General features: G+C 71.0%; 102 protein-coding genes and 1 pseudogene (2 of these 103 running past the window's edge). 44 read left to right on the top strand and 59 right to left on the bottom strand.

The window, feature by feature from the left end:
* From dnaK to E5671_RS37055, 3 genes are all read right to left on the bottom strand, one after another.
* Positions 1-1,027, bottom strand: the 5' portion of a protein-coding gene (gene dnaK / locus E5671_RS37065) for a molecular chaperone DnaK (protein WP_160508345.1). The gene continues 845 nt to the left of window position 1, outside the view; only the first 1,027 of its 1,872 coding nucleotides appear in the window; it begins with the start codon at positions 1,025-1,027; its stop codon lies off the left edge, out of view.
* Between the two features lie 150 nt (positions 1,028-1,177).
* Positions 1,178-1,603 carry an OsmC family peroxiredoxin gene (locus tag E5671_RS37060; RefSeq protein ID WP_160508343.1) on the bottom strand — a complete coding sequence of 142 codons (426 nt, stop codon included), beginning with the start codon at positions 1,601-1,603 and terminating at the stop codon, positions 1,178-1,180.
* A 162-nt stretch (positions 1,604-1,765) separates the two neighbouring features.
* On the bottom strand, positions 1,766-2,356 hold the full coding sequence (locus E5671_RS37055) for a TetR family transcriptional regulator (RefSeq protein ID WP_160508341.1): 591 nt from the start codon (positions 2,354-2,356) through the stop codon (positions 1,766-1,768).
* Between the two features lie 113 nt (positions 2,357-2,469).
* Between E5671_RS37055 and E5671_RS37050 the strand changes: the two genes are divergently transcribed.
* On the top strand, positions 2,470-2,703 hold the full coding sequence (locus E5671_RS37050) for a hypothetical protein (protein ID WP_160508339.1): 234 nt from the start codon (positions 2,470-2,472) through the stop codon (positions 2,701-2,703).
* Between the two features lie 125 nt (positions 2,704-2,828).
* Complete coding sequence (locus E5671_RS37045) at positions 2,829-4,463, top strand: DUF6345 domain-containing protein (RefSeq protein ID WP_160508337.1); 1,635 nt, start codon at positions 2,829-2,831, stop codon at positions 4,461-4,463.
* Between the two features lie 10 nt (positions 4,464-4,473).
* Here E5671_RS37045 and E5671_RS37040 read toward each other — a convergent pair whose 3' ends face one another.
* The 3 genes from E5671_RS37040 to E5671_RS37030 form a co-directional block, all read right to left on the bottom strand.
* Positions 4,474-5,874: an amino acid permease gene (locus E5671_RS37040; RefSeq protein WP_160508335.1), complete on the bottom strand. Its 1,401-nt coding sequence runs from the start codon at positions 5,872-5,874 to the stop codon at positions 4,474-4,476.
* A gap of 84 nt (positions 5,875-5,958) precedes the next feature.
* Positions 5,959-8,124, bottom strand: a complete 2,166-nt coding sequence (locus tag E5671_RS37035) for an alkaline phosphatase family protein (RefSeq protein ID WP_160508333.1) — start codon at positions 8,122-8,124, stop codon at positions 5,959-5,961.
* Between the two features lie 78 nt (positions 8,125-8,202).
* Entirely contained in the window at positions 8,203-8,625 is a 423-nt protein-coding gene (locus tag E5671_RS37030; RefSeq protein WP_202121413.1) for a hypothetical protein, read from the bottom strand.
* Positions 8,626-8,724: 99 nt separating this feature from the next.
* Between E5671_RS37030 and E5671_RS37025 the strand changes: the two genes are divergently transcribed.
* Positions 8,725-9,513: an MBL fold metallo-hydrolase gene (locus E5671_RS37025; RefSeq protein WP_160508331.1), complete on the top strand. Its 789-nt coding sequence runs from the start codon at positions 8,725-8,727 to the stop codon at positions 9,511-9,513.
* On the top strand, positions 9,513-10,127 hold the full coding sequence (locus E5671_RS37020; protein WP_160510652.1) for a VTT domain-containing protein: 615 nt from the start codon (positions 9,513-9,515) through the stop codon (positions 10,125-10,127). Before E5671_RS37025 ends, E5671_RS37020 begins: the two co-directional genes overlap by 1 nt.
* A gap of 117 nt (positions 10,128-10,244) precedes the next feature.
* Here the strand turns inward: E5671_RS37020 and E5671_RS37015 are convergent, their stop codons facing one another.
* The 3 genes from E5671_RS37015 to E5671_RS37005 all read right to left on the bottom strand — a co-directional run bounded on the left by E5671_RS37015 (position 10,245) and on the right by E5671_RS37005 (position 13,688).
* Complete coding sequence (locus tag E5671_RS37015; protein WP_202122609.1) at positions 10,245-11,273, bottom strand: MBL fold metallo-hydrolase; 1,029 nt, start codon at positions 11,271-11,273, stop codon at positions 10,245-10,247.
* A 368-nt stretch (positions 11,274-11,641) separates the two neighbouring features.
* Positions 11,642-12,889: an aminotransferase class I/II-fold pyridoxal phosphate-dependent enzyme gene (locus tag E5671_RS37010; protein WP_160508329.1), complete on the bottom strand. Its 1,248-nt coding sequence runs from the start codon at positions 12,887-12,889 to the stop codon at positions 11,642-11,644.
* A gap of 79 nt (positions 12,890-12,968) precedes the next feature.
* The gene (locus E5671_RS37005; RefSeq protein ID WP_160508327.1) at positions 12,969-13,688 is read right to left on the bottom strand and encodes an ANTAR domain-containing response regulator; all 720 of its coding nucleotides are present in this window, start codon (positions 13,686-13,688) and stop codon (positions 12,969-12,971) included.
* Positions 13,689-13,773: 85 nt separating this feature from the next.
* Between E5671_RS37005 and E5671_RS37000 the strand changes: the two genes are divergently transcribed.
* Positions 13,774-14,928, top strand: a complete 1,155-nt coding sequence (locus tag E5671_RS37000; protein ID WP_160508325.1) for a GAF domain-containing protein — start codon at positions 13,774-13,776, stop codon at positions 14,926-14,928.
* On the opposite strand, the gene E5671_RS36995 is transcribed toward E5671_RS37000, so the two are convergent.
* Both E5671_RS36995 and E5671_RS45580 read right to left on the bottom strand, forming a co-directional pair.
* Complete coding sequence (locus E5671_RS36995) at positions 14,925-15,722, bottom strand: RNA polymerase sigma factor SigF (RefSeq protein ID WP_160508323.1); 798 nt, start codon at positions 15,720-15,722, stop codon at positions 14,925-14,927. The two genes, E5671_RS37000 and E5671_RS36995, sit on opposite strands and share 4 nt — an antisense overlap.
* A 218-nt stretch (positions 15,723-15,940) precedes the next feature.
* Positions 15,941-16,090, bottom strand: coding sequence for a hypothetical protein (locus E5671_RS45580; protein WP_202121412.1), 150 nt, complete (start codon positions 16,088-16,090; stop codon positions 15,941-15,943).
* Positions 16,091-16,226: 136 nt separating this feature from the next.
* On the opposite strand from E5671_RS45580, the gene E5671_RS36990 reads away from it, so the two are divergent.
* Positions 16,227-16,598, top strand: a complete 372-nt coding sequence (locus tag E5671_RS36990; protein WP_160508321.1) for a CBS domain-containing protein — start codon at positions 16,227-16,229, stop codon at positions 16,596-16,598.
* A gap of 287 nt (positions 16,599-16,885) precedes the next feature.
* Here E5671_RS36990 and E5671_RS36985 read toward each other — a convergent pair whose 3' ends face one another.
* Genes E5671_RS36985 through E5671_RS36975 form a run of 3 tightly spaced genes read right to left on the bottom strand, consistent with a single transcriptional unit; the run spans position 16,886 to position 20,184 of the window.
* Positions 16,886-17,875, bottom strand: coding sequence for an AraC family transcriptional regulator (locus E5671_RS36985; protein WP_336605957.1), 990 nt, complete (start codon positions 17,873-17,875; stop codon positions 16,886-16,888).
* Between the two features lie 45 nt (positions 17,876-17,920).
* Complete coding sequence (locus E5671_RS36980; protein WP_160508319.1) at positions 17,921-18,532, bottom strand: TIGR03086 family metal-binding protein; 612 nt, start codon at positions 18,530-18,532, stop codon at positions 17,921-17,923.
* Between the two features lie 32 nt (positions 18,533-18,564).
* A complete protein-coding gene (locus E5671_RS36975; protein ID WP_160508317.1) occupies positions 18,565-20,184 on the bottom strand; it encodes an ABC-F family ATP-binding cassette domain-containing protein in 1,620 nt (539 codons plus the stop codon).
* 135 nt (positions 20,185-20,319) lie between these two features.
* Here E5671_RS36975 and E5671_RS36970 point away from each other — a divergent pair, with 135 nt between their 5' ends.
* From E5671_RS36970 to E5671_RS36960, 3 genes are all read left to right on the top strand, one after another.
* The gene (locus E5671_RS36970; RefSeq protein WP_160508316.1) at positions 20,320-21,777 is read left to right on the top strand and encodes a bifunctional phosphatase PAP2/diacylglycerol kinase family protein; all 1,458 of its coding nucleotides are present in this window, start codon (positions 20,320-20,322) and stop codon (positions 21,775-21,777) included.
* 94 nt (positions 21,778-21,871) lie between these two features.
* Entirely contained in the window at positions 21,872-22,681 is an 810-nt protein-coding gene (locus E5671_RS36965) for a class I SAM-dependent methyltransferase (protein ID WP_160508314.1), read from the top strand.
* Positions 22,682-22,788: 107 nt separating this feature from the next.
* On the top strand, positions 22,789-22,959 hold the full coding sequence (locus E5671_RS36960; RefSeq protein WP_160508311.1) for a hydrophobic protein: 171 nt from the start codon (positions 22,789-22,791) through the stop codon (positions 22,957-22,959).
* Between the two features lie 27 nt (positions 22,960-22,986).
* On the opposite strand, the gene E5671_RS36955 is transcribed toward E5671_RS36960, so the two are convergent.
* Together E5671_RS36955 and ligD are read right to left on the bottom strand one after the other, a co-directional pair.
* Positions 22,987-23,754, bottom strand: coding sequence for a GvpL/GvpF family gas vesicle protein (locus tag E5671_RS36955; protein ID WP_160508309.1), 768 nt, complete (start codon positions 23,752-23,754; stop codon positions 22,987-22,989).
* A gap of 60 nt (positions 23,755-23,814) precedes the next feature.
* On the bottom strand, positions 23,815-24,759 hold the full coding sequence (gene ligD, locus E5671_RS36950) for a non-homologous end-joining DNA ligase (protein WP_160508307.1): 945 nt from the start codon (positions 24,757-24,759) through the stop codon (positions 23,815-23,817).
* A gap of 135 nt (positions 24,760-24,894) precedes the next feature.
* Here ligD and E5671_RS36945 point away from each other — a divergent pair, with 135 nt between their 5' ends.
* Positions 24,895-25,413, top strand: a complete 519-nt coding sequence (locus E5671_RS36945) for a hypothetical protein (RefSeq protein ID WP_160508305.1) — start codon at positions 24,895-24,897, stop codon at positions 25,411-25,413.
* A 6-nt stretch (positions 25,414-25,419) separates the two neighbouring features.
* On the opposite strand, the gene E5671_RS36940 is transcribed toward E5671_RS36945, so the two are convergent.
* Positions 25,420-27,267, bottom strand: coding sequence for a transketolase (locus E5671_RS36940; RefSeq protein ID WP_160508303.1), 1,848 nt, complete (start codon positions 27,265-27,267; stop codon positions 25,420-25,422).
* 295 nt (positions 27,268-27,562) lie between these two features.
* On the opposite strand from E5671_RS36940, the gene E5671_RS36935 reads away from it, so the two are divergent.
* The 4 genes from E5671_RS36935 (at position 27,563) to E5671_RS36920 (ending at position 31,311) form a co-directional block, all read left to right on the top strand.
* A complete protein-coding gene (locus E5671_RS36935; protein WP_202121411.1) occupies positions 27,563-28,663 on the top strand; it encodes an enolase C-terminal domain-like protein in 1,101 nt (366 codons plus the stop codon).
* Between the two features lie 96 nt (positions 28,664-28,759).
* Positions 28,760-29,113 carry a VOC family protein gene (locus E5671_RS36930; protein ID WP_160508301.1) on the top strand — a complete coding sequence of 118 codons (354 nt, stop codon included), beginning with the start codon at positions 28,760-28,762 and terminating at the stop codon, positions 29,111-29,113.
* 52 nt (positions 29,114-29,165) lie between these two features.
* Positions 29,166-29,852, top strand: coding sequence for a GntR family transcriptional regulator (locus E5671_RS36925; RefSeq protein ID WP_336605956.1), 687 nt, complete (start codon positions 29,166-29,168; stop codon positions 29,850-29,852).
* Between the two features lie 163 nt (positions 29,853-30,015).
* Positions 30,016-31,311, top strand: a complete 1,296-nt coding sequence (locus tag E5671_RS36920; protein ID WP_160508299.1) for an amidohydrolase family protein — start codon at positions 30,016-30,018, stop codon at positions 31,309-31,311.
* 48 nt (positions 31,312-31,359) lie between these two features.
* Here E5671_RS36920 and E5671_RS36915 read toward each other — a convergent pair whose 3' ends face one another.
* The 10 genes and pseudogenes from E5671_RS36915 to E5671_RS36870 form a co-directional block, all read right to left on the bottom strand.
* Positions 31,360-33,339: a DUF5107 domain-containing protein gene (locus tag E5671_RS36915; protein ID WP_160508297.1), complete on the bottom strand. Its 1,980-nt coding sequence runs from the start codon at positions 33,337-33,339 to the stop codon at positions 31,360-31,362.
* Between the two features lie 215 nt (positions 33,340-33,554).
* Positions 33,555-33,728, bottom strand: a pseudogene (locus E5671_RS46610) (GNAT family N-acetyltransferase); the annotation flags it as partial.
* 204 nt (positions 33,729-33,932) lie between these two features.
* Entirely contained in the window at positions 33,933-34,187 is a 255-nt protein-coding gene (locus E5671_RS36905; protein ID WP_160508295.1) for a LapA family protein, read from the bottom strand.
* 138 nt (positions 34,188-34,325) lie between these two features.
* Positions 34,326-36,059 (bottom strand): alpha/beta fold hydrolase, encoded by a 1,734-nt coding sequence (locus E5671_RS36900; RefSeq protein WP_237330878.1) that lies wholly within the window; start codon positions 36,057-36,059, stop codon positions 34,326-34,328.
* 280 nt (positions 36,060-36,339) lie between these two features.
* On the bottom strand, positions 36,340-37,263 hold the full coding sequence (locus E5671_RS36895) for an LD-carboxypeptidase (protein ID WP_160508291.1): 924 nt from the start codon (positions 37,261-37,263) through the stop codon (positions 36,340-36,342).
* On the bottom strand, positions 37,260-39,254 hold the full coding sequence (locus E5671_RS36890; RefSeq protein ID WP_202122606.1) for an LpqB family beta-propeller domain-containing protein: 1,995 nt from the start codon (positions 39,252-39,254) through the stop codon (positions 37,260-37,262). Before E5671_RS36890 ends, E5671_RS36895 begins: the two co-directional genes overlap by 4 nt.
* Before the next feature lie 36 nt (positions 39,255-39,290).
* The gene (locus E5671_RS36885) at positions 39,291-40,643 is read right to left on the bottom strand and encodes a M20/M25/M40 family metallo-hydrolase (RefSeq protein ID WP_160508287.1); all 1,353 of its coding nucleotides are present in this window, start codon (positions 40,641-40,643) and stop codon (positions 39,291-39,293) included.
* Positions 40,636-41,469: a M55 family metallopeptidase gene (locus E5671_RS36880; RefSeq protein WP_160508285.1), complete on the bottom strand. Its 834-nt coding sequence runs from the start codon at positions 41,467-41,469 to the stop codon at positions 40,636-40,638. The genes E5671_RS36885 and E5671_RS36880 overlap by 8 nt, the downstream gene beginning before the upstream one ends.
* A 6-nt stretch (positions 41,470-41,475) precedes the next feature.
* On the bottom strand, positions 41,476-42,009 hold the full coding sequence (locus E5671_RS36875) for a pyridoxamine 5'-phosphate oxidase family protein (protein ID WP_160508283.1): 534 nt from the start codon (positions 42,007-42,009) through the stop codon (positions 41,476-41,478).
* Between the two features lie 34 nt (positions 42,010-42,043).
* The gene (locus E5671_RS36870; protein ID WP_443032750.1) at positions 42,044-43,537 is read right to left on the bottom strand and encodes an MFS transporter; all 1,494 of its coding nucleotides are present in this window, start codon (positions 43,535-43,537) and stop codon (positions 42,044-42,046) included.
* Positions 43,538-43,692: 155 nt separating this feature from the next.
* Here E5671_RS36870 and E5671_RS36865 point away from each other — a divergent pair, with 155 nt between their 5' ends.
* Complete coding sequence (locus E5671_RS36865; RefSeq protein ID WP_160508279.1) at positions 43,693-44,634, top strand: LysR family transcriptional regulator; 942 nt, start codon at positions 43,693-43,695, stop codon at positions 44,632-44,634.
* Here E5671_RS36865 and E5671_RS36860 read toward each other — a convergent pair.
* The 5 genes from E5671_RS36860 to E5671_RS36840 all read right to left on the bottom strand — a co-directional run bounded on the left by E5671_RS36860 (position 44,618) and on the right by E5671_RS36840 (position 52,278).
* Complete coding sequence (locus E5671_RS36860; protein WP_160508277.1) at positions 44,618-45,676, bottom strand: tellurite resistance/C4-dicarboxylate transporter family protein; 1,059 nt, start codon at positions 45,674-45,676, stop codon at positions 44,618-44,620. The two genes, E5671_RS36865 and E5671_RS36860, sit on opposite strands and share 17 nt — an antisense overlap.
* Before the next feature lie 102 nt (positions 45,677-45,778).
* On the bottom strand, positions 45,779-46,504 hold the full coding sequence (locus E5671_RS36855) for a class I SAM-dependent methyltransferase (protein WP_160508275.1): 726 nt from the start codon (positions 46,502-46,504) through the stop codon (positions 45,779-45,781).
* Between the two features lie 96 nt (positions 46,505-46,600).
* Positions 46,601-49,045 carry an ATP-binding SpoIIE family protein phosphatase gene (locus E5671_RS36850; RefSeq protein WP_160508273.1) on the bottom strand — a complete coding sequence of 815 codons (2,445 nt, stop codon included), beginning with the start codon at positions 49,043-49,045 and terminating at the stop codon, positions 46,601-46,603.
* A gap of 161 nt (positions 49,046-49,206) precedes the next feature.
* Positions 49,207-51,618, bottom strand: coding sequence for an MFS transporter (locus E5671_RS36845; protein ID WP_443032749.1), 2,412 nt, complete (start codon positions 51,616-51,618; stop codon positions 49,207-49,209).
* Positions 51,619-51,834: 216 nt separating this feature from the next.
* Positions 51,835-52,278, bottom strand: a complete 444-nt coding sequence (locus tag E5671_RS36840) for an SRPBCC family protein (protein ID WP_160508269.1) — start codon at positions 52,276-52,278, stop codon at positions 51,835-51,837.
* A 175-nt stretch (positions 52,279-52,453) separates the two neighbouring features.
* Between E5671_RS36840 and E5671_RS36835 the strand changes: the two genes are divergently transcribed.
* Positions 52,454-53,482 (top strand): Rv2578c family radical SAM protein, encoded by a 1,029-nt coding sequence (locus E5671_RS36835; RefSeq protein WP_160508267.1) that lies wholly within the window; start codon positions 52,454-52,456, stop codon positions 53,480-53,482.
* Positions 53,483-53,504: 22 nt separating this feature from the next.
* Positions 53,505-53,897, top strand: a complete 393-nt coding sequence (locus tag E5671_RS36830) for a RidA family protein (protein WP_160508265.1) — start codon at positions 53,505-53,507, stop codon at positions 53,895-53,897.
* Here E5671_RS36830 and E5671_RS36825 read toward each other — a convergent pair.
* Positions 53,894-54,463, bottom strand: a complete 570-nt coding sequence (locus tag E5671_RS36825) for an adenylosuccinate lyase (RefSeq protein WP_160508263.1) — start codon at positions 54,461-54,463, stop codon at positions 53,894-53,896. The genes E5671_RS36830 and E5671_RS36825 overlap by 4 nt on opposite strands.
* Positions 54,464-54,807: 344 nt before the next feature.
* On the opposite strand from E5671_RS36825, the gene E5671_RS36820 reads away from it, so the two are divergent.
* The 9 genes from E5671_RS36820 to pssA all read left to right on the top strand — a co-directional run bounded on the left by E5671_RS36820 (position 54,808) and on the right by pssA (position 65,697).
* A complete protein-coding gene (locus tag E5671_RS36820) occupies positions 54,808-56,589 on the top strand; it encodes a 3-hydroxyacyl-CoA dehydrogenase family protein (RefSeq protein ID WP_160508261.1) in 1,782 nt (593 codons plus the stop codon).
* Between the two features lie 124 nt (positions 56,590-56,713).
* Positions 56,714-57,517, top strand: a complete 804-nt coding sequence (locus E5671_RS36815) for a TetR family transcriptional regulator (protein ID WP_237330317.1) — start codon at positions 56,714-56,716, stop codon at positions 57,515-57,517.
* A 431-nt stretch (positions 57,518-57,948) separates the two neighbouring features.
* The gene (gene ccrA, locus E5671_RS36810) at positions 57,949-59,286 is read left to right on the top strand and encodes a crotonyl-CoA carboxylase/reductase (RefSeq protein WP_160508257.1); all 1,338 of its coding nucleotides are present in this window, start codon (positions 57,949-57,951) and stop codon (positions 59,284-59,286) included.
* Between the two features lie 17 nt (positions 59,287-59,303).
* Positions 59,304-61,331: a protein meaA gene (locus tag E5671_RS36805; protein WP_160508255.1), complete on the top strand. Its 2,028-nt coding sequence runs from the start codon at positions 59,304-59,306 to the stop codon at positions 61,329-61,331.
* Positions 61,328-62,293 (top strand): HpcH/HpaI aldolase/citrate lyase family protein, encoded by a 966-nt coding sequence (locus tag E5671_RS36800; RefSeq protein ID WP_160508253.1) that lies wholly within the window; start codon positions 61,328-61,330, stop codon positions 62,291-62,293. Before E5671_RS36805 ends, E5671_RS36800 begins: the two co-directional genes overlap by 4 nt.
* 1 nt (position 62,294) lies before the next feature.
* Positions 62,295-62,822, top strand: coding sequence for a MaoC family dehydratase (locus E5671_RS36795; protein WP_160508251.1), 528 nt, complete (start codon positions 62,295-62,297; stop codon positions 62,820-62,822).
* A 2-nt stretch (positions 62,823-62,824) separates the two neighbouring features.
* Positions 62,825-64,030: an acyl-CoA dehydrogenase family protein gene (locus E5671_RS36790; protein WP_160508249.1), complete on the top strand. Its 1,206-nt coding sequence runs from the start codon at positions 62,825-62,827 to the stop codon at positions 64,028-64,030.
* A 169-nt stretch (positions 64,031-64,199) separates the two neighbouring features.
* Complete coding sequence (locus tag E5671_RS36785; protein WP_160508247.1) at positions 64,200-64,856, top strand: phosphatidylserine decarboxylase; 657 nt, start codon at positions 64,200-64,202, stop codon at positions 64,854-64,856.
* Complete coding sequence (gene pssA, locus E5671_RS36780; protein ID WP_160508244.1) at positions 64,843-65,697, top strand: CDP-diacylglycerol--serine O-phosphatidyltransferase; 855 nt, start codon at positions 64,843-64,845, stop codon at positions 65,695-65,697. The genes E5671_RS36785 and pssA overlap by 14 nt, the downstream gene beginning before the upstream one ends.
* Before the next feature lie 96 nt (positions 65,698-65,793).
* Here the strand turns inward: pssA and E5671_RS36775 are convergent, their stop codons facing one another.
* Genes E5671_RS36775 through E5671_RS36755 form a run of 5 tightly spaced genes read right to left on the bottom strand, consistent with a single transcriptional unit; the run spans position 65,794 to position 70,699 of the window.
* On the bottom strand, positions 65,794-67,068 hold the full coding sequence (locus E5671_RS36775) for an ABC transporter substrate-binding protein (protein WP_160508241.1): 1,275 nt from the start codon (positions 67,066-67,068) through the stop codon (positions 65,794-65,796).
* Positions 67,065-68,192, bottom strand: a complete 1,128-nt coding sequence (locus E5671_RS36770; protein ID WP_443032748.1) for a branched-chain amino acid ABC transporter permease — start codon at positions 68,190-68,192, stop codon at positions 67,065-67,067. Before E5671_RS36770 ends, E5671_RS36775 begins: the two co-directional genes overlap by 4 nt.
* Entirely contained in the window at positions 68,185-69,075 is an 891-nt protein-coding gene (locus tag E5671_RS36765; protein ID WP_160508239.1) for an ABC transporter permease subunit, read from the bottom strand. The genes E5671_RS36770 and E5671_RS36765 overlap by 8 nt, the downstream gene beginning before the upstream one ends.
* Complete coding sequence (locus E5671_RS36760) at positions 69,072-69,890, bottom strand: ABC transporter ATP-binding protein (RefSeq protein ID WP_160508237.1); 819 nt, start codon at positions 69,888-69,890, stop codon at positions 69,072-69,074. The genes E5671_RS36765 and E5671_RS36760 overlap by 4 nt, the downstream gene beginning before the upstream one ends.
* A complete protein-coding gene (locus E5671_RS36755) occupies positions 69,887-70,699 on the bottom strand; it encodes an ATP-binding cassette domain-containing protein (protein WP_160508235.1) in 813 nt (270 codons plus the stop codon). Before E5671_RS36755 ends, E5671_RS36760 begins: the two co-directional genes overlap by 4 nt.
* Before the next feature lie 215 nt (positions 70,700-70,914).
* On the opposite strand from E5671_RS36755, the gene E5671_RS36750 reads away from it, so the two are divergent.
* Positions 70,915-72,114, top strand: a complete 1,200-nt coding sequence (locus E5671_RS36750; RefSeq protein WP_160508234.1) for a PucR family transcriptional regulator — start codon at positions 70,915-70,917, stop codon at positions 72,112-72,114.
* A 270-nt stretch (positions 72,115-72,384) separates the two neighbouring features.
* Here the strand turns inward: E5671_RS36750 and E5671_RS36745 are convergent, their stop codons facing one another.
* The gene (locus E5671_RS36745; RefSeq protein WP_336606079.1) at positions 72,385-73,506 is read right to left on the bottom strand and encodes a glycerate kinase; all 1,122 of its coding nucleotides are present in this window, start codon (positions 73,504-73,506) and stop codon (positions 72,385-72,387) included.
* Between the two features lie 345 nt (positions 73,507-73,851).
* Here E5671_RS36745 and E5671_RS36740 point away from each other — a divergent pair, with 345 nt between their 5' ends.
* Positions 73,852-74,934 (top strand): ADP-ribosylglycohydrolase family protein, encoded by a 1,083-nt coding sequence (locus tag E5671_RS36740; RefSeq protein ID WP_160508232.1) that lies wholly within the window; start codon positions 73,852-73,854, stop codon positions 74,932-74,934.
* The gene (locus tag E5671_RS36735; RefSeq protein WP_160508230.1) at positions 74,931-75,422 is read left to right on the top strand and encodes an NUDIX domain-containing protein; all 492 of its coding nucleotides are present in this window, start codon (positions 74,931-74,933) and stop codon (positions 75,420-75,422) included. The genes E5671_RS36740 and E5671_RS36735 overlap by 4 nt, the downstream gene beginning before the upstream one ends.
* Before the next feature lie 13 nt (positions 75,423-75,435).
* Here the strand turns inward: E5671_RS36735 and E5671_RS36730 are convergent, their stop codons facing one another.
* From E5671_RS36730 to E5671_RS36720, 3 genes are all read right to left on the bottom strand, one after another.
* Positions 75,436-75,936 (bottom strand): methylated-DNA--[protein]-cysteine S-methyltransferase, encoded by a 501-nt coding sequence (locus E5671_RS36730; RefSeq protein ID WP_160508228.1) that lies wholly within the window; start codon positions 75,934-75,936, stop codon positions 75,436-75,438.
* Between the two features lie 25 nt (positions 75,937-75,961).
* Positions 75,962-77,428, bottom strand: coding sequence for an AlkA N-terminal domain-containing protein (locus E5671_RS36725; protein WP_160510645.1), 1,467 nt, complete (start codon positions 77,426-77,428; stop codon positions 75,962-75,964).
* A 301-nt stretch (positions 77,429-77,729) separates the two neighbouring features.
* On the bottom strand, positions 77,730-79,139 hold the full coding sequence (locus E5671_RS36720; protein WP_160508226.1) for a phytoene desaturase family protein: 1,410 nt from the start codon (positions 79,137-79,139) through the stop codon (positions 77,730-77,732).
* Between the two features lie 98 nt (positions 79,140-79,237).
* Between E5671_RS36720 and E5671_RS36715 the strand changes: the two genes are divergently transcribed.
* The gene (locus E5671_RS36715) at positions 79,238-79,498 is read left to right on the top strand and encodes a hypothetical protein (RefSeq protein WP_160508225.1); all 261 of its coding nucleotides are present in this window, start codon (positions 79,238-79,240) and stop codon (positions 79,496-79,498) included.
* Between the two features lie 86 nt (positions 79,499-79,584).
* On the opposite strand, the gene E5671_RS36710 is transcribed toward E5671_RS36715, so the two are convergent.
* Complete coding sequence (locus tag E5671_RS36710) at positions 79,585-80,415, bottom strand: inositol monophosphatase family protein (protein WP_160508223.1); 831 nt, start codon at positions 80,413-80,415, stop codon at positions 79,585-79,587.
* Positions 80,416-80,683: 268 nt separating this feature from the next.
* Between E5671_RS36710 and E5671_RS36705 the strand changes: the two genes are divergently transcribed.
* Together E5671_RS36705 and E5671_RS36700 are read left to right on the top strand one after the other, a co-directional pair.
* Positions 80,684-81,778, top strand: coding sequence for a baeRF3 domain-containing protein (locus E5671_RS36705; RefSeq protein ID WP_160508220.1), 1,095 nt, complete (start codon positions 80,684-80,686; stop codon positions 81,776-81,778).
* Between the two features lie 44 nt (positions 81,779-81,822).
* Complete coding sequence (locus E5671_RS36700) at positions 81,823-82,497, top strand: hypothetical protein (protein ID WP_160508218.1); 675 nt, start codon at positions 81,823-81,825, stop codon at positions 82,495-82,497.
* 33 nt (positions 82,498-82,530) lie between these two features.
* Here E5671_RS36700 and arcA read toward each other — a convergent pair whose 3' ends face one another.
* Both arcA and E5671_RS36690 read right to left on the bottom strand, forming a co-directional pair.
* The gene (gene arcA / locus E5671_RS36695; RefSeq protein ID WP_160508216.1) at positions 82,531-83,793 is read right to left on the bottom strand and encodes an arginine deiminase; all 1,263 of its coding nucleotides are present in this window, start codon (positions 83,791-83,793) and stop codon (positions 82,531-82,533) included.
* A gap of 72 nt (positions 83,794-83,865) precedes the next feature.
* Positions 83,866-85,326 carry a basic amino acid/polyamine antiporter gene (locus tag E5671_RS36690; RefSeq protein WP_160508215.1) on the bottom strand — a complete coding sequence of 487 codons (1,461 nt, stop codon included), beginning with the start codon at positions 85,324-85,326 and terminating at the stop codon, positions 83,866-83,868.
* A gap of 107 nt (positions 85,327-85,433) precedes the next feature.
* Here E5671_RS36690 and E5671_RS36685 point away from each other — a divergent pair, with 107 nt between their 5' ends.
* Positions 85,434-86,489, top strand: coding sequence for a lipoyl protein ligase domain-containing protein (locus tag E5671_RS36685; RefSeq protein WP_160508213.1), 1,056 nt, complete (start codon positions 85,434-85,436; stop codon positions 86,487-86,489).
* On the opposite strand, the gene E5671_RS36680 is transcribed toward E5671_RS36685, so the two are convergent.
* The 3 genes from E5671_RS36680 to E5671_RS36670 form a co-directional block, all read right to left on the bottom strand.
* Positions 86,455-87,210 (bottom strand): DUF4232 domain-containing protein, encoded by a 756-nt coding sequence (locus E5671_RS36680; protein ID WP_336605955.1) that lies wholly within the window; start codon positions 87,208-87,210, stop codon positions 86,455-86,457. The two genes, E5671_RS36685 and E5671_RS36680, sit on opposite strands and share 35 nt — an antisense overlap.
* A gap of 65 nt (positions 87,211-87,275) precedes the next feature.
* The gene (locus E5671_RS36675) at positions 87,276-87,944 is read right to left on the bottom strand and encodes a response regulator (protein WP_160508211.1); all 669 of its coding nucleotides are present in this window, start codon (positions 87,942-87,944) and stop codon (positions 87,276-87,278) included.
* On the bottom strand, positions 87,941-89,173 hold the full coding sequence (locus tag E5671_RS36670; protein WP_160508209.1) for a sensor histidine kinase: 1,233 nt from the start codon (positions 89,171-89,173) through the stop codon (positions 87,941-87,943). The genes E5671_RS36675 and E5671_RS36670 overlap by 4 nt, the downstream gene beginning before the upstream one ends.
* 250 nt (positions 89,174-89,423) lie before the next feature.
* On the opposite strand from E5671_RS36670, the gene E5671_RS36665 reads away from it, so the two are divergent.
* Positions 89,424-90,485: a carboxymuconolactone decarboxylase family protein gene (locus E5671_RS36665; protein WP_160508207.1), complete on the top strand. Its 1,062-nt coding sequence runs from the start codon at positions 89,424-89,426 to the stop codon at positions 90,483-90,485.
* Complete coding sequence (locus E5671_RS36660; RefSeq protein WP_160508205.1) at positions 90,482-91,357, top strand: class I SAM-dependent methyltransferase; 876 nt, start codon at positions 90,482-90,484, stop codon at positions 91,355-91,357. The genes E5671_RS36665 and E5671_RS36660 overlap by 4 nt, the downstream gene beginning before the upstream one ends.
* Before the next feature lie 36 nt (positions 91,358-91,393).
* Here the strand turns inward: E5671_RS36660 and E5671_RS36655 are convergent, their stop codons facing one another.
* Positions 91,394-92,962 (bottom strand): NCS1 family nucleobase:cation symporter, encoded by a 1,569-nt coding sequence (locus E5671_RS36655; RefSeq protein WP_160508203.1) that lies wholly within the window; start codon positions 92,960-92,962, stop codon positions 91,394-91,396.
* 139 nt (positions 92,963-93,101) lie between these two features.
* Positions 93,102-94,037: an RNA polymerase sigma factor SigJ gene (gene sigJ / locus E5671_RS36650; RefSeq protein ID WP_160508201.1), complete on the bottom strand. Its 936-nt coding sequence runs from the start codon at positions 94,035-94,037 to the stop codon at positions 93,102-93,104.
* A gap of 230 nt (positions 94,038-94,267) precedes the next feature.
* On the opposite strand from sigJ, the gene E5671_RS36645 reads away from it, so the two are divergent.
* The 3 genes from E5671_RS36645 (at position 94,268) to E5671_RS36635 (ending at position 96,282) form a co-directional block, all read left to right on the top strand.
* Positions 94,268-94,741, top strand: coding sequence for a carboxymuconolactone decarboxylase family protein (locus E5671_RS36645; protein ID WP_160508199.1), 474 nt, complete (start codon positions 94,268-94,270; stop codon positions 94,739-94,741).
* Between the two features lie 117 nt (positions 94,742-94,858).
* A complete protein-coding gene (locus E5671_RS36640) occupies positions 94,859-95,404 on the top strand; it encodes a YceI family protein (RefSeq protein ID WP_160508197.1) in 546 nt (181 codons plus the stop codon).
* A 32-nt stretch (positions 95,405-95,436) separates the two neighbouring features.
* Positions 95,437-96,282 carry an endonuclease/exonuclease/phosphatase family protein gene (locus E5671_RS36635; protein WP_160508195.1) on the top strand — a complete coding sequence of 282 codons (846 nt, stop codon included), beginning with the start codon at positions 95,437-95,439 and terminating at the stop codon, positions 96,280-96,282.
* Here the strand turns inward: E5671_RS36635 and E5671_RS36630 are convergent.
* The 6 genes from E5671_RS36630 to E5671_RS36605 form a co-directional block, all read right to left on the bottom strand.
* On the bottom strand, positions 96,263-97,279 hold the full coding sequence (locus E5671_RS36630; protein ID WP_160508193.1) for a TIGR03842 family LLM class F420-dependent oxidoreductase: 1,017 nt from the start codon (positions 97,277-97,279) through the stop codon (positions 96,263-96,265). The two genes, E5671_RS36635 and E5671_RS36630, sit on opposite strands and share 20 nt — an antisense overlap.
* Positions 97,280-97,294: 15 nt before the next feature.
* Positions 97,295-98,698, bottom strand: a complete 1,404-nt coding sequence (gene hydA / locus E5671_RS36625; protein WP_160508191.1) for a dihydropyrimidinase — start codon at positions 98,696-98,698, stop codon at positions 97,295-97,297.
* A 75-nt stretch (positions 98,699-98,773) separates the two neighbouring features.
* Complete coding sequence (locus E5671_RS36620; protein ID WP_160508189.1) at positions 98,774-100,057, bottom strand: aminotransferase class III-fold pyridoxal phosphate-dependent enzyme; 1,284 nt, start codon at positions 100,055-100,057, stop codon at positions 98,774-98,776.
* Positions 100,054-100,896 carry a nitrilase-related carbon-nitrogen hydrolase gene (locus tag E5671_RS36615; protein WP_160508188.1) on the bottom strand — a complete coding sequence of 281 codons (843 nt, stop codon included), beginning with the start codon at positions 100,894-100,896 and terminating at the stop codon, positions 100,054-100,056. Before E5671_RS36615 ends, E5671_RS36620 begins: the two co-directional genes overlap by 4 nt.
* 217 nt (positions 100,897-101,113) lie before the next feature.
* Positions 101,114-103,159 (bottom strand): hypothetical protein, encoded by a 2,046-nt coding sequence (locus tag E5671_RS36610; protein ID WP_443032746.1) that lies wholly within the window; start codon positions 103,157-103,159, stop codon positions 101,114-101,116.
* 202 nt (positions 103,160-103,361) lie between these two features.
* Positions 103,362-103,994 carry a TetR/AcrR family transcriptional regulator gene (locus tag E5671_RS36605; protein WP_202121406.1) on the bottom strand — a complete coding sequence of 211 codons (633 nt, stop codon included), beginning with the start codon at positions 103,992-103,994 and terminating at the stop codon, positions 103,362-103,364.
* Positions 103,995-104,053: 59 nt separating this feature from the next.
* Here E5671_RS36605 and E5671_RS36600 point away from each other — a divergent pair, with 59 nt between their 5' ends.
* From E5671_RS36600 to E5671_RS36590, 3 genes are all read left to right on the top strand, one after another.
* The gene (locus E5671_RS36600) at positions 104,054-104,551 is read left to right on the top strand and encodes a nuclear transport factor 2 family protein (protein WP_160508184.1); all 498 of its coding nucleotides are present in this window, start codon (positions 104,054-104,056) and stop codon (positions 104,549-104,551) included.
* Positions 104,548-105,402: an NmrA family NAD(P)-binding protein gene (locus tag E5671_RS36595; RefSeq protein ID WP_160508182.1), complete on the top strand. Its 855-nt coding sequence runs from the start codon at positions 104,548-104,550 to the stop codon at positions 105,400-105,402. Before E5671_RS36600 ends, E5671_RS36595 begins: the two co-directional genes overlap by 4 nt.
* Positions 105,403-105,488: 86 nt before the next feature.
* Positions 105,489-107,345 (top strand): WD40 repeat domain-containing protein, encoded by a 1,857-nt coding sequence (locus tag E5671_RS36590; protein ID WP_160508178.1) that lies wholly within the window; start codon positions 105,489-105,491, stop codon positions 107,343-107,345.
* A gap of 41 nt (positions 107,346-107,386) precedes the next feature.
* On the opposite strand, the gene ggt is transcribed toward E5671_RS36590, so the two are convergent.
* Positions 107,387-109,210: a gamma-glutamyltransferase gene (ggt, locus tag E5671_RS36585; protein WP_160508176.1), complete on the bottom strand. Its 1,824-nt coding sequence runs from the start codon at positions 109,208-109,210 to the stop codon at positions 107,387-107,389.
* A 104-nt stretch (positions 109,211-109,314) separates the two neighbouring features.
* On the opposite strand from ggt, the gene E5671_RS36580 reads away from it, so the two are divergent.
* The 3 genes from E5671_RS36580 (at position 109,315) to E5671_RS36570 (ending at position 113,172) form a co-directional block, all read left to right on the top strand.
* Positions 109,315-110,073: a hypothetical protein gene (locus E5671_RS36580; protein WP_202121405.1), complete on the top strand. Its 759-nt coding sequence runs from the start codon at positions 109,315-109,317 to the stop codon at positions 110,071-110,073.
* A gap of 98 nt (positions 110,074-110,171) precedes the next feature.
* On the top strand, positions 110,172-111,419 hold the full coding sequence (locus tag E5671_RS36575; protein WP_160508174.1) for a L,D-transpeptidase family protein: 1,248 nt from the start codon (positions 110,172-110,174) through the stop codon (positions 111,417-111,419).
* 148 nt (positions 111,420-111,567) lie between these two features.
* The gene (locus tag E5671_RS36570; RefSeq protein WP_160508173.1) at positions 111,568-113,172 is read left to right on the top strand and encodes an alpha/beta fold hydrolase; all 1,605 of its coding nucleotides are present in this window, start codon (positions 111,568-111,570) and stop codon (positions 113,170-113,172) included.
* A gap of 38 nt (positions 113,173-113,210) precedes the next feature.
* Here E5671_RS36570 and E5671_RS36565 read toward each other — a convergent pair whose 3' ends face one another.
* Both E5671_RS36565 and E5671_RS36560 read right to left on the bottom strand, forming a co-directional pair.
* Positions 113,211-114,080, bottom strand: coding sequence for an amino acid ABC transporter permease (locus tag E5671_RS36565; protein ID WP_160508170.1), 870 nt, complete (start codon positions 114,078-114,080; stop codon positions 113,211-113,213).
* On the bottom strand, positions 114,077-114,563 hold the 3' portion of the coding sequence (locus E5671_RS36560) for an ABC transporter permease subunit (protein WP_160508168.1). It continues 158 nt past the right edge of the window; only the last 487 of its 645 coding nucleotides appear in the window; the start codon falls outside the window, past its right edge; it ends in the stop codon at positions 114,077-114,079. The genes E5671_RS36565 and E5671_RS36560 overlap by 4 nt, the downstream gene beginning before the upstream one ends.

Raw genomic sequence — 114,563 nt, 5'->3', positions numbered from 1 at the left:
GGTTGACGCCCTTGTGCGGCTCGCTGCCGGTGAGTTCCTTGACCAGTTCCGTGACCGCGGGCATCCGTGTCGAACCGCCCACCAGGATCACGTGGTCGACGGCCGAGAGCTTCACACCCGCGTCCTTCACCGCCTGATGGAAGGGGCCGCGGCAGCGCTCCAGCAAGTCCGCCGTCAGCTCCTGGAACTGAGCGCGGGTCAGCTTCTCCGCCAGGTGCAGGGGGCCGTCCGCCGATGCCGTGACGTACGGCAGGTTGATGTCCGTCTCGCTCGACGACGACAGCTCGATCTTCGCCTTCTCCGCGCCCTCCCGCAGCCGTTGCAGGGCCATCTTGTCCTTGCCGAGGTCCACGCCGTGGTTGTTCTTGAACTGGCGCACCAGGTACTCGACGACGCGCTGGTCCCAGTCGTCGCCGCCCAGCTGCGTGTCGCCGTTGGTGGCCTTCACCTCGATGACGCCGTCGCCCATCTCCAGGAGCGAGACGTCGAAGGTGCCGCCGCCGAGGTCGAAGACGAGGACGGTCTGGTCGTCGCCCTTGTCCAGGCCGTACGCGAGGGCCGCGGCGGTGGGTTCGTTGATGATGCGGAGCACGTTCAGGCCCGCGATCTCGCCGGCCTCTTTGGTGGCCTGGCGCTGCGTGTCGTCGAAGTACGCGGGGACGGTGACGACCGCGTCCGTGACGTCCTCGCCCAGATAGGACTCGGCGTCACGCTTGAGCTTCTGCAGGACGCGGGCGGACAGTTCCTGCGCGGTGTACCGGGTGCCGTCCACCGACCCGCCCTCGGGGAAGCGCCAACTCCCGTCACCCATATGGCGTTTGACGGAGCGTGCGGTGCGCTCCACGTTCGTCACCGCCTGCCGCTTGGCGACCTCTCCGACGAGGACGTCGCCGTTCTTCGCGAAGGCGATGACCGAAGGTGTGGTGCGCGCTCCCTCCGCGTTGGCGACGACCGTGGGATCACCGCCCTCCAGGACGGCCACCACCGAGTTCGTCGTACCGAGGTCGATCCCGACTGCACGTGCCATGTCCAGTCCCCTTCCACCGCGAGCCCGTTTCCCGGCGTACTTCGACCTCCATCACAAAACTTGAGCGGCACATTGTCAATGCCGCCCATGACGGTGCCGCCGCCCCCTGGGGGACGGCGGCACCGTCGGAAAATGGCGGAAAGCCGTACGTCAGGCCAGCTTCGCCGTCAGCGTGATCGGCGTGGCCTTCAGTGCCTGGCTCACCGGGCAGTTGACCTTGGCGTCCTCGGCGGCCGCCAGGAACGCGGCCTCGTCCATGCCCGGCACCGTGCCCTCGACGGTGAGGTGGATGCCGGTGATGCCGGTGCCCGGCTGGAAGGTCACGTCGGCGGAGGTCACCAGGCGGGTCGGCGGGGTGCCCGCCTTGTCCAGGCCGTTCGAGAAGGCCATGGAGAAGCAGCTGGAGTGCGCGGCGGCGATCAGCTCTTCCGGGCTGGTCTTGCCGCCTGCCTGCTCGGCGCGGGACGGCCAGGACACGGCCTGCTCCCCGATCCCGGAGGAGTCGAAGGTGACCGTGCCGGAGCCCTCCAGCAGGTTGCCTTCCCAGACCGTGTGCGCGGAGCGCGTGGTAGCCACGATGTAGATCCCTTCAGTGCGGTTCCGTGATGCGTCGCGGAACTTCCGTGCGCCCATCCGATCACACCCTGACTCGGCGCACGCGGAAGACCGGCCCACGGGCGGTGAACGGCGGGCGACCGCCGGACGACCCAAGGGGTCGCGGCCCATGGGGGTTGCGGGTCAGCTGTCACCCTGACCGGCCAGTCGCCGTACAAGTCCGATCAGGGCGTCCCGCTCCGTCTCCGGCCGCTGCTCTCCGCCGAAGATCATCCGCACCGCCTGCGGCACGCTGAACCACCAGGCACCGAGGGCCAGTACGGCGTAGAACAGCGCCTTGGGATCGAGGTCCGGATCCAGAGTGCCGTCGCGCTGGGCCTGGGCCAGCGCCTCGACCCTCGACCCGTAGGTGGCGGTGCGCTCGGGCTCCTTGAGGGCGGGGGCGCCGGTGTCACGCAGGCCCTCCCAGTGCAGGAGCCGGATGAACTGGGGGCGGGAGCGGTGGTAGTCGTACAGCCGGCCCGCGTAGTCACCGAGGTCGGCGGCCTGCTCGACGGTGACCGGGATGGCGGTGGCGATGCGGTCGAGCTCGGCCTCCAGGACGCACCCGAAGAGCTTCTCCTTGTTGCCGAAGTACTGGTAGATCCGCTCCTTGTTGACGCCCGCGCGCTTCCCCACGCGGTCGATGCGGGCGCCGTCGAAGCCGTGCTCGGCGAACTCGTCCACGGCGGCGTCGAGCAGCGCCTGCCGGGTGCGTGCGGTGTCCCAGGCCATGGAGCCAGCATACCCAACCAACTGTTTGGAGATTGTCCGGGCTCGTGTTAGCTTTCCGGCACCAATCTCCAAACAGTTGGTTGGATATTCCCGGATTCCCGGAAGGAACCCTCATGCAGACCGCTCCCCCGCCCCGTCACCACATGGCCCTGATGATCTGGCTCTCGGTCTTCCCGACGCTCACGGTCCTGGAGCTGCTCTTCCATTCCTGGCTGACGAAACTGCCCATGGTCGTCCAGACCCTGCTCCTCAGCGCGGCCGTCGTCCTCACGGTCGTGTACGTCCTGATGCCCCGCCTGCAGAAGATCCGCGGCAGGCTCCTCAGCAGGGAGAGGCGGGGTGCCTGAGGCGCCACGACAGTCCCGGTGCACGGTCGCTATGGCCGAAATCGCAACTGTGCAAGGCGCGTCCACGGTGACACTTTGAGGCCCCCTCGCCCACGGGACGAGGAGTCCACTCAGGGGGTTTGGCCATGCGCATGAACTACTCGGAACGCGGTCCGTCTCCACTGGAAGGTGCGAAGCCCGGAGCCGCCGGTGACCGTGACTCGACGTTCGGCTGGTGGGGCGCTTTCAGCGTCCAGAAGTTCGTCAACCAGTCACCTCTCTTCCACACCCATGCCGACGCCTCCGGGTGGCTGGCGTATCTCCAGCAGTTCTACGACCGCAACTTCTGGTTCGCGGACGGCGGGGCGCAGGTCTGGGCGTACGAGGAGACGTACGACAACTGGCAGGACCGCTACGGCATGGACGCGGTGGTCGCCGTCTACCACTCGGGCCACGGCGGCATGGACGGCAACGGCGTCTTCTTCGCGCCGCTCGGCGCGGTCTGGGACGGCCGCAGCGACGCGATCTCGAACCGGATGGCGCTGGGCAACGAGAAGGCCAACTACGTCTTCTGGTCGACCTGCACCTCGCTGCGGGTCCTCGGCGGGCACTCACCGATCCGCACCTGGGCGGGGCCCAACATCGGCTTCCGCATGCTCTTCGGGTTCGAGACGGTCAGTATCGACAGCCCGGACTACGGCAAGAAGTTCTGGGAGAAGTGGCGGGCCGGGCAGACGTTCACCGACGCGTGGCTGAACGCGAGCTGGGACATCTACAAGGGCCAGGCGCCCTCGGTCTGCGCGGTCGGCGCCAACCAGGCCGAGGCCACGGCCCGGCTCAACGGCGAGCGCACCCTCTACCGCGAGCACGTGCCGGACAACTGGTACGTGTGGCGCTGGTACTACGCGCGCGACTCCCTCAGGGAGCCGCTGACGCAGGCACCGGCCGGCCCGCAGATCGTGCAGCTCGCGCCGCGCGACCCGGGCGATGAGCTCACCAAGATGGGCCGCATCGCCGACTTCCCGTCGGCGGCGCTGCAGGAGGTGCAGGTCGAGCGGCAGGGCGTGCTCAGCGCCACCTCCGGTGACCGGACCGTCTCCACGGCTCCGCACGCCGTCCGGTGGGTCAAGCTCGCCGAGGCCAACCACCGCAACCTGCGGCAGCTGCCCACGGAGCGGGCGGTCGAGGCGGCGCACGAGTTCGCCGCGCAGCACGCCGACGGAGCCGAGCTCGTCGTGGACAGCGTGCACGACCTGATGCAGAACTCCGGGGCGAAGGACGGCTCCGAGCTGGGCGAGCCGGTGTCGCTTGAGACCCATGTGACGTTCCGGCAGGTCTTCGACGGCATACCGGTCATCACGCCCGACCGCGGTCTCATCCGCGTGGCCCTGGACAACGACGCGACCGTCATCCAGGCGCAGATCTCCACGCGCGAGACCACCGGCACGACGCGCGAGCCGAGCACCGACATCGCGCCGCCGCCCCAGGGCGGCACGGCCGCGGCCGCCGCGCCGCGGGCACGCGACCCGCGCGAGGCTCTCGCCGCGGCCCAGCGGAAGCTGCTCGCCGAGCTCGCCGCCGTCACGGCCGACGAGCCGGGCGGTCAGGGTGCCGCCGCACAGCGGGAGCCCGAGGTCAGGGACGTGCCGGGCACGTTCGACGTCGGCTATGAGATCGAGGGTAACGAGGCCTACCCGGCCGCCCGCAAGCTGATCGAGATCGGCCCGTCCGACGGCATGTTCACCACCCGCCGCTGGGTGGTTGCGCCGCTGGCCAGGTAGTACGGAGACATCAGTGGGTGGCGGTCCGCTCCTTGCGGGCCGCCATCCACGCGTAGACGAGCACGCCCGCGAAGAGGAACAGGACGCCCTGGTAGACGGCCGCGTATCCGGACCCGGCGACGAGCCACATGGAGAATCCGAACGCGATGCCCGCGAGGACACCGTCCCGCACCAGGCGGGCCCGGTTGACGCGCTCGCCCTGCCCGGAGACGAGGAAGTAGATCTGCGCGACGGTGGCCAGGAGGTAGGGCACGGTCGCGGTGAACGTGGTGATCAGGACGAGGGACTCGAAGACGCCGCTCGATCCCGCCGTGTAGTTGTAGACGGTGAGCAGCGCGGCCAGGACGACGGTGACCAGGACGCCCACGGTCGGCACGCCGCGCTTCTTCTTGCCGAAGGCCGCGGGGAAGAGCCCGTCCTTGGCGGCGGCGTACGGCGTCTGGGCGCTCAGCAGGGTCCAGCCGTTAAGAGCGCCGAGGATCGAGACGACCGCCGCGAGCGCCACCGCCGTACCGCCCCAGGAGCCGCCGAACATGACGTTGACGGCGTCCGAGAAGGGTGCGGTGGAGCCGACGAGCTTGTCATGGGCGACGGTGCCGAAGACGGCGAGGGTGCCGAGCAGATAGACGAGGGCGGCGCCGAGGGTGCCGAGGATGGTGGCGCGCCCGACGTTGCGTCGCGGGTCGCGCACCTCACCGGCGCTGACCGCCGCCGATTCCACGCCCAGGTAGGAGAAGAGCAGGATCGCGGCGGACGCGGAGATCGCACCGGCCGGGCTGTCGTCGCTCGCCTGGAAGGGCCCGAGGTTGGCGCTGTCGAAGAAGAAGAGCCCGCCGATCGCGACCAGGAGCAGGGGCACGAACTTCAGGACGGTGGCGACGACCTGGACCGCGCCGACGTAGCGGGTGCCCGCGAAGTTCGCGAGTGCGGGCAGGAGTTGCAGGACCAGGGCGGCCAGGCAGGCGGTCCACTTGTGGTCGCCCACCGGTATCAGGACGTCCAGATAGCCGACGGCGGCGACGGCGAGCGCGGCGTTCGACACCCAGGCGGTGGCCCAGTAGGACCAGGCCGCGAGGAAGCCGGCGAAGTCGCCGAACGCGGCGCGGGCGTAGACGTACGGTCCGCCGGTGCGCGGATCGCGCTGCGCGAGCCGGCCGAAGACCAGGGCGAGGGCGATGGCGCCCGCGGTAAGGACGCCGAACGCGACGAGGCTGATGGTCCCGAAGGGGGCGACGGAGGCCGGGAGCAGGAAGATGCCGCCGCCGATGATGTTGCCCATGACGAGGCAGGTGGCGATGGGAAGGCCGAAGCGGCGGGCGTGCCTGCTGCCGCCGTCGTCGTGCTGCTCTGTCCGCCGCTCTTCCTGGTCGGGGGCCGGAGCCGGCTGGATCGCGGTTCCGGTGTCGTGCATGGGGTGGTGCCTCTCATCGTGCCGAAGACGCCCGGGATCGCCGGGGCGAGAGACATGGTCGGGCACGGCGCGGACCGCGCAAAATCAGTGTGTTTTGTCCTGCGCGGCAGGGTCGGCGACCGCAAAAGCTGTGCCCTCCGGGCCGCCGTGCCGGGAATCGTCCACAGCCGCGGCAACCTCTCCGACCAGCGGAATCTCGGCACCCAGATGCTCGCCGAGCCAGCGCCGGAGGACCTCGTGGACCTGCTCGGCGCCGACGAGTTCCTGCCCGTCGTCGAGCGGCGCGGACAGCACGAGGGGCGACAGGAGGAACGGCTGGGCCTGGGCGCCGCCGAGTCCGCCGTGCGAGCCGATCTGCTCCTCGAAGGCGAGGACTTCGCCGTCCTGAGGGTCGTACCAGGAGTTGACCATGATGTCGGCGACGTGCGGGAAGCCGTCCGTGCGGCGCACGGCGTCGGCGGCGCCGGGCCCGAAGTCGGCGAGCGGCCCGAGGCCGTCGGGTTCCGCGTCTTCTGCGTCTCCTTCGTCGAGGTACACCTCGCCGCCGCGCGCGCCGAGGACGACCGGGCCGCGCTCCTTGCTGCGTACGAGGAGGAAGCCGATGCCCGGGTGGTTGGCGAGGGTGGGCAGGAGCGCCGGGTGACGGAGGTCGATCTCCTCGCGGGTCATGCGGCGGGGGACGTCGGGGAAGGAGACGAGGCCGAGGTTGCCGGAGGCGAGGACGACGGGCTCGGCGCGGCGGGCGGGGCGGTGTTCGCCCGCGCCTTCCTCGACGGGGCGGCGCAGCGCGGCGCGGACTGTCGAGCGGGCCTCGGCACCGCTGTGCGTGTGCTGCGCCTTGCGCGGCACGGGCAGGCCGCAGCCTGCCCTGACGAGGTCGCCGAGGGTGAGGCCGTAGCGGGCGCGGAAGGTCTCGCCGGGGCTTTGGCCGTGGTCGGAGAGGACCACGATGCGGTAGGCGCGGGGGGCGTGTTCGGCGACCTTCGTGATCAGCGCGAGGGACCGGTCGAGCCGCTGGAGCACCTTGTCCACGTCGCTGCCGCAGGGGCCGGAGTGGTGGGCCACTTCGTCGTAGGCGACGAGGTCGGCGTAGACCGCGCTGCGCCCGGCGAGCATGTCCCCGATGACAGCGGCGACGACGACATCGCGCTCGACGACGGTCGCGAAGGCGCGGATGAAGGGGTAGAGCCCGCCACGGCTGACGCGCGGACGCCGCTTCCTGATCCGGGCGCGGGTCGACTCGCCCATCTCACGGCCGACTTCGGCGACGAAGGACAGGGCGGTGCGGACGGCGTTGGCGGGGTCGGAGAAGTAGGCGAAGTACCCGGCGCGCGAGCGGTTCTCCTTGCCGCGGCGTGCGGCCATGGAGAGCACGAGGGCGACCTGCCCGGCGCCGCCGCTGAAGAGGTTGCCGCGGCTCGCGCCGTCGAGGGCGAGGAGGCCGGCGTCGCCGGTGCGCTCGATGGCGCGGCGCTGGAGCTCGGCGGCTGACGCGGGCCGGTTGGAGACCATGACCTCCCCGGTGTCCTTCTCGTACCAACGGAAGGCGGGGACATCGTGGTTGGAGCCGTGCAGGATCCCGAGCTGGCTCGCCCCGGTCTGGCTCGACCAGTCGGTGCGCCAGGGGGTGAGCCGGTGGCTCGGCTCGCGCCCCTGGCCGAGCCAGCCCGCGACGGTCGGCATGAGGCCCTTGTCCACGGCGGTGCGCAGGACGTCGTGGCCCACGCCGTCGAGCTGGATGAAGACGGTGCCGGGCGGGACGGGGCCGACCCTGCCTTCGGAACGGCGGCGGCGCCTGCGGTCGGCAAGCCGGTAGAGGCGGCGGCGGTAGGCGTCGTCGTCGCGGACGGCGAGGGCGCCGCCGGTGGCGGAGGCGACGGCGGACATGACGGCGGCGACGACGACCGCGGTCTCGGCGTTGGCCTCACCGCGGCCGTCCGGAATCAGCCCGAGGGCGAGCAGGAGCAGCGACCCGTTGAGGAAGAAGGCGAGAAGTCCGAGCACGAGCGCGGGCACGAGCAGCAGGGCCCGCACGAGCAGGGGCCACACCAGCGAGGAGAGCAGGCCGAAGGCTCCGGCGCCCAGGGCGGCCGTGACGGCGATGCGGGTGGCGCTGTCACCGTCGTCGGACTGCAGCTGGAAGTCGGGCAGGATCCCGGCGAGCGCGAGCATGGTGAGCGTACTGACCAGCCACACGGCGACGGAGCGCCACAGAGCACTGCCGACCGACCGCCATCGCCCTCGCCCCACGCCGTGCCGCCTCACGTTTCATGACAGATCAGGACACCAGCGTGTCACAGGGTGAAAGGGTCAGTGGGCGGGGAAGGGTCAACGGCCGTCGTACCCCGCGGTCGGCATGGAAAGCCGCCGGTGGACATGGGCCTTCATCACCGCGTCGTACGACGGTTCCTCGAGGCCCGCCGTCTCGATCCGCACCCCGCGCCGCCCGCACTCCGCGGTGAACTCGTCCGGCGAGCGCAGCGCGCTGTCGAGGACCCGGCGGCTCGGCACGACGAAGAGGTCCACGAGCCCGTCGTCGACGTCGGCCCAGAGCACGGCGTGATCGGCGGGCAGCCCGCGGACGACGAGTTCCCGGGTGACGACGTATCCCCTGGCGGCGGCCCATCGCGCGCACATCGCGTGCTGGCTGCGGGAGTCCACCAGGAAGGGATCGGCGTCCAGCTCCTCCAGCGGTGTCAGGCTTGCGATCGCCGCGACCCGCAGCACTGTCACGCTCGCGGTGTCTCCCATCGCGTCCCCCTCACCTCTGGCGTCCTCACCACTGGCGTCAGCCGAAGACCCTACTCCTGGCCGTAGGCTCGTAAACAGTCGCGCGAAGGAGGAACCGGAGTGCCGGTGGAGATCACCTGGTGGGGTCATGCCACCTGCACGGTCGAGGACTCCGGGCTCCGGGTGCTCACCGACCCGCTGTTCGCCCGCCGCCTCGCCCATCTGCGCCGGCGCAGAGGCGCGCTCCCGCCCCCCGAGGCGGCCGTCGCCGACGCCGTGCTCCTCTCCCATCTGCACGCCGACCATCTGCATCTGCCGTCCCTCGCGCGGATCGCCCCCGGCACGCGCGTGCTGCTGCCGCGCGGCGCCCGCCGGCAGGTGCCGGGGCTCGCGCGCAGGCTCTCCCATCTGCGTCTCATCGACGTCGTGCCGGGGGACGAGGTGCGGATCGGCGAACTCGTCGTACGGGTGGTGACGGCGCGGCACGACGGGCGGCGGTTGCCCGTGGGCCCGCACGCCGCGCCCGCCCTCGGCTTCGTGGTGCGGGGCGAGGCGCGGACGTACTTCGCCGGGGACACCGGTCTTTTCGACTCCATGGCCGACGAGGTCGGGGACGTCGACGTGGCGCTGCTTCCGGTCGGCGGCTGGGGGCCGTATCTCGGCCATGGTCATCTCGACGCGGGCCGCGCGGCGGTCGCCCTCGCCAGGATCGCGCCGCGCAGTGCGGTGCCGGTGCATTACGGGACGTACTGGCCGTACGGCATGGACGCCGTACGGCCGCACGAATTCCACACGCCGGGCGAGGAGTTCGTGCGCCAGGCCGCGCTGCTCGCGCCCGAGGTGGCGGTGCACCGCCTGGGGCACGGCGAGAGCGTGCGGCCCGAGGTCACCAAGGGAGAGCCTCAGTGATCCTCGCCGCGGCGGCCCAGGTGCCACCGGAGTCGACGCAGCAGGCGGTCGGCTATCCGTCGCTGTTCCTGCTCATCGTGCTCGGCGCGCTGGTGCCGGTGGTGCCCACGGGCGCCCTGGTCAGTTCGGCCGCCGTGGTGGCAGTGCACCAATCGGCGCCCTTCGCGCTGCTCGTGGTGTTCGGGGTCTCGGCGTTCGCCGCGTTCCTCGGGGACATGGCGCTGTACTGGCTCGGGCGGCGGGGCATGCGCTCGAAGAACGGCTCGCGCTGGCTCGCGGCGATCCGTGACCGCGCGCCCGAGGACCGTCTCGCGCAGGCGCAGGCCAAGCTCGCGGACCACGGGGTCCTGGTCCTCGTCCTTTCCCGGCTCGTGCCCGCCGGGCGGATTCCGGTGATGCTGGCCTGTCTGATGGCCAAGATGCCGCCCCGCGAGTTCGCCCGCGGCGACGTGCCGGCGTGCCTCGCCTGGGCCGTGACGTACCAGCTGATCGGCATCCTCGGCGGCTCCCTCTTCAAGGAGCCGTGGGAGGGCGTGGTGGTGGCGGTCGGTCTCACGGTGCTGATCAGCGTGGCGCCGACGGTGTGGCGCAAGGTCCGGCGTACGGCGTCCTGAGCGGCTCGGCAGCGCCCCGTAAGGGGCGCGGGGAACTGCGCGACAAGCCACGACTCGCCCGCGGAAAAGCACGTGAGGAGCATGTACCGAGCCAAGCCCTGACCAGCGGATCAAGGCCTAGGAGCGCGGACCCCTGGCGAGTACGCGGGACGAACCGACCGGCAGGTCCCACAGGTCCTCCCGAGCCATCCCTGCCGCCTCCCAGGCGCCCCGCACCCGTGTCAGCGGTTCGAGCACGGGCTCACCGGACAGCAGGAACGTGCCCCAGTGCATCGGGGCGATGCGGCGCGCCCCGACGTCGGCCGCCGCCCGCACCGCCTCCTCCGGATCGCAGTGGACGTCGCTGAGCCACCACCGCGGGTGGTAGGCGCCGATCGGCAGGAGGGCCAGGTCGATGCCGGGATAGCGGGCGCCGATCCGCTCGAACCAGTGGCCGTAACCCGTGTCGCCGGCGAAGTAGACGCGTTGCCCGTCGCGGTCGGTGAGGATCCACCCGCCCCACAGCGTCCGGCACGTGTCTACGAGGCTGCGCTTGGACCAGTGGTGGGCGGGCACGAAGTCGAGGCGCACCCCAGCGAGTTCGGCTGCCTCCCACCAGTCGAGCTCGGTGACCCTGGTGAACCGGCGGCGCGTGAACCACCGTCCGAGCCCGGCGGGTACGAACACCGGTGTGTCCCTGGGGAGTCGGGCGAGGGTCGGGGCGTCCAGGTGGTCGTAGTGGTTGTGGCTGATGACGACCGCGTCGACGCGCGGCAGCGCGCTCCAGGCGACTCCGGGGGGTGTGACGCGGGCCGGGGTGCCGAGGATCTTGCGGGACCAGACGGGATCGGTGAGGACCGTGAGCCCGCCGATCCGCACGACCCAGCTGGCGTGCCCGACCCAGGTGAGGGCGACGGTGCGGTCGTCCACGCGCGGCAGGGGCCCCGGCTCGAAGGGCAGCCGCTGAATGTCGGCGAGGCCTTCGGGGGTGGGCCGCAGGGCACCTTCACGAGCGAACCGCGCGAAGTCCCGAAGGCCGGGCAACGGCGCGGTGAGCCGATCGGCGAACGACTTCGGCCAGAGCCGGGACGGGGCGAGGGGCACCGGGGCCGCCGGCCGGTCGAGGGGGGTGGAGGTGCCGGGGCCTGAGGCCGGCCGGACAAGCAGTTCGCCACGGCCGGGCACCGCGGCACCGCGGGCGCCCCCAGCACCGGGCTCCGAGGCCACAGAGCCCACCGCCCCGGAGTCCACGGATCCGACGTACACGGACCCGGCGTCCGCGGACCCGACGTCCGCAGATAACCCCGATCCCTGCGCCTGCCGCACCCCTCGCCGACCGGAAGCCCCGGCCTCACGGGCACCCCCAGCACCGGGCCCCAAGGCCTCTGAGCCCACCGGCCCGGCGTCCGCGAATGGTCCAGGGCTCTGTAGCTGCCGCTCGTCGGGGCGGGGCGGCGGCTGTGCTGCTCTGGTTGCTTGTTGCGGCTGCTCCGCCCGGGGCATATGGCCGGGCTGCTGCGGCTGCGTCTGATGCTTCACCGGGGAGGCTCCATGCGCTGTGATGCTGCGCGGAGATCGTCGAAGGCCGATCCAAGCATGCTCAACGCCCCTTCCACGTGCGGCAGTTCCAGTGCGTCCGGTGCGGCGAGAGCCGCCAGGCGTTCCTGCCGGGTCGAGCCGAGCAGAGGCCCGGTGGACAGACGTACGCGTAGTGCTCCCAGCTCGTCGCCGAAGCGGTGGCCGCCTGGCGCGGGCATGGCGAGGCGTTCGCCGAGGAAGTCCTCCAGGTCCTGCGAGTCGCCGACACCGCGCGCGGCGAGGGCAGGGCGGAGCGGGCCGAGGTCCACGTAGAGGTGACGGCCCGCCGCCGGGGGCCGGGCCAGCGCGCCCGCGGCGAGCACCGCCCGCTGCACGGCGGCGCCCACGCGCGCGTGCAGGCGGGTCGCGCGGACGAGGCGGTCGGTCACCTCGTCCGGCTCGCCCAGCGCGTACGACGCCGCCGCCGCGACCGGCGCCGCGACGCACGCCCCGAGCGCGGTGAGGACGTCAAGGGTGTGGGCCCGCAGCGCCGAGCCCCGCGCGTCGGCCGGAAATCGGGCGGCCGCCGCGGGCCAGCCCGGCGGCAGGAACGATCCGGAGAGATCGGTCAGGACCGTCACCCGGTCCGGGTCCATCTCGGCCGGACTGACCAGGACCGTGTCGTGCGGGCGGTGCAGGGTGTCGCGCCAGGTCTCGTCGCCGACGATGTGCAGGCCTTCGTCCGCTGCCGCCTCCACGGCTTCGTGGAGCACTTCCGGCGGCGGCACGGTGGCGGTCGGGTCGTCGGCGACGGAGAGCACGAGGAGGCGCGGGGTGCCGCCCTCGGCACGGATACGGCGGACGGTCTCCATGAGGGCGTAGGGATCGGGGACGCCACCGCACTCGGCGGGCGTCGGCACGTGGTACACCGACCCGCCGAGCAGCCGCACCTGCGGCGCCCACCAGGCGGGACAGGGACGCGGCAGCAGGACGTCGCCGCCACCGAGGGCGGCGGTCAGCGCGAGCAGCAGGGACGCGGCGCCGGGCGCGGCGACGACCTGGTCCCGCTCCACCGGGAGCCCGCGCCGGGCCCAGTAGCCGCTCGCGGCGTCCAGGAGTGCGGGGCCGCCGCCGGGGGGCTCGGCGTGCGCGCGGCCCGCGGCACCGGCGAGCACGGCGGACAGCTCGGGCAGGACCGGGAGGCCTGGCTCCGGCAGGGGAGGTCCGTACCGGACAGGGCCACGGCCTTCGGGTTCCGTCCGCATGCGTCAATCGAAGCGTGCCGGGCGGCTCCGCGCGCGCGGGGGCCTCCGGCCGAGTGGTCCTTCCGCCTCCACTCTTCCTTCAGTCTTCGGCGGCCAGCCCTGCCAGCTCCCGCTCAAGCCCCTTCCCCCGCGTCTCCACCACCGCCGACGCGACGTCGGCCAGCTTGCGGTTCGTGGTCTGGGAGACGCGGCGCAGCACCGTGAAGGCCTTGTCCACGTCGCAGGTCAGGACGTGCATGACGATGCCGCATGCCTGGTCGACCACGGGGCGGGTGCGCAGGGCCGTGCCGAGGTGGTCCAGTTCGGCGAGCGCCGCGCGGTAGCGGCGGTCGCGGACCAGGCCCGTCGTGGCGAGGTCGCCCAGCGCCTGGGCGGGGCCGTGCCGGACGTCGTCGAGGGCGCCGGGGCGGAAGCTGAACAGGGTCAGGGTGACCGTGAGCCCCGCGCGCTGGAAGGGCAGCGTGACGCTGGAGCGTACGCCGGTGTCGAGCGCCATGGCGCGGTACGCGGGCCACCGTTCGTCCCGCAGAAGGTCACCGGTCTCCACCGGCGCACCCCGCTCCTGCGCCGCCGGTATGGGCCCGTCGCCCGAGCGCAGCTGGACGGAGACGAGACCGGCGAGGTCGGGGTGGGTCACCGAAGCGGGATGTTCGCCGCCGCCGTCCGACACGGTCGTGCCCGCGCCGCAGCACGCGGTGGTGCAGCGCACGGCCTGTTCCGCCAGTTCCGAGAGCCTGCGCCCCGGCAGAGCCGATTCGGGTCCCGCGAGGTCGAGGTCCGGTTCCGCTGTGAGGGGCATGGTGGTTTCCTCCTCCTTACCTCTCCTTCCCTCCGCCTTCCCGCGAGTTCCCCCGGAAAACGGCCGCAGCGGATACGTTCGGCACATGGCCCAAACGGAGGAGTTCGGTGAAGAGATTGCGGATTTCGTGCGCCGCGTCGCCGAGTTGAAGTCGGCGCGTGCCGTACCGGCGGGCGACCTCGGAAGGGTTCTCGACGCGGCGATCTTCGAACTCGACCATGTCGCCGAACAGTTGAGGCCGCTCTACGAACGGCTCGCCGCCGACGGCCGCTTGGGCGGCGGCGCGCCCGACCGGGACGAGCAGCGGCTGCTGCGGGCCATCTTCCAACGCCTCCCCCTGCCCGTGGCCCTGGTCGACCGGGAGTCGGTGGTCCGGCGGATGAACTTCGCCGCGACCGGCTTCACGGGCGTACGCGCGGGCTACGCCACCGGCAGACCGCTGACCGGACTCCTGCTGCACGCGGATCGGGCCGCGTTCCGCTCGCAGACCGCCGCGGTCGCACGCGGCGAGGGCGACCGCGGCCTCACCGTCCATCTCCAGCGCGATCCGCACATCCCGGTCCGCGCCACGCTCACCGCGCTGCGGCCCGGCGCCGAGCCGCGCACGGCGGTCCTGGTGGTGCTTCAGCCGGGGAGTCAGCCCGGGGGCTCACGCGTGTCGGCTCAGGAGTCCTTCCAGCCTCCGGCCCCCGATCTCGGCGAGGCGACCCGGTACGCGGCCCGCATGGACCTCGCGGACGCCATGACCACGGCCCTGCTCACCGCCCCCGCCGGTGACCGCGCGGCCGTCCTCGAACGCGCGGCCGGTGTCCTGCACCCGCGGTTCGCGGACTGGGTGATCGCGGACGAGGGGGCGGCGCGACAGCGGCGCACCACCGTCCTGGGACCGAAGGACGCACCGGTAGGCGATGTCCTCGCGCAGGCACCCGCCGCGTGCCCCCTCGTGGTCGAGGCGGCGCGCGGCGGGGAGCCCATGCTGCAGGTGCGTCCGGAGGACCCGGACTCCTTCGGCCGGGACACGTCCGGCGCCCCCGTCCTCGTACGCGCGCAGGTGACGTCCCTGCTGTGCGTGCCGCTGAGGGGACGCTCGGACGGGGCGGTGGAGGGTGTCCTGACGCTGTTCAGGAGCGGGGCGCGGCTCGCCTTCTCGATGGCCGAGGCACAGACGGTCGACGTGATGTCGCGCCACATCGCGCTGGCCATGACCCGCGCGGGCCGGGAAACCTCCGGGAAGAACTAGGCGGCGTCCTGCATGACCTCTTGGCGCAGGCGGTCGCAGCAGCGGCTGATCAGGCGCGAGACGTGCATCTGGGAGATGCCGAGCTGCTCGGCGATGCGGCTCTGCGTCATGTCGCCGAAGAACCGCATGTAGAGGATGTCGCGCTCCCGCTCGGGCAGCGCGGCGATGCGGGGCTTGACGGCCTCGCGGTCGATGACGACGTCGAGCGCGGGGTCGGCCGCGCCGAGTGCGTCGCGCAGCGCGTATCCGTCCTCGCTGCCCGGCAGTTCGGCGTCCAGGGAGAGCGCGGTGAAGCTGTCGAGCGCTTCGAGCCCGGCGGCCGCGTCCTCCTCGGAGAGCTGGGCCTTCTCGGCGATCTCGGCGAGACTCGGCGTGCGCCCGGGGGTCGTCTGGGTCAGGTCCTGGCGGGCGAACCGCACCCGGTTGCGCAAGTCCTGCACACGGCGCGGCACATGGAGGGTCCACATGTGGTCACGGAAGTGTCGCTTGATCTCGCCGGTGACGGTCGGTACCGCGTAGCTCTCGAAGGCGCTGCCGCGCTCGGGGTCGTAGCGGTCGACCGCCTTGACGAGGCCGAGGGCCGCCACCTGGCGCAGGTCGTCAAGGGCTTCGCCGCGGTTGCGGAACCGGCCCGCGAGCCGCTCGGCCATCGGCAGCCACGCCTTGACCAACTCCTGGCGCAGTGCGTCTCGTTCAGGACCGTGCGGCATCTCGGTGAGCCTGCGGAAATCGGCTGCGGTGTCGGGGGCGTCGTCGTGCGGATGGCGCTTCGTCTGTCGCGCGTCGGAACGCATGATGCGTCGCAACTCCCTTGTCGGTGCCTTGGGTTGAAGAGTCACCGTGGGCTGCACGCGGCATCGCGTCGGGGCACACCCGGGGCGAGCGCAAGCTGCTCCCACGGACGTGCCTCCGGTCCGAAGCACTGTGAACTTCGCCTGCCCCCGGGTCCGGGAGGCAAACACATGTGCGCTACGGGGGCGGCACCCGCGAGGTGGGCACCGCCCTGCCGCCTTCATGTGGCGCGGCGTACGGCTTCCGCCTCGTCGGCGTTCGCAGCGTGCTTGGCGGGCGCGACGGACGGCAGCATCCACTCCTCGTACCGGCCGAGTGCCAGGATCACTCCCAGCATCACCACCGGGATGAACACAGCGAGAACTGCCATGACTCCTTCCCTCCCGGAGTGCCCGTGGGGGGTGCACGGGCCGGGTCTCCCCACTTCTTCCGGGCAAACCCGCATGGACCGCCCCCACAGGGGTACTGCGGCGGAACGACTCACCCCCCACAGGAAGGGCCCCACCATGGCTGTCGTCGTAAGGGACGTCATGACACCGGGCGTCGTGGCGGTCGGTCCCGATGCCTCGTTGGTGGAAGCTGCGCAGCTGATGCGCGCGCAGGACATCGGTCATGTCCTGGTGGCCACGGCCGGACGGGTCGTCGGGGTGCTCACCGACCGGGACATCACCCTGCGGGCCGTCGCCGACGGCGCCGATCCCCTCACCGTCAGCGCGCAGGCGATCTGCACCCCGAATCCGGTGATGGTCGCTCCGGACGACGCGGTGGCGTCTGCGGTCAGCCTGATGCTCGAGAACGCCGTCCGCAGGCTGCCCGTCGTCGAGGACGGACAGCCGGTGGGGATGGTGACCCTCACGGATCTCGCCGCCTCGGCCTGAGGCCCGATCGTGAGGGAGCGGGTCCGGTTGCACGGTGGTGCGGGGGGAGCGACCGGACCCGCGGCACGGGCCCGGCCCGGCCTGGGGCCGGACCGGATCGTCCCCGGTGGTCCGTCACGGTCGTGCCCCTGGGGCGGGTTATGGACCCGTGGGCAGCGACCGGCCCAGCCGGTGACAGGTGAAACGATAAATCAGCCACCCCGCGGTCACGATCCGCTCAGCGCGGCCACTGTCCGGATAACGCACGGGCCGGAGGGAGAGGACCCGGGCGGCGCCGGGCTCCGGGCTCAGCTCCGCAGCGTCTGGGACGGCAACTCCCCGAACCGGGCGTGGTACTGCTCGGCGAACCTCCCCAGATGACCGAAGCCCCACCGGTGCGCCACCTCGCTCACGCTGAGCGCGCCGGGCTCCGCGGCCCGCAGCTCGTCCCGCACGCGGGTCAGCCGTACATCCCGTACGTACGCCATGGGCGACATGCCCACGTAGCGGCGGAACGCCTCCTGGAGCCAGCGCACCCCGACCCTCGCCTCGGCGGCGAGCCCGGCCGGCGTGAACGGATGCTCGGGCCGCTCCTGGACGGCGTCCATCGCGCGCTTCACGGGCGCCGGGCGCAACTTCTGTTCCGGAGCGGCTAGTTCGTCACGGAAGGGGTGCTCGGCGGCGAGCAGCAGCCCGTTCAGTATCGCCTCCTGGAGGGGCGCGGCGATCAGGGGCGTATACAGCGACACCTGGCCGCACGGCGCGCCGGGCTCCTCGCGCAGATCCTCGATGACCGTGGTGACGAGACGGGCCCAACTGCGGCCGGGGCCACGGGTGGTGTCCAGTTCCGGGCCGAGCGACAGCGGGGCGCGGACGGGCCGGCCGAGCAGCTGCTCCAGGCGCCGGTCGAGCGCCTCGCGGTCCATCTTCACCGCCAGGATCCGGCAGTCGCCGGTCCACCGCTCCACCACCGTGTCGCCGACGGGCTGGAACACCCCGGCACGCTCCGCCGTCGCGACGGTGCCCGCGCCGCCGCCCTGCCGGAAGTGCATGCGCCCGCCGAGCAGTATGTTCACGTGGTACGCGCCAAGTTCACCGAGCCGCATCCGCACATCGGCGCCGCAGCTGAGCTCGCCGACGGTGAGCGCACCGAGCTGCCCGATGTCGAACTCGGCGCTGAAGGGGCGCGGTCCGTCGAGTACATCCATGAAGTTGCTGTAGAACGTGGCACCGATCATCTGCCGCGCCTCGTCCACGTCCGCGGTCCTGAAGGTCGTCCTCAGTGCTTCAGCACTCACGCGTGACTCACCCGCTCCCCCGCCATCACTCGCGCTCCCCCGCGGCTACACCCGGCGCCCCAGCAGACTCAGCAGCTTCGTCTGCACATCGGCGTCCCGCGGCGGTTCCACCGCGGGGGCAAAGAGCCCGGTCTTCGCCAAGTCCGCAGCGTACGGCGTGATTTCCCGTACGGAAAAGGCGACCAGGTCGTCCGGAAGCTTTTCGTCCGCGCCGATCGCCCGGGAGAGGTCCCAGGCATGCACGACGAGGTCGCTGATCATCTGCCCGCAGTAGAAGTCCGCGGCGGTCTCGCCGAAGGAGAGGTGGACCGTGCGGTCGAGGGCGCCAGGCTCGCGGAAGGCCTCGCGGGCCGCGGCAGCCGCCGTGTCCCAGGAGGCGACCGGGTCGGGTCCGAGCATGTCGCCGTCGAAGGAGTCGCCGACGGATTCGATGGTGGCGCCGTCACGGACGAGCGAGGGCACCCAGAGCTGCTCGGTGGTGAGGTGGTTGACGAGGTCGTGCACGGACCAGTCGGTGCACGGCGTCGGCGCGTCCCACTGGTCGCCGCCGACCGCGTGCACCCGGTCGGTGAACAGGTCGAGGGCGGCCGCGTGCCGGGCGAGGAGCGGGTGGCCCGCCGGATCGGACGGGCCCGCTGTGCCAGTCGTGTCTGCCATACCCGCCATTGTCCTCCTGGAGCCAGGAGGCGCTACCGCTTCCGCTCCACCCGGCGCTCGTCCCAGACCGGCTCGGGCGTCTCGCGCACGAGACCGTCGCTGCCGAAGACGAGATAGCGGTCGAAGGAGCGGGCGAACCAGCGGTCGTGCGTCACGGCTAGGACCGTTCCCTCGTATGCCTCAAGGCCTTCCTGGAGCGCCTCCGCCGATTCCAGGTCGAGGTTGTCGGTGGGCTCGTCGAGCAGCAGGGCGGTGGAGCCCTCCAGCTCCAGGAGCAGGATCTGGAAGCGCGCCTGCTGGCCGCCCGAGAGCCGCTCGAAGCGCTGCTCGGCCTGCCCGGTGAGCTCGTACCGGCGCAGGCGCGACATCGCGGGGCCCTTGGCCTGGGCGTGCTCGCGCCACAGGATGTCAAGGAGCGTGCGGCCGAAGAGCTCCGGGTGGGCGTGGGTCTGCGCGAAGTGGCCTGCCACGACGCGCGCGCCGAGCTTCCAGTCGCCGGTGTGCGCGACGTCGCCGCCGGCGAGGAGGCGCAGGAAGTGCGACTTGCCCGAGCCGTTCGAGCCGAGGACGGCGACCCGCTCGCCGTAGAAGACCTCCAGGTCGAAGGGTTTCATCAGGCCGGTCAGTTCGAGGTCCTTGCAGGTGATGGCCCGGATGCCGGTCCGCCCGCCCTGCAGCCGCATCGTGATGTCCTGCTCGCGGGGCGGCTCGGGCGGCGGCCCCGCCTCCTCGAACTTGCGCAGCCTGGTCTGCGCGGCGGCATACCGCGAGGCGAGCTCGTGGCTGATCGAGGCGGCCTGCCGCAGACTGAGCACCAGCTTCTTCAGCTGGGCGTGCTTCTCGTCCCAGCGCCTGCGCAGCTCCTCGAAGCGCGCGAACCGCTCGCGCCGCGCCTCGTGGAAGGTGGCGAAGCCGCCGCCGTGCACCCAGGCGTCGGCGCCCGCGGGCCCCGGCTCGACGCTGACGATCTTCTCGGCGGCGCGGGCGAGCAGCTCGCGGTCGTGCGACACGAAGAGGACGGTCTTGCGCGTCTCCTTGAGCCGCTCCTCCAGCCAGCGCTTGCCCGGTACGTCGAGGTAGTTGTCCGGCTCGTCCAGGAGCAGCACCTCGTCGCCGCCGCGCAGCAGGGCTTCGAGCACGAGGCGCTTCTGCTCGCCGCCGGAGAGCGTGCGGACCTCGCGGAACTGCGCCTTGTCGTACGGGATACCGAGCGCGGCCGTGGTGCACATGTCCCAGAGCGTCTCGGCTTCGTAGCCATGCGCCTCGGCCCAGTCCGAGAGCGCCTGGGCGTACTGGAGCTGGGCGGCCTCGTCGTCGACGGTCATGATCAGGTGCTCGGCGACGTCCACGGCCTTCGCGGTCTCGCGGATGCGGGCGTTCGAGACGGAGACGAGCAGGTCGCGCACGGTCGTCTCGTCACGCACCGACCCCACGAACTGCGGCATGACGCCGAGGCCGCCGCTGACGGTGACGGTGCCGCCGTGGGGCTGGATCTCGCCCGAGATCAGGCGGAGCAGGGTGGTCTTGCCCGCGCCGTTCGCCCCGACGAGGGCGACGATGGCGCCCTCACCGACTCGGAAGGAGACATCGCCGAGCAGGGCTCGGCCGTCCGGCAGGTAGTACTCGATGTGCGCGGCTTCCAGATGTCCCATGCGGGGGATTCTCCGTGGGAGGTGCGCATTGCTGCAAATGCGTTTCGGCCCTTCCGTTTCGGCCGGGGATCGGCCTTTCCGTTTCGGCCGGGAAGGCAGGAGAGAGGAAGCCGCCCTGCGGGGTACCCGCGCCCCATGCCTCTGCGAACGCGCCTCATCGCCCTGGACCATCAGACCTTCAACACCGTCGCCACCCGGCACTGGCCGGGCGCCGACCGCCTCCTGCCCCGGCTGAGCCGCAGCGCGAACCACGGCCTTCTGTGGTTCGGCGTGGCCGCCGGGATCGCGGCGACCCGTACGCCGCGCGCGCGGCGTGCCGCGTTGCGCGGGACCGCGTCGCTCTCGCTCGCCTCCGCCACCATCAACACCCTCGGCAAGCGCTCGGTGCGCCGGGCAAGGCCGCTGCTCGACGGGGTGCCGCTGATGCGGCAGCTGAAGCGGCAGCCGATCACCACGTCCTTCCCTTCGGGGCACTCCGCTTCGGCCGCCGCGTTCGCCACCGGGGTCGCGCTTGAGTCGCGAGGCTGGGGTGCGGGCGTCGCGCCGGTCGCGGGCGCCGTCGCGCTGTCCCGCGTCTACACCGGTGTGCACTTCCCGAGCGACGTCCTCGCGGGGGCCGCGCTCGGCGCGAGCGCCGCCTTCGCCGTGCGCGGCATGGTGCCGACCCGGAACCTGCTGCCGCCGCCGGGCAGGCCGCGCGTCGACGCCCCCGCCCTGCCCGGTGGCAAGGGCCTGGTCCTGGTGGTCAACTCCGCCGCCCGCACCCCCGGACGTACGGAGGCGCTGCTGGAGGCCCTGCCGCTCGCCGACGTCGTGGAGTGCGAACCGGGGGACCTGGACGCGGAGTTGGAGAAGGCCGCCGGACGGGCACGGGTGCTCGGCGTGTGCGGCGGGGACGGCACCGCCAACGCCGCGGTCCCGGTGGCCCTGCGCCACCGGCTGCCGCTCGCGGTCCTGCCGGGCGGCACGCTCAACCACTTCGCGTACGACATCGGGGTCGAGGAGCCGCGTGATCTCTGCCGGGCCGTCGAGGCGGGTGACGCGGTCGCCGTGGACGTCGGGCGCTTCAGCTCCGGGAGCGGCCCGCAGGGGTACTTCCTCAACACCTTCAGCCTCGGCGTCTACCCCGAGCTCGTGCGGCTGCGCGACCACTGGGCCCACCGCATCGGCGGCCAGGCCGCCGCGGTCCTGGCCGCCGTCCGGCTGCTCCGCTCCGACCGGCAGCCGCTGAGCGCCGAATTCCGCGGCAGGCAGCGGGCGTTGTGGCTGCTCTTCGCGGGCAACTGCACCTACCACCGGCTCGGGTTCACCCCCGGCCGCAGGCTCGACCTGGCCGACGGGCTGCTCGACGTACGCATCGTGCACGGCGGCCGCAGGCCCGGCTCACGGCTGCTCGCGGCGGCGCTCACGGGTCCGCTGATGCGCTCACCGGCGCAGGCCGCGGTGCGGCTTCCCCGGCTGCGGGTGGACGGTCTGGAGCCGGGGACCGTGGTGGCGTACGACGGTGAAGTGGCCGTTGCTCAGGGCGAGTTGCTCATCGACAAGCTGCCGGAGGCGCTGACCGTGTACCGGCCGCTCCCGCCGAGCCGTTGACCACATAGTGATACGAGGGTCTCATTATTCGACATGGCGGCGTACCGTTCGATCCGCCGCAGCGAGCGGCAGCGAACGCGAAGGAGTTCCCGTCATGCCGCAGGAGACCGCCGTCTACACGCACGGACACCACGAGTCCGTCCTGCGTTCCCACACCTGGCGGACCGCTGCCAACTCGGCCGCGTACCTGGTCGGTTCGCTGAAGCCGCACATGCGGATCCTGGACATCGGCTGCGGCCCCGGCACCATCACCGCCGACCTGGCCGCGCTCGTCCCCGACGGACACGTCACGGGTGTCGACCACGCGCCCGGCATCCTGGACCGGGCCCGCGCGACGGCGGCCGAACGGGGCCTGGACAACGTGGAGTTCGCCGTAGCCGACGTGCACGCCCTGGACTACCCCGACGACTCCTTCTGTGTCGTCCACGCGCATCAGGTGCTCCAGCACGTCGGCGACCCGGTACGCGCCCTGAGCGAGATGCGGCGCGTCTGCGCACCCGGCGGCATCGTCGCCGCCCGCGACGCGGACTACTCGGCGATGACCTGGTACCCGAAATCCCCCGTCATGGACGACTGGCTGGACCTGTACCGGCGGGTGGCCCGCGCCAACGGCGGCGAGCCGGACGCGGGGAGCCGCCTCAAGTCCTGGGCCCTGGCCGCCGGTTTCGACGACGTCACCGCAGGCGCGAGCACCTGGTGCTACAGCTCGCCTCAGGAGCGCGCCTGGTGGAGCGGGCTCTGGGCGGACCGCACGGTCGCCTCCGGCTACGCGGGGCTGGCCGTGGAGGGCGGGCACGCCGACGCCGGTGAACTGCGGGCCTTCGCCGACGGCTGGCGGGAGTGGGGAGAGCGGGAGGACGGCTGGTTCGCCGTACTGCACGGCGAGATCCTCTGCCGGAAGTGACCCGGAAGTGACCGGGTGAGATCCTCTGCCGAAAGTGACCGGAAAGGCTCAATTCACTGCGTAGCGCGGCCAGTTGGGGATACCCGGACGGCAGGAGGTAAGACACTATGGTTCCCATCCTGCTTGTCCTTCTGCTGGCCCTGCTCCTCTTCGGCGCGGGGTTCGCCGTGAAGATCCTCTGGTGGATCGCCATCGCCGTACTCGTCATCTGGCTGGTCGGATTCCTGATGCGCAGCACGACGGCCACCGGGACGAGGTCCCGCTGGTACCGCTGGTAGACCCGTAAGTCCCCGAGCCCGCGGGCCTCAGCCCGCGGGCTCGGCCGGTCCCGGGTCGACGAAGCTGTACGGCGGCAGCGGACCGCGCACCCGCAGGTCCAAATGGGGCTGGTCCACGCGCAGTTCGGCCACCGCGGACAGGAAACCCGCGGCCGCTTCGCGGTGCACGAGGAAGGAGATGTCGGCGAGCCATCCCGTACCCTCCGGCCCCGGGCAGGCCGCTTCGGCGGTCGGTTCGAGGGCCCGCCGCACATGATCGGCGTCGCCGGCTTCCCTCGCCCGCACGGTGGCGCTCACCTTCTCGCCGAGCTGTAACTTCTGCTCGTGATCGCCGCCCCCGGCAAGCTGGTTGGCCTCGACCATGGCGCGCAGCTCCGGGTTCTCGGCGAGGACCTGATGCAGGACGGCCCGTTCGTTGTGCGAGGCCTTCACGTTGTACTCGACCCTGCTGTCCAGGGCGCACAGCCGCTCCGCGTAGTGGTCGGCCCGCTCCGCGAGTACGGTCAGGACCGCCTCGTCGTCGGGCGCGAGGCTGCCGAAACGCATCGGGAGCACGGCGCCCAGGATGCCCGCCTCGGACAGGACGTTGTGGTGCGCGAGCAGATCGCGCTGCTTGGGCTTCAGGTCCCCGGGAGCGTCGCTGACCAGCGCGGCGAGCTCGCCGCGCCGCACGATCCGGACGGGGCGGGGCGGTTCACCGATGCCGTCCATGCCATCTATGCCGTTCGTGTTCCTCGCGCCGTCCGGCGGATTCGGATGCGGACTCCTGATGATGCCGTAGATGTACGTGCTCACTGGTCTCGCTCCTCACTCCGCGCGCGGAGTCCGGGTGACCCCACGGGCCGTGGCCAAACCTCAGCCGCGCAGGGCGCACAGCTTGCGGCGGGCCGGGCCCAGGGCGCGCCCCGAGCGCAGGAGTCCCGCCCAGGGATCGGTGCGGGCCTGCTCGACGGCGTCCACGATGGTCCAGCGGCGGGCGCCGAGCGCCGGATCGTCGAGGTCCTCCCAGGCGACGGGCACGGCGACCGGGGCGCCGGGCTTGGCCCGGACCGAGAAAGGGGCGACGGCGGTCTGCGCGTACGCGTTGCGCTGCACGTCCAGATAGAGCCGGTCGCCGCGGTCCTTCTTGCGGGCGGCCGTCGTGAACTGCTCGGGACGGGACTGGGCGAGGGTTTCGGCGACGTCCTTGGCGAAGGCACGTACGTCGTCGAAGTCGTGGCGGCCGTTGAGGGGCACGATGACGTGCAGCCCGCGCGAGCCCGTGGTCATCAGGGCGGACGGCAGTCCGATGTGGTCGAGCAGTTCACCCAGGAGACGTGCCGCCTCGCGGACGGGGCCGAAGTCGTCCTTGGCCGGGTCGAGGTCGAAGACGAGCCGGTCGGGATGGGTGACCCCGCCGGTGCCGCCGACGCGGGACGTCCAGCGGTGCAGCGTGAGGCAGGCCTGGTCGGCGAGGTAGAGGAGCGTGGCGGTGTCGTCGCACACCGTGTGGGTGACGGTGCCGCCCTCCTTGGCGACCTCGACGCGGGTGATCCAGTCCGGGTAGTGGTCAGGGGTGTCCTTCTGCATGAAGCGGGGTCCGCCGACCCCGTCCGGGTGCCGCTCCAGCATCAGGGGGCGGCCGCGCAGGTGGGGCAGCATGAACGGGGCGACGGCCCGGTAGTAGTCGGCGAGGTCCCCTTTCGTGTGGCCCGCTCCTTCCGTGTGGCCCGCTGCGCCGCCCGCCGGGAAGAGGACCTTGTCGGGCCGGTGCAGCCGTACGGTGCGGCGCCCCGCCCGCAGGGTTCGTGCACTGGTCATGTGGGGTTCCTTTCATGCTGCACAGGGGTGCTGACAACACCTGAGGACGGGGGCCGGCGGGCGTGCCACGGGCCGCGCGCCCCGGAAGGATTCAGGGAGACGGTTCAGGGTGGACCGGAGTGAGCGAGGCGCACCATGGCGTACGGAACGCAGAGACATCCGGGGCACCGGCCCTCCCGGCCGAGCGGCGGTGAGGCCTCCGCTCCCCCGCACGTCCAGGCCGCGTTCGCGCTCTGGATCACCGCGGTCGTGGCGGGCTTCTTCGAGACGGTGCTCGTGGTCGGGGGGCTGCTGTCCGACGGCGACACGTCCGGCGGGGAGGTGGCGGGCGGCGTGCTGCTGCGGATGACCGTGTTCTCCGCGGCCGTCCTGGTCGCCGTCCAGCTGCGCCGGGGCAGGAACTGGGCCCGCCTGACGCTCGCCGTGGGGCTCGGCGTCTTCGGCACACTGTCCCTGGTGATCGAACCCCTCCGATGGCTGGGCGACGGCCACACCCTGGGGGACGCCTTCCGGGATCTGGGAGCGGTGGACGTCCTGTTCGGCGCGAGCCGCGTGCTGCACCTGAGCGCGGTGCTCGGGGCGATGGTCCTGATGTTCCGGCCCACGGCCAACGCCTGGTTCAGGGCTCGGTCGGCGGAGCCCGCGCGGCACTGACCGGCCTCACCGCACGACCGCCTGCTCCACGAGCAGCCGCGCCGCCGCCGCGATGGACTCCGCGTCGATACCGGCGTCGTGCAGCTGTTCGTCGGGGGACGCCGAGCCCGGCATCGTGCTCACCGCGAGCCGTACCAGGCGCGGTACCGGACCCCCGTCGGCGAAGGCGTCAGCGACGGCGTCTCCGATGCCGCCCTCCGGCCGGTGGTCCTCGACGGTGAGCAGACAGCCGGTGCGTTCGGCGGCCTCGCGCAGGGTCGCGCGGTCGACGGGCTTGACGGAGTACAGGTCGATGACCCGCACCTGGATGCCCTCGCGGTCCAGGAACTCGGCCGCGGTCAGCGCCTCGTGCACGGTCACGCCCGCCGCGACGAGCGTGAGCCGGTCGGCGTCGGAGGAGCGCAGGATCTTGGAGCCGCCGATGGGGAACTCCTCGCCGGGCCCGTAGATGACGGGCGTGTCCCCACGTGACGTACGCAGGTACCGCACGCCGTCCAGGCCGGCCATCTGGGCGACGAGCTTGCCCGTCTGGTGGGCGTCGCACGGATACAGGACCGTCGAACCGTGCACGGCGCGGAACATCGCCAGGTCTTCGAGGCCCATCTGGGAAGGACCGTCCTGACCGATGGCGACGCCCGCGTGGGAGCCGACGAGGTTGATGCCGGAGCCGCTGACCGCCGCCATGCGGACGAAGTCGTGGGCGCGGGTGAGGAACGCGGCGAACGTCGACGCGTACGGGATCCAGCCGCGGGCCGCCAACCCCACGGCGGCGGCGACGAGTTGCTGCTCAGCGATGTAGCACTCGAAGAAGCGGTCGGGGTGTTCCTTGGCGAAGTACTCGGTCCGCGTGGAGTCGCCGACCTCCCCGTCCAGGGCCACGATGTCGCCGCGTGCGGTGCCGAGCGCGGCCAGCGCCTGGCCGAAGGCGGTGCGGGTGGCGACGGATTCGCCCACCTCGTGGCGCGGCAGTTCCAGATGACCGCTGCGCGTCGCGTGCAGCGCCCGCGCGGCGGCGGGCCTGCGCACCTCGACGCGTACGTCGTGGACGCCGCCCAGCTCCTCGATCGCCGCCTCCGCCTCCGGCAGCGGCTTGCCGTGCAAGCCCTCGCGGTCCTCGGCGGCGGCGACGCCCTTGCCCTTGACGGTGCGGGCGAGGACGACCGTGGGCTGCCGGGCGGTGGAGCGGGCCTCCTGGAAGGCGCGGTCGATGTCCTCCAGGTCGTGGCCTTCGACCTCGACGACATGCCAGCCGAAGGCGGCGAAGCGGCGGGCGTAGGCGTCGAGGTCCCAGGCGTGGCGGGTGGGGCCGCGCTGCCCGAGGCGGTTGACGTCGACGACGGCGGTCAGATTGTCCAGGTGTTCGTACCCGGCGTGCTCGACGGCCTCCCACACCGAGCCCTCCGTCAGCTCGCTGTCGCCGCACAGCACCCACACCCGGTAGGGAATCCGGTCGAGCCGCTTGCCCGAGAGGGCCATGCCGACGCCCACGGGGAGCCCCTGCCCGAGGGACCCGGTGGCGACCTCGACCCAGGGGACGCGGCGCGGCGTCGGGTGCCCTTCGAGGCGGCTGCCCTGCGCGCGGAAGGTCAGCAGCTCTTGGTCGGAGACGACGCCCGCCGCCTTGTACGCCGCGTAGAGGAGAGGCGAGGCGTGCCCCTTGGAGAGGATGAAGCGGTCGTTGCCGGGGTGGTCGGGCCGGTCGAAGTCGTACTGCAGATGGCGCGCCAGGAGCACCGCCATCAGGTCGGCCGCGGACATCGAGGAGGTGGGGTGCCCGGATCCCGCGGCGGCCGCCGCCCGGACGGAGTCGACCCGCAACTGCCGGGCGAGTGGGGCGAGTTCGCTGCTGATCATGGCGGGTTCTCCTTGGCCTGAGGGCTTTCGGTCCCGGCGGCCGGCCGGTCGCTTCGGCCGCCGGTTCCTGGCGTGCGTGGCCTCTCGACGAGCCTGGCACGCGGGCCCTTCGAGTTGCCCCTGCGAACCGCCGTCAAACACCGGGGGTGCGCGGGGCCAAAGCCGGCGCGGGGCCGGTTTGCCCGTCGGGCTTCGGGATACCCGTACTGAGCGCCGCCGCAGGTGTGGGGGGTTGTGAGCCGACCCCGCACCGCCCCCGCGCCCCCCACCCCGCATGTGATCCAGGACGGTCCCGATGAAGGACGCAGTGCCCATCGAAAGCCCCGCCATGTCCGCCTACTCGGTCCCCGCGGACGCCCCCGAGGCGGACGGCACCTTCGCGTGGGAGAGCACGACCATCGTGATCGTCGAGATCACCGCGGGCGACGCGACGGGCACGGGCTGGACCTACGGTCCCGCGTCCATCGCCTCCCTGGTGGCCGAGCAGCTCTCCCCGACCGTCACCGGCCTCGACGCGCTCGACATCCCCGCGGCGCACGCGGCGATGACGAAGGCCGTCCGCAACACCGGCCGCCCCGGAGCCGCGTCGAGCGCGGTCTCGGCGATCGACATCGCCCTGTGGGACCTGAAGGCACGTCTCCTCGAGATTCCGCTCGTACGCCTCCTGGGCGCGGCCCGCGACGAGGTCCCCGTCTACGGGAGCGGCGGCTTCACGACGTACCACGACACGCATCTGGCGGCCCAGCTGAACGGCTGGGTGCACGGCCAGGGCATTCCCCGCGTCAAGATCAAGGTCGGCGAGGCCTGGGGGCGGGCGGCGGCCCGCGATGTGCTGCGGGTGCGCACCGCGCGTGACGTCATCGGCTCGCAGGCCGAGTTGTACGTCGACGCGAGCGGCGGCTACACCCGCAAGCAGGCGATCCGGGTGGGCCGGGTGCTCGCCGAGCACGGTGTGGGCTGGTTCGAGGAGCCGGTGCCTTCGGACGACCTGCGGGGGCTCGCGCTGGTGCGGGACGCGCTGGTCTGCGACGTGGTGGCCGGCGCGTACGGCTACGACCTCGCGTACTTCGCTCGGTTGATCCCCTCCGTGGACTGCCTCCAGCTGGATGCGACGCGCTGCGGCGGCCTGACCGAGTGGCTGCGCGCCGCGGCCCTCGCGCAGGCGCACGGAATCGAGGTCTCGGCCCGCTGTGCCCCGCACGCGCATGCGGCGGTCGGCGCGTGCGTACCGAATCTCCGGCACATCGAGTGGCTCCACGACCACGTACGGATCGAGTCGATGTTCTTCGACGGCGCCCTCGACCCGACGGGCGGCACAGTCCGCCCCGACGGCGGCGTCGGCCACGGCCTGGAACTGCGGCGCACGGAGGAGGTCGAGGAATACCGGGTCGCGTGAGCAACGGAGGCCATGTGGTGGCCGCCACGGGGTGGAACTCCTGGAAGTCCTCCGAAACGATCTCGTGTGGCGTTCGGGCCAACTAGGCTCGCCCGTATGGAGATCCTGGGAGCCACGCTGCGTATCTGCGTCGAGGACCTGGAGTCCTCGGTCGCCTTCTACGAACGCCTCGCGGGCGGTACCGCGCAGCGTTTCGAGCGGGAGGGCGTCTCGGTCGCGGCGGTCGGCTGCTTTCTGTTGATGAGCGGGCCCGAGCGTGAGCTGGAGATCCTCCGGAAGGTCTCGGCGACGATCGCGGTACCGGACGTCGACGAGGCGTACACCGTCCTGAACGCGTCCGGCGCCCGTGTCATCGCGGGCCCCGTCCCGACGCCGGTGGGCCGCAACCTCATCGCGGTGCACCCGGACGGCACGGTCTTCGAGTACGCGGACCGGCGCCCCGCGACCTGACCGGTCTGCCCGTATCCTCCACGGCAGGCAGGCCGAACGGAGGACGGTGCACGTGGCGGGCAGTACGGCGGACGGTACGGAACGGGTTTCCTTGAGCGCCCAGGCGCGCGAGGCCGTCCGGCAGCGCATCGTGGACCGCCGCTATCCGCTCGGCTCGCGTCTCGTGGAGCGTGAGGTCGCCGAGGAGCTGCGGATGTCGCGCGTCCCCGTGCGGGAGGCGATGCGCGCGCTGGTCGCCGAGGGCCTGCTCGAACTCCTGCCGCACAGCGGGGTGCGGGTGCGCCGCCTGGAGCGTGCGGATGTGCGGCACTTGTACGAGGTGTGGGAGCCGCTCGCCGTCCAGGCGTCCCGGCTCGCCGCGCGCCGGGTGGCGGACAGCGCACCGGACGAGCCGTCGGGCCTCGCCGCGCTGCGGGCCACGCTCCACCAGGCCGAGCAGGCGTCGGACGTGGACGACGGACCGCGCGAGGTCGCCGCGCACACGGCCTTCCACGAGGGCATCGTGACCCTCTCCGGCAATCCGCTCCTCGCTCGCACGATGGAGCAGCTGAGCTGGCAGCTCCAGCTCCTGTTCGGCATGCGCGCCGAGCCGGACCACATGCGGGCCCAACACGACCTGATCTACCGCCAGATCGCGTCGGGCGACGAGGAGACGGCGGCGGCGAGCACACTGCTGCACGTGCGGGACAGCCAGGCGGTGGCGCTGCGGTCGCTCTTCGAGGGAGAGCCTTCCTCCTGAGGGTTCTGTATACCAAGGGGACCTTTCTTCCTGTACCCCTGAGTTCATACGGGTACCATCCTGCCCATTTTCTCTCCCACTCTTGCGCGCCATTCCGCCTTGGTATACAAACTGCGGACGCGTCCCCTCCGTAACTCGTCACTCGCCCTTGAAGGAGATCCCCATGACGCCTCTCTCCCGTCGCGGCGTGCTCGGCGCCGCCGCCGCGTTCGCGGGCACCGGAGCCGCCGTGTCGGCCGGTTCCCCGGCCACCGCGTCGTCGCCTGGTGGCGGCCCGCGTCCCAAGGCCGTGGTGTTCCGCAATGTCCGCCCCTTCGGCGCGAAGACCCCCGTGGACCTCACCGTCATCGACGGCCGGATCACGGACGGCCGGGCGCCCAGGGGTGCCAAGGTGATCGACGGCGGCGGCAGGGTGGCCCTACCGTCGCTCGTGGACGCCCACATCCACCCGGACAAGACGACGTGGGGCGGCGACTGGGTGACGCGGAAGCCGGCGAGCGGCATCGCCGACTACTGCGCCCAGGACGTGGAGCTGTTCAAGAGCCAGGCCCGGCCGGTCGGCGAGCGGGCGTACGGCCTGATGGCGCACGCCGTGACCCGCGGCACCCGCGCGATGCGCGCCCACGTGGACGTGGCACCGGCCTACGACCTGGCCGGTGTCGAGGGCGTGAACGCGGCCCGCGAGCGGCTGCGGGACGCCCTCGACGTGCAGATCGTGGCGTTCCCGCAGCACGGCGTTGTCCGGACCCCCGGCACGGCGGAGCTCCTGGAGGAAGCGGCACGCTCCGGCGCCATCGACCTGGTCGGCGGCATCGACCCGATCAGCTTCGACGACGCGATGGACGAACAGCTCGACTTGGTCTTCGGCCTCGCGGACCGCCACGGGGTCGGCGTGGACATCCACCTCCACGACCGCGACGAGAAGGGTACGAAGGTGCTGCGGGCCATCATCGACCGCACCCGCGCGCTCTCGCTGCGCGGCAAGGTCACGGTCAGCCACGTCTTCTGCCTTCCGAACCTGTCCGACACCGAACTGGGCAGGACGGCGGCCGACTTGGGCGAGCAGGACATCGCCCTGACGACCGTGGCGCCGAACGAGTCACTGGTCCTGCCGATCGCGAAGCTGCGCGAGCACGGCGTGCGGGTCGGGCTCGGCTCGGACGGGGTGCGCGACGCGTGGAGCCCGTTCGGCAACGCCGACATGCTGCACCGTACGCACATCCTCGGCTGGGTCACCGACGTCCGCCTCGACGAAGAGCTGACCGACTGCTACCGCGTGGGCGCGCACGGCGGCGCCGACGTGATGGGCCTGGACCACGCGGACCTGAAGCCCGGCGCCCCGGCCGACTTCATCCTCGTACGCGGGGAGTGCCTGCCGCAGGTTCTGGTGGACATGCCGCAGCGGGACATGGTGGTGCACGGAGGTCATGTCGTGGCCAGGAACGGCGAGTTGGCGTAATCCGCACAGGGGGGGGCGGCCTGCCCCGCCCCGCCCCCCTCAGAGGCTTCACTCCTCAGCAGCGGCCCGCATCCGGAAGTCGTACCGGGCGGGCAGCGGGTCGTCCGTCACCGCGCGCCACAGCTCGCCGAGCACCTCGGCGCCCTCGCGCAGGTCGGCCACCTCGAAGCCCTCGTCGAAAATCGCCCGCGCGGCGGCCTTCTCCCCCTCCGCCAGGAGCAGTTGGATCTCGACGAGGCGGAAGCGGCCCTCCGCCCGCGTGGAGGGGTGCAGGCGGTCCCACACGCCGCGCGCCACCGCCGTGCGCCCGGCCGCGAGCAGGACAGCCATCGCCTCCCGGCCGAGCGCGGCGCTCGCGGCCGTCCACAGCGCGCCGTCGTCGCGCCGCTCCTGGCACAGGTCGTCGAAGGCTTCCGCGTACCGGTCGGCGGCGCGCTCGATGTGGCCCGAATCCTGATCGGAGACCGCGAGGCACCGCAGCAACGGCCAGCGTGACGGGGCGAGTTCGAGGCCGCGCTCCCAGCTCCGTACCGCCTGGGCCAGGTCGCCCGCGTGCCACTGCGCCACGCCCAGGTGGTACTCCGCGACCGGCCGCGCGGGCGCCGTCTCCAGCATGTCCCGCCAGTGCGGTGCGACCAGGGTCGGGCCCGGCGGCGCAACGCGGCGCGGCTCGGGGACGGCACCGGAGTGCAACAGCTCAAGCCACGGCTCCTGTTCGGGGCCGAGCGTGGACTCGGCGAACGGCGTGCCCGGCAACTTGTAGCCGGCACGCAGGACTTCGAGCGCGCCCCAACCGGACCCGGTGGCAAGCACCTCAGCAGGCTCGGTGTCCCCGCACGGCCGCCACGCGTCGTACGCCTCGTCCACCGCACCGCGCGGCAGCGCGTCCGCGAGCCGCGCCTGCGCCTCCTCGCGCGCGGCGCGCCAGTCGGAGCCGTGCGCCGGGCCGGGGTCCGCCGACAGCGGTCCGTACGACTCCAGCCAGGCGAACTCGCCCTCCGCGTCCAGGCGTACATGCTCCAGCTGTGTCCGCGCGAGGCCCGCCTGGATCTCCGCGTACCCGCCGGTGCCCGGCTCCGTCAGCCACTCCTGCCAGCGCCGCCCGCCCGCGCCTGAGCCCCACACGAAGAGCTTGCGGCCGCGCAGCAGGTCGGTGGACGTCTGGACGAGGCCGTGCCCTTCGTCGTCGAGCGCGGCTATCCAGCGGCGCGTCCGGTCAGGTACGTCGTAGAAGTAGTCCGCCGCGTACTCGCTGCGCGGCGGGTACGTCCGGTCCACCCCGTCGGTCTCCGGCACAGGCACCTTGCGCAGCGCACCCGAGTAGCCGAAGTGCCAGGCCTCGTCGGCCGGCGCGAGGACGCGGCACTCCTCGGGCACCGCGATGTTGGACCACCAGTAGACCGGCACCGCCTTCTCGTGCGGATTGCGGATCCGCACGCCGACGTGGAGGAAGTCGGACCCTTCGGGCAGCCACAGGTCCACCTGGAACGGCACGTCCCGCAGCCGCTCCCACTCCCAGAGCCGCAGCATCTCGCCGCCGTCGGGCGCCGTCACCCGCGCGGCGTGCACGGGGGCGCAGGACAGGGCCGTATGGCCGGTAGCGCCGATGTTCCACTCGATGCCGCCGGAGAACCAGGCGCCGTTCAGCGCGAAGGCGGCGGGCTGCAACACCGGGTTGCTGTAGAGGAGTTCACGGCCGGTCGGCTTGTGGAAGAGGGAGTGGACTCGGCCGCCGTAACCCGGCAGGACGGTGGCGCGCAGCCGGTCGTTCTCGACGACCAGCGTGTCGACCGTCGTGTCGGTCCGCTCGCGCCCGTACCCGTCGAGCACCCGCGTCGGCAGGATGCCGCGCAGCGGCTCGTACCCGAGCTGCCGTGCCATGTCACGCGGCAGGCCCTGTCTTCCGCGCTCGTCCAGCGTGTGCACTTCACGGAGCGGCCGCAGCGGCGGCAGCGGGTTCTCGGGGCCCAACGGGGCGGCGGGCAGCGTCAGTACGTCACGTCGCACGGTGGTCGTCACGATCACCATGGAACACGGTCTGCGCCGTCCCGACCAGGGGCTATCCCAGTCAGGATTAAGCAAAGGCGAGCGCTCCGCTGGAGGTCCGGTACCACACCTGCGGGTCCGTCGTGGCTGGTCGCGCAGTTCCCCGCGCCTCTTCGGGACGCTGCCGACCCGCCCCGGACTTCGCCCCGCTCAGCGGCGCCCTGCGTGCTCTGTCATCTCCGAGGTCAGCGCCCACCGTTGATCTCCAGGCGGTGCAGTTCCAGTACGTCGAAGGCATACCGCGTGACGAGTCCGAGCCCCTCGCTCATCAGGCCACGGCCCGCCGCGTGCGCGAAGGCGCCGTATCCCAGCGCCCCGCACCTGAAGGTACCGGTGACGATGTTGTTGATGCTGATGAACCCGGCGATGGAGCGGCCACAGCACGTGCCGGCAGTGGCCGCTGACGTCGTTCACGTCCACGCGGGTGCGGTAGTCGAGGTTCGAGAAGACCCGGACCAGGCCCTTTCCCCGGAAGTCCGGCATCGGCGGCCCGGCCGCCGCCGCGACCGTGGCGGTCATGGCACCCACCGTGACCGCGACGCCCGCGACGACTCCCGCGCGCCTCAGCCGGGTCCTCACTTGCGCCGCCGCATGAAGTACGCCCCGCACAGCGCGCCGATCAGGCCTGTGCCGAGAAGCGCCACCCACAGCGGCATGGTCACCTCGGGGATCAGGAGTCTGATCTTGGTGTGGTGGGTGTTCTCGAAGATGAAGACCAGGGTGAGGACGGCGACCACGAGGACGACGATCCTGCCCGGCGTCACGACGCCACCGCCACCGCCGCCGCCCGAGCCGCCCTTCGCGCCGCCCGTGGAGCTGCTGGGACTCATACGTGGACCTTCCCTCGGAGCTTCGACCGGCCTCCCCCGGTGACCAGCATGGGCAGCTGGACCGGGTTCGCGCGCGGTGGATGCCCCTCCGGGGTGGGGGTGTGGGCCGTACGGGTGAGTCCCGGGCGACTCGTACGCTCAGCCCACCACGGGCAGCTCGATCGTCCCGGTGTCCTCGGGGGCGCTCGTGATGGTCACCGGCTTCACTCCCCTGTTGCCCCCGTACGCGTCGTCGCTCGCCGCCACCACGAACTGCAGCTTGTGCCCCGCCTCGTACCGGTGCACGATCCCCGGCAGCGTCACGGTGAACGGCTTCGTCACGTCCGGCACGCGCACGGGCGCCACGAGCCGGTGCACGAGCGTCTTCTTGCCGTCGGGCGCGACGTCGTACAGCTTGGCGAAGAGGACCAGCTTGTCGGCCGCGTCGCCGGAGTTCTGCACGCGCTCGGTTCTCGGCGAGACGACCTTCAGGGTGGCCTTCGCGGAGCCCACCACGTCCACGGGGGCGGTCAGCGGCTCCGTCGTCCAGCCGAGATAGGTGCCCTTGGTGTCGCGCGGCGCCGGGTCGGGCAGGCCGATGAGCCCTGCGAGTGAGCTCTCGGAGTGGCTGGTGGGGATGAGCCAGTTGCGGTACTCGCGGCTGCCGCGCGCGACCTTCTCGCGGGCATCGACGAGCTTGCCGTCACCCGACAGGTACAGCTTCTGGCTCAGGGCGGGCACCTTCGACGCGGTCGCGTAGGAACCGTTCGGCCCGCTGTCGCTCGGGACCCAGTCCCGGTAGTAGGCGAAGGCGGGCCCGGTGTCGACGCCCTTCTTCTGCTGGAGGTAGCGGTCGAACCAGGACAGGACGCGTTTGCCGACGTAGCTGGTCTCCAAGTTGCCCTCGGAGAGGTTGAGTTCGCCCGATGCCGGGTCTGAGAGGCCGCCGCTGTGCCCCGCGGACTGCCAGATCATCTTCGTCGTGGTGCCCTGCGCCTTGAGCGTCTCGTACGTCGCCTGCGCCTCGTTGAGGTTGAAGAGGCTGTCGGCCTGGCCCTGGATGAGCAGGGTCGGCGCCTTGACCTGCGGCAGGTAGGAGACGGGCGAGACGCTGCGGGCGTACTCCTGGAGGGCCTCGGTCTTGTCGGCGGGGTAGCGGCCCGAGTTGAGCGTACGGATCGTCTCGCAGGCCTTCGTGACGAAGTGCAGGCAGCTGAGGGAGTTGATGCGGGAGGGGTCAAGGCTCGGTTCGAGGAGCGGCTGGCCCTCGCCGATGAGGTAGAAGCCGTTCATCCACTGCCACTTGGAGGCGCCGGGGACGCTGCGGTCGGCCGCGTTGTTCGGGTCGAGGGAATAGCCCAGGTCGTTCCAGGTGATCATCGGTACGAGGGCGTCGACCCTGCGGTCCACCGCGGCCGTCGCCAGCTGGATCGCCCCGCCGTAGGAACCGCCGATCATGCCGACGCGCGGATCGGCTCCGGAGTCCTTGGTGACGTAGTCGACCGTCGTGCCGTCGTCGGCCGCGCGCTTGCCCGCGAGGAAGTCGACGAGTCCGGATGCCGCCTTGCCGTCGATCTTCGGATCGTCGAGGGAGATCAGGCAGCCGGACTTGCCGAAGCCGAGCCCTGAGTAGACGAGCCCGACGTAGCCGCGCTCGGCGAAGGCCTTGCCGGTGGCCGCCGTTCCGCCGTCCGACTTGCTGCCGCCGAAGCCGTTGGTGGTGAGGACGGCGGGGGCGGGGTGCGCGGCGTCCACTCCGGCGGGGCGGTAAAGGTCGGCGTCGACGGTGCAGCTCCTGCCGCCCGCGTCGACCGTGAACTTCAGCGGCGTGACGGTGAATTGGCCGGTAACGCTCGCGGGCGCGGGGGCCGCGAGCGCCAGGGGCGCGGCCAGCGCGGCACCGACGGCGAGGGCGAGCGGCGCGCGGGCGCGAGAAAGGGAGCGGGAGCGGGAGCGGGAGCGACGGGGTGCGGTACGACGGAACACGAGACCTCCACGCTGAGGACAGCCGACAGCCGACAGCCGAGAGGCGACTACCGACGACCGACTACCGACCGGTAAGTAACCGGCCAGAGTCATGCTGTGACACGTGTCAGGTGCGGGTCAACGCTCGTGACAGGAGTTTCTCGCCGGGAATTGACGGAGATTCAGCGCGGGCCGCGAGAGTGCGGCCTCACGTCAGCGCGGGCACGTCAAGGGTCAACGTCCCTGCGTCAGCGTCGAGTTCACCCGCCACCCCGAACGGAATCGTCAACGCCCCGTCGCAGTGCCCGAACCCGAACTCCTCGACGATCGGCACCCCGAGCCCGCCAAGGCGGTCGAGCAGCAGCGCCCGCACCGTGTCGTACGCCTCGCAGTCCACCCACGAGCCGAGCGCGACCCCGCGAACCCCCTCCAGCCAGCCCGCGCGCGCGAGTTGGGTGAGGTAGCGGTCGATGCGGTACGCCTCCTCGCCGATGTCCTCAAGGAAGAGCAGCCCGCCCCGCGCCGACGCGCGCACCTCAGGGGCGCCGATGTCCGAGGCGAGCAGGGAGAGGCAGCCGCCGAGCGTGACGCCCCGCGCGCGGCCGGGCACGAGCGCGGCTCCGCTCGACGCGATCACCTGCACCTGCTCGGGTGCGAAGAGCGTGGCCCTCAAGTGCTCCTGCGCACGAGCACTCTTGAGGAAGTCGAGGGCCGCGACCATCGGGCCGTGCAGCGTCGCAAGCCCCATCCGCGCCGCGAACGCCTCGTGCAGCGTGGTGATGTCGCTGTAGCCGACGAAGACTTTGGGACCTGCCGCCCGCATCGCCGCCCAGTCCAGCAACTCCACCATGCGCAGGGCGCCGTAGCCGCCGCGCGCGCAGAGCACCCCGGAGACGGAAGGGTCGCACCACGCCTCCTGGAGGTCACGGGCGCGGTCGGCGTCCGTGCCCGCGAGGTAGCCGAACTGCCCGTCCACGTCCAGGACATGGGGCATGACGACCGGCTCCAGATCCCAGCCGCGCAGGATGTCGAGCCCCGTCTGGAGCCGCTCCTCCGGAAGGGGACCGCTGGGCGCGACGACAGCGACCCGCGCGCCGGGGGTGAGCCGCGCGGGACGCGTCAGGGGTATCACTTGGCGAGCTCCAGGGTGGGCGCGGCGCCGGACAGTTTCAGCCGGAACACCTGGGCGTACAGGGAGAGTTCCGCCTCCAGGGCCCGGATCAGGGTGTCAGCGCGGCGGAATCCGTGCCCCTCTCCCTCGAAGGCGATGTAGGCATACGGCACGCCACGCCCCTCCAGTTCGGAGACGAACCGCTCGGCCTGTTCGGGCGGGCAGATCACGTCGTCGAGCCCCTGGAGCAGCAGGAAGGGCACGCTGACCCGGTCGGCGTGCTCGGCGGGGGAACGCTCCACGTACCGCGTGGGCACCTCGTCGAAGGGCCCGATCATCGAGTCCAGATACCGCGACTCGAAGTCGTGGGTGCCGCCTGCCGCCCACTCCGTGAGGTCGAGCACGGGGTAGATGATCGTGCCGCAGGCGTACACGTCCGTCGTGGTCAGCGAGGCGGCCGTGGTCCAGCCGCCCGCGCTGCCGCCGCGGATCGCGAGGCGGTCGCGGTCGGCGGTGCCCTCGTCGGCCAGGGCCAGGGCGACGGCCGCGCAGTCCTCGACGTCGACGATGCCCCACTGCTCGCGCAGACGGTTGCGGTACGCGCGGCCGTAGCCGGTCGAGCCGCCGTAGTTGACCTCGGCGACGCCGATGCCTCGCGAGGTGAAGTAGGCGATCTCCAGGTCGAGCACGAGCGGGGAGCGGCTTGTGGGGCCGCCGTGCACCCACACCACGTACGGCGGGAGTTCTTCGTCGGGGGCCATGCACGCCGGGTGGTGCGGGGGGTAGACGTGTGCGTGGATCTCGCGGCCCGCCGGGCCGCTGAAGGTGCGGATGCGCGGCTCGGGGTAGTACGCGGTGTCCACCGGGTCGTCGTGCGCGGCGCCGATCACGCGGGCGCGGCCGGTGCTGGTGTCCAGCTCCACGACCTCGTAGGCGCTGCGGGGGCTCGCCGCGACGCCGACGGTGCGGGTGCCGTTCACCGCGACGGTCGCCGCCCACTCGGTCCAGGGGCCCGCCGCGTCGACGACTTCGCCGGTCTCCGGGTCGAGCACGCCGAGCGCGGTGGCGCCCTTGCCGTGCACGACGGCGACGAGGCCGCTGTCCAGGGGCGCGAACCAGCCGGAGCCGATCTGCCACAGCGGGCCGCCGAACTCCTCCTCGCGCGGACAGACCGGCAGTCCCGATGAGAAACTCCCGCCGTCGGACGCGTCACCGCGGTAGAGGTTCCACCACCCCGTGCGGTCGCTCGCGAAGAGCAGGCGCCCGTCGGCGGCCCACTCCACCTGCGCGATGGACTCCTCCGGGCCGCCCGCGAACACGCGCGGCGCGCCGAACGTGCCGTCCGCGCGGACCTCGGCGACCAGGAGCTCCGTGCCGTCCCACGGCATCAGGGGGTGGTCCCAGGCGATCCACGCCGCGCGGGCGCCGTCCGGTGAGAGGCGGGGCCCGGTGATGAACCGGTGCCGGTCGTCGGAGAGTTCGCGCACCGCCGCGCGGTCGCCGGCCGCCGAGCCGTCGAGCGGTACGGCGACGGCGACTCTGCGCACATCGGTCGGCCCCTCCCCCGTGAACTCCTCCAGGACGCACCAGACCTCGCCCCGGTCCAGGTGCACGCACGGGTCGATGTACCGCAGGCCGCCGCCCACGTCGGAGAGCGGGGTCAGCGGGCGCGGCACGGCTCCGGGGGTGTCGGGCGCGTACGCGTACAGGCGCTGGTCCGCGAAGTTGGCGAACACGACCAGCGGCCCGTCACTGCCCTCGGCCCCGGCCCAGGAACGCCCCCCGTACTCCATGACCCGGCTGCGCACGTTCCACGGCTCGGGCAGCACGGACTCCTCCGTGCCGTCCGGACGCCGCCGCACCAGGGCGCGCCTGCCGCCTTCGGCGGGCCGCGGCTCGGTCCACCACGCCTCGTCCCCGACGAAGCCCACGTGGCCCGGGGAGCCGTCGTGGGCGGCGGCGAGCGCCGCGTCGATGGGCGACGGCCATGATCCGTAAGCCTGGGTCTCCATCATGTCCTTCTCTTCCCCCATGATCGGTTGTGTTCCCTAGGCCGTTCTCAGATAGCGGTCGAGCACGCGGACGCCGAAGTGCAGCGCGTCGACCGGCACGCACTCGTCGACTCCGTGGAAGAGCGCTTGGTAGTCGAAGCCCTCCGGTGTCCTCAGCGGCGAGAAGCCGTAGCCGGTGATGCCGAGTCGCGAGTACTGCTTGGCGTCCGTGCCGCCGGACATGCAGTACGGCACGACCCGTCCCTCGGGTGCGAACTCCTCGACGGCTGCCCGCATCTTCGCGTACGTCGACGAGCGGACCGGCGCCTGCAGCGCCACCTCACGGTGGTGGAACTCCCAGTCGACGTCCACACCGGTGAGCCGGTCAAGGGTGGCGGCGAACTCTTCCTCGCCACCCGGCAGATACCGGCCGTCCACGTAGGCGACGGCCTCCCCCGGGATCACGTTGACCTTGTAACCGGCTTGCAGCATCGTCGGGTTGGCGCTGCCCCGCACGGTCGGCTCGACGAGGTCGGCGGCCGGGCCGAGCTTCTCCAGGAGCGCGTCCATGTCGAACCCGGGCCTGTCCAGGTCGGCCTGTTCCCCGTACAGCGCGGCCAGTTCGGTCAGGGAGGCCCGGACCGTCGGCGTGAGCCGCACCGGCCAGCGGTGTTCACCGATGCGGGCGATCGCGGCCGCCAGCTTGCTCACGGCGTTGTTGTGGTTCACCTTCGAGCCGTGGCCGGCCTTGCCGCGCGCGGTCAGCTTGAGCCACCCGGTGCCGCGCTCCCCCGCCGCGATGGGGTAGAGCTGATTGCCGCGGCCGTCGTGGAAGGTGAAGGCGCCGGACTCGCTGATGCCTTCCGTGCATCCCTCGAAGAGCGGCGCGTGCTGATCTGCGAGGAACCCGGACCCGTCCTCGGCGCTCGCCTCCTCGTCGGCGGTGAACGCGATCACGATGTCCCGCCGGGGCCGCACCCCCGCGCGCGCCCAGCCGCGCACCACGGACAGGATCATCGCGTCCATGTTCTTCATGTCGATGGCGCCGCGGCCCCACACGACACCGTCGCGGATCTCCCCGGAGAAGGGGGCCACGCTCCAGTCGGCCGCTTCGGCGGGCACGACGTCCAGGTGGCCGTGCACGAGCAGCGCGTCGGCCGAGGGGTCGGTGCCCTCGATGCGTGCGACCACGTTCGTACGGCCCGGTGTCCGCTCCAGGAGCGTCGGTTCGAGCCCGGCTCCGGCGAGGCGCTCGGCGGCGTACTCGGCGGCCGGCCGCTCGTGGCAGTCGCCGCTGCCCCGGTTCGTGGTGTCGATGCGGATGAGTTCGGAGGTGAACCGGACGACCTCGTCGAGCGCCTGCCCGTCGACGTGTCCGGTGGCCTGATGCCCCGGCTGCTCCTCAGCCATACTGTTCCTCCACAGCCGCCGATGCGATCGTCGTGACCGCCTTGAACGTACGAATGCCCTCGTACATGGTGTCGCTGGTGTACGCGATCTTCCGCTCGCCGGTGCGCCGCACGCCCGGCACCACGGTGGACGCCATGGACAGATGCTCGGCGTCGAATTCGACCTCTACGGTGAACGGGCCGCCCTGGACCGGATCGCGGCGCACCGCGAGCGGCGCCGCCGCCTTCGCCGCGGCCCGGATGTCGGAGGCGGTCCGCCGCGGGGTGCGGCAGACCGCCGCGTACCGCGACACGTGGTCCTTGACGGCGACCTTCAGCGCGCCCGGCGCATAGCCGAGGGCGTCCTCGCAGGCCAGGTCGTCACCGGTGACCAGGACGACGGGCACACCGTACTCAGCGACGACATGGGAGTTCAGCAGCCCCTCGCTGGCCCGGTCGCCGTTGACCCACACACCGGTGATCGAGTTGGCGAGGTAGGTGTGCGCGAGCACCCCCTCCATGCCGGCGCCCGCGTGGTAGCCGATGAAGGCGATGCCGTCCACGTCGTCGTGCTGGACGCCCTCCACCATGGAGAGGGACTTGTGCCGCCCGGTGAGCATCTCGGCCCGCTCGTCGAGGTCCTCGAGGAGCAGATTGCGCATGGTCCAGTGCGCTTCGTTGACGAGCACCTCGTCGGCGCCCCCGTCGAAGAAGCCGAGCACAGCGGCGTTGACGTCCGATGTGAACATCGAACGGCACCGCTCCCACTGTGGCGTACCGGGCAGCACGTCGGCCGGCCACGTGACACCCGTGGCCCCCTCCATGTCTGCGCTGATCAGGATCTTCATGCCGCCTCACGCTACGCGGTCGCCAACTTCTGGACCAGATCCGCCGGTGACCGCGTCGCGCGCCGGTTGCCAGAGCGTGCTGCGCAGATCCGATCCGCGGACCAGCTGGATCCGCCAGGGGTCGATGCGGATCACGTGGTACTCCGGATCGTCCGGGCCGCCGCGCCAGTAGTGGACCGGGTCGTAGCCCACCCCGGGCGGCCCGCCCCGGGTGTAGAGGTCCCAGGCGTGGTGCCGGGAGGCCTCGTCGTCGGCCCAGGCCGAGAGGGCATCGACGTGGACGGTGTTCTGGCGGGGGTTCCAGTAGGAGTAGGTGGTGTGCGGGTTGTCGGCCAGGTGGGCGGTCTTGACGGGGGTCTTGTACGCGGCGAGCCAGCCGACCGGACGGCCGTCGACGATCTCCCAGACGGGGAGCAGGACGCGGGCCCGGGGGCGGTTCGCGCGGTCGACGGTGATCATCGTGGCGTACTTGATGTCGCGTACGTAGGAGAAGAACGTGTCCCGCACTTCGGAGAAGTCGCTGACTTTGGTGGTGGGCATGTCGGGTGCTCCTTTGCCGGGGTGGGGTGGCGGATCAGTGGGTCGCGGGGATCTCGGGGGTGTGCCCGGCCGCGGGTTCGCCGGAGGCCGTCACCGCGCCCGGCCTCGAGCGCAGTCCGAAGGCGCTGATCAGCGCGGCGAGCAGGGCCGCCGCGAGCGGGACCCAGAGGGCCGCGCGGTAGCCGTCGAGGAGCGCGGAGGGTGAACTCGACGTGGTGGCCCAGACGTTGACGGCGGTGACCGTGGAGAGACCGAGGGCGGCACCGAACTGGAAGGCGGTGTAGAGCAGTCCGCCGGCCAGGCCCTGCTCCTCCGCCTTGACGCCCTCGGTGGCGACGATGGTGAGCGGTCCGTAGGTGAGGGCGAAGCCGAGGCTGAGGATGATCAGGCTGGGGAACATCGCCAGGTACGTCCAGTCGGCGCCGACCGGCAGGAACAGGGCGTACGAGAGCGCGGCGAGCAGCAGGCCGCCGAAGATCACCCGGGCGTTGCCGAAGCGTTCGACCAGCTTGGGGGTGACGGTCGGCGAGAGCACCGCGTCGGCGCCGATGACGATCATCGCGAGGCTGGTCTGGAGCGTGGACCAGTCCCGCAGCTCCTGGAGGTAGAGGACGACCAGGAACTGGAACCCGAAGAAACCGCCCGCGAAGAAGAGCCCCGCGAGGTTGGCGCGGACCAGGGCGCCGCTGCGGAAGATCCCGAGGCGCACGAGCGGGGAGGCCGAGCGGCGCTCCGCGGCGACGAAGACGGCGAGGAGGGCGAGGCCGGCGGCGAGGGTGCCGATCGTGGCGGCGGCGCTCGCGTGGGAGGCCCGCTCCACACCGAGGACGAGCAGCACGATGGCGGCGGTGACCGTGAGGGCGCCCACCAGGTCGACGCTCTGCCCGGTGCGGTCGGGGCGCGGGGACTTCGGGACGTAGGCGAGCGCGGCGGCCAGGATCAGGGCGGAGAGCACGACGGGCACGAAGAAGACCCAGCGCCAGCCGATCGCGGTGAGCAGACCGCCGACGACCAGGCCGATGGAGAAGCCGCCCGCGGCGGTGCCGGAGTAGAAGAGCAGCGCCTTGTTGCGGCGCGGGCCCTCCTCGAAGCCGGTGGTGATGATGGAGAGGCCCGCCGGGGTCATGAAGGCCGCGGCGACGCCGGTGACGAACCGGGCGACGATCAGTGTCCAGCCCTCGGTGGCGAAGCCGCCGAGCCCGGAGAAGACCAGGAAGACGGAGAGCCAGAAGACGAACATCTGACGGCGCCCGAAGAGGTCGGCCGCACGGCCGCCGAGCAGCATGAAGCCGCCGTAGCCGAGGACGTAGGCGCTCATGACCCACTGCAGGGAGCCGGTGGACAGGCCCAGGTCGGCGCGGATGGACGGCAGGGCCACGTTCAGCATGGCGACGTCGATGCCTTCGAGGAAGATCGCGCCGCACAGGACGAGCAGGACGCCCCACTCACGGGGCTTGAAGGTGACGGGGGAGGTGGCGACCGGGGAAGCGCCGGGCTCCCCGGCTGATGATTCTCGTTGCGAACTCACGTCTGTTCTCCGCCGATTCATCGATGCTGCCGGGGATTTCCCGACTCACTCACCCTCGGTCAGGGCGTACGGGCGGAACAACGGCGAAGATCGCAACGTTCGTTCAACCAGGCTTACCGATCCGAGCCGGAACCGAGCTGCCTGGGGGGACGTCGATGGAACGCGATGAACTGGAGTGCTTTCTGCTCCTGGCCGAGGAGCTGCACTTCGGCAGGACCGCCGAGCGCATGCGGCTCTCCCGCGCCCGGGTGAGCCAGCTGATCCAGCGCACTGAACGCCGCGTCGGCGCACCGCTGTTCGTCCGCACCAGCCGTCGCGTCGGCCTCACCGCGCTCGGCCGCCAGCTCCGCGACGACCTGGAACCGCACCACCGGGCCATCGACGCCGCCGTCGAGAGGGCCGCGGCCACCGCGCGGGGCATCGACAGCGTGCTGCACGTCGGTTTCGCCAATCCGCTGGCCGGCGAGATCGTGATGCGGGCGACGGAGGCGCTGCGCGTGAGCCACCCGGGGCTCGCCGTGGAGATCTGCGAGGTGCCGCTCGGCGATCCGTACGGGCAGCTGCGCAAGGGCGAGTTCGACGTGCAGCTCACGGAGTTCCCGGTGCGCGAGGAGGACCTGGGCGGCGGCCCCGCGCTGCTCGCGGAGGAGCGCGTCCTCGCGATCGCTTCGGCGCATCCGCTGGCCGGGCGGGACTCGGTGTCCCTGGAGGATCTGGCCGACGTGCCGCTCCTGACGATCGAGGGCGAGGTGCCCGACTACTGGCTGGAGCACCACGTCCCCTCGCGCACCCCGTCCGGCAGGCCGATCGGGCGCGGTCCGGGCGTAACCAACATGCAGGAGGCGCTGATGATGGCCGCGGGCGGCAAGGGCGCCTTCCTGGCTCCCGCGCACACCGGGACGTACTTCTCCCGGCCCGGAGTGGCCTACGTGCCCTTCGCCGACGCCGATCCGGTCGGGTACGGCCTGGTCTGGCGGGCAGGCCACGGCACGGGGACGATCGAGACGTTCGCGAGGACCGCCCGCGAGGCGGCGCGTGACGTGGCGCAGGGAGATCCCCGGAGCGTGGTGCCGGGGGCCGTCACCGCGGCGCTCTGAGGCCGGCGGGGGCCGGGGTCCCGGCACGGTCGCGCGCCGCACGGACGTCGCGCACCGCGCCGGCCGCGACCACGGCCCAGACCGCGAGCGCCGGCCAGAGCAACGCCTTCCCGCAGGTCCAGAGCGCCGGGACGTCCGCGGCCGTGGAGGCGGAGAGCGCGGCGACGGCGGTCATGCCGAGAGGGAAGACGGTGGCCCAGCGGCGTACGTCGTAGTGGAGGCGTGGCCACCGCAGTTCACAGACGACGAGCAGCGCGTACCAGGCGAAGGCGAGGCCGAGCACCACGAGGGTGACGGTCCGCAGGACGTCGTGGGCCGGGGTCGCCCAGCGCAACGCGCCGTCCGGCACCGCGGCGGCGACCAGCTTCGATCCGGCCAGGGCGGAGATGGCCATGGCCCCGGCGATGATCCAGTGGTCGCCCTGACCGGTGACGAGTTGGCGGAAGTCGAAGCGGAGCAGCACCACGCCGTACAGGACAAGGCCGATGACGAAGAGGACGAGTGCGGGCCACATCAGCCATGCCTGCCGGTCGGCGGTGGCCACGGTGGCGGCGAGGACGACGATGGCCTGGGTGGCCACGCACACCAGGTAGGCGGCGCCGGGCACCCTGCTCTGCCAGTGGCGGATGACGTGGGACATGAGCACCGGCCAGAGCAGCACGCTGAGGCAGAGCAGCGCCACCGACACGGTGTCGTGTCCGAGCAAGGAGAGGCGGGTGCCGAGGACCGCCGTCGCGGCGACGGCGGTCAGTGCGGGCGGAGTGTCGATCTCGCGGTGCCAGCGATCCCGTTCGGTCAGCAGATGCCGTACGAAGACGGTGGCGAGGAACACCCAGATCAGCCCCGCGACCACGAGCAGCGCCAGCGAGGCCCACTCCACGCCGAGCAGGTGCAGTCCGACGGAGAGCACGGCAGTGGCCATGACCACGGCTCCGGCCGCGGGCGGCACACCGTCGGCCCAGTTCATCCAGTCCGCCCGGCCCTCCCGGCGCGCCCGGCCCGCCCGGCCAGGGCTGTGGCGGTCGGCTGCATCGCTCGGCATGGCGCGGCTCCATCGGCGTACGAGCCCCCGTCCGTGATCCTTGCACAGGCCGGGGTTACGGGCACGTCGGCAGTCGTCCGCCCTGCTTGCCGTCGGAAGGGCTCACCCTGTGCGCCCCGCCACCAGCCACTTCGACAGCAGTTCGATCCGCGTCCCGTCCGGCATGAACTCGGTGGTCATGAGCGGCAGTTCACCCCTATCGAGCACTGTGAGGCCCGCCGCCGTGACGAACTCCGGCACCGCGGCGTCCTCGACCTCGCCCGGCGCGATGCCGTGCGCGAACACCGGCGCCAGCTTCGGCGGCGGGCCGTCGGGGCTCTGGGCGAGGCCCTTCAGGACCGTCCCCGCGGACTCGGCGAGCTCGACGACGAACGCTCTGCCGCGCTCGCCGAGCAGCGCCGCGATGCCGTCGACGAGCGGCTGGCGGTCATCGGGATCGCATTGGTGGAGCACCCCGCGCATATAGACGTTCACGTCGCCGAGTTCCGCGTGCAGCTGCTCGGCCTCCGCCTTCTCCGCGGCGTCGACCTGCCGGAACTCCACCTGTCCCGCCGGGTCGGCGTTCCGTGCGTGCCGCAGGGCGGCCGCGGACAGGTCGGCGCCAAGGACGCGGGGGTAGCGGTCGGCGAGGAAGCGGGTCTGGGTGCCGTTGCCGCAGCCGAGGTCCACGACGGGCAGGCCCGCGGCCGCCAAGTGCGGTTCGAAGAGGGAGAGGTGGATGCCGACGGTGAGCGCGGGTTCGGCGTCCCAGAAGACCGCCCCCGGTTCGCCGGGAGCCTCCCGCCAGAACCCCTCCCACGCCTCTCTGTACCGACTCGTGACGCTCATGCCCAGCTCCCCAGGATGCGACGACGACCGCCGAAGCCGACGGCAAGATCGGTCTACCGCGCCCTGGGAGCGGGGACAAGTCACCGGCGCCATCAATCACTTGCCGCGCGGCGGCCCCAGCTCGAACCACACGGTCTTGCCGGAGGCCGTACGGCTTGTCCCCCACTCCTTGGCGAGCACGCTGACGATCCGCAGTCCGCGCCCGAACTCGTCGCCCGGGCCCGCGCTCAGGAGCGTGGGCAGGGTGTGGTCGTCGTCCTCGACCTCGCAGATCAGCGTGGCCCCGGAGCGGACAAGGCGCAGCTCGACGCGGCCGCCGCGCGAGTGCCGTACGGCGTTGGTGACGAGCTCGCTCACCAGAAGCTCGGCGGTCTCGGTGAGGTCGTCGCGGGACCAGGCGGGCAGCTGGTCGCGGACCAGCTCGCGCGCCCTGCTGACCTCACTCGGGTCGAGCGCGAGCCGCCAGCTCGCGACGTCCTCGTCCGCGACGCCGTTCAGGCGTGCCATCAGGAGGGCCACGTCGTCCTTGCGTCCGCCGCGCCCCGCGTCAGCAAATGTCACAGCGAGCGCGCGGATGATGGTGTCGCAGGCGTCGTCCATGGAGGCGGCCGGGTGGGCCGCGGACTCGGTGAGCGTGGCGAGGCCGACACCGATGTCCTCGCCGCGGACCTCGACGAGGCCGTCGGTGCACATCAGGAGCCGGTCACCGGGTGCGACGCGTACGGTGACCGCCTCGAAGGGCACGCCTCCCACACCGATGGGTGCCCCTGTCGGCAGGTCGAGGAGTTCGCTGCGGCCGTCGTCGGCGCGGACGAGCACGGGCGGGATGTGTCCCGCGTTGGCGAGGTGCAGCTCGCTCGCGATGGGGTCGTAGACCGCGTACAGACACGTCGCGAGGTAGTGCTCGCCGAGCCGCTGTGCCAGGTCGTCGAGGTTGCGCAGGAGCTGGGCGGGCGGCAGGTCCAGGGCGGCCATGGTCTGTACGGCGGTGCGCAACTGGCCCATCATCGCCGCCGAGTTGAGGCCGTGGCCCATCACGTCGCCGACGACGAGCGCGGTGCGCGATCCGGGCAGTTTCACGGAGTCGAACCAGTCGCCGCCGACCCGGCCGAGAAGCGTGCCAGGCAGATAGCGCGTGGCGATGTCGCAGCCCGTCATGCGCGGCTCGATGTGCGGAAGCATGCTGTCCTGGAGGGTGTCGGCGACGCTCTCCTGGTAGGTGTACATGCGGGCGTTGTCGAGCACGAGGCCCGCGCGGGCGGCGAGTTCGGCGCCGGTGACGCGGTCCATGTCGTTGAAGACGGACCGCTCCTGGTGGCGCAGCAGGATCATGAATCCGAGCACCACATTGCGGGCCTTCAGCGGTACGACGAGCATCGAGCGGTGGTTGATGAGCGGGCGGATGTCGCGCTTCTCGAACTGCGAGGCGATCGCGTTGCCCATCTCCTCGGTGATGCGCGGGACGAGGACAGGGTCACCGGTCGTCATGCACTGGAAGAACGGGGTGTGCGACGGGAACGGCATGGATTCGCCGACGGGCACGACGTCGTCCCAGCGGCCGGGCTCGTCCGTGTGCTCCACGGCGACCCGGTGCCACAGCGTCGTCTCGTCCGGCGGCCCTTCGGGGAAGCCCTCGCCCGCGACGACCTGTTCGCGCAGGTAGGTGCCCGCGACGTCCGTGAACCTCGGTACCACGGCCCGGCTGACCTCGATGATCGTCTGCGAGAGGTCGAGCGAGGAGCCGATGCGCCCGCTGACCTCGTTCAGGAACTCCAGGTGCTCGCGCACCGCCGCGTACTCGAGGTCCTCGTCCTCGTCGGACGCGGCGGGCCGGGGCGTGGCGCCATCGGCCGCGGCCTGCTGGGCACGCAGCCTGCGCGCCTTGCGCTCGGCGCGCCGCGGCACGCCCCAGTCGGGGGTGACGGGCACGCGGTCGTGCTTGCTGAACTCCAAGACGGGGTAGCCCAGTTCGAGGATCTGCGCCACGATGCGTGAGCTCTCGCCCACGCTCATGCTGGGCAGGATCTCGGGCAGCCGGCCGGCCAGCTCGTCGGCTCCGGGGAAGTCCGTGTGCAGGGCGAACCCCGGTGCTATCCGCTCGACCTGGCCCGGCTCACGGTCGTCGTCGGCCAGCCGGCAGGCGTCCGCCGCGAGCACGAGCAGCCGCTCAGGGCCGGGGCCGACGAGGGGGTACGCCCACCACAGGACGTCCACCCGGTGGTCTTCGCCGCCGGGCACGGAAAGGCGTGCGCGCCCGGCGGCGGGGTACGAGATGCGTCCGTCGAGGGAGGTCTCCAGGTCGGGGCCCAGGCCGTCGTACTCGCCGTAGTTCGCGTGTTCCTCGGGGATCGCGCCCGCCACCGGAAGCAGGTCGCCCGCCGGGCTTCCGACGGCCTCCTCCTTCGCGTACCCGAACAGCTTCCGCGCGCCGGTGCTCCAGTGCGAGACAAGGCCCGCGGCGTCGATCACGACCACGGCGAGGGGGATCCGGCCGGCCACGGCGTGCTGCGCCACCGGTCCGTCCGGGGTGCCGTATTCCATGGCCAACGCTCCTTCCGGCGGCACCGCGAAGACCTGCGCCGCCCCAACCACCGTACGGCCGGTACAGGTTGCCGTGCGGGGCAATGGGGGAATTGGGAGCCACGGGGGCGCCTCCGGCGGGTATTTTCCCTACGCCCCTCGATACAGGGGCCGGCCAGGGCTCAGTCTTCGTGGCCCAGCTGGAGATCCCGTTCCGTGCGCCCCCCGCCCGCGACCTGGAGCACGGTCGCCACCGGTGGGTAGCCCGCGGCGATGACCGTGTACTCGCCGGACGACAGATCGATGAACCGGAAGGTGCCGTCCTCCCGGGTCGTGAGGGTGTCCACGACGTTGCCCGCCGCGTCGAGCAGCGTCACGCGGGCGTCCTCCACCGGTCGGCCGCCGCTGGCCCGCACGGTTCCGCGCAGGACGGCTCCGCCCGCGAGCTCGACGTCCTGCCGGGTCTCGCGGGCCGCCTGCACGGTGACGGGCAGGGCAGCCGGGCGGAAGGCGGGGGCGCTGGCGGCCAGGGTGTACTCGCCGGCCACCAACTCCGTGATCACATAGCCGCCTTCGCGTCCGCTGCGGGTGGTGGCGACGACCTCCCCGCGGACGTCGGTGAGGGTCACCGCGGCGTCCCTGACCGGAGTCCCGTCGGCGGTGACCACGCTGCCGGCCAGGCGTCCCGCGCCGCCGAGCACCACGTCGAGCTCCACGGGGCGCTCGCCGACGGTGACGGTGACCGCCTGCGGCTGGTGGCCGCCCGCGGCCGCGATCAGGACGAACGATCCCGCGCCCGGCGTGGAGAGCGCGTACCGCCCGTCGTCGCCGCTCGCGCCGCGGCCGATCTGCCGGCCCCCGACGTCGATGAGGGTCAGGGCGGCGCGGGGCACCACGGTGCCGTCCGGGTGCTGCACGGTGCCGCAGACGGGCACCCCGGCGGCGTACGACGTACGGGCCTGGGGGATGGGCGTGGGCTCGGCCGTGGGGGCGTCCTGGGACGCTGCGCTGGACAACAGGGGAGTCTCCTTGAGGAAGAAGGTGATCAGCATGCCGAGGGCGAGCACCGGCACCAGGTAGAGGAAGATGCGGGGCATCGCGTCGGCGTACGCCTGGATGTAGCCCTCGCGCAGCGGGGCGGGCATCGCGTGGACGAGCTGCGGGGTGATGGCCTCGGGGTCCGGAAGGCCGGCCCCGGCCGGGATGCGGTCGGCGAGGGAGTCCGCGAGCCGGTCGGCGAAGAGCGTGCCGAAGACCGCGGCGCCGACGCTGCCGCCGATCTGCCGGAAGTAGTTGTTGGCGCTGGTGGCCGTGCCGAGGTCGGACGGACGTACCGCGTTCTGCACGGCGAGGATGAGCACGGGCATGACGAGGCCGACTCCCGCGCCGAGCACGGCCATCCAGATGCTGTAGTGCAGCCGGGGTGTGTCGGCTTCGAGCCGGGAGAGCAGCCACATGCCGATGACGGACAGGATGCCGCCGATGACCGGATAGATCTTGTAGCGGCCGGTGTGGCTGATGAGCTGGCCGGAGAGGATGGAGGCGCCGACGATGCCGCCCATCATCGGCAGCATGAGCAGTCCGGACTCGGTGGCGCTCGCGCCGTCGACCATCTGGAGGAAGGTCGGCAGGTAACTGGCCGCACCGAAGAGGGCGATGCCTACGACCACGCCCACGAGGCCGGTGACGTTGAAGACCGAATCACGGAACAGGCGCAGCGGGATGATCGGTTCTGCGGCGAAGTGTTCGGCGACGAGGAAGAGTACGACCGAGGCGACGGCTCCGGCTGCGAGCCCGAGGATGACGCGCGATCCCCACGCGTACTCGGTGCCGCCCCAACTGGTCAGGAGCACAAGGCAGGTGGAGGCGGAGGCCAGCAACAACGCGCCGATCACGTCGAGTCGGGCCTTCGCGGTGGGCTTGGGCAGCTTGAGACCGAAGCTGACGACGGCGAAGGTGACGAGGCCGAAGGGCACGTTGAAGTAGAAGCACCAGCGCCAGGTGACGTGGTCGGTGAAGAACCCGCCGAGCAGCGGTCCCGCGACCGACGCGAGGCCGAACGCGGCGCCGATCAGGCCCATGTAGCGGCCGCGCTCCCGGGGCGGGACGATGTCCGCGATGATCGCCTGTACGCCGATCATGAGGCCGCCCGCGCCGACGCCCTGGAGGGCGCGGAAGGCGATGAGCTGGTCCATCGTGCGCGACCAACCGGCAAGCGCGGAGCCGATGATGAAGATGAGAATCGCGAACTGGAAGACGCCTTTGCGCCCGAAGAGATCCCCGAGCTTGCCGTAGATGGGCAAGCCGATCGTGGACGTGAGCAGATAGGCGGTGATCGCCCAGGACATCTTGTCCAGGCCGTGCAGCTCACCGACGATCTTCGGGAGCGCGGTGGCGACGATCATCTGCTCCAGGGCGGCGAGCAACAGGGCGAGCATGAGCCCGACGAAGACCATCCGGACGCGTCCGGGGCTGAGCCCTGCCGCCGCCGACACGTGCTCCCCGGGCGGTGGCGCCTCCGCGACGCCCGGAGGCACCACGGCCACCGCCAAGTCCCCCTGCTCGGCGCCCTTCACCAGCGTCGTGCCGCCCACGTCCTGCTCCCCTCGTCTGCGCCTGCGCCGCATTTCTCGCATTACGCGACAACTGCGAGCAAGCGCGACGAGTCGCCCCCGCACGGGGCCCGGCACACGTATGCGCCGGTAGGAGCCCTACGCCGTACAACTGGCCCGAACAGAAAACCACTCGAAACGGTGAGCGTGACAACAACCCTTATGGGTTACCGGAGTTGAGGGCCGGTCAGGTGCGGCCTACTTCTCGACCTCGGCGGCGAGCTTGCCGAGCACCTCGTCGTAGATCCGCCCGAGCCCCTTGGGCGCGAAGGTCTTCTCGAAGAAGCCGCCGATGCCGCCCGCGCCGTTCCACACGGTGGAGACGACCACGCGCGCCTTGCCCTCGCCCGCAGGGGTCACGGTCCAGGTGGTGACCATGGAGGAGTTGCGGTCCTTCTCGACGAGCTCGCCATCGGTCGGCTCGCTGACCTCCAGGAGGCAGTCCCGGATGCGCTTGCTGGTGGCCTGCAGCTTCCAGTGGACGAGCGTCCCCTCGCCGTCGCCTCCCTCACGCACCTCGAACTCGCTGAAGTGCTCCGACAGGATCTTCGGACGCGTGCCTTCGTAGTCGGCGAGCGCGTCGAAGACGTCCTCCGGCTGCGCCGTGATGATCCGCTCCGTGGTCGCCTCGACCTGCGCCATGGCACTTCCTCCAGCACTCGGTTGTTCAGGGTGATCCCCGGAAGCCAACCACCCTGCGTGCCGGGCCCTCAAATCGGGGTCGCCGAGGGACCCGGTCGCCACCGGTTCGCTACCGGGTCGCACGATCAAGGGAACATGTGTTCTATTCTGTGGTCAGTGCTACCGAGGAGGCGTCATGCGCTGGGAGAACCTCGCCGACGGGCCGTCACGGGATGTCGCGGATGCCGCGCTGTTCGGCGCGGACGCGGTCACCACGAGGACCTTCGACACACCTGAGTTCTCAGGAATCACCTTTCACGAGATCCGGGCCCGAACGATCGTGAACCGGGTGCCCGGAGCGTCCCGCATGCCGTTCGAATGGACGGTCAATCCGTACCGGGGCTGCACGCACGCGTGCGTCTACTGTTTCGCCCGCAAGACGCACAGCTATCTGGACCTGGACACCGGGCTCGGCTTCGACAGTCAGATCGTGGTCAAGGTCAACGCCCCCGACCTGGTGCGCCGCCGGCTCGCCTCGCCCCGCTGGCACGGCGAGCACATCGCGATGGGCACGAACGTCGACTGCTACCAGCGGGCCGAGGGCCGCTACGGGCTCATGCCCGGGATCATCGCCGCCCTGCGCGATCACGCGAACCCCTTCTCCATCCTCACGAAGGGCACGCTGATCCTGCGGGACCTCGGCCTGCTGCGGCAGGCCGCCGCCGTCACCGACGTCGGGATCTCCGTATCCGTCGGCTTCGTCGACCAGGACCTGTGGCGCACCGTCGAGCCGGGCACGCCCGCTCCGGAACGGCGGCTTGACGTCGTAAGGACGCTGACCGATAACGGCATCGGGTGCGGGGTCCTGATGGCGCCGGTGATCCCGTTCATCGGGGACAGGCCGGAGCAACTGCGGGCGACCGTACGGGCCATCGCCGCGTCGGGGGCGACCTCCGTGACCCCGCTCGTGCTGCATCTGCGGCCGGGAGCGCGCGAGTGGTTCATGGCCTGGCTGGAACAGCACCATCCGTATCTCGTGCGGCGCTACGAACGTCTGTACGCGGAAGGCGCCTACGCGCCCAAGTGGTACCAGCGCCGGATCACCCGGCAAGTGCACGAACTGGCCGAGGAGTTCGGCATCGGCCCCACGCGTGCGGGCGCCACCCGCCGCATCCGCGCCCCCGAGCCCGCTTCACCCGGCGGCACTCAGCTCACCCTGCTCTGAACCCATGGTCCAGGATGGGCACATGAGCCGACTGACCCACATCAACGCCCCCGACGGCGTCTTCCCCGCCACCCAGTACACGCACGTGGTGATGGGGACGGGCCGCTTCGTGGCGATAGCCGGTCAACTCCCCCTGGACAAGGAGGGGCAGCTCGTCGGCGAGGGCGACCCGGCGGCGCAGGCACGGCAGGTGTTCGACAATCTGAGGCACTGCCTCGTGGCCGCGGGCGGCAGCTTCCGGGACGTCGTGAAGCTGACGTACTACGTCACGGACATGGCGTACATGCCCGCCGTACGGGCCGCCCGGGACACGCACATGGACCCGGCGCGCCTCCCCGCCGCATCGGCGGTCCAGGTCTCCGCGCTGGTCTCGCCGCAGTTCCTGATGGAGATCGAGGCGTACGCCATCCTCTAGCCCGGCAGGCGGGCCAGGGCCGCGGACGCCGCCGCTGCGAGTCGTGGATAGCCGCAGGCCTGCGTCAGGACGGGGCGGGCCCGTGGGTCCCCCAGCGCTCCCAGGCCCTCCACACACGCGAGGGCGATCTTCCCGTACGGATCGTGCGGGGCCAGTCTGCGCTTCAGCGTGGTGATGAGGGCGGGCGCCGACTCGGGCGCGCGCAGCTCGGTGAGCAGACGCACCGGGTGGAGGGCGTAGGCGACGCGCAGCTCATTGGTGGCCAGGGCGGCTGCCGCCCGTGCCGTACGCGGATCACCCAGCCTGGCCAGGGCGTACGCGGCGGCGGCGCAGCGCGAGGGATCCCGGTGGTTGAGGAGCAGCACCAGGGACTCGAAGGCCCGGCTGTCCCCGGCGGCGCCGAGCCGGACCGCCGCGAGCTCCCGTGCCCACAGTGGCTGACCCGCCGCGGCGAGCACCTCCGCCAGTTCCTCCACATCGCCGGTCGCGACCAGCCTCTCGTAACTCTCCGAGACTCCTGCCTCGCGGCGTAAGCGTTCCGTCACCGTGCGCAACTCCACGTCCATGACGGGGAGCCTATCCGCGATGTAGATCACAAACCCTGGGGACTGGCGCGCTCACTACTCGCCGGTTAGTCTCATGTGAGCGGGGCACACTCCCCGTGAGCAGTACCCCTCCTCATGGCGGCCTGGTGACGCAGCCGTCGTGAGTGTCTGTCGGTTCGGTGCTTCGAGCACCTCAGCTCATCCAGTACGACGCGGCTCCGGGACAGAGCCGGTCGACTCCTCACGGGCGTGCGCGCTTCGCCGCCCGGTCACGACACGCAGCAGCTCATCTTCCGTACGCCGCGCCGCCGTTGCCGCGCACCGCGTGCGCCCCTCAGTCGTCACTCACTTCCTGGAGTCCACGCATGGACACTCCCTTGAACACCGTCGCCGTGATCGGTCTCGGCACGATGGGCACCGGCATCGCCGAGGTCCTGGCCCGCGCGGGACGCGAGGTCATCGGCATCGACATCAGCGAGGCCGCGGGCGCCCAGGCCGTCGCCGCCATCGAGTCGTCCACCGCGCGGGCCGTGCGCCGTGAGCAGCTCACCGAGGACGAGCGCCGTGACGCGCTCGCCCGCGTCCGCACCTTCACCGACCTCCAGGCCGCGTCCGACGCCGATCTGGTGATCGAGGTCGCCCCGGAGTCGTACGAGATCAAGCAGCAGATCATCCGCGAACTCGACGGCGTCGTGCGCCCCGAGACGATCATCGCGACCGGCACGAACGCGCTGTCCGTGACCCGTCTCGCCGCCGAGTCGGCGCGCCCCGAGCGGGTGCTCGGCCTGCACTTCTTCAACCCGGCCCCGGCGATGAAGCTCGTCGAGGTGGTCTCGTCCGTCCTGACCGCGCCCGCGGCCGTCGCCTCCGTCACCGACCTCGCGTACGCGCTCGGCAAGGAGCCCGTCGCGGTCGGCGACCGGCCCGGTTTCGTCGCCGACGGCCTGCTGTTCGGCTACCTCAACCAGGCAGCGGCGATGTACGAGGCGAAGTACGCGTCCCGCGAGGACATCGACGCCGCGATGAGGCTGGGCTGCGGACTGCCGATGGGCCCCCTCGCCCTGCTCGACCTGATCGGCGTCGACACCGCCCGCACGGTTCTCGACGCGATGTACTCCGAGTCCCAGGACCGCCTGCACGCGCCCGCCCCGATCCTCAAGCAGCTCAGCGAGGCGGGCCTGACCGGCCGGAAGACGGGGCGCGGTTTCTACTCGTACGAGGAGCCGGGCAGTTCGGTCGTCGTGCGTGACGCGCTGACCCCGCCCGAGGACGGGCGGCAGAGCGGCGGGCGCACCATCCGCTCGGTCGGCGTCGCGGGATCAGGGACCATGGCCTCCGGCATCGCCGAGGTCTTCGCCAAGGCGGGCTACGACGTGGTGCTCGCCGCGCGCAGCGAGGAGAAGGCGGAGAAGGCCAAGTCCCGTATCGCCAAGTCGCTTTCGCGCTCTGTCGACAAGGGGCGGATGACGGCGGAGACCGCGGCCAAGACCCTGGACCGGATCGTTCCCGCCGGTACGTACGACGCGTTCGCCGACGTCGATCTGGCGCTTGAGGCGGTCGCCGAGGACCTGGAGATCAAGCAGCAGCTGTTCGCGGCGTTCGACAAGGTCTGCAAGCCGGGCGCGATCCTGGCGACCACCACCTCGTCCCTGCCGGTCGTCGCCTGCGCCCGCGCCACCTCGCGTCCCGGCGACGTGATCGGCATGCACTTCTTCAACCCGGCACCTGCGATGAAGCTGGTCGAGGTGGTCCGCACGGTCCTCACGGACGACGACGTGCACGCGACGGTCCGCCAGGTCTGCGCCACCATCAAGAAGCACCCCGTGGACTGCGGCGACCGCGCGGGCTTCATCGTGAACGCGCTCCTGTTCCCCTACCTCAACAACGCGATCAAGATGGTCCAGGAGCACTACGCGACGCTCGACGACATCGACGCCGCGATGAAGCTCGGCGGCGGCTACCCCATGGGCCCCTTCGAGCTCCTGGACGTCGTCGGCCTGGACGTCTCGCTCGCCATCGAGAAGGTCCTGCACCGCGAGTTCCGCGACCCGGGCCTGGCCCCCGCTCCCCTGCTCGAACACCTGGTGGCCGCGGGCTGCCTCGGCCGCAAGACCGGCCGCGGCTTCCGCGAATATGCCCGACGGTAAGCCGGGGTCGGACGGGGGCGCACCTGAAGACAGACCGCGCACGGACTGGGGCGGGCTGCTCGACCCTTCGGGCAGCCCCGTCCCACAGGAGCACTCGGCTGCGCATATGCAGTACGTTCGGGTCATGCCCAAGGCCGCCAAGTCCTCACGTACGCCCGCTACGCCCGACGCTCCGGAGAGCGCGGCCGGCAGCCGCGCCGCCGCCCAACGCCTCAAGATGCGCCGGGAGCTGGCGGCGGCCGCGATGGAGCTCTTCGCGTCCAAGGGGTACGAGGCGACGACGGTCGACGAGATCGCCGCGCAGGCCGGTGTCGCCCGCCGGACCTTCTTCCGCCACTTCCGCTCCAAGGAAGAGGCGATCTTCCCGGACCACGACGACACCTTGATCCGGGCGGAAGCGGTGCTCAACGCGGCGCCGCCGCACGAGCACCCGCTCGACACGGTGTGCCGTGGCATCAAGGAAGTCATGAAGATGTACGCGGCCTCGCCCGCGGTGTCCGTCGAGCGCTACCGCCTGACGCGCGAGGTGCCCACGCTGCGCGAGCGGGAGATCGCCTCGGTGGCCCGCTACGAACGGCTCTTCACGCGCTATCTCCTGGGCCACTTCGACGAGCAGGCGCATCACGACGGCAACGACGACCCCCTCCTGGCGGAGGTCGCGGCGTCGGCGGTGGTGACCGCGCACAACCACGTCCTTCGGCGGTGGCTGCGCGCGGGCGGCCAGGGCGACGTGGAGACCCAGTTGGACCATGCCTTCGCCATCGTCCGCAGGACCTTCGGTTCGGGCATCGGGGCGGGGCGTGACACCACCACCGCTCCGGCGGCCTCGGTGAGCACCGGAGGCGATGTCCTGGTCACCGTGGCCCGGACGGACGCACCGCTCGACGAGATCATGCGGACGATCGAGAAGGCGTTGCGGGAGTCATAGATCCCGCTCGTTGCGGGAGTCATAGATCCCGTTCTCGGCCTCTTTGTCCTCGGCTTTTAAGGGGGCGCTACCCACGGGTAGCGCCCCCTTCGTCATGCCGTCACACCCTCTGACCTGCACTGATCGATCATCTATCAAAAATTGCTGGCACTCAGTGTCTTGCCGACTGGCACGCGGTGTCATACGTTGATGTTGTCCGGGCGGCCGGCGTGCAGAGAACTTCCGTACGCCGGCTGTCCCCACAAGCCACGGCTCGTGCGCCCGGACGCCTGCGTCACAGGCAACCTCCCGCGCCACACCAAGCGCTGCCGAGCTTCACCCTTCGCCGAACCGACGGCACACCCTCCACCACCTGCATCAGCAGCACCCGACGTAACCCTCAAGAGCGTGCTCCCCTCAAAGGGGGCCCGCACTTCGCCGGAGGCATCACCGTGAAGGAAATCCTGGACGCGATCCAGTCGCCGGACACGACGTCCGCCGACTTCGCCGCTCTTCCGCTCCCCGACTCGTACCGCGCGATCACCGTGCACAAGGACGAGGCGGAGATGTTCGCCGGGCTCGAGACCCGCGACAAGGACCCCCGCAAGTCGATCCACCTGGACGACGTGCCGGTCCCCGAACTCGGCCCGGGTGAGGCCCTGGTGGCCGTGATGGCCTCCTCGGTCAACTACAACTCCGTGTGGACCTCGATCTTCGAGCCGGTGTCCACCTTCAGCTTCCTGGAGCGTTACGGCCGACTGAGCGAGCTCACCAAGCGCCACGACCTGCCGTACCACATCATCGGCTCCGACCTGGCGGGCGTCGTGCTGCGCACCGGACCCGGCGTGAACGCCTGGAACCCGGGCGACGAGGTCGTCGCGCACTGCCTGAGCGTCGAGCTGGAGTCCTCCGACGGCCACAACGACACGATGCTCGACCCCGAGCAGCGCATCTGGGGCTTCGAGACCAACTTCGGCGGCCTCGCCGAGATCGCCCTGGTCAAGTCCAACCAGCTCATGCCCAAGCCGGACCACCTGAGCTGGGAGGAGGCCGCGTCCCCCGGCCTGGTGAACTCCACCGCCTACCGCCAGCTCGTCTCGCGCAACGGCGCCGGCATGAAGCAGGGCGACAACGTCCTGATCTGGGGCGCCAGCGGCGGACTCGGCTCCTACGCCACCCAGTTCGCCCTGGCCGGCGGCGCCAACCCCATCTGTGTCGTCTCCAGCGACCAGAAGGCGGACATCTGCCGCGCGATGGGCGCCGACGCGATCATCGACCGCAACGCCGAGGGCTACAAGTTCTGGAAGGACGAGCACACCCAGGACCCCAAGGAGTGGAAGCGCTTCGGCAAGCGCATCCGCGAGCTCACCGGCGGCGAGGACGTGGACATCGTCTTCGAGCACCCGGGCCGCGAGACCTTCGGCGCCTCGGTCTACGTCACCCGCAAGGGCGGCACCATCGTCACCTGCGCCTCGACCTCGGGCTACAACCACGAGTACGACAACCGCTACCTGTGGATGTCCCTGAAGCGGATCATCGGCTCGCACTTCGCGAACTACCGCGAGGCCTGGGAGGCCAACCGCCTCATCGCCAAGGGCAAGATCCACCCCACCCTCTCCCGCGTCTACTCCCTGGAGGAGACCGGGCAGGCCGCCTACGACGTGCACCGCAACCTCCACCAGGGCAAGGTCGGCGTCCTCGCCCTCGCGCCCCAGGAGGGCCTTGGCGTGCGCGACCCGGAGATGCGGGCCGAGCACATCGACGCGATCAACCGCTTCCGGAACGTCTGAGGGCTGAGGGTTCGCACATGACAGAGCGTCAGAAGGACCGGCCGTGGCTCATGCGGACCTATGCCGGTCACTCCACGGCCGAGGCGTCCAACGAGCTGTACCGGCGCAACCTCGCCAAGGGTCAGACGGGCCTCTCGGTCGCGTTCGACCTGCCCACGCAGACCGGCTACGACCCGGACCACATCCTCGCCCGCGGCGAGGTCGGCCGGGTCGGGGTCCCCGTCTCGCACGTCGGCGACATGCGGCGCCTGTTCCAGGACATCCCCCTGGACCAGATGAACACCTCGATGACGATCAACGCCACGGCCATGTGGCTTCTGGCGCTCTATCAGGTGGTGGCGGAGGAGCAGGGCGTGGACATCACGCAGCTCCAGGGGACGACGCAGAACGACATCGTCAAGGAGTACCTCTCGCGCGGGACGCACGTCTTCCCGCCCGTGCCCTCCCTCCGCCTCACCACCGACATGATCACGTACACGGTGGCGCACATACCCAAGTGGAACCCGATCAACATCTGCAGCTACCACTTGCAGGAGGCCGGGGCCACTCCGGTGCAGGAGATCGCGTACGCGATGTCCACCGCCGTCGCCGTCCTCGACGCCGTGCGCGACTCCGGCCAGGTGCCGGAGGAGAAGTTCGGTGACGTCGTCGCCCGTATCTCCTTCTTCGTGAACGCGGGCGTCCGCTTCGTCGAGGAGATGTGCAAGATGCGGGCGTTCGGCCGCATCTGGGACAGGATCACGCGCGAGCGGTACGGCATCACCAACCCCAAGCAGCGCCGCTTCCGCTACGGCGTGCAGGTCAACTCCCTGGGCCTGACCGAGGCGCAGCCCGAGAACAACGTCCAGCGCATCGTCCTGGAGATGCTGGCCGTCACTCTCTCCAAGGACGCACGCGCGCGTGCCGTGCAGCTTCCCGCCTGGAACGAGGCCCTGGGCCTGCCGCGGCCGTGGGACCAGCAGTGGTCGCTGCGCATCCAGCAGGTGCTCGCCCTGGAGAGCGACCTCCTGGAGTACGAGGACATCTTCGAGGGCTCGCACGTCATCGAGGCCAAGGTGGAGTCCCTCGTCGAGGAGTCGCTCGCCGAGATGGACCGCATCGAGCAGATGGGCGGCGCGATGGCCGCCGTCGAGTCCGGCTACCTGAAGTCGCAGCTGGTCTCCTCGCACGCCGAGCGCAGGGCCCGCATCGAGTCGGGCGAGGAGAAGATCGTCGGCGTCAACGCCTACGAGTCGACCGAGCCGAACCCGCTCACCGCGGACCTGGACACCGCGATCATGACGGTCGACCCGGCCGTCGAGAACCGCGTCGTGAGCGCGCTCGGCACCTGGCGCGACACCCGCTACCAGCCGCCGTTCAACCACCCGCGCCCCTGCAAGGCCCTGGAGCGGCTCAAGGAGGTCGCCGCCGGTACGGGCAACCTCATGGAGGCCACCCTGGAGTGCGCACGCGCCGGTGTGACGACCGGGGAGTGGGCCGGCGCCCTGCGGGAGGTCTTCGGGGAGTTCCGGGCACCCACGGGCGTCTCCAGCGCTCCGGTGGCCGTCACCGCGGAGGCGGGCACACCGCTGGCCCTCGTCCGCGACAAGGTCGCCAAGACCGCTGCCGACCTCGGCACCGGCAAGCTGCGCTTCCTGGTCGGCAAGCCAGGCCTCGACGGGCACTCCAACGGGGCCGAGCAGATCGCGGTGCGTGCGCGTGACGCCGGCTTCGAGGTCGTCTACCAGGGCATCAGGCTCACGCCCGAGGAGATCGTGGCCGCCGCGCTCGCCGAGGACGTGCACGCCGTGGGCCTTTCGATCCTCTCCGGCTCGCACGCGCAGCTCGTGCCGGACGTGCTCGTGCGCCTGCGCGACGCGGGTGCGCCCGACATCCCCGTCATCGCGGGCGGCATCATCCCCAACAGCGACGCCGAGGACCTGAAGGCGGCGGGTGTGGCCGCCGTCTTCACCCCCAAGGACTTCGGTATCACCGAGATCATCGGCCGTATCGTCGACGAGATCCGGAAAGCGAACAACCTCGACCCTCTGGAGGTCCCCGCATGACCGCGCCCATCAACCGCCTTCGTCCGCGCCGCTCCTGTCTGGCGGTCCCGGGATCGAACCCGCGCTTCCTGGAGAAGGCCCAGGGCCTCCCCGCCGACCAGGTCTTCCTCGACCTGGAGGACGCCTGCGCGCCGCTCGCCAAGCCGGAGGCCCGGCACACCATCGTCAAGTTCCTCAACGAGGGCGACTGGACGGGCAAGACGCGCGTGGTGCGCGTGAACGACTGGACGACCGAGTGGACGTACCGCGACGTCGTCACGGTCGTCGAGGGCGCGGGCCAGAACCTCGACTGCATCATGCTGCCGAAGGTGCAGACGGCGGACCAGGTCGTCGCGCTCGACTTCCTGCTCACCCAGATCGAGAAGACGATGGGCTTCGAGGTCGGCAAGATCGGCATCGAGGCGCAGATCGAGAACGCGCAGGGCCTCAACAACGTCAACGCGATCGCGCAGGCCTCCCCGCGCGTCGAGACGATCATCTTCGGCCCGGCCGACTTCATGGCATCGATCAACATGAAGTCCCTGGTCGTCGGCGAGCAGCCGCCCGGCTACCCGGCCGACGCCTACCACTTCATCCTGATGAAGATCCTGATGGCCGCCCGCGCCAACAACCTCCAGGCGATCGACGGCCCTTACCTCCAGATCAAGAACGTCGACGGCTACCGCGAGGTCGCGAACCGCGCCGCCGCTCTCGGCTTCGACGGCAAGTGGGTCCTGCACCCCGGCCAGGTCGACGCCGCCAACGAGGTCTTCTCGCCCTCCCAGGAGGACTACGACCACGCCGAGCTGATCCTGGACGCCTACGACTTCTACACCTCAGAGGCGGGCGGCAAGAAGGGCTCCGCGATGCTCGGCGACGAGATGATCGACGAGGCCAGCCGCAAGATGGCGCTCGTCATCTCCGGCAAGGGGCGCGCCGCCGGCATGACGCGTACCTCCAAGTTCGAAGCCCCGGAGGCCTGAGATGCAGTTCGGCCGCACCTACGAAGAGTTCACCGTCGGGGACGTCTACAAGCACTGGCCCGGAAAGACGGTCACGGAGTACGACGACCACCTCTTCTGCCTCCTGACGATGAACCACCACCCCCTCCACATGGACAGCAACTATGCGGAGCAGACGACGGACTTCGGTAAGAACGTCGTCGTGGGCAACTACATCTACTCGCTGCTCCTGGGCATGTCCGTGCCGGACGTCTCGGGCAAGGCGATCGCCAACCTGGAGGTCGAGTCGCTCAAGCACGTCGCGCCGACCTTCCACGGCGACACGATCTACGGCGAGACCACGGTCCTGGACAAGACTCCGTCGAAGTCCAAGTCGGACCGCGGCATCGTCTACGTGGAGACCAAGGGCTACAAGCAGGACGGCACGCTGGTCTGCGTGTTCCGCCGCAAGGTGATGGTCCCCACCGAGACGTACATCAAGGAGCGCGGCGGCGAGCAGCCCGGCCGCCCGGAGCTGCGGGACACCGCGAAGAAGACGCAGGAGAAGTAGCCATGAGCCGACTCGCGCAGACCGCAGGTCTCACCGACATCCAGCAGGAGATCCTTTCCACGGTCCGGGACTTCGTCGACAAGGAGATCATTCCGGTCGCCACGGAGCTGGAGCACCGTGACGAGTACCCCCAGCAGATCGTGGACGGGCTCAAGGAGTTGGGCCTCTTCGGGCTCATGATCCCGGAGGAGTACGGCGGTCTGGGCGAGTCGCTGCTCACGTACGCGCTGTGCGTCGAGGAGATAGCGCGTGGCTGGATGTCGGTCTCCGGCATCATCAACACCCACTTCATCGTCGCCTACATGCTCAAGCAGCACGGGACGCAGGAGCAGAAGGACACCTTCCTGCCGCGCATGGCGGCCGGCGAGGTGCGCGGCGCGTTCTCCATGTCGGAGCCCGCGCTCGGCTCCGACGTGTCGGCGATCACGTCCAAGGGCGTCAAGGACGGCGACGAGTACGTCCTCAACGGTCAGAAGATGTGGCTGACCAACGGCGGAACGTCGACTCTGGTCGCCGTTCTGTGCCGAAGTGACGAAGGACACCCCGAGGGCACCGCGCCCCACAAGTCGATGACGACCTTCCTCGTCGAGAAGGAGCCCGGCTTCGGAGAGGTCCGCCCAGGCCTCACCATCCCCGGCAAGATCGACAAGATGGGTTACAAGGGCGTCGACACGACCGAACTCATCATGGACGGACTGCGAATTCCGGCCAATCGCGTGCTCGGCGGGACCACCGGCCGCGGTTTTTACCAAATGATGGACGGCGTCGAAGTCGGCCGCGTGAATGTCGCGGCGCGTGGCTGCGGGGTCGCTCAGCGTGCATTTGAGCTCGGTGTCTCATATGCCCAGCAGCGTCACACTTTCGGCAAGGCGATCGCTCAGCACCAGGCGATCCAGTTCAAGCTGGCCGAGATGGCTACCAAGGTCGAGGCCGCCCATGCGATGATGGTGAATGCAGCACGCAAAAAGGACTCCGGGGAGCGAAACGACCTCGAAGCAGGGATGGCGAAGTACCTCGCCTCTGAATACTGCAAAGAAGTCGTAGAGGACGCGTTCCGGATTCATGGCGGTTACGGCTTCTCGAAGGAGTACGAGATCGAGCGCCTGTACCGTGAGGCTCCGATGCTGCTGATCGGCGAAGGTACCGCCGAGATCCAGAAAATGATCATTGGGCGGCGACTGCTCGAAGAGTATCGATTCCAGGGCTAGATGCCCGATTTGGGGTGTTTTCATCGAGAAGAAGGTCACACCCTGTCAACACTCTTCGGCCGTCGACTCCGCTTCCTGGCTTGCCCAGTTGTGGCTCGCAACCGATACCATCCGGAAAAAGCCGCCGTCCCCCGTTCATGCGCGGCATCATCCGCTACGAAGGTCATCCATGCCCCACAGCCAAACCTCTGCACCACGCGACAGCCTCGCTGGCGTACGCCTTGCGCGCGGAGCATCGCCGTGGCTCCTGCCGACTGTCGCCACCGCGGCACTCAGCCTCGTGCGAGCGCGTCGTTCCAAGGGCGCCGCGGCCGTCGCCGTGCCCGCCACCGCCCTGGCGGCGGGCATGCTGTGGTTCTTCCGCGACCCTGAGCGCGACATCGCCCAGGGCCGGGTCATCTCCCCGGCCGACGGTGTGGTGCAGAGCATCATGCCGTGGAAGGACGGGCGTACCCGCGTCGCGATCTTCATGAGCCCGCTGAACGTCCACGTCAACCGCGCGCCCCTCGCGGGCACGGTGACGTCCGTGGAGCACATCCCCGGCGGGTTCGTCCCGGCGTTCAACAAGGAGAGCGAGAACAACGAGCGCGTTGTCTGGCACTTCGACACCGAGCTCGGTGACATCGAGATGATCCAGATCGCGGGCGCGGTCGCGCGGCGCATCGTTCCTTACGTGCCGCAGGGCACGAAGGTGGAGCAAGGCGAACGGATCGGCCTGATCCGCTTCGGCTCCCGTGTCGACATCTACCTCCCCGAGGGTGTCGACGTGGACGTCGAGGTCGGTCAGAAGACCGTGGCTGGGGTGACTCGCATTGACCGTGGTTGATCCTGAGACACAGGCGGGCTGGGTGCCCGAGGCGGCCGAGGACGAGGCCGACGAGGAGATGCCTCTCTCACTCCGCCTCTCGATAGCGGACACCCTCACGCTCGGTAACGCCACGTGCGGATTCATGGCGGTGTACTTCACCACCACCGGCATCCTCATCCCGCACCTCCAGGGCAGCAACGAAAGCGGCATGGCGCGGCACTCCGCCGCGACCGCCGTGATCCTGATGCTCTGCGCGGCCGTCTTCGACCTCTTCGACGGACTCGTGGCGCGCAAGCTGCGGTCCTCGCCGATGGGCGCCGAGCTCGACAACCTCTCGGACCTGATCAGCTTCGGTCTGGCCCCCGCGTACTTCGTGCTCGTCTACGGCATGGTCGCCGACGACGCGCACCAGAGAGTGGCCGCGGTCGGAGCGATCGTGGTGCTGCTGGCGGTGGTGCTGCGGCTTGCGCGGTTCAGTTGCGTGACCGTGAAGGACGGCACCTTCCAGGGCATGCCATCGCCGTTCGGCGCGCTCACGGTCGTCTCGATCGTGCTCCTGGAGCTCCCCTTCTGGGCGACGCTCCTGGCGATCACCGGCACGGCCTGGCTCATGGTCAGCCGCGTCGAGTACCCCAAGCCGCGGGGCCCGCTCGCGGTGGCCATGCTCGCTTGGATCGTCGCGGCCATGGGGCTGCTCGCGGCCTGGGCGTTCGACGCCCCGGGCGGTCTCCTTCTCCTGCAGACCGGCTGCGCGCTCCAGGTCGTTCTCGGCGCGGTGATTCCCCTCTTCGCCACGGCGCGGAGGGTGAACAACTTCCGGGACAACCGGCGTGAGGCACGTGCCGCGCAGTTGCCGTAGCGGCTTCTGTACGTTGCCGGAAGGGGCCCGAACCAATTGGTTCGGGCCCCTTCCGGCTGTTCGGGCGCTTCTCAGGTTCTGGCTGTTCAGGCGCTCTCAGGCGCCGGGGGTGTACCCCTCGGCCACCTCCGCCGCGCCCGGTTCCCTGGCGACCTTCATGCCGCCCGTCACGCTCTTGTCGGGGCGCAGGATCACGCTCTCCTTCGACGAGGGCGCCTTGGGGTCGCTGAAGTCCTGGGTGACGCCGAAGCCCGTGTCGAAGGAGTCGATGGTCAGGAGCGCCTTGTCGACGCCGTCACGGGTGAGGTCCTTGCTCTCGCAGGCCTTCTTCAGGGCCTCGCCGAAGACGGACGCCGCGGTCCAGCCGGCCGTCACGCCGTTGTCCAGGGCGTCCTTCGGGTAGGCCTTCTTGTAGTCGGCGACGAGCTTCTTCGCGGCGGGGGTGTCCGCGCCGATCGGGAGGGTCGGCGAGGCCACGTAGTAGTTCTTCGCCAGGGCCGGGCCCGCCTGCGTGCCCAGGAGCTGGGGTGCGAACGCCGAGTTGTTGCCGATGATCGGGACCTCGAACTTGCCCGCCGCCGCTACCCCGACGAGCGACGCCGCCTGCCGGGGGCCCGCACTGATCACGACAGCCTTCACTCCGGCCTTCTTCAGGGCCGCGACCTGCGCCGTCATGTCGTTGTCGGTGGCCTTGATCTTCTGCTCCACGACGGTGAGGCCCGACTCCTTCGCCATGTACTGCGAGCCCTTCAGCGCGTTCTCGCCGTAGTCGCCCTCGAAGTAGACATGGCCGAGCTTGTCGCCCTTCTTGAGGCCCTTCTCCTTCATCAGGAAGTCGATCGCGTTGATCGTCTCCAGGTCGTACGTCGAGCCGACGACCCGGACGTACGGGCTGCCGAGCAGATTCGCCGACCAGGCCTGCGGCAGCACGAGCCCCTTGTTCCCGTCGACGCGCTGCTTGACCGCGGCGACGAACGGGGAGCCGATGAACTGGGCGAAGCCGAGGACGTCCGGCTCCAGCTCGGTGTACGCGGCGACCGCCTTCTGGGGGTCGTAGCCGTGGTCCCGGACGGTCAGCTTCAGCTTGCGGCCGCAGATCCCGCCGTCGGCGTTGACCTGCTTGACGTAGAGCTGCTGGGCCTGGGTGACGCTCTTGCCGAGGGTCGCGTAGACGCCGGTCATGTCGGTGAGCACACCGAGGTTGATCGTCTTGGCGGAGACGCCGACGCCGGACTTGACCCCGCCCGCGCCCTCCTTGTCGCCCTCGTCGTCCCCCGCCTTGGAGCTGCATCCCGCCACCGCGAGCAGCGCGGCGAGCGCCGTAGCCGTCGCGGTGGCCCTTTTCGCCCTTGTCAACGTGCGTGAACTCATCGTTCCTCCCCTGATTCCCCTGAAGTTGGGCCGGACGTCGGCCTGGAGCGCCGGGCGGCGATGCTGGCCAGGCCGCCGGGCAGGAACAGCACCACCGCCACGACGGCGGCGCCGTACAGATACCGGGACGCCTCACCCGGTGTGATCCCGCCACTGCCGGGGGCCGAGACCAGGGGCAGCGCGTCGCTGTACCGGGTCAGGAGCTGCGGCAGCAGGGACACCACGGCGGCGCCGGCCACCGCGCCCGCCACCGAGCCGAGGCCGCCGATGACGATCATGGCGAGGTATTCGAGGGACAGCGTCATGCCGAAGTAGTCCGGCACGGTGCGCTGGAAGACGAGGGCGAGCAGGACCCCGGCGAGGCCCGCGTACATCGACGACAGGACGAAGACGCCCGCGCGGTAGCGGGCGACGGGCACCCCGATGACACCGGCGGCGATGCGGTGGTCGCGGATGGCGTTCATGGCGCGGCCCGGGCGCCCGCGCAGCACGCCGCGGGCGAAGAGTCCGCAGCCGAGGAGGAGGACGAGGCCCGCGTACCAGAGCTTCTCCGACGCCCCGAACGGCACGGCGGCCACGACCATCTCGCTGTCGTCGAAGGTGATGCCGAAGACGCTCAGGGGCGGTACGTCGCGTCCGTTGGAGCCGCCTGTCAGGTCATGGGCGTTGAAGAGCACGTGCTGCCCGATGAAGATCAGCGCGAGGGTGGCGATGCCGAGGTAGGCGCCGCGCAGGCGTCCCGCGATGGGGCTGAAGAGTCCGCCCGCGATCCCCGCGACGCCGACGGCCAGGGCGGCCGCGATCCAGGTGGGAAGGCCGAGTCCGGTCAGGCCGGTGTCACCCCCCTCCCCCGCGAAGACGCAGTACCCGTACGCGCCGATCGCGAGGAAGAAGGCGTGGCCCATGGAGAGCTGGCCGGTCGCGCCGGTGAGGAGGTTGATGCCGATCGCGCCGATCGCGGCGGCCATGGCGAAGAGGCCCGCCTGGAGCCAGAACCGGTCGAGGTAGAAGGGCAGGGCGAGCAGGAGCACGGCGCCCGCGATCCATACGTACGTCCGGGGGCGGGTCAGTCTCGTACGGCCTCGGGAGCGCAGCTCCCGTCCACGGGCCAGGACTTCAGACACGGGCGAGCTCCTTCGTGCCGAAGAGTCCGGCGGGCCGGATGAGGAGGATGACGGTCATCACGAGGTAGGGCGCGAGGTCGCCCAATCCCCTTCCCAGGAACGTGAGTTCGCTCTGGTACCCGGTGGCGAGGGATTCGGTGACCCCCACCACGAGGCCGCCGACGAGCGCGCCCGTGGTGGAGTCGAGTCCGCCGAGGATCGCGGCAGGGAAGGCCTTCAGCGCGGCGAGCGATGTGGCCCGTTCGAGCCCCGGGGTCGGGAAGACGGTGAGGAAGAGCGCCGCCACGGCGGCGAGCCCGCCCGCCACCGCCCAGGCGCCGAGCGAGACCCGGCCCAGACGCACACCCATCAGGGCCGCGGTCTCCTGGCTCTCGGCGGCGGCCCGCATCGCGACGCCCCAGGAGGTGTAGCGGAAGGCGAGCAGGAAGACGGTGATGAGGAGCGCGGCGGCGACGAACGCGGCGATGCGCGTGTGCGCGATGGAGATCGACCCGATGGTGAGCACCGAGTCGCCCCAGGGATCACCGAGGGAGAGCACATCGGTGCCGAGGCGGCGGGTGAGCTCGGTGATGAGCAGGATGTCGACGCCGATCGTGACGATGGCGAGAACGCTGTGGTCGGAGCCGCGGTAGCGCCGCATGACCAGGAACTCGATGGCGGCGCCGACGACGGCGGCGCCCGCGATGCCGACGAGCAGCGCCGGCCAGAAGCCGATGTCGTCGTGGAGGGACGCGGTGACGTAGCCGCCCGCCAGGAGCAGCGAGGCGTGCGCGAAGTTCACGACTTCGGTGGCCCGGAAGATGACGACGAAGCCGAGGGCGATGAGGGCGTAGACGGACCCCATCGAGAGGCCGTTGAGGAGAAGCTCGACGAAGGTGGTCACGAGGTCGCCTCCTCTCCCAGGTAGGCGCGCACGACCGCGGGGTCGTTCTGTACGGCCGCCGGGCTGCCGTCCGCTATGCGCCGGCCGAAGTCAAGTACGGTCACCGCGTCCGCGAGCCGCATCACCACCCCCATGTCGTGTTCCACCAGGACGATCGAGATTCCGAGGCTGTCGCGGACGCCCGCGATGACGGCGGCCGTGCGTTGCCGCTCGTCCGCGGTCATGCCCGCGACGGGCTCGTCGAGAAGGAGCAGCCGGGGCTCCATGCACAAGGCGCGGGCCAGTTCCGCGAGTTTCTGCTGCCCGTACGGCAAGGAGCCCGCAGGAGCGTTGAGTTGGTGCTCGATGCCGACGAACGCCGCTATCTCCCGCACCCGTTCGCGGTGGGTTCGCTCTTCGCGCGCGGCCGACGGGAGCCGGAGTCCCGCGGCGAGGAATCCCGTGCGGGTGAGCCGGTGGCGGCCGAGCATCAGACTGTCGGCGACCGTCGCTCGCGGCGGCAGGGCGAGGTTCTGGAAGATCCGCGCGACGCCGAGGTCGGCGATGCGGTGCGGAGGCATCGTCGTCAGCTCGTGCTCGCCGAAGCGGACGCTGCCGCCGGTGGCGCGGTACACGCCGGACAGGACGTTGAAGCAGGTGGACTTCCCCGCGCCGTTCGGCCCGATGATGGCGTGCACGGTGCCGGGCATGACCGTGAAACTGACGGCGTCGAGCGCGGTGAGGCCCGCGAAGCGCACGGTCAACTCCCGTACTTCCAGGGCGGGTACGTCTTCCTCTCGTGCTGGTGCGTCGGCCTTCGGGTGGTCCTCGGTCATCGTCGGCCCGCCCATCGCCGCAGCACCGGCAGCGCGCTGACGCCGCGTGAGGCGTCGGCCGCGGCGGTCTCGTCGACCACGCCGAGGTAGCGGCGGCGTACCTCGTCGGATGCGGACAGCTCGTCCGCGGGGCCAGCGAGTGCCACTTCGCCCACGTCCAGGACGTACGCACGTGATGCGAGGCGCAGGGCGAGCGCGGCGTTCTGTTCGACGAGGAGGACCGCGGTGCCCTGGGCGTTGATCTCCTGGATGGTGTCGGCGATGCGTGCCGCCATCAACGGGGCGAGGCCCAGGGAGGGTTCGTCCAGGAGCAGCAGCTTCGGTGAGGCCATCAGCGCCCTGGCGACCGCGAGCATCTGCTGCTCGCCGCCGGAGAGGAGCCCGGCCCGCTGGCCCGCGCGCTCGGCGAGCACCGGGAAGAGTTCATGGACACGCTCCAGGGCCCTGGCCTTCGCGGCCCGGCTTCCCGCGGAGCCGAGCGCGCCCGCCCGCAGGTTGTCGGCGACGGTCATCCGGGCGAACACCCTTCTTCCTTCCGGCACTTGGGAGACTCCGGCGGCGACCACCCGGTCCGCGTGCAGTCCGTCGATGCGCCGCCCGCCGAAGTGGATGGAGCCAGTGGTGAGCGCCCCCCGGTGAAAGGCGAGGGTGCGTGAAATGGCGCGCAGGAGCGTCGACTTGCCCGCGCCGTTGCCGCCGAGCACGGCGACGACGGCGCCGTCCGGTACTTCGAGCGACACCTGGCGCAGCGCGCGCACCGGCCCATACCCGACCGACGCGTCCTGTACGACCAGCACAGAACCACCCACCTGGGACCCCCTGTCCTTCGCGTGGCGCTCAGCCCAGCACCGCCGCGCCCGCCCGTCCACGGCCTGTGTCCGAATCGCTGCGGGTGACCAGCGGGACCGGCCACCGGTTGTGCACGGGCACAACACCCCGTGTCAGGGGCCTGCCAGGGGTGGCCGAGCGGTGGCATCCTTCGCAGCACAAAGGCACGGCGGGCGGCGGCGACAGGGGGCGATCCATGAGCGGGCGCAGGCCTCGGACGGGCCACGACTGGAAGGTGCTCGAGGAGGCGTGCGTGGCGCTGAAGCCCCGCATTCCGGAGCTGGTGGACGAACACCTGCGCCAGCTCTTCGAGCACTCTCCGGTGTACGCGCGAGTGCTGCCGTACGACCAGCAGTGGCGGGAGGCGGAGGAGGCGGTGCGCATCGGCATCGAGACGATCTCGGCGCCGCGGGCGTCGCCGCGCCGCGATCTGGAGTACGCGGAGGAGGCCGGCCGGCGCCGGGCCCAGCAGGGCCTTCCGCTCGACCTGGTGGTGCACTCGTACCGCAACGCGGGCTATCTGGTCTGGGACTCGCTGCTCGAAGGCACCGTGGGGCAGGACCCGGAGAAGCTCGCGGTCCTGATGCGGTCGGCGACGATGGTGTGGTCGGCGGTCGACGCGCAGGCGGCGGCCGCGTCCGACGCGTACCGGGCGACGGAGATGGAGCTGCGGCGCCGCACCGACGAGCAGCTGCAGGCGCTGCTGGACGCGCTCCTGGAGGGCCAGTCCGCGCCCGGCCTCGCCTCACGGGTGGCGGCGGGGCTCGATCTGCCGGAGCGCGGGCCGTACGCGGTGGTGGTCCTGCGCGCCGAGCGGCGGGACGGGCGTGCCGCGTTCCACCGGCAGATCCAGCGGGCCGGGTTCCGTTTCGTCTGGCGGATGCGGACGGATCGGGAGGTGGGGGTGGTGGCGCTCGGCGAGGAGGAGGGCCTGGACGAGTTGGCGACCGCGCTGGAGGGGCGGTGCCCCGGGCCAGGCGGCATCAGCCCCGTGGTGGCGGGACTCTCCGAACTGGGCCACGCGCGGCGCCTCGCCGAACTGGCGCTGCGTACGTGCCCGCCGGACGCGACCGGCATCGTACGGCTCGACCAGCGGATGCCGACGGCTCTGGTGGTGAGCCAGCCGGAGCTGGCGGGACGCCTGGTGTCAGACGTGTTCGGCGAGGTGCTCGCCCTTGAACCGGCAGACCGGGCGGTGCTCCTGGAAACGCTGGACGCGTGGCTGCTGTGCGAAGGCTCGGCGGGGCGGGCCGCGGGACGCCTGTACTGCCACCGGAACACGGTGTTCAACCGCTTACGACGCCTGGAGCAACTGACGTCACGATCACTGGCGCGCCCACGGGACCTGATGGAGATGACACTGGCCCTGGACGCGTACCGGCTGGCGCCGGGCTAGAGCGGGGGTCCCTCTTCCCCTGCGGCCTGGGGCACCGCCATCACCGGCTACGCCGAGCTCGTCCTCAAACGCCGGACGGGCTGAAATCCCTCCGCCCATCCGGCCCCGTAAGGGGCGCGAGGAACTGCGCGACAAGCCCCCACCGACCCAAGGCGTACCCAACCACCGTCGGGCCCCGTCAGGGGCGCGGGGAACTGCGCGGCCACCCCCCACCGGCCCGCGGTGTCCCCGTCCCCGCCCCGCCCCGCCCCGCCCAGCCCAGCGCAGCGCCTAGCTCAGGAAGTCCCGGGCGATCCCCTCCGCCACCGTCTCCAGAATCGGCCCCGCCTCAGCAATGCACCGCGCCACATCCGGCTCCACGTCAGTGAGCGCGTACGCCCGCCGGATGCCCGCCTTGCCCAGCGCCTCCGCCGGAAGGGCCAGGCGGCCGCAGACCGCCACCACCTCAACGCCCGCCGCGCGGCCCGCCGCCGCGACACCGGCGGGGGCCTTGCCGTGCAGGGTCTGCTCGTCCAGCGAGCCCTCCCCCGTGATCACCAGCGAGGCCCGCGCAAGCGCCGGCGCGAAGCCGAGGACGTCCAGCATGACCTCGATCCCGGGGCGGAAGCTCGCGCCGAGCCCGACGAGGGCGCCGTAGCCGATGCCACCCGCCGCTCCGGCTCCCGGAGACTCCGCGTACTCCAAGGCGGAGGAGCCCACCGAATCGGAGAGCACCCGCGCAAAGTGCGCGAGGGCCGCGTCCAGCTCGGCGACGTCCTCCGGGGTCGCCCCCTTCTGCGGCCCGTACACCGCCGGAGCGCCCTTCGGTCCGGTCAGCGGGTTGTCCACGTCGCTGGCCAGGACCAGGTCGACCGAGGCGAACCGCTCGTCGAGTTCGGAAAGGTCCGCCGTGGCCAGCGAGGCCAGCGGCCCGCCCCCCGGCGCCACCGGCGCCCCGTCCGCGTCCAGGAAGACCGCGCCGAGCGCGGCCAGCATGCCGGCACCGCCGTCCGTCGTCGCACTGCCTCCGACGCCGAAGACGATGGTCCGCGCCCCCGCGTCGAGCGCGGCGCGCAGCAGCTCCCCGGAGCCGTACGTCGTGGACGTGAGCGGCGCGAAGACGCCCTCGGGCAGCAGCTGGAGGCCCGACGCCTCCGCCATCTCCACCACCGCGGTTCCGTCCCGCAGCGCGTATGCCGCGGTGACCTTGTCGCCGAGCGGCCCCGTCACCCGCACCTCACGGCGCTCGAAACCGGCCGCGACGGCCGCGGCGACCGTGCCGTCGCCGCCGTCGGCCACCGGCAAGGCTTCCACCTCCACCTGCGGAGCGACACGGCGAAGCCCGGCCGTCACCCGCTCCGCGACCTGCACGGCCGTGAGTGAGCCCTTGAACTTGTCCGCGGCGATGAGCACATGCCCCGCCGTCCCAGCAGCGTCCGCCACCTTGCATCCCCTTGCTTTCCGGGCCTTGCTCGCGTCAAGGCAGTCGCGCCGCTGCGACCATAACCGGAGGAGGGGCCGCCTGCCCATGGCCGCCCGCATTTCGGAGGCTCCCCTTCCCTCCTTAAGTCGCCGTAAATCACCACATCGCGGCGCAGCATGATCGCAGAAATGATCGATCAGCGACCTTCGGAAGCCCGGCTCGGATCAGCGGCCCGGATCGGCGCCCGGACGAGAACCAGACAAACGTCTCACGCTCCGCGTCGAACCGGTCACGTAGACCGCGCACAACCGCCCCGAATTCGGTAAACCGGACGCATGACCCCAGCGCATACGGAACTCGCCGAACGTGTCCTCGCCGACCGCGTACTCGGCGGCTGGATCGGGCGGATCGCGGGCAACATGCTCGGCAAACCCATCGAGCGGGGCGACTACTGGACGCGTGAGCGCATCGAGCGCTATCTGCGGCAGGCCGACGCGCTGCCGCTCACCGACTACCTGCCCGAACCCCCTTCCTGGGTCGAGGAGTTCCAGCTGCGGCCCGAGTGGCAGCAGTGCATCCGCGGCAGGGTGCACGGCAGCTGCCGCGACGACGACGTCGACTACGCGATCCTCGGAATGCACCTTCTGGAGACGCACGGGTTCACGTTCAGCACCGAACAGGTCGGCGAGCTGTGGCTGCTGCGCCTCCCCTATCTGCAGACGTTCACCGCGGAGCGCGCCGCGTACCGGAATCTCGTGAACGGGCTCAAGCCGCCGCTCACCGCGACCTACGAGAACTCCTGCCAGGAGTGGATCGGCGCCCTCATCCGCGCCGACATCTTCGGCTGGACCAACCCCGGAGCCCCGCGCCGCGCGGCCGCCCTCGCCCGCCGCGACGCCGTGCTCTCGCACACCGGCAACGGCGTCTACGGGGCGATGTGGGCGGCGGCGCTCGTATCGGCGGCCTTCTCGGCGGCGACGCCGCGCGCCGCGCTCGACGCGGCCTTCGGCGTCATCCCGTCGAGCTGCCGGCTCGCCCGTACGGTGCGCCGGGTCGTCACGCTGCACGAGGCCGGGCTCAGCTGGGAGGAGACGCTGGCCACCACCGAGTCGGAGACCGCCGGGCTCGGCTGGGTCCACGCGGTGCCGAACTCGGCCGTCCTGACCGCCGGACTCCTCTACGGCGACGGCGACTTCACCCGGACCATCGCCCTGACGGTGCGCGGCGGCCTCGACACCGACTCGAACGGCGCGACCGCCGGGTCCTTCGCGGGGGTGCTGTGCGGGGCCAAGGCGATCCCCGCTCAGTGGCAGGAGCCTCTCGAAGACCGGGTGCGCAGTGCGGTGTTCGGTTTCGACGGGGCGCGGATCAGCGAACTCGCGGCACGGACCGTGGAGCTGTCTACCCTTTCCAAATGACCCTTCAGGACTACGCCACGTACATCGCGGGCCTCCCCCGCGTCATCGCCGGGGCCGCCGCGCTCTTCCGGGACTCCGAGGGGCGGGTGCTGCTCGTCGAGCCCAACTACCGCGAGGGGTGGGCGCTGCCCGGCGGCACCGTCGAGTCGGACGGAGGCGAGACACCGCGGCAGGGGGCGCGCCGCGAGACCGCCGAGGAGATCGGTCTTGATGTCGAGCTGGGAGCACTGCTCGCGGTGGACTGGGTGCCGGGTACGGCGCGGCCTCCGCTGGTCGCCTATCTCTACGACGGCGGGGTGCTCGGCGACGACCAGCTGAAGTCGATCAGGCTCCAGGAGGAGGAACTGCTCTCCTGGCGCCTGGTGGCCCGCGAGGACCTTCCGGAGTTCCTCCCCCATGAGCTGGGGCTGCGGGTGCGGGCCGGGCTTGAGGCCCTCGATGCGGGGACGGGGACCGTGGAGCTGGAGAACGGGCTGCGGGCCGGCTGAGGGTGCTGAGGGTTCAGAAGAGTGCGTCCTCGCTGCCCGGGGTCGCGCCCTCGAAGGCCAACAGCCGCTGCTTGCGGTCGAGTCCGCCGCCGTAGCCGGTCAGGGAGCCGCCCGCCCCGATCACCCGGTGGCAGGGGACGATGACCCCGATCGGGTTCTTGCCGTTGGCCAGGCCGACCGCGCGTGAGGCGTTGGGCTTGCCCAGCATGGCCGCGAGCTCGCCGTACGTACGGGTCTCGCCGTACGGGATCAGTTGAAGCTGCTGCCAGACGGTGCGCTGGAACGGCGTGCCGTCGAGGCGCATCGGCAGGTCGAACTCCCTCAACTCCCCCGTGAAGTACGCCTCCAGCTGGCTGATCGTCTCGCCGAACGGGCTCGCGTCGCGGTCGCCGAAGGTCTCCTCGGGTGGGCGGTGGCGCTGCTCCGTCATGTAGAGGCCGCTGAGGACGCCGTCGGTGGCGACGAGGGTCAGGGGGCCGTAGGGACTTTCGATGAGGGTGTGCTGGCGGTGCATGGGGCTTGTCCTCTCGGACCGGCACTCAGGCCGGGATGGCGTTGATGGGGTGGGTGTCGGTGGCCCACAGGTACTGGACCGCGTACGCGCGCCAGGGGCGCCAGGCCGCGGCCCGAGCGGTGAGCGCCGCCGGGGTGTGCGGCAGGCCGAGTTCCTGTGCCGCGCGGCGGATTCCGAGGTCGGTGGGGAGGAAGGCGTCGGGGTCGCCGAGTGCCCGCATCGCGATGACCTCGACCGTCCAGGGGCCGAAGCCGGGCAGTTCGGTGAGCCGGGCGCGGGCCTCCTCCCAGCCGCTCTCCACGCCGAGCCGGAGTGATCCGTCGGCGAGGTGGCGTACGAGCGTGGTCAGGGTGGTGCGGCGGCTGCGCGGCAGCGCGAGTGCCTCGGGGTCGAGCGCGGCCAGGGCTTCCGGCGCCGGGAAGAGGTGGGTGAGGCCGCCCTCGGGGTCGTCGATCGGTTCGCCGTGCGCGGTGACCAGGCGTGCGGCGTGGGTGCGGGCGGCGGCCGTGGAGACCTGCTGGCCGAGTACCGCGCGTACGGCGAACTCCGCCTCGTCGACCGTGCGCGGCACGCGGCGCCCCGGTGCCTTGGCCACGAGGGGCGCGAGCAGCGGGTCGGCGCTCAGCTGGCCGTCCACCGCGACCGGGTCCGCGTCCAGGTCGAGCATGCGGCGGCAGCGGCTGATGGCGATCGTGAGGTCGCGCATGTCGGTGAGGCTGAGGCGGCAGGCGATGTGGTCCGGGGCGGGGGTGAGGGCGACGACTCCGTGGCCGTAGGGGAGGCGGAGAGTGCGGCGGTACGCGCCGTCGCGCCACTCCTCGACACCCGGTACGGCGGTGGCGATGAGGTGGCCGAAGAGGTTGTCGGGGTTGAGCGGGGCACGGAAGGGGAGGCGGAGCGAGAGCGCGCCGGACGCCTTGGTGGGGGCCTTCGGAGCGCGGGCCCGCAGTTCGCCGGGGGCCAGGGCGAAGACTTCGCGGACGGTGTCGTTGAAGGTGCGGATCGAGGAGAAGCCCGCCGCGAAGGCGATTTCCGCCATGGGCAGGGGGGTCGTCTCGATGAGGAGGCGGGCGGTCTGTGCGCGCTGGGCCCTGGCCAGGGCGAGGGGCCCCGCGCCGAGTTCCGCGAGGAGCTGCCGTTCCACTTGGCGGGTGCTGTAGCCGAGGCGGGTTGCGAGGCCGGGTACGCCGTCGCGGTCGACGACCCCGTCCGCTATGAGCCGCATCGCGCGGGCCACGAGGTCGGCGCGCTGATTCCACTCGGGGGAACCCGGGCTGCTGTCCGGCCGGCACCGCTTGCAGGCCCGGAACCCTTCCTGCTGGCAGGCTGCCGCGCTCGGGTAGAAGCTCATGTTCTCGGGCTTCGGGGGGACCACGGGGCAGCTGGGGCGGCAGTAGATGCGGGTGGTGAGCACCGCGGTGTAGAACCACCCGTCGAACCGGGCATCCTTCGACTGCACGGCACGCACGCAGCGCTCGGAGTCGGTGTGCATGCCGGGCGGGGCCGGGGCGGTGACGGTGGCGGTGGTGGTTGCCATGCGTCAAGCATCGGGCATGGGGGGCGGGGGTGGCTGGCGAGAATCCGACATGGAGGTGGCTGCAGGGGGGTGGGCAGGAAAGCTCGTTCGGTCAGACTGGCACCGCAGGGCAATCGGGCGGGTGGGCGGGAAAGGCTTGTTCGTTCAGGCTGGTGCTGCGGGGTAATCGGGCGGGTGGGTGGGAAAGGCTCGTTCGTGCAGGAAAGGCTGCGGGGGAACCGGTACAGCCCCCGCCCCCGCAGCCGCCCAAGGCTCCTCACGCCACCCGAAGCCTCCGCCACACCGCCTTCGCCGCGTTGTGTCCCGACATGCCGTGCACGCCGGGTCCCGGCGGCGTCGCGGACGAGCAGATGAACACGGCCGGGTGCGCGGTGCCGTACGGAAAGAGGGAGATCTTGGGGCGGAGCAGCAGCTGGAGACCGCTGGCGGCGCCGCAGGCGATGTCACCGCCCACGTAGTTGGCGTTGCGGGCGGCCAACTCGGGCGGGCCCGCGGTGGCACGGGCGAGGACGCGGTCACGGAAGCCGGGGGCAAAACGCTCCAGCTGGCGCTCGATCGCGTCGGTGAGGTCGCCGTCCCAGCCGTTCGGCACATGGCCGTACGCCCAGAAGACCTGCTTGCCCGCAGGCGCACGGGACGGATCGACGAGGCTGGGCTGCACGGTGATCAGGAACGGCGGGTCGGGCGCGCGGTTCTCACGGGACGCGGCGTGCAGCGCGGCGCCGATCTCGGCACTGCTGCCCCCGACCTGCACGGTGCCCGCCACCCGGGCCTCCTTCGCCGTCCACGGGACGGGCCCGTCGAGGGCGTAGTCGACCTTGAAGACGCTCGCGCCGTAGCGATAGCGCTCATAGCTGCGCCCCAGGCCGGCGATCCGGGCGAGGGCGGTGGGCGAGGTGTCGAAGATGTATGCGCGCGCCGGCGGCAGGTCGTCGAGCCGCTTGACCTCGTAGTCCGTGTGGACCGCGCCGCCGAGGTCCTTCAGATACGCGGTGAGCGCGTCCGAGATCGACTGTGAGCCGCCTCGGGCGACCGGCCAGCCACGGGCGTGCGCGGCCAGCGCGAAGACCATGCCGACGGCGCCGGTGGCGATCCCGCCGAGCGGTGCGATGACGTGGGCGACGAGCCCGGAGAACAGGGCGCGGGCCCGGTCGTCGCGGAAGCGCCGCATCAGCCAGGTGGAGGGCGGAAGACCGGCGAGGCCGAAGCGCGCGAGGCCCACGGGGTCGCGCGGCAGCGCGGTCGACGGCAGCGCCATGAAGTCCCGCAGGAGGTCGTCCCACTTGCTGACGAAGGGGTCGACGAGCCGTCTGTACGCCCCCGCGTCGCGCGGCCCGAACGAGGCGGCGGTCTCGGCGACGGAGCGGGAGAGGACGGCGGCGCTGCCGTCCGTGAAGGGGTGCGCCATGGGCAGCTTCGGCTGGAGCCAGTCAAGGCCGTACCGGTCGAGGGGCATGGTGCGGAACACGGGCGAGTTGATGCCCAGCGGATGCGCGGCGGAACAGGGGTCGTGCCGGAACCCGGGAAGCGTCAGCTCCTCGGTCCTCGCCCCGCCGCCGACGGTGTCCCTGGCCTCGAACACGGCCACCGAGAAGCCGCGGCGGGCCAGCTCGACGGCAGCGGTCAGACCGTTCGGTCCCGCCCCCACGATGACGGCATCAAGCATCGACGGCACCTTCGGACTCCTTTGTCAGCCGATGGCCTCTGCCGCCCAGGATAGGCCGGGCCACCGACAGCGCCGTGGGCGCGGGTAGCCTCTGACGGGTGACGTACTGGTTCCGCCGCGCTGACGCGGACTCGGACGACTGGTTCGAGACGGGGGACGACGCGGTCCCCGTACGCCAGGCGTCGTTCCGCGGCCCGGAAGGGCCGGCTTCCGTGGCGGCCTCGCGCGACGAACTGGCCTGGGCCCTCGACAAGTTCGAGCCTTCGAGGCTGCGTGGGAACGCGCCCGCCACCACCGCAACACCATGGCACCGGAAACGGCGGCCCGCTCCCCCAAGGGACTCTGCCGCTCGCCCCTGACGACTGGCCGGTCGTCGGCACCGTCACGGAGTTCGAGGTCACCACCGTGCGCTTCAGTCTGGAGACACCGCGCGGTGCCCCGCAGATCAGACTGCGGCCGACAGCAACTCCACCACCCGGTCGACCGTGGCGGCGTCCCGGCCTGCCGTGAACGGCAGGGCGTTCCCGCCCTCGATCCGGAAGGGCTCACCGGCGACGGTCCGATTGCCGCCTCCGGCCTCGGCCACGAGCAGCAGCCCCGCCGCGTGGTCCCACGCCAGCTCCCAGGAGAAGGCGACCGCGTCCAACTCCCCCCTGGCGATGGCCAGATACTCGAGCCCCGCCGAACCGCAGGGCCGCGGCGCGACGCCCTCCACGCGCAGGCCGTGCAGCGCGCGCTTCTGCTCGGGCGTGGTGAAGTCCGGGTGCGAGGTCGCCACCTCGAGGACCTCCCCCGGCGAACCGGCCACCAGCCGCTCTCCGTCGAGCCAGGCGCCCTTGCCGCGCACGGCGACCGCCATCTCGTCGAGCGCCGGGGCGTACGTCCAGGAGGCGAGCACCTCGCCGCGCCACGCCAGCGCGATCAGCATGCAGAATCCGGGGTCGCCGTGCACGAACTGCCGCGTGCCGTCGACCGGGTCGACGATCCACACCGCCGCGTCGGTGCGTATCGCCTCGTACGTCGAGGGGTCCGCGTGCACCGCTTCTTCTCCCACGACCACGGAGCCCGGGAGCAGCGTGGTCAGTGCCGCCGTCAGCTGCTCCTCGGCGAGGCGGTCGGCCACGGTCACGAGGTCGTGCGGGCCGCTCTTCTGGACGACGTCATCCTCGGCGAGCTGCCGGAACCGCGGCATGACCTCGGCCGCGGCAGCCTTGCGGAGGGCTTCTTCGACGTCGGGGACGCCACGTACAAGAAAGTCTTCGATCGCTTCGATCATGCATCCATGAGAGCACGCCCGACTGACAATCCGTACGGCTCGGGAGAAGGGTGCATGGATTCGAGATGAATCCCACGTGACCTGGCCCCTGGGCCTCGCTCTTACCTGCTCCCCGCAGCCTCACCTGCAAGAACAGACCCTCCCGGCCCCAGCGCGGAGGCGCCCGGGGAAATGCCACGGCCACGGAACAGACATAGGGTGCATTTCATGGCGTAACCCCCTCTCCGAAGGCTCCTCATCCGCCGTCCCGCCCCGAAAGGGTCACTCCATGCATCCCTCCCTCAACCCGGCCGCACTGGCCGGGCTGCGCCGGCCGCGCCCCTATCCCGCCGTCACGGTCCTGCTGCCGACCCACCGCAGGGAGCCGGACAACGCCCAGGATCCCGTGCGGCTGCGGAACCTCGTCGCCGAGGCCAAGGAGCACCTGAAGTCCGACCCGGCCGTGGCCAGGGAGCAGCGGATCGACGTGGCCGCGCAGCTGGACCGGGCGATGGCGGAGATCGACCTCGTGCACGCCGAGGACGGGCTCGCCGTCTTCGCCGCGCCCGGGGAGCACCAGGTGTGGTCGCTCGCCAGGACGGTGCCGTCGCGCGTGGTGCTCTCGGACACCTTCCTGACCCGCAACGTCGTCGCGGCCCAGGCCGCCGAGCGCCCGTACTGGGTCCTCGCCGTATCGGCCGACCGCGTCTCGCTGTGGAGCGGCACCCCGGAGCGGGTCGTCGAGCACACGGCGGACGGCTTCCCCCTGACCCGGAGCCTCGACGACCCCGACGCCGAGCGCAAGGAACGGATCGGCGACCTGCCGAGCACCTTCCGCGACGAGCACACCCGCAAGTTCCTGCGCGAGGGGGACCAGGCCGCGGCCCGCGTGCTGCACTCCCATCCGCGCCCCCTGTTCGTGGCCGGGGAGGCCGCCGCGCTCTCCCTCCTCGACGACGTCGGCACGGTCACCAAGGAGGCCACGCGGGTGCCGCACGGCGGCCTCGCGCACGGCCCTGCGGACACGCTCTGGCAGGCGGTACGCCCCTTCCTCGCCACCCGCGAGAAGGACGAACTCGACTCCGTGGTACGTGAGTTGGAATTGGCCCAGGGGCGGCGAAATTACGCCGCCGGGCTCGACGAGGTCTGGCAGAACGTGACGACGGACCGGGTACGCCTCCTCGCCGTGGAGGACACCTACCAGGCGACCGTGCGCGACAACGGCGGTCATCTCGTCCCGGCCGACGGCGACGATCTCGACGCGGTGGACGACGTCGTGGACGACATCGTCGAGCGGGCCCTGGACACCGGCGCGCAGGTCCGCTTCGTACCCGAAGGCACGCTCACCGACCGCGGCCGGATCGCCTGCGCCCTGCGCTACTGACGCCGCCCCCCCCATCGCAGAGGTCAGGGAAAGGACCGCACCGAATGAACCCCATGCCGCCCCGCGGGAAGCGGCGCCCCACGCGCCCCACGCGCCCCGCACACCGCGGGCCCGCGGTGTCCGCCGCCCTCACGCTCGCCGCCACGGTGACGGCCGCCGCGGCCCTCGTCTCGTGCGGCACCGACAGCGACGCCCCGTCGTCAGAGGGCAGCGAAACGGTCAGCGCGCGGCCGACCGCTCCCGATGCGTCGTCCTTCTCGGAGAAGACCGCGTCGCCGCTGAAGTCACAGGCCTCGGAGGCCGCCGAGTCCGCCCGCGCATCGGCCTCCGAGGCACAGGCCTCCGCGTCGAAGCGCGCTGACGAGTTCGAGGCGTCCGTGTCCGCCGACACGGAACGGGCCAATCAGGCCGCCGAGAAGGCCCTGAAGGGCGTCGCTGGGCGGGGCAACGCGATGTCCGACGTCTCCATGACGGGCAAGCCGCGCTCCGAGACGGGCGGTGTGCTCGCCTCCGTGGTGACCTTCACCAACAGGACCGACAAGACGGCGGACTTCGCCGTGCAGGTCGATTTCGTGGACTCCTCGGGCAAGGCCGTGGAGACCCGCTACGTCGGTACGGAGAACCTCGAACCGGGCAAGCGGGCCCAGCGGTACGCCATCAGCCACGAACCCCCGGAGCCGAAGCTCTCCGCGAAGCTGGTCAAGGCCCAGCGGTACTAGCCCTCAGAGCCACTCAGAGCCCCGCAGAGCCGCTCAGAACTCCACGGCGTCGCGGACGAGCGGGCACGTCATGCAGTGCCCGCCGCCGCGGCCGCGCCCGAGTTCGGCGCCGACGATGGTGATGACCTCGACCCCGGCCTTGCGCAGCAGCGTGTTGGTCTGGGTGTTGCGGTCGTAGGTGAAGACCACGCCCGGCTCCAGGGCGACGGCGTTGTTGCCGCTGTCCCACTGCTGCCGCTCGGATGCGTAGATGTCCCCGCCCGTCTCGATGACGCGCAGCTCGGGCAGGCCGAGCGACTTGGCGACCACGTCGACGAACGCACGCGAGCCCTCGTCCGTGATCTCGACGCCCACCGCCTTGTCGCTGGGGCGCAGCGAGAAGGAGTGCACGTCGTCCATGATCTTCGGATAGAGCGTGACGATGTCGCGGTCGGCGAAGGTGAAGACGGTGTCGAGGTGCATCGCGGACCGCAGCTTGGGCATGCCGGCGACGATGACCTGCTCGGCGGCGCCGTTCTTGAACAGCGCGGAGGCGACCTGGGTGATGGCCTGCCGTGAGGTGCGCTCACTCATACCCATCAGGACGACGCCGTTGCCGACCGGCATGATGTCGCCGCCTTCGAACGTCGCCTGGCCCCAGTCGAGTTCAGGGTCGCCCCACCACACCGTGGCGCCGGTGAAGTCGGGGTGGAACCGGTAGACGGCCTTCATCAGGAGCGTCTCGTCGTGCCGGGCCGGCCAGTACAGCGGGTTGAGCGTGACACCTCCGTACAGCCAGCACGTCGTGTCGCGGGTGTAGAGGGTGTTCGGCAGCGGCGGCATCAAGTACTCGCTCACGCCGGTGGATTCGCGCACGAGCGCGAGGTACCCGGAGCGGAACTCCTCCGGCAGATCCGCGGTGGCCAGGCCCCCGATGAGGTACTCGGCGAGCTGCCGGGGCTCCAGCGTCTCCAGGAAGGCGCGGGTGTCGTCGATGAGTCCGAGGCCGACCTCGTTCGCGGTGATCTTCCGGTCCAGGAGCCAGCTTCTGGCCTCGGGGATCGCCATGGTCCGGGCGAGCAGATCGTGCAGTTCGACGACCTCGACGCCGCGCTGCTGCAGCTTGATGACGAAGTCGGCGTGGTCGCGCTGGGCGTTCTCCACCCACATGACGTCGTCGAAGAGCAGGTCGTCGGCGTTGGTGGGGGTCAGCCTGCGGTGCGCGAGTCCGGGCGCGCAGACCAGTACCTTGCGCAGCCTGCCGACCTCGGAGTGGACGCCGAACGTCGGTGCGGCGGGGGTGTCGTGGCTGGTCACGCTGGTCACGGTGCGCCTTTCGGTCGGTGGCAAGGTGGCAACAGGGGTTCAGGAGCTGGTCAGAGGCCTGGGTCAGAGTTCGATCCAGCCCGCCGCGAGAGCGATCACGCCCACGACGGCGCCCGCGATCGAGACGGCGCAGATCACGGCCTCGCGCGGGGAGAACAGGCGCCGGTTCTGTTCCCGTCGCGCCTTGATGAAGAGGAGGGTCGCGGGGGCGTAGAGGATGAAGGACACCAGGACGAACTTGAGCCCGGCGGCGTACAGCAGGAACGCCGTGTACAGCGTGGCGATCACCGCGATCACGAGTTCCTTGCGGGTGCTCTGCCCGGCGACGTCCTCGCGACCGTACCCGAGGGCGATCTTGACGGCGAAGCCGGCCGCGAGCAGGAACGGGATGAGGCTCAGCGCGCTGGTCAGGTCGAGCGCGAAGTTGAACGCGTCGTCGGAGAACATCGTGACGACCAGGACGACCTGGCTCAGCGCCGTGGTCATGAGGAGCGCGGGTACGGGCACGTCCTCGGCGGTGGCCTTCCTCAGGAAGCGGGGCATGTCGTCGTCCTTCGCGGCGACGAAGAGCACTTCCGCGGCCATCAGCGTCCAGGCGAGGTACGCGCCGAGCACGGAGATGATGAGCCCGACGCTGACGAAGACCTTCCCCCAGGTGCCGACGGCCTCCTCCAGGACCCCGGCCATGGAAGGCTGGCGCAGCTCGGCGATCTCCGCCATCGGCATGATCCCGTACGACACGATGGTGACGGAGGCGAAGACGGCGAAGACGCTGAGGAAGCCCAGGATCGTGGCCCGGCCGACGTCCTCGCGGCGCTTGGCGTGCCGGGAGTAGACGCTCGCGCCCTCGACCCCGAGGAAGACGAAGACGGTGGCCAGCATGGTGCCGCGCACCTGGTTGAAGAGCGATCCCGCGTAGTCGGCGCCGCCGAAGTTGTCCGCGAACACGGACGGCTTGAAGAAGAAGAGCGCCAGGATCACGAAGACGAGGATGGGCACGATCTTGGCGACGGTGACGATCCTGTTGATCGCCGCCGCTTCCTTGACCCCGCGCCGGATCAGCAGGAAGAACGCCCACAGGCCGAACGAGGAGAGGACGACGGCGAGCAGGGTGTCGCCGTCGCCGAGGCTCGGCCAGATGGCGCCGACGGTCGACATGATGAGCACCCAGTAGGTGACGTTGCCGACGCACGCGCTGGCCCAGTACCCGAACGCGGAGAAGAAGCCGAGGTACTCGCCGAACCCCGCCTTCGCGTAGGCGTAGACACCGGCGTCGAGATCCGGCCTGCGGACGGCGAGGGCCTGGAAGACGAACGCGAGCATCAGCATGCCCGTACCGGCGATGGCCCAGGCGATCAACGCGCCCGCGACTCCGGTCTCCTGGGCGAACCTCCTGGGCAGCGAGAAGACCCCCGCGCCGACCATCGAGCCGACGACCATCATCGTCAGCGTCGTGAGTGTCAGTTTGACGGCCGGTGACGCGCCGTCGGTGGGTCGGCCGCTCGTCGTCTCAGCGTGGCTCATGGACTCCTCGTCAGCTGCGGGAATCTATCCCTGGTGGGTCGAGTTGTCCTGTTATGAAATCGCAGGCTGACGGTGTTCGCGATTCAGGCAGGCCCGGAGGAAGCACAGTGCACGGTGAGTACAAGGTCCCCGGCGGCAAGCTCGTCGTCGTGGACCTGGAGGTCGAGGACGGCGTGCTGCGGCACGTGCGGGTGGCGGGAGACTTCTTCCTGGAGCCTGACGAGGCGTTCGACGCCTTGAGCCACGCCCTGGAGGGCGCCCCCGCCGACACCGACGCTGCGGGCCTCGCCGCCCGCATCGAGGCGGCGCTCCCCGAGGGCACGGTGATGTACGGGCTCACGGCGGAGGGGGTGGGTGTCGCGGTGCGCCGCGCCCTGGCGCACGCCACCGACTGGACCGACTACGACTGGCAGCTGATCCACGAGGGCCCGCAGTCCCCCGCCCTGCTCATGGCCCTGGACGAGGTGCTCACCGAGGAGGTCGCCGCCGGGCGCCGCCCGCCGACGCTGCGGGTGTGGGAGTGGGAGTCCCCGGCTGTCGTCATCGGCAGCTTCCAGTCGCTGCGCAACGAAGTGGACCTGGCGGGCGCCGAGCGGCACGGCATCGAGGTGGTGCGCCGGATCAGTGGCGGCGGCGCCATGTTCTGCGAGCCGGGCAACGCCATCACGTACTCGCTCTCGGTCCCCGGCTCCCTCGTGCAGGGCCTGTCCTTCGCCGACAGCTACGCCTATCTGGACGACTGGGTGCTCGACGCCCTCGGCGACATGGGCATCAAGGCGTGGTACCAACCGCTCAACGACATCGCCACCGACGCGGGGAAGGTCGCGGGCGCCGCCCAGAAGCGCGTCGCGGGCGGGCACGGCGCCGTGCTGCACCACGTGACGATGTCGTACGACATCGACGCGGAGAAGATGGTCGAGGTGCTCCGCATCGGCCGCGAGAAGCTCTCGGACAAGGGCACGAAGAGCGCGAAGAAGCGCGTGGACCCGCTGCGCCGCCAGACGGGGCTCCCCCGCGAGGCCGTCATCGAGCGGATGCTCGACTCCTTTCGCACGCGGTACGGCCTGATGCCGGGCAAGGCCACGGACGAGGAGATGGCCAGGGCGCGGGACCTCGCCCGGACGAAGTTCAGCTCGCCGGAGTGGACGGCGCGGGTGCCGTAGGCCTGGACGGGTTCGCGTCGTCCTCCGGGCTGCGCTGCCAGGCGGTCGTGCCGATGCGGCCGGTGTTGCCGAGGTCGATCCGGCCCTGCGGCGTCACGGTCCCTGGGCGGGTGCCGGGGGCCGGGGTGACCTTCAGATAGGTGCCGCTGACGGCGGTCGTCGTCGTGTCGGTGACGGTGTTGCGCCAGACGAGCACGGTGTGGGCCGCCTCGCCCCGCTTGAGCGGGACGGGGCGCGGGCCGGGGTCGTCCATCGTGGTGACGGGCTCGGGCCCTTCGAGGATCTGTACGTCGAGGGGTTCGCGGTGCTCGTCGAGGACCCGCAGCTTCGGATAGCCGTTCAGGCGGTAGGTGTCCTTGCCGCAGTTGATCAGGGTCACGGTCATCGCGCGCAGGCCCATGGCGGCGTCGACCATGCCGGCCTCGATGCGGACGCCGGACGCGGGGCAGGAGGGCGAGGGCACGTCAGGTACTGGGTCAGGCCCCGTCACGACGGGGGCCTCCGTCGGCGAGACAGGATCGGCCGAAGCGGACCACCCGTCCCCTTCACTGGACCGACCACCCTCACTGGACCGATCACCCTCAGCAGGCGCCGTACGCCCGGGATCCCTCTCCCGCTCCAACTCCTCCGAGAGCCCGCACCCGGAGGCAAGCAGGACCACGGCGGCGAGGACGGCGACGTGGCTGAACCTGGCGACGCGGCTGAACGGTATGACGGTCACGCGGAGATCATGCCATGGCCAGAGATTTCCCCTTTCTATTCCTATGTGTTCCTAGGGGTGTGTTCCTAGGGAGCCGCGTTGCGGGCCGCGACGAGCCCCGATTCGTAGGCGAAGACGACCAGTTGGGCCCGGTCGCGCGCCCCGAGCTTTGTCATCGCCCGGCTCACATGCGTCTTCGCGGTGAACGGGCTGATCACCATGTGCGTGGCGATCTCCTCGTTCGTCAGTCCGCGCGCGGCCAACGCGGTCACCTCCCGCTCCCGGCGGGTGAGGTTCTCCAGGCCCGGCGCGGTGGCCCGGTCCGGTGGCCGCGAGACGAACTCACCGATCAGCCTGCTGGTCACGGACGGCGAAAGCAGTGAGTCCCCGCGCGCGACGATCTCGATGCCGTGCAGCAGGTCGGCGGGCTCCGTGTCCTTGAGCAGAAACCCGCTGGCCCCGGCACGCAGGGCGTCGAAAACGTACTCGTCGAGTCCGTAATTGGTGAGGATCACGACGCGTACGCCGCTGAGGCGGGGGTCGGCGGCGATCCGACGTGTCGCCTCGATCCCAGTCATCACCGGCATCTGTACGTCTATGAGCGCCACGTCCGGCACGCACTCCCGCACTAGAGCGACGCCACGCTCCCCGTCGGCGGCCTCCCCCACCACCTCGATACCGTCCTCGGCTTCGAGCAGCGCACGGAACCCGGCGCGCATCAACGCCTGGTCGTCGACAAGCACCACCCGGATCATCCGCCCTCCCTGGGCCACCCGGCATCAGCGGTCACCCGCGCCTCCCCGGGCGATCCGCCCTGCCCGGCAAAATCCCCGACGTGCCCCGCAGGCACCTCTGACGCCAATGCCCCGTACTCCAGCGGCAGTTCAGCCCGCACCAGGAATCCGCCCTCGACCCTCGGCCCTGCCCGCAGCGTCCCGCCCAGAGAAGCGACCCGCTCCCGCATCCCCGTGAGCCCGGTCCCCTCCACCGGCGCCTGCCCCGCGTCGGCGACCCCGTCGTCCTCCACCTGCACCCCCAACACCCGCTCCCCGTAGTCGAGTCCGACCGTCACCTTGGCGGAGCCGCCCGCATGGCGTGCCGCATTGGTGAGGCCCTCCTGCACGATCCGATACGCGGCCCGCTCCAGGTCACCGGCCAGGGTCCGCTCCCGGCCCCGCACCGTCAGCTCCACCGCGAGCCCGGCCGCCCGGGCGCGCTCGACGAGCAGCGCCGGGCTCCCCGTCGGCTCGTCCGTGCGCAACACGGTGAGTGTCGACCGCAGTTCACGCATGGCCTCACCGCTCGCCTCCTGGATGGCGAGCAGCGCGGGCGGTATGTCCTCACCCCGCTTGCGGGCGATGTGGACGGCTACGCCCGCCTGGAGCTTGACGATCGAGATGCTGTGCGTCAGCGAGTCGTGCAGTTCGCGCGCGATCCGCAGCCGCTCCTCGCCCGCTCTGCGCAGCGCCGCCTCCTCGCGGGTCCGCTCGGCCTCCAGGGCCCGCTGCTCGGTCTGGCGTAGATACGCCTGCCAGTTCTTGTCGGCGAGACCTGTGACGAGGGCACACAGGAACCAGCCGGCCAGCAGCAGCGTCCGCTGCACGACATCGTCCGAAGCCTCCCCCGCCACCGCGAAGCCCGCGAGGAACACCCCGGCGGCAAGGGCGGCAAGGCCCCGGTGGGACGCCCGCGCGGCCGTGTGCACGGCCGCGACCACCGGAATCGCCGCGACACTGCTCGCTCCCCCGTACAACACCTCGCCGAGCAGGCATGCCGTGGTGACGGCCAGCACGGCGCGCGGCGCTCTCCGATGGACAGCGAGAGCCACCGAACCGGCCCCGATCAGGGCGTAGTCGAAGAGCCCCGCGCCCCCGTCGCCCAGGCCCGCCGCGACCGCGACTATCGCGCCCACAACCACCGCGAGCACCGCGTCACCAACCCACGCCTGCCGCACCCGGCCCCGCACCCGATCGCGCACGCTCATCTGACCCGCCGATCTCCCCGCCCAGTCCGCCGTCATCTCCACCCCACACCCCTCGCAACCCCGCCGCGGCGCATCCCCCGCCGTGTTCAGAACCATAGATGCCGCCACCGACAACCGCGTCACCCCAGCAGACCGCTCTCGCACTACTCCCCGTGCAGTAGTCGCGGACCCGCACAGCCCCGGCGGCGTACGCGCAACTGCCTTCCGTCGGACGACGACCCGAGGCGCCCGGCGCACCGACCATCGGGCCATGGCAACTTTTCGATACACCGATCCCGTACACGCGAAGTCAGCGACCGGCAGGACCGCCGACGCCTATGCGCAGATGGCCGAAGACTTCGGCATCGCGGAGCCCGCGCCGCTCGTCGTCCTCTCCCCCGCGCCCGAACTGTTCACCGCCGCTTGGGCCTTGCTCCGCGAGTCCCTGCTGGTCGGCGGCGACGACGCCTTCGGCAGCGGTGGCACGACCCGCACCGACCGCGAACTGGTCGCCGTGGGCGTCTCGCTCGCCAACCGCTGCCCGTTCTGCGTGAACGCGCACACGATGATGCTGCACGCCACCGGCGACCACCGCGTCGCCGAGCGGGTGCTGCGCGGCGAGCAGCCCGAGGACCCGGCGCAGGCGCGGCTGCTCGCCTGGGGCAAGGCCACCCGGACGCCTCAGGCGCCGGAGCTCGCCTCGCCACCGTTCCCCCGCGCCCACGCCCCGGCCCACATCGGCACCGCGCTCACGTTCCACTTCATCAACCGCGTCGCGTCGTCGCTGATCACCGAGGACATACTGCCCTGCAACGCGCAGCGCTTCCGGGCAGTGCGCTCGCTCGGCGGCCGCACCCTCCAGAAGACGGTGCGCCGCTCCTTCACCCCCGGTGACTCGCTGGCCCTGCTCGACGACCCGCAGCCAGGGCCCTCCTGGGCCTCAGGCACGCCCATCGGTTCCGCCTACGCCGCGCTGCGTGCGGCGGCGGCGAGGGGCGCGGGCCTGCTGGACGAGGCCGATCAGACCCTCGTGCGGGCGACAGTGGCCGCGTGGGACGGCTCGCATCCGCCGCTGTCCTGGGAGGCCCTGCCCGACCGCGCGTCCAGCCCGGGGGCACGCCTCGCTCTGCTCGCCGCGCTCGCTCCGTACCGCATCACCGACGAGGACGTGGCGGCCTGGAAGAAGCCGCCGTTCAGCGACCACTGCCTCGTGCACCTGATCGCGTACGGCGCGTTCACGGCGGTCGACCGCATCGAGAGCGCCCTCGCGGCACACCACTCCGTCCACCACTCGGCCCACCACGCCGCTCCCCACGCCAAGGAGACCTCATGACGACAGAGGCGACGACGCCCCCCAACTCCTCCCAGGCCAAAGCCTGGAACGGCCCCGTGGGCACCCACTGGGCCACCCACCACGAGCGGTACGACACGATGCTGTCCGGCGTGAACGACGCCCTCTTCGAAGCCGCGGCCATCGGCGCGGACGACCGCGTCCTGGACATCGGCTGCGGCGCGGGGGCCACCACCCGCATCGCGGCCCGCCGCGCCGTGCACGGCCATGCGGTAGGGGTCGACATCTCGGCGCCGCTCCTCGACCGCGCCCGTGCGAGCACGGCGTCCGATGGCATCACGAACGTGGCGTACGAACAGGCAGACGCCCAGATCCACCCCTTCCCCACGGCCGGGTACGACGTGGCGATCAGCCGCGGCGGGGTGATGTTCTTCGCCGACCACGCCACCGCCTTCACGAACATCGCCCGCGCGCTGCGCCCCGGCGGGCGGCTGGTGTTCGTCTGTCCGCAGTCCGTCGACCAGGAGACCGAGGAGTCCCGCACGCTCGGCCTCTTCGCCAAGCTCCTCGCGCGGGAGGATGGCCCCGAGGAGAGCCCGGAGTACGCATCGCCCGAGGCCGCGGCCGACGCCACCGCGGCACGCACCGCGATGGCCTCGCTCTCGGACCCGGCCCGCATCCATGAGGTCCTCACCGTCTTCGAGGACGTGACGGTGACTCCCGTGCCGGTGGAGGCGGTCTGGGGCCGGACTCCGGCGGACGCCGTCGACTTCATCCTGTCGCGCACTCCGGGCCGGACGGTCACCGCTGCGACGCGGGCCGCCCTGGAGGAGGCGTTCCGGCCGCACGCGACGGAGTACGGCGTGCGGATGCGGGCGGGGGTGTGGCTGGTGACGGCGGTGCGCCCGGCCTAGGCACCTCCGGGCACCTCCAGGCACCTCCAAGCCCCGCTAGGCCACTGGTCGGCCTCCCCCGGACCCCCCGCCCCGCCACACCGCCATCAGCCCCACGTAGACGACCAGCGCCGAAGCGAGGCCGATCGCCCACCCGTAGTCCGCGAGCGGCTTCAGCACGGGGATCAGACCGTCCTCGGGGAACGGCCCCTTCCCCGGCGCCGAGTGCGAGCCGCCCACGGCGAGCACACCGCCGACCGCGAAGGCCGCGACGGCCCGCAGATTCCACCCGGCCGTGTACCAGTAACGCCCTTCGGGGCGGTACAGATCGGCGAGGTCGAGGACCGTCCGGCGCACCACCCAGTAGTCGGCGATCAGGATTCCCGCGACCGTGCCGAGCAGCCCGCCCACGACGCCGAGCCACACGAAGATGTAGAGCTCGGGAGTCTCGATCAGCCGCCACGGGAAGATGACCACGCCAACGACCCCGGTGATCAGCGCGCCCGTACGGAAGTTGATGAACTTCGGGGCGAGGTTCGCGAGGTCGTACGCGGGTGAGACCACGTTGGCCGCGATGTTCACGGAGACCGTGGCGACCAGGACGGTCACCAGGGCGAAAAGAAGCCCGAAGACGTTGTCGGCCTTGGCGGCCAGGTCGACGGGCTCCCAGATCGGCTCCCCGTACACCGCTTGCGAACCGGAGGTGACCAGAACGGACAGGAGTGCGAACGCGGTCATGGTGGTCGGAAGCCCGAGCGTCTGTCCCCACACCTGCGCCCGCTGCCCCTTCCCGAACCGCGTGAAGTCGGGGATGTTCAGGGAGAGCGTGGACCAGAAGCCGATCATGCCCATCAGCGCGGGGAAGAACACCGGCCAGAAGTCGCCGCCCCAGCCCAGCGTGGACGGCTGGTCGAGCAGTGGACCGAAGCCGCCCGCCTTGTCGGCGATCCATACGAGCAGCACGACGGCGCCGACGAGCACAAAGGGCGCCGCCCAGTTCTCGAAGCGCCGCAGCGCCTCCATACCCCGGTAGATGATGGCCAGTTGGAGAGCCCAGAAGAGGACGAAGCAGAGCCACAGCGGCCAGGGGTAACCGCCGATCCGGGACTCGTCGCTCCACGCCCCGTCGAAGACCTGGTTGAGCAGGACGTAGATCCCCTGGCCGCCGATCCAGGTCTGGATGCCGAACCAGCCGCAGGCCACGGCCGCCCTGATCAGTGCGGGCAGGTTCGCGCCGCGCAGGCCGAAGGAGGCGCGGGCCAGGACGGGGAACGGAATGCCGTACTTCGGGCCCGCGTGACCCGTCAGAAGCATAGGGAGGAGCACGATCACATTGGCCGCCGCGATGGTGAAGACGGCCTGGCGCCAGTCCATGCCGAGCGCGACCAGGCCCGAAGCGAGCGTCCAGGAGGGGATGTTGTGGGCCATGCCGACCCACAGGGCGGCGAAGTTGTAGGTGCTCCAGTGGCGTTCGGCGAGGGGGATGGGCTTGAGGTCGTCGTTGGCGAAGCGGCTGTGCTCCGGAAAGGCACCGGGGCGCAGTTCGACGCGGCCGTCGTCGGCGACGGTCTGGGATGTGGCGCCGGGTTCCGCGGCGGCCGGCCCCGTGGGGACGGTGCCGGTCACGAGGCTGGCGGATCGGTCTGCGGCACACGTCCGAAATCCATGCCCAGGCTCCTTACTCGGGTCGACGCGGGTCAACTCAGCAAGTTTCCCCGAGCGGCGGCGCCGACAATCCTGCTCCCGTCCCGCGGGGCCGCGTGCGTCAGTCCGTCGTCCAGGGGCGGAGCTTCTCGGGATTGCGTACCGCCCAGAAGTGCGTGATCCGGTCGTCCGCGATGTCGAAGGCCAGTACCGCCGTGGTGACGCCGTCGTGCTGGACCACCAGGCCTGGCTGACCGTTGACCGTGCGCTCCAGGATCGTCTGGTCGGGCGCCTTGCCGGCGACGGAGACCAGGTAGCGCGCGATCTCCTCGCCTCCCGTGATGGGGTGGAGCGCGGCGTTGACCAGTCCCCCGCCGTCGGCGAGTGCCGTGGCGTCGGGGTCGAGGAGGCCGATGAGCGCGGCGATGTCCCGGGCTTCCCAGGCCTGCTTGAACTCCCTGACGACGGCGGCGCGCCGGGTCGCCGTCGTCGCGGGCGCGTGCGAGACGCGCATGCGGCGGCGCGCGGACGAGGCCAGTTGACGGCACGCCGCCGGGGTCCGGCCGACGATCTCGGCCACCTCCGCGAAGGAGTAGCGGAAGACGTCGTGCAGGATGAACGCGACGCGCTCGGCCGGGGTCATCGATTCGAGCACGACGAGGAAGGCCATGTTGACCGACTCGTCGAGAGTGACCCGGTCGGCCGGATCGACGGTCGCGCCGCCCGACCGCCCGTCGGTCCACTCCATGCGATCGGGCAGCGGCTCCGGGATCCATTCACCCACGTACCTCTCGCGCCGGGCCCGCGCCGAGCGGAGCTGGTCGAGGCAGATGCGGCCCGCGACCTTCGTCAGCCAGGCACCGGGGGATTCGATGGCCTTCTGCTGCTGCGGGGACATGACGTACCAGCGGACGTAGGCCTCCTGCACGACGTCCTCGGCGTCGGCCAGGGAGCCGAGAAGCCGGTACGCGAGATTGATCAGCTGACGCCGCTCGCTCATGAGCGCGCTCAGGCTCGGGTCGAGCCAGCTGTCTCCGGGTTCGTACTGGGACCTCATGGTGTCGCCGCTCCCTCTGCCGCATCTGTCGTTCCCCGTACGACGAGACAGCTCCTCGGAATGTGACCTCGGCCCCCATCCAGCTCGGAACTCGGCGTCCCCCGGCACCTTTCGAGAAGTCCGCCTGACATTTCGAGAGGCTGTCTCGTCGGTGCTGCAGGGACGAACACGATCCCACCGACAGCCGGTCCGTCCGTGGGACGGACCGGCCAAGCAGCAAGGAGATCACCATGCAAGCCCGTTTCGACTTCCTCGCCAACCCGGTCTCGGCCAGTTCCGTCAAGCACCTCACCGCCGCGGGCAGGGCGCTCGCGGAGTCGGCCTTGCCGGCCGCGACGCGGGAACTGGTCGCGCTCCGCTCCAGCCAGATCAACGGATGCGGTTTCTGCGTCGACATACACACCAAGGAGGCCACGCACGCCGGGGAGTCCCAGGTGCGCCTCCACCTGGTCGCCACCTGGCGCGAGGCCACGGTGTTCACCGACGCCGAACGGGCCGCCCTGGAGCTGGCGGAGGAGGGCACCCGGATCGCGGACACGGCCGGCGGCGTCCCGGACGAGGTGTGGGCGAACGCCGCCAAGCACTACGACGAGGAGCAGCTCGCCGCCCTGGTGTCGATCATCGCCATCATCAACGCCTTCAACCGCCTGAACGTCCTCACCCAGCGGCCCGCGGGCGACTACCAGGTCGGCCAGTTCGGATAGCCGCGATTCACCACCCCCGGGCGGTCCCGGCCTCAGTGGCCGGGGCCGCCGCCCGCCCCGCGCCATCGACTCAGTCGACGAGGCGCTCCCCTTCCCCCCTCTCCAGGAGTGATCACCATGCCGACCACCCTCAGCCTCGGCCAGCTGACCGGCGCCTACATCATCGACACCGCCCACACGCGGATCGGCTTCGTCGCCCGGCACACCATGTCCACCAAGGTGCGCGGGGAGTTCGAGGAGTACGAGGGGAGCGCGTACCTCTCCGGCGACCAGCCGTCGAAGTCCAGAGCGCACCTCTCGATCAAGGCGAAGAGTCTTCGGACCCACCACGAGCAGCGCGACGAGCAGCTGCGCAGCACGTTCCTGGAGACGGACAATCACCCCGCCATCACCTTCGGCTCGACCGAGGTGGAGCAGGTCGACGCGACCAACTTCAAGGTCACCGGCGACCTGACCATCCGTGGCGTGACCAAACCGGTCACGATCGACGTCGAGTTGACCGCTGCCGAGCTGGACTCACAGGGCGATCTCAGGGTCGGCTTCCTGGGCAGCGTCACGGTCAACCGCAAGGACTGGGGCGTGAACTGGAACGCAGCGACCTCGGTTCTCGTGAGCCCGAAGGTGACGCTGGAGTTCGACGTCATCGCGGTCCGGCAGCCATGACAATCCCCGGGGCACCCACGGAGAGGAACCTGATGACGACGACAGTGCGCGTCGTGACATTGAACGTATGGAACAGCCGCGGCGACGCGGTCGCGCGGGAGTCGCTGATCAACGCCGAGCTGCGGCGGCTCGCACCGGATCTCGTCGCCTTCCAGGAGGTCCTGCCGGACCAGTTGCCCGGCCTGATCGAGGGGACGGGGCTGCACGGCACCCATCAGTCGCAGACCGGCGCGACGGTTCCGCCCTACGCCGATCGGTACGGCGGGACGGCGATCGCGACGCGGTGGCCGCACCGCATCGTCGAAGTCCTGGATCAGCGCGGAGCGGACGCACCCGACGTCCCGTGGCTCACGCCGGCCGCCCTGGTGCCGCTGCCCGGCCTCGATGACGTCCTGTTCATCGCGCCCACGACGTCGTTCCGGCTCGACGCGGAAGCTCAACGGGAGCGCCAGGTCCTTGCCTTGACCGATCTGGACGCCCGGCACCGCACGGCCCTGCCCACGATCATGGCCGGTGACTTCAACGCGGAACCCGGCTCCGCGGGCATCCGCTATCTGACCGGTCGGCAATCGCTCTCGGGTCGCGGCACCCACTACCACGACGCCTGGGAAGTCGCGGGCTCCGGCCCCGGACACACGTGGACCGCCGACAACCCCCACGCGACCGAGGACATCGAACTCCTGGTGCGTCAGCCCGGTCACCGCCGCAGGATCGACTACGTCTTCGTCGGCTCACCGCACGCGCACCCCCATGCCTTCGCTCGCGTGCGGAGTGCCGACCTCGCCTTCGACAAGCCGGTCGACGGCCTATGGGCCAGTGATCATTACGGGGTCGTCGCCGACCTGGAGGTGGGACTGCTCACGACAGGGCGGGGATGACCGTGGCGCCGTAGCCGTCGATGACGCCTTCGCGGGCGTCATGCATCGCGTACAGCGCGAACTGATCGACGCCGAGCCGCTTCAACTCCTTCAGTTTGGCGATGTGTTGTTGCGCCGTGCCGATGACGCAGAAGCGGTCCACGATGTCGTCGGGGACGAAGGCCGTGTCGGGGTTGTCGGCGCGGCCGTGGTGGGAGTAGTCGTAGCCCTCCCGGGCCTTGATGTACTCGGTGAGGGCCTCGGGGACCAGGTCCGAGTGTTCGCCGTACTTCGCCACCAGGTCGGCCACGTGGTTGCCGACCATCCCGCCGAACCAGCGGCACTGCTCACGGGCGTGGGCCAGCGCGGCGGGCGAGTCGTCCTCCGTCAGATAGGCGGGGGCCGCGACACAGATCGTGACCGAGGACGGGTCGCGGCCCGCCGCCGCGGCGGCGTCGCGGACCGCCTTCACCATCGACTCCGTCAGATACGGGTCGGCCAGCTGGAGGATGAAGCCGTCCGCCTCCTCACCCGCCATCTTCAGCGCCTTGGGCCCGTACGCGGCCATCCACACCGGGAGCCCGGCGTCCGGCCCGATCCAGGGGAAGCGGATCGTCGTGCCGCCCAGGTCCGCCTCCTCGCCCGAGGCCAGCGCACGGATGACCTTCATCGCCTCGCTGATCCGGGCGAGGGTGTTCGGGGTGCGGCCCGCCACCCGCATCGCGCTGTCGCCGCGGCCGATGCCGCAGACGGTGCGGTTGCCGAACATGTCGTTGAGCGTGGCGAACGTGGAGGCCGTCACCTCCCAGGTGCGGGTGCCCGGGTTGGTGACCATCGGGCCGACGATCAGCCGGTCCGTGTTCGCCAGGATCTGGCTGTAGATGACGAAGGGTTCCTGCCACAGCACGGCGGAGTCGAAGGTCCAGCCGTAGCGGAATCCGCCCCGCTCGGCGCGTTTCATGAGGCTGATGACCTGGCCGGCCGGTGGATCGGTCTGCAGGACGAGTCCGAAATCCATGGTGCGTCGCCTCTCCTAGCCGAGGTACTGGGTGGTGCCGCGCGGGACGTACGAGCCGTGCCCGGCGTGGCCTGTGAACTTCCGCTGGTCGATGATCACTTCACCGCGGGAGAGGACCGTCTCCACCTGACCCATGACGTGCTTGCCCTCGTACGCGGAGTAGTCCACGTTCATGTGGTGCGTGTCCGCCGACATGACCTGCTCGGCGGCCGGGTCGTAGATGACGACGTCCGCGTCCGCGCCCGGCGCGATGGTGCCCTTCTTGCCGTACAGGCCGAACATCCTGGCCGGGCTCGCGCAGGCGATCTCGATCCAGCGGCGGCGGCCGATGTGCCCGTCCACCACTGCCTGGTGGAGGAGATCCATGCGGTTCTCGACGCCCGGAAGGCCGTTCGGGATCTTGGAGAAGTCCCCGCGTCCCAGCTCCTTCTGCCCCACGAAACAGAACGGGCAGTGGTCCGTGGAGACCACCTGGAGGTCGTTCGTGCGCAGGCCGCGCCAGAGGGCGGCCTGGTGCTCGCGCGGTCGCAGCGGCGTCGAGCAGACGTACTTGGAGCCCTCGAAGCCGGGCTCCGCGAGATTGTCCGTGGAGAGGAAGAGATACTGAGGGCAGGTCTCCCCGAACACCGGCAGGCCCTCGTCACGGGCCCTGGCCAGTTCGGCCACCGCCTCCTGCGCCGACACGTGCACCACGTACACGGGCGCACCGGCCACCTGGGCGAGCTTGATCACCCGGTGCGTCGCCTCCGCCTCCAGGAGCGACTTGCGGACCTCTCCGTGATAGCGCGGGTCCGTCTCACCGCGCGCGAGGGCCTGCTCCACCAGGACATCGATGGCGAGGCCGTTCTCCGCGTGCGTCATGATCAGCCCGCCGTTGGTGGCGGCCCGCTGCATCGCCCGCAGGATCTGGCCGTCGTCGCTGAAGAAGACTCCGGGGTACGCGGTGAAGAGCTTGAAGGAGCTGACCCCTTCCTCGATCAGGTGGTCCATCTCCTTCAGGGTCCTCTCGTTGACGTCCGAGAGGATCATGTGGAAGCCGTAGTCGATCGCGCACTTGCCGTCCGCCTTCGCGTACCAGGCGTCGAGGCCCGCGCGCAGCGCCTGGCCCTTGGTCTGCACGGCGAAGTCCACGATGGTGGTGGTGCCGCCCCAGGCCGCGGCCCGGGTGCCGGTCTCGAAGTCGTCCGACGAGAACGTGCCGCCGAACGGGAAGTCCATGTGCGTATGCGCGTCGACTCCCCCCGGGATCACGTACTTGTGGGAGGCGTCGATGACGCGGTCCGCGGTCCAGGCCTCGGCGGCGCCCGAGCCGTGTGCGGCGAGCGCGACGATCCTGCCGTCCTCTATCAGCACGTCGGCGTGGGTCTCTTCGGCGGCGGTGATGACGAGTCCGCCGCGGATCAGGGTGCGGGTACTCATGGTGGGGCGCTCCCTTTCATGCTCGTACGTTCGTGCGCGCGGGTACCTGAACAGGCACCTGGGCAGGTGCGTGAACTAGACGCTCCGCAAGGCCTGTTCGAGGATCGCCGCCCCTTCCTCCGCCTCCGTCACGGTCAGCGAGAGCGGCGGGGCGACGCGCAGGACGCTGGTGTCGTGGCCGCCGCCCTTGCCGATGAGGAGTCCGCCTTCGCGGGCCGCTTCGAGCACGGCGGCCGCCGCCTGCGGATCTGCCTCGCCCGTCCCGGGGTTGACGAGCTCGATGCCGATCATGAGGCCACGGCCGCGCACTTCGCGTACGACAGGCAGCTGGGCGCAGATGGCGCGCAGCCGCTCGATGAGCAGACCGCCGACGCGCCGCGCGTTGCCCTGGAGGTCGTGTTCCAGGAGATACGTGAGGTTCGCGAGGCCTGCCGCCATGGTGACCGGCGAGCCGCCGAACGTCGAAATGGAGTTGGAGTCAAGGGAGTTCATGACCTCGGCGCTCGCGACGACACCACCGATGGACATGCCGTTGCCGATGCCCTTGGCGAAGGTCAGGATGTCCGGCGGGCCGCTCGCGGCGTGCGCCTGCCAGCCCCAGAAGTGCTCGCCGGTACGCCCCCAGCCGGTCTGCACCTCGTCCGAGATCCACAGGACGCCGTGCTCCCAGAGGACTTCGCGGAAGGCGGCGTAGAGCCCGTCCGGTGGCGAGGTGAAGCCGCCGACCCCCTGGATGGGCTCGGCGATCAGCGCCGCCACTCCCCCGCGTGCCTGCCCGAGCATGTCCTTCAGGTCGGCGACGCAGGCCTCGATGAACTCGGCGTCGCTCAGAGCGGCGTACGGCCCGCGGCTGCGGACGCCGCCGTGGACGTACAGCGTCTGGAGCGGCGAGAGGCTGGTCGGCGACCATGAGTTGTTGCCGGTGATGCCGACGGCCGTGAAGGAGCGGCCGTGGTAGCTGTTGCGCATCGCCAGGATCTGGTTCGAGCGGCGGTGCGCGGTGGCCAGGAGCAGGGCGGTGTCGTTGGCTTCGGTCCCCGACGTGGTGAAGAAGACGCGGGCGTCCGGGATGCCGGAGAGGCCCGCGACGCGCTCGGCGAGGTCGATCATCGGCCGGTTGAGGTAGAGCGTGGAGGAGTGGATGATCCGCCCGGCCTGCTCGCTGACCGCCTTGGTGACCTCGGGCAGCGCGTGGGCGGTCATGGTGGTGAGGATGCCGCCGAAGAAGTCGAGGTACTGCTTGCCGTCCGCGTCCCAGACGTGACGGCCCTCGCCGTGGGTGATCTCCAGCGGGTCGGCGTAGTAGAGCGCGAGCCACTCGGGCATGACGGCCCGGTGGCGGGTGTGGAGGTCCTTCACGGCTGTACCAGCCCTTCGTACGCGTCGGGGCGGCGGTCACGGTAGAACGCCCACTGCTGGCGTACTTCCTCGATCAGGCCCAAGTCCAGGTCTCTGACGACGAGTTCCTCGGCCTTGTCGCTCGCGGTCTCGCCGACGAACTGTCCGCGCGGGTCGACGAAGTACGACGTTCCGTAGAAGTCGTTGTCGCCGTACTCCTCGACGCCCACGCGGTTGATCGCGGCGATGAAGTACTCGTTGGCGACGGCCGCGGCGGGCTGCTCCAGCTGCCAGAGGTGGGCGGAGAGGCCGCGGGATGTGGCGGAGGGGTTGTAGACGATCTGGGCGCCGTTCAGGCCGAGCTGGCGCCAGCCCTCCGGGAAGTGGCGGTCGTAGCAGATGTAGACGCCGACCTTGCCGACCGAGGTGTCGAAGACGGGCCAGCCCGCGTTCCCCGGCTTGAAGTAGTACTTCTCCCAGAAGCCCTTGACCTGGGGGATGTGGTGCTTGCGGTACTTCCCCAGATACGTGCCGTCGGAGTCGATCACGGCGGCGGTGTTGAAGTAGAACCCGGACTGCTCGACCTCGAAGACCGGAACGACGACGACCATGCCGGTCTCGCGGGCGAGTTCCTTCATCCGCGTGACGGTGGGACCGTCCGGCACGGATTCGGCCCACCGGTAGTGCTCGGGCTCCTGAACCTGGCAGAAGTAGGGGGCGTTGAACACCTCCTGGAAGCCGATGATCTTCGCACCCTGGCGGGCCGCCTCGCGGGCGTGCTCCTCGTGCTTGGCAATCATGGATTCGGTGTCGCCTGTCCAGGTTGCCTGGACCAGTGCGGCGCGTACGACGTTGGCCATGAGCTGCTCCTTCGACGGGACGTCAGAGAGCTTCTACGCCCGTAGACTTGATGCGTAGACAGGAAAACGTAAGCCTCCCCGACGGGCTGGGCAAGACCATCGCCGTTAACCGGCAGAGTCGATCATGTTTCGCACCCAAGCGGGCGAGAAGCGGCGCGGAACGGGCAGATGGAACAGGTGCGTCAGGCGCTTCAGGCAGGTGCTTCAGTCAGGTGCTTCAGGCGTTGAATCCGGCAACGCGCAGCGCGTGCACGAGATCCCAGTGGCGCTCGTCCGACACCCCCTGGGCCGCCTGGAGGAGCAGCGGGATGAGGCGGTACGGATCGGTGTGCGCGCAGCCTGCCGTGTCCTCGGGGGTGCGTACGCGGATGTAGGCGTCCAGCAGGGCGCGGGCCTCGCGCTCGCGGCCCGCGTCGATCAGCGCGAGCACGGCCTCGGCGATCTCCGGGGCGGGCCGGGAGACACCCTGCCGCAGCAGCTTGCGGCAGTCCTCGGCGCGGCCTGCTCCGGCGAGGGCGTCGGCGAGCGCGACGAGCCGGTCGGGCGGCAGGGACGCGGCCTCCCAGAGCAGCGTCGACCAGTCGGCGCCGAGGCCCGCGCGGTGCAGCTCACCGGCGAACAGGGGCAGCCGAGGCGCGGGCCAGCCCGCCGCCTCGACGAGTACGCCGTGCGCCTCGCCGCTGCGACCCTCACCACGGAGCTTGATGAGCGCGGCGACGGCTTCGGCGGTGGCCCTCCCGGCATCGCGGTCAGGCCCGGCGGCGTCACGGCGTCCGCCTTCATCGGCACCGCCCGGCCCCTCGGCGGCGTGCGCGAACCGCGCGCCGCGGGGTCTGTTCGGGGCGGGCGGCTGCGCGGCTGTCTCCGGTACGGCGACGGCACCGGCCGCGGCTGCGTCGGCGCCCCCTTCGTCGTCCGGCCCGACGAACCCCGCGAAACGGGCGCCGCGGGGGCGACGTGTGCGGCGGGACGCGTCGCGCGACTTGCGGCCCTGCTTCGGGACCCGGGGCGCTTCGGGGTCCGAGCCCGGTTGCGACGCGGGGTCGGCCGACAGGGTGCGGGCGTCGTGAGCCGGGGCGCTCTGGTCGGTCAGGGGTGTGCCGAACTCCGGGGCGGGGGTGCCGTGATCTCGGGCAAGGGCGCCGAACTCCGGGGCGTGGTCGCCGTGGCCGGGGGCGCGGGCACCGAACTCCGGGGCAGGGGCGCTGAGTTCCTGCGAACCGGCGTCGACGCCACCCGCCGCGGCTCCGAACCCGTCCGCGGCAGCAGCCCGGAAGCCATCCCTGGCCGAAGGCCCGAAGCCGTCCTCAGCCCGAAGCCCGAAGCCGCCCCCGCCCGAAGGCCCGAAGCCGTCCTCAGCCCGAGCCCCGAAGGCGTTCTGCCCCTGCTCCCCGAAGTCGTCGGAGTCGGAGTCAAAGCCCGAGCCGAAGCCCGGGCGGGGGCCTGAGCCGAAGCCCGAGCCGGGGCCAGAGTCAAAGCCGGAGCCGAGGCCGGCACCAGAACCGAAGTCGTCGCCGTAGCCGGAGCCAGAGTCGAAGCCCGCGCCGGGGCCTGAGCCGTAGCCAGGGCCGGGGCCAGAGCCGGAGCCGCGACCGGAACCGGAACCGGAACCGAAGCCGGGACCGGAACCGGAGTCGTCGCCGGAGCCGGAGCCGGAGTCGTAGCCGTAGGGGCCCGAGCCCGAGTCGTCGAGCTCCTCAGCCCCGAAAGCCGCCGTCGGCCTCCCCCTGAAACCGCCCGGCGCCCGAGCGTCAGAGCCACCGGCCGCCGCTCCGTCCTCGAAGTCGTCCACCACCACGGCCGCGAAGTCGTCCGCCACCGGAGTCCCGAGGTCGACCCACTGCGGGCGATCCGCCCGGTCCAACCGCTCGATGCGCTCCCGGAGTTCCGCGCACCGCGCAGACGCCCGCTCGTGGTCGTCGCGGACCCAGGCCAGATCGCGGTTGAGCCGCTCCACCTCGTCCGGCGTGGCCGCGGCGGCGAGCGAGCGGCCGAACTCCGCCTGCCGTTCCACGGCGAACCGCTGCTCGGTGAGCATCATGTCGAGCCGCTCGCCGAGCAGCCCACGCCCCCCGGGCCGCGCGTCGTACGCCGCCAGCGAGGCCTCGTGCAGCACCCGCGCCCGCTCCGTCTCGCGCTCGGCGGCCCGCGCGCCGTACCCAGCGGCCAGATCGTGCAGCAGTGCCTCCACCACGTCCCAGGGGGGCACTTCCGAGCCATCCAGGCAGGCCCGCATCCCCTCGGGGTCACGGGACCAGAACACGCCGCACCACCCGGCGCCCGGATCGAGCCGCGCCAGGAGGTCCCTCAGGTACCTCGCGAACTCCCGGACCTGATCTGGGAGTTGTCCTACTGCCATCCGAGCCAGCACCGCCCCATGGAGCCTGGAGTCTTCCGGTGCGGAAGATAACACCAGTCGTGTTACGGGACGACTACACGCAGTTTTCCGGCCGCACCACAGCGCCTCACACGCCGCCGTCCACGCTGTGAGCGAGAACCGAGGCGCAGAGCTTCCGCAGCCCCGAGTGCAGTTGCCCGGGGCTCGCGCCCTGGCTGGTCACGTGCTCGACCAGGTCGCTGCGGACGGCGGCGAGCAGGGCGTGCGCGAGGTAGTCGGCGTCCTCGCGTCCGTGTACGCCGGACAGCATCCCGGCGACTTCGGAGTGCCAGAGGTCGTAGGCCGGGTTGAGGTAGGGGCTTCCGGTGCCCGCCCGCTCCAGGGCCAGCATCAGCGCGCGCTGTTTCAACTTGAGGTCGAGGAGCGCGGCCATGAGTGCGGGCAGCCGCTCGGCGACCGGCGCGCCCGGGCCCAACGGCGGCGGCCCGTCGGTTACTTGGTCGCGCAGCTGCTGCGTCTCCTCGACGACCAGCGCCCTGACCAGGCCGATGCGATCGGAGAAGTGCCGGAAGACCGTGCCTTTGCCGGCTCCGGCGGCCTGGGCGATGTCGGCCATCTTGACGCTGTCGGGGTCATCGGCGTCCTTGAACAGCCGGGCGGCGGCGGCCAGCAGTGCGGCCCTGTTGCGGACGGAGTCGGCTCTCTCCTTGCGGGCGGTGATGGTTCCTCCTCGGTGAGCGGGACGAGCGGACCCCAGCATAAGTCGACCCGAGGTCCGGTACTTGTAAACGGACCCAGGGTCAGGTTAACGTCGCCACCATGACGACGACACACCCCGCCCCATCGGCACACCCGTCGGCGACCGACGTGTTCACCCACTCCCTCGACCTCCTGCTCGCCAAGGACATCGACGGCTGGGTCGCCCTCTGGGCACCGGACGGAGTCTTCGAGTTCCCCTTCGCGCTCCCCGGAGCCCCGCACCGGCTCGTCGGCCGTGACGCCGTGCGCGGATACATGGCCGACTACCCCGACCACATCGACCTGAGGAGCTTCGAGGACCTGACCGTCCACCGCACCGAAGACCCCGAGACCATCGTCGTGGAGCTGCGCGGCACCGGCAGGGCGGTCGCCACCGGGCGCCCCTTCGACATGCCGTACATCCAGGTCGTCACCGTCCACGAGGGCCGGATCACCCGCTTCCGCGACTACTGGAACGGCGCACTGGCGGCTGACGCCTTTGACGGGGAGATCCCCGTGGGCGGCCCCCGCACAGGAAACGCCCCCGTGGGAAACACCCTCGCGGGAGACGCCCGATGAGTGCGCGCCCCACCGGCCTCCTCGTCACCGGCGGCACCGGAACCACCGGCAGCCGCATCACCGCCACCCTCGCCGACCGAGGCCTGCCTGTCCGCGCGGGCAGCCGCCGCCCGGCCCCCGGGACCCGGCAGGTCCGCTTCGACTGGGCCGACCCCGCCACCCACGGGCCGGCGCTCGACGGCGTCGGCGCCGTCTACCTGGTACCGCCCGTCGGGGACGCCGAGCCCGCCCGCCTGATGCTGCCGTTCCTGGAGCGCGCCCTGCGCTCCGGCGTACGTCGCTTCGTGCTCCTGAGCTCCTCCGCCATCGAGGAAGGCGACCCCGGCGTCGGCGAGGTCCACGGTGCGCTGCGTCAACTGGCCCCGGAGTGGGCGGTGTTGCGCCCGTCCTGGTTCATGCAGAACTTCATCACCTCCAGCCATCTCCACGCCGAGAGCATCCGCGCCACGGGGGAGATCTTCACGGCCACCGGGCAGGGCCGGGTGGCGTTCGTCGACGCGGCGGACATCGCGGACGTCGCCGTACACGCACTGCTCGACGCGCTGCCGCACAACGCCGCGCATGTGATCACCGGGCCGGAGACGCTCAGTTACGGCGATGCCGCCGCGGTGATCTCGGAGGCCTCGGGGCGCGAGGTGCGGCATCGGCCGGTCCCGGCCGCGGAGTTCCGTGCGCGGCTCGTCGCCTCGGGGATCCCCGAGGACTTCGCCCGCATGCTCGCCGCCATGGATGAGGGGATCTCGCGGGGCGCGGAGAACCGGGTCGACCCCGCCGTGCGGACGATCACGGGCCGCGAAGCCCGGCGGTTCCTGGACTTCGCCGCAGGCCACGCGGGGCACTGGCGCGCATAGTGCTCCGGACGGAGGGGCCTCGCATCCTCACAGCACTGTGACTCCGTGCGGACATCCGTCACGTAGATCATTCGTACGATGCCCCGGTGACACACGAGATCATTGACTACGGACAGTTCGCCGAACGGCTGGAGCGTCAACAGAAATGCTCCCGCTGGTCGTTGCTCGAAGAGGTACAGCGGGAGTGGGGTTACGAGGATCCGGGCGGCGAGCCCGGCCACTCCCGCTGGGGCGGCGAGAACAAGAGGCACGGCATCGACTGGGCCCTGCCGATCCCCCAGGCGCTCAACGAATGGTGGGACTCCCCGCTCAACTCCTTCGCCTTCAACCCGCGCCTGTACTGGGTCCACACGCAGTGGCCGCCCAAGATCTCCGAGCTCGACGCGGACACGCACGTAGCGGCCACGCACCCGGCGGACACGCGCGTCTGCGTGTTCATGTCCGAGTACCACTACGCCCACGAGTGGGGCTATCTCGCCGCCGAGGCCGAACTCCCCGACCCCCGGGTCTTCGTGAGCATCGGCGGCGAGTGGGTGGAGCAGAGCCGCTCGCTCTCCGAGTTCCTGATGCAGCTGGCCTTCGAGCGGATGCCCGCGCACTACGGCTGGACGCTGCGCTTCGGCCGCGACACCGTGGACGCCGACCCCGAGGTCGTACGCCGCCTGGAGTCCTCGTACCGCGAACTGGGCCTGCTGCCCTGGCAGGGGATGGGCACCGACGCGCTCTCCTACGGCGCTCCGGACGCGGTCATACGTCACGGCCGCGGCCCCGGTGCCGACTTCAAGATCGTGATCAACGCCCGCACCCGCGAGGCGCTGCTCGACGTCGCTCGCACGCTGGGCCTGGAGTGGACGGACAAGGACATCCGCCCGCCCGCTGAAGTGCCCCCGCCGCTGGAGGACTTGGGCCCGGTAGCGCTCGCCGCCGGGGACGCCGACCCACGTGGCCGGTGGACGGTCCTGACCCGCGAGCACCCTCAGCCGCCTGTCGTGGCCGGAGCGGCGGCCGGGCTCGTCGAGGCCCCGGGCACGCTCAGGGCGGTGGCCTCGCTGCAGGGTCCGACGCTGCTCGTCGCGGGCGACAGCGAAGGCCGCGTGCACGTCCGCGAGACGGACGACGAGGACCCGGAGACCATCACCCTCGCCCTGCACCGCGCCCCGGTGACCTCGGTGACCTGCGTGGAGCTCGCGAGCGGCGCCCGTCTGGTCCTGAGCGGCGACGCGCACGGCGTGATCCGCTACTGGTCGACCCGCCGCAAGCCGCTGCGCGCGCCGTTCGCCCGCAGGAGCATCCCGGTCGCCTCACTCGCCTCCGCGGTCCTGCCCACCGGGCCCGCGCTCGCCGCGGCCTGGGCGGACGGCCTGGTGCGCGTCTGGGACCTGGCTTCCGACGCGGTGGCCAACCTCCGCCTCGGCACCGGCATCAAGTTCCTCGGCCTGGACGCGGACGGCACGCTGCATGTCACCGACGCGGAGTCCACCGCCGCTCTCCGCCTCGACCTGGCCAAGCTGTGGCCGCACCGCGATCTCCAACTGCGCCTGGAGAGCGTCGACTGGGGCTCGCTCTGGACCGCGCGCGGCCCCGGCCACATGATCCCCGAGCTCATCGGCAAGGTGACGTCGGACGACAAGAAGACGGCCATGGACGCGGTCCACGACCTCTACCGCCTCCTCGTCTCCAAGGAGGCGTCATCGACCGCGGCCGTCCCGGCCATCCCGTTCCTGGTCGAGCTCATGACGGACCCGGACAACCGCTCCCGCAGCACGCTGCTCCTCCTGATCGCCGACCTGGCGGACGTGCACCAGGCCCGCGGCGGCAGGGGCGACGCCCAACTTGCCGCGGTACGCGAGGCGTTGCCCGTGTTGCGCTACCTCCACGACGATCCGGAGGGGCCGATCCGCTGGGCGGCCAACGAGCTGGAGCAGAACTGCGCGGCCCGCTGAGCCACGCCGGGCGGGCCCTCGCGAGCCCGCCCGGCACTGCCTCACTCCGGCCGCACCACCATCGCCGACCCGCCACCGCGACGCACCTTCTCCGCCGCCGCGAGCCACTTGCCATTGGGCAGCCGCTGTACCCCGGTGGCCGCCCCGATCTCCGGGTTCTGCTTGAAGGAGTGCCCGATCGCCTCCAGGTCGGCCCGCAGCGGGCTCCCCCACAGGCCGGGCTCCAACTCGGTCTGTGCGGCGTTCCGTTGACTCGCGCGCGGTGCCGCGATCGCGTCGACGAGCGGAAGGCCACGGTCGACGAATCCCGTGAGGGTCTGCAGGACGGTCGTGACGATCGTCGCTCCGCCCGGCGAGCCAAGGGCGACGACCGGCTTCCCCTTCTCAAGGACGATCGTCGGCGCGATCGAGGACCGGGGCCGCTTGCCCGGACCCGGCAGGTTCGGGTCGTGCACGGCCGGATCGGCCGGCGCGAAGGAGAAGTCGGTCAGTTCGTTGTTGAGCAGGAACCCGCGCCCCGGCACGGTGATCCCGCTGCCACCCGTCGACTCGATGGTCAGGGTGTAGGCGACGACGTTGCCCCACTTGTCGGCTGACGTGAGGTGCGTCGTGTTCTCCCCTTCGTACGTGGTCGGTGCGGCCTTGTCACCCGACTCGCACGCGGCGGGGTTCCGCGGGTTCCCCGGCGCGAGCGGGCTCTTCAGGACCGCGTCGTCGCGGATCAGACACTCCCGCGAGTCGGCGAACTCCTGCGAGAGCAGTTCCTTCGTGGGTACGTCCTCGAAGGCCGGGTCGCCCACCCATCGCCCGCGGTCGGCGAAGGCGACACGGCTCGCCTCGATGAACCGGTGCAGGTACTTCTTCTTCGAGGCCTTCGAAAGGTCGGTCCGCTCAAGGATGTTGAGCGCCTCACCGACGGTCGTGCCGCCGGAGGACGAGGGCGCCATCGAGTACACGTCGAGCCCCCGGTAGGAGGTCTTCGTCGGCGCCTGCCGCTTCACCGCGTAGGCCTTCAGGTCCTTCGCGGACAGATCGCCGGGCCGGGCCACCCTCCCCGACGCAGGGTCCACGGGCGGCTTGTTCACGGTCCGTACGACGTCTTTGCCGATGCCACCGCGGTACATCGCCCCGACGCCCTTGCGCCCCAGCTCCTCGTACGTCCGCGCGAGATCGGGGTTCTTGAACGTCGAGCCGACCACGGGCAGCGCCCCACCGGGCAGGAACAGCTTCGCCGAGGCCGGGAAGTCGGCGAACCGCTTCTGGTTCGACTCGGTCTGCGAACGGAACGTCCCGTCCACCGTGAAACCGTCGCGCGCGAGCCGCTCGGCGGGTTTCAGAAGCGTGCCGAGCCGCTTGCTGCCCCACTTGTCGAGCGCTGACTGCCAGGTCGCGGGGGTGCCGGGCGTGCCCACGCCCAGGCCGCTGGTGACGGCGTCGGCGAAGGGGATCGGTTTGCCGTCCTCAAGGAAGAGGCTGGAGTCGGCGGTCCGCGGGGCCGTCTCGCGGCCGTCGATCGTGCTCACCTTGCGGGACTTCGCGTCGTAGTGGACGAAGTAGCCGCCGCCTCCGACGCCCGCGGAGTAGGGCTCGGTCACGCCGAGGGCCGCCGCCGTGGCGACCGCCGCGTCCACCGCGTTGCCGCCCTTCTTCAGGACCTCGATCCCGGCGGCGGACGCGTCGGCGTCGACGCTGGAGACGGCACCGCCGTAACCGACGGCCACCGGGACCTTCTCCGGGGACGGGGACAGGGGCGGCGAGGCCGTTTCAGCCGAGCGCGGAGACGAAGGGGGCACGGCCGCCCCGACCGACACCAACACCCCTCCGACCGCCAATAGCGTCAAATTCCGTACGACAGCACGACGCATTCGTACCTCCAGTCAACAGCCGTCCGCGCAGCGTAACTTCGCTTCCCCCGCCGCGTCAGGACCGCCTCGAACACGGGTCCTAGAGCCCGCTAGCATGCGCCCCCATGACTGAAGACGTGCGCAATATCGTCCTCGGCCTGATCGCGGCCGGCCTCGGTGCCGTGCTGGGCTGGCTCGCCCGTACCTACCTCTGGCGGCGCAAGCTCCGCCGCAAGCAGGCCTTCTTCGGGCTGCCCGACAATTCCGAGTCGCTGCTCGTGGTGAACCGCGAGGCGGGCGGCCCCGAGCTCACCGTCGTACGCCACGACGTGTTCGCCCTGCTCGAACTGGCCGCGCTGATCAAGGACTGCGGGGCGCACGCCCAGCTCGTCGCGCACGACGCCGCCCAGCAGAGCTTCGGGGAGCGCACGGAGTTCTGCGTCGGCTCCCCTGCCGTCAACCGCCGCATGGCCGCGCACTTGCACTCCCTGCTGCCCGGCGTCCGTATCAACACCGACCCCGAGCCGGGTCCGGACCGCGGGGCGTTCCAGATCGGCAGCGAGCGGTACCGCATGGAGGGCGGCATCACGGAGTACGTGATCCTCGCGCGGCTCACCGCGGGGCAGGGCCAGGAGGCGAGACCCGTCTTCGTCTTCTGCGGCCAGCGCGCGATCACCAACCAGGCGGCCACCCGCTATCTCGCCCGGCACCACGAGCGCCTCGCCCGCAAGCACGGCGCCAACACCTTCGTCCTGCTCCTGAAGGTCGTCAACTCCCAGGCGTACGGTCCCGACGTCGTCGAGCTCGTCGGTGACGTCACGCGCGCGGCCCAGGCCCCGGCGCCGGCGATCACGCCGCCGCGCACCTCCCATCGCGCGAAGTAGGCACGCGATCACCGAGCGCCGATGGTCACGCCCGGCTCATACGCCGCCTCTGTGACCTAGTCGGGAAATTCGGGGCAAGAGGCAACCCACCGGGACCTATGGCCCTCTCACCGTGCAGTTCCACATTCGCACGGAGGTACGTTCCCTTGAGGCCCCTGAGCTCGCCGAGTCGCCGACGCCCCATACGCCCCCGCCACACCGGGGCCGCGGTCACGGCCGCGGGTCTCGCGGCGCTGGCCGCCACGCTGACCGCCTGTTCGGGCAGCACGCCCGCGTCCGCGGACACCGCTGCGAACAAGCCGGACATATCCGTCAACTTGCAGGGCAAACAGGCCAAGGCGGGCTCCCCGGTCAAGGTGACGCTGGCCGACGGCAAGCTGAAGCAGGTCAAGGTCACCGACTCCGAGGGCGCGAAGCTCACCGGCAAGGTCGCCGCGAACGGCACCACCTGGACCTCCGACCGCAAGGCGGTACCCGGCACCTCGTACAAGGTCGAGGCGACGACGGACGAGGGCGGCAGCGCGCGGACCTCCTTCAAGACGGCCACCCCTGAGCAGGTGAACAAGCTGTCCCTGACGCCCGGCAAGGACACCACGGTCGGCGTCGCGCAGCCCCTGTCGGTCGTCTTCGACCACCCGGTGAAGAACAAGGCGGAGGTCGAGAAGCACCTGAAGGTGACGACCTCGAACGACACCACCGGGTCCTGGGGCTGGATCAAGAACTACGACGGCAAGGACCGCGTCGACTGGCGCCCCAAGGAGTACTGGGAGTCCGGCACGAAGGTGAAGCTCGACGCCCGCCTCGGCGGGATCGACTCGGGCACCGACGGCGGCTGGTTCGTCCGCGACTACGTGACCGGCTTCACGGTCGGCAAGAGCCAGAAGGTCAAGGTCGACCTCGACAGCAAGCAGGCGACGCTCGTGCGCGACGGGCAGAGCGTCAAGACCGTCCCGATGTCGGCGGGCACCCCCGGCGGCGACAAGGCGTCCTGGGGCGGCACGTCCGTCCTGATGGCCAAGGAGGGCACGATCAACATGCGCTCCGAGACGGTCGGCCTCGGTGACGCCTACGACAAGATGGTCGACAACTCGATGCGTCTTACCTGGTCGGGCATGTACGCGCACGCGGCCCCCTGGAACGCCTCGTACTTCGGCAACACCAACCACAGCTCGGGCTGCATCGGCATGAGCGACGGCGACGCCTCCTGGCTCTACGGCCAGGTCCAGGTCGGCGACCCCTTCGAGGTCTCCGGCAGCGGCTCGAAGGGCGTGCCCGATCCGGGCAACGGCTACGGCGAGTGGAACATCTCCTGGGCCGACTGGCAGACGAAGAGCGCGCTGAGCTGACAGCCGAGCCGAAAGCCGAACTGGAAGCCGCACTGGAAGCAGGCAGCTCAACAATCGTTACCGGGGCGTAACTTACCGACGGGTTACCCCCGGTAAAGCCCCGAGGTTACCGTCGGGTCACTTTGCTTGAACAAGTGAGGAGTGACCCGTGGGACAACCGCGCAAGGCTCTGCGTACGACCACCGTGGGCGCCGTGTCGGCGACTCTCGTCGCCGGCGCCGCCTTCGGGCTCGCTCCGGCGGCCCAGGCGGCTCCGGCCGCGACCCCGCAGGCGGCGAGCTCGACGGACGTACGCTTCGTCGACATCCCCGGCGACGGCGGCACGATCCTCAAGGCCAACGTCTTCACGCCCAAGGGCGCGAAGGCGGGTGCTGATGGCACGAAGTACCCGGCGATCGTGCTGCCCACCAGCTGGGCCATGCCGCAGATCGAGTACGTCGCCCAGGCCCAGAAACTCGCCGACTCCGGCTATGTCGTGGTCAGTTACAACTCGCGCGGCTTCTGGCAGTCCGGCGGCGAGATCGAGACCGGCGGTCCCGAGGACATCGCCGACGCCTCCAAGGTCATCGACTGGACCCTGGAGAACACCCCGGCCGACCCCGAGAAGATCGGCATGGGCGGCGTCTCGTACGGCGCGGGCATCAGCCTGCTCGCCGCGGGGCACGACAAGCGGATCAAGGCCGTGGCAGCCCTCAGCGGCTGGGGCAACCTCATCGACTCGATCTACAGCGGCCGTACCCAGCACCGCCAGGCCGCCGGGCTGCTCGGCGGTGCCGGTGTCCTCACGGGCCGTCCGAGCCCCGAACTCCAGCAGACCCTCAAGGACTTCCTCGGGTCCAACCTGGACAAGGAGGACGAGATGATCGCGTGGGGCAAGAAGCGCTCCCCCGCGACCTACATCGATCAGATCAACAAGAACGGCGCGGCCGTCATGCTGGGCAACGCCTGGGGCGACACGATCTTCCCGCCCAACCAATACGCCGAGTTCTACGAGCAGTTGACGGGCCCCAAGCGCCTCGAATTCCGTCCGGGCGACCACGCGACCGCGGAGCTGACCGGCCTGTTCGGGCTGCCCAACGACACCTGGACCTCGACCCAGCGCTGGTTCGACCGCTACCTCAAGGGCGAGAAGAACGGCGTCGACGGCGAGCAGCCCGTCCAGCTCAAGTCACGCTCCACCGGCGGCTACGAGGGCTACCCCGACTGGAAGTCCGTCGGCGCGACGAAGAAGAAGATCGACCTGGCGGGCTCCACCACGCTCCGCACGAACGTCGACTCGGGCGCCAACGGCGGCACCGTGCTGCTCTCGAACACCCTCGACCAGTTCCTCAAGGTCCCGCCGATGGCCTCGATGCCGCTGCTTCCGCGGCGCTACGCGGGCGTCTGGCAGTCGGAGAAGTACGCGACGGACCAGCGGGTACGCGGGACGGCGAAGCTGCACACCACGCTCACCAGCACCAAGGAGAGCGGCACCCTCGTCGCGTACCTCTACGACGTGGGCCCGCTCGGCCTCGGCAAGCTGGTCAGCAACGCGCCGTACACCTTCCACGGCAAGACCCCCGGCCAACCGTTCGGCGTGGACCTGGAGTTGTTCTCCACGGCCTACGACGTCCCGGCAGGACACAAGCTCGCCCTGGTGGTCGACACGGTCGACCCGCTCTACATCGAGCACAACCCGTCCGGCGCACAGCTGACCTTCTCCTCGCCCGCGTCCGACCCGTCGTACGTGTCGGTCCCGCTGCGCGAACAGTGATCACCGGCTGCTGCCGGGTCGGGCCCTGGCCCCTGTAGCTACTGCACACCCGGCAGCAGCGTCCCTGGTTCGGCCGGTGCCACTTCCGCGGCCTCGGTCTTGGGATTGCGCCGCTGTCGCTTGGACACCCACTGGGCGAACCACGAGAGCAGCATGCACATCCCGATGTAGATCGGCGAGATCACCAGAACCACGGGGATGAAAGGTAGATCGTAGTCGAGGTTCGACGCGATCAGCTTCCCGGCGTGGAGGAACTCCTCATAGGTGATCAGAAAGCCGAGTGAGGTGTCCTTCAGAGCCACCACCAACTGGCTGATGATGGCGGGCAGCATGGCCCGCAGGGCCTGCGGCACCAGGACGTAGCTCATGACCTGTGTCTTGCGCATGCCGAGCGCGTACGCCGACTCCCGCTGCCCGCGCTCCACGGAGTTGACGCCCGATCGGAAGACCTCGGCGAGCACCGAGCCGTTGTAGAGCGTGAGCCCGGTGACCAGGGCCGGCAGCGGCTGGACCTTCAGCGCCACGAAGACGAAGAAGATCATCACCAGGACCGGCATCGCGCGGAAGAACTCCACGAAGAGCGTGGCGAGCCAGCGCACCGGCCGGTGCTCGGAGAGCCGCCCCATGGCGAGCAGTCCGCCGAGCGCGAGCGCGAGCACCGCGGAGATCGCGAAGGCCTTGAGGGTGTTCCCAAGGCCCCTCAGGAGGAGTTCCTGGATGCCCTTGTACTCGAAGGGCATCCACTTCGTCTCGGTGAACTGGTCGGTGTCGAAGAGCAGGTAGAGGATCCACCCGACGAGGGCGAGCAGGACCACGGTGGACAGCAGCCCGTAGAGCTTGTGTCTGCGCTCGGTCTTCGGGCCTGGTACGTCGTAGAGGGCGGTGGAATCGTGGGAGAGGGCTTTCATCGGGCGACTCCCCAGCGCTTTTCGAGGACATTGAAGATGGCGCTGATGGCGAGGGTGATGATCAGGTAGCCGACGGCGATCCAGACGAACGTCCAGATGATGTTGTAGCCGAGCTCACTGAGCGTCTTGTACGTGCCGAGCAGCTCGGTGACGCTGAACGCGCCCGCGATCGCCGAGTTCTTGGCCAGTGCGATGAGGTTGGAGCCGACCGGTGAGATGACGGACCGGAAGGCCTGCGGGAGCACGACCATGGACAGTGTCTGCCCGAAGGTCATCCCCAGGCTGCGGGCGGCCTCGCCCTGGCCCTTGGGGACGGTGTTGATGCCCGAGCGCAGTGCCTCACAGATGAAGGCGGAGGTGTAGCAGCCGAGTGCGAGGACGGCGAACACCTTGAAGGGCAGGACGAGTCCGAAGCGAGGGAGCCCGAGCAGCACCGCGAAGAAGAGCAGCGTGAGCGGGGTGTTGCGCAGGACCGTCACCCAT

Source organism: Streptomyces sp. BA2 (assembly GCF_009769735.1).
Lineage (GTDB): Bacteria > Actinomycetota > Actinomycetes > Streptomycetales > Streptomycetaceae > Streptomyces.
The sequence above is the reverse complement of the archived record's forward strand: the minus strand, read 5'-3'. Positions and strand labels throughout refer to the sequence as shown.

Coding starts and splice junctions, on each gene's coding strand:
- E5671_RS36605 (WP_202121406.1), bottom strand. CDS start 103,994: ATGCTGGGGTCCGCTCGTCCCGCTCACCGAGGAGGAACCATCACCGCC.
- E5671_RS36930 (WP_160508301.1), top strand. CDS start 28,760: ATGGAGATCCTGGGAGCCACGCTGCGTATCTGCGTCGAGGACCTGGAG.
- E5671_RS36865 (WP_160508279.1), top strand. CDS start 43,693: ATGGAACGCGATGAACTGGAGTGCTTTCTGCTCCTGGCCGAGGAGCTG.
- E5671_RS36920 (WP_160508299.1), top strand. CDS start 30,016: ATGACGCCTCTCTCCCGTCGCGGCGTGCTCGGCGCCGCCGCCGCGTTC.
- E5671_RS36855 (WP_160508275.1), bottom strand. CDS start 46,504: ATGAGCGTCACGAGTCGGTACAGAGAGGCGTGGGAGGGGTTCTGGCGG.
- E5671_RS36990 (WP_160508321.1), top strand. CDS start 16,227: ATGGCTGTCGTCGTAAGGGACGTCATGACACCGGGCGTCGTGGCGGTC.
- E5671_RS36890 (WP_202122606.1), bottom strand. CDS start 39,254: ATGGAGACCCAGGCTTACGGATCATGGCCGTCGCCCATCGACGCGGCG.
- E5671_RS36795 (WP_160508251.1), top strand. CDS start 62,295: ATGCAGTTCGGCCGCACCTACGAAGAGTTCACCGTCGGGGACGTCTAC.
- E5671_RS36750 (WP_160508234.1), top strand. CDS start 70,915: ATGAGCGGGCGCAGGCCTCGGACGGGCCACGACTGGAAGGTGCTCGAG.
- E5671_RS36730 (WP_160508228.1), bottom strand. CDS start 75,936: ATGCACCGCCAGCACACCCTCATCGAAAGTCCCTACGGCCCCCTGACC.
- E5671_RS36885 (WP_160508287.1), bottom strand. CDS start 40,643: ATGGCTGAGGAGCAGCCGGGGCATCAGGCCACCGGACACGTCGACGGG.
- E5671_RS36840 (WP_160508269.1), bottom strand. CDS start 52,278: ATGGCGCAGGTCGAGGCGACCACGGAGCGGATCATCACGGCGCAGCCG.
- E5671_RS36785 (WP_160508247.1), top strand. CDS start 64,200: ATGCCCCACAGCCAAACCTCTGCACCACGCGACAGCCTCGCTGGCGTA.
- E5671_RS36735 (WP_160508230.1), top strand. CDS start 74,931: ATGACCCTTCAGGACTACGCCACGTACATCGCGGGCCTCCCCCGCGTC.
- E5671_RS36875 (WP_160508283.1), bottom strand. CDS start 42,009: ATGCCCACCACCAAAGTCAGCGACTTCTCCGAAGTGCGGGACACGTTC.
- E5671_RS36935 (WP_202121411.1), top strand. CDS start 27,563: ATGAAGGACGCAGTGCCCATCGAAAGCCCCGCCATGTCCGCCTACTCG.
- E5671_RS37010 (WP_160508329.1), bottom strand. CDS start 12,889: ATGCGGACGGAACCCGAAGGCCGTGGCCCTGTCCGGTACGGACCTCCC.
- E5671_RS36575 (WP_160508174.1), top strand. CDS start 110,172: ATGGCCCTCTCACCGTGCAGTTCCACATTCGCACGGAGGTACGTTCCC.
- E5671_RS36940 (WP_160508303.1), bottom strand. CDS start 27,267: ATGATCAGCAGCGAACTCGCCCCACTCGCCCGGCAGTTGCGGGTCGAC.
- E5671_RS36880 (WP_160508285.1), bottom strand. CDS start 41,469: ATGAAGATCCTGATCAGCGCAGACATGGAGGGGGCCACGGGTGTCACG.
- E5671_RS37045 (WP_160508337.1), top strand. CDS start 2,829: ATGCGCATGAACTACTCGGAACGCGGTCCGTCTCCACTGGAAGGTGCG.
- E5671_RS36820 (WP_160508261.1), top strand. CDS start 54,808: ATGGACACTCCCTTGAACACCGTCGCCGTGATCGGTCTCGGCACGATG.
- E5671_RS36565 (WP_160508170.1), bottom strand. CDS start 114,080: ATGAAAGCCCTCTCCCACGATTCCACCGCCCTCTACGACGTACCAGGC.
- E5671_RS36600 (WP_160508184.1), top strand. CDS start 104,054: ATGACGACGACACACCCCGCCCCATCGGCACACCCGTCGGCGACCGAC.
- E5671_RS36915 (WP_160508297.1), bottom strand. CDS start 33,339: ATGGTGATCGTGACGACCACCGTGCGACGTGACGTACTGACGCTGCCC.
- E5671_RS45580 (WP_202121412.1), bottom strand. CDS start 16,090: ATGGCAGTTCTCGCTGTGTTCATCCCGGTGGTGATGCTGGGAGTGATC.
- E5671_RS36690 (WP_160508215.1), bottom strand. CDS start 85,326: ATGAGCCACGCTGAGACGACGAGCGGCCGACCCACCGACGGCGCGTCA.
- E5671_RS36660 (WP_160508205.1), top strand. CDS start 90,482: ATGACGACAGAGGCGACGACGCCCCCCAACTCCTCCCAGGCCAAAGCC.
- E5671_RS37030 (WP_202121413.1), bottom strand. CDS start 8,625: ATGGGAGACACCGCGAGCGTGACAGTGCTGCGGGTCGCGGCGATCGCA.
- E5671_RS36815 (WP_237330317.1), top strand. CDS start 56,714: ATGCCCAAGGCCGCCAAGTCCTCACGTACGCCCGCTACGCCCGACGCT.
- E5671_RS36675 (WP_160508211.1), bottom strand. CDS start 87,944: ATGATCCGGGTGGTGCTTGTCGACGACCAGGCGTTGATGCGCGCCGGG.
- E5671_RS37040 (WP_160508335.1), bottom strand. CDS start 5,874: ATGCACGACACCGGAACCGCGATCCAGCCGGCTCCGGCCCCCGACCAG.
- E5671_RS36905 (WP_160508295.1), bottom strand. CDS start 34,187: ATGAGTCCCAGCAGCTCCACGGGCGGCGCGAAGGGCGGCTCGGGCGGC.
- E5671_RS36720 (WP_160508226.1), bottom strand. CDS start 79,139: ATGCTTGATGCCGTCATCGTGGGGGCGGGACCGAACGGTCTGACCGCT.
- E5671_RS36830 (WP_160508265.1), top strand. CDS start 53,505: ATGAGCCGACTGACCCACATCAACGCCCCCGACGGCGTCTTCCCCGCC.
- E5671_RS36945 (WP_160508305.1), top strand. CDS start 24,895: ATGGCGTACGGAACGCAGAGACATCCGGGGCACCGGCCCTCCCGGCCG.
- ggt (WP_160508176.1), bottom strand. CDS start 109,210: ATGCGTCGTGCTGTCGTACGGAATTTGACGCTATTGGCGGTCGGAGGG.
- E5671_RS36640 (WP_160508197.1), top strand. CDS start 94,859: ATGCCGACCACCCTCAGCCTCGGCCAGCTGACCGGCGCCTACATCATC.
- E5671_RS36630 (WP_160508193.1), bottom strand. CDS start 97,279: ATGGATTTCGGACTCGTCCTGCAGACCGATCCACCGGCCGGCCAGGTC.
- E5671_RS36705 (WP_160508220.1), top strand. CDS start 80,684: ATGCATCCCTCCCTCAACCCGGCCGCACTGGCCGGGCTGCGCCGGCCG.
- E5671_RS36980 (WP_160508319.1), bottom strand. CDS start 18,532: ATGGCAGACACGACTGGCACAGCGGGCCCGTCCGATCCGGCGGGCCAC.
- ligD (WP_160508307.1), bottom strand. CDS start 24,759: ATGACCAGTGCACGAACCCTGCGGGCGGGGCGCCGCACCGTACGGCTG.
- E5671_RS36710 (WP_160508223.1), bottom strand. CDS start 80,415: ATGATCGAAGCGATCGAAGACTTTCTTGTACGTGGCGTCCCCGACGTC.
- E5671_RS36595 (WP_160508182.1), top strand. CDS start 104,548: ATGAGTGCGCGCCCCACCGGCCTCCTCGTCACCGGCGGCACCGGAACC.
- E5671_RS36860 (WP_160508277.1), bottom strand. CDS start 45,676: ATGCCGAGCGATGCAGCCGACCGCCACAGCCCTGGCCGGGCGGGCCGG.
- E5671_RS36960 (WP_160508311.1), top strand. CDS start 22,789: ATGGTTCCCATCCTGCTTGTCCTTCTGCTGGCCCTGCTCCTCTTCGGC.
- E5671_RS37005 (WP_160508327.1), bottom strand. CDS start 13,688: ATGCCCCTCACAGCGGAACCGGACCTCGACCTCGCGGGACCCGAATCG.
- E5671_RS36645 (WP_160508199.1), top strand. CDS start 94,268: ATGCAAGCCCGTTTCGACTTCCTCGCCAACCCGGTCTCGGCCAGTTCC.
- E5671_RS36775 (WP_160508241.1), bottom strand. CDS start 67,068: ATGAGTTCACGCACGTTGACAAGGGCGAAAAGGGCCACCGCGACGGCT.
- E5671_RS36790 (WP_160508249.1), top strand. CDS start 62,825: ATGAGCCGACTCGCGCAGACCGCAGGTCTCACCGACATCCAGCAGGAG.
- E5671_RS37055 (WP_160508341.1), bottom strand. CDS start 2,356: ATGGCCTGGGACACCGCACGCACCCGGCAGGCGCTGCTCGACGCCGCC.
- E5671_RS36850 (WP_160508273.1), bottom strand. CDS start 49,045: ATGGAATACGGCACCCCGGACGGACCGGTGGCGCAGCACGCCGTGGCC.
- E5671_RS36740 (WP_160508232.1), top strand. CDS start 73,852: ATGACCCCAGCGCATACGGAACTCGCCGAACGTGTCCTCGCCGACCGC.
- E5671_RS36615 (WP_160508188.1), bottom strand. CDS start 100,896: ATGGCCAACGTCGTACGCGCCGCACTGGTCCAGGCAACCTGGACAGGC.
- E5671_RS36970 (WP_160508316.1), top strand. CDS start 20,320: ATGCCTCTGCGAACGCGCCTCATCGCCCTGGACCATCAGACCTTCAAC.
- E5671_RS36665 (WP_160508207.1), top strand. CDS start 89,424: ATGGCAACTTTTCGATACACCGATCCCGTACACGCGAAGTCAGCGACC.
- hydA (WP_160508191.1), bottom strand. CDS start 98,698: ATGAGTACCCGCACCCTGATCCGCGGCGGACTCGTCATCACCGCCGCC.
- E5671_RS37000 (WP_160508325.1), top strand. CDS start 13,774: ATGGCCCAAACGGAGGAGTTCGGTGAAGAGATTGCGGATTTCGTGCGC.
- E5671_RS36805 (WP_160508255.1), top strand. CDS start 59,304: ATGACAGAGCGTCAGAAGGACCGGCCGTGGCTCATGCGGACCTATGCC.
- E5671_RS36635 (WP_160508195.1), top strand. CDS start 95,437: ATGACGACGACAGTGCGCGTCGTGACATTGAACGTATGGAACAGCCGC.
- E5671_RS36700 (WP_160508218.1), top strand. CDS start 81,823: ATGAACCCCATGCCGCCCCGCGGGAAGCGGCGCCCCACGCGCCCCACG.
- sigJ (WP_160508201.1), bottom strand. CDS start 94,037: ATGAGGTCCCAGTACGAACCCGGAGACAGCTGGCTCGACCCGAGCCTG.
- E5671_RS37050 (WP_160508339.1), top strand. CDS start 2,470: ATGCAGACCGCTCCCCCGCCCCGTCACCACATGGCCCTGATGATCTGG.
- E5671_RS36975 (WP_160508317.1), bottom strand. CDS start 20,184: ATGGGACATCTGGAAGCCGCGCACATCGAGTACTACCTGCCGGACGGC.
- E5671_RS36760 (WP_160508237.1), bottom strand. CDS start 69,890: ATGACCGAGGACCACCCGAAGGCCGACGCACCAGCACGAGAGGAAGAC.
- E5671_RS36835 (WP_160508267.1), top strand. CDS start 52,454: ATGCGCTGGGAGAACCTCGCCGACGGGCCGTCACGGGATGTCGCGGAT.
- E5671_RS36580 (WP_202121405.1), top strand. CDS start 109,315: ATGACTGAAGACGTGCGCAATATCGTCCTCGGCCTGATCGCGGCCGGC.
- E5671_RS36725 (WP_160510645.1), bottom strand. CDS start 77,428: ATGCACACCGACTCCGAGCGCTGCGTGCGTGCCGTGCAGTCGAAGGAT.
- E5671_RS36670 (WP_160508209.1), bottom strand. CDS start 89,173: ATGAGCGTGCGCGATCGGGTGCGGGGCCGGGTGCGGCAGGCGTGGGTT.
- E5671_RS36825 (WP_160508263.1), bottom strand. CDS start 54,463: ATGGACGTGGAGTTGCGCACGGTGACGGAACGCTTACGCCGCGAGGCA.
- E5671_RS36800 (WP_160508253.1), top strand. CDS start 61,328: ATGACCGCGCCCATCAACCGCCTTCGTCCGCGCCGCTCCTGTCTGGCG.
- E5671_RS36965 (WP_160508314.1), top strand. CDS start 21,872: ATGCCGCAGGAGACCGCCGTCTACACGCACGGACACCACGAGTCCGTC.
- E5671_RS36995 (WP_160508323.1), bottom strand. CDS start 15,722: ATGCGTTCCGACGCGCGACAGACGAAGCGCCATCCGCACGACGACGCC.